The 115,343-nt window shown below is 65.4% G+C and carries 88 protein-coding genes and 1 pseudogene (2 of these 89 running past the window's edge); 37 read left to right on the top strand and 52 right to left on the bottom strand.

All coding sequences use genetic code 11. The features are described from left to right. Positions 1 to 1,404, bottom strand: partial view of a serine hydrolase gene (locus AC5LXX_RS34420; RefSeq protein WP_493413654.1) — the 5' portion only. 171 nt of this gene lie to the left of the window's left edge; the window shows 1,404 of its 1,575 coding nt (coding positions 1-1,404); its start codon is at positions 1,402 to 1,404; its stop codon lies off the left edge, out of view. A gap of 691 nt (positions 1,405 to 2,095) precedes the next feature. On the opposite strand from AC5LXX_RS34420, the pseudogene AC5LXX_RS34425 reads away from it, so the two are divergent. Then, a pseudogene (locus AC5LXX_RS34425) lies at positions 2,096 to 2,251 on the top strand (integrase core domain-containing protein); the annotation flags it as partial. 45 nt (positions 2,252 to 2,296) lie between these two features. Here the strand turns inward: AC5LXX_RS34425 and AC5LXX_RS34430 are convergent. From AC5LXX_RS34430 to AC5LXX_RS34445, 4 genes are all read right to left on the bottom strand, one after another. Beyond that, the gene (locus AC5LXX_RS34430) at positions 2,297 to 2,602 is read right to left on the bottom strand and encodes an H-NS histone family protein (protein ID WP_493413655.1); all 306 of its coding nucleotides are present in this window, start codon (positions 2,600 to 2,602) and stop codon (positions 2,297 to 2,299) included. A gap of 173 nt (positions 2,603 to 2,775) precedes the next feature. After that, positions 2,776 to 3,144, bottom strand: coding sequence for a hypothetical protein (locus AC5LXX_RS34435; RefSeq protein ID WP_493413656.1), 369 nt, complete (start codon positions 3,142 to 3,144; stop codon positions 2,776 to 2,778). 259 nt (positions 3,145 to 3,403) lie between these two features. After that, positions 3,404 to 4,081: an OmpA family protein gene (locus AC5LXX_RS34440; RefSeq protein ID WP_493413657.1), complete on the bottom strand. Its 678-nt coding sequence runs from the start codon at positions 4,079 to 4,081 to the stop codon at positions 3,404 to 3,406. Between the two features lie 119 nt (positions 4,082 to 4,200). Next, positions 4,201 to 12,717, bottom strand: a complete 8,517-nt coding sequence (locus AC5LXX_RS34445; RefSeq protein ID WP_493414338.1) for an ESPR-type extended signal peptide-containing protein — start codon at positions 12,715 to 12,717, stop codon at positions 4,201 to 4,203. Between the two features lie 792 nt (positions 12,718 to 13,509). Here AC5LXX_RS34445 and AC5LXX_RS34450 point away from each other — a divergent pair. Beyond that, on the top strand, positions 13,510 to 14,088 hold the full coding sequence (locus AC5LXX_RS34450) for a recombinase family protein (RefSeq protein ID WP_493413658.1): 579 nt from the start codon (positions 13,510 to 13,512) through the stop codon (positions 14,086 to 14,088). A gap of 14 nt (positions 14,089 to 14,102) precedes the next feature. On the opposite strand, the gene AC5LXX_RS34455 is transcribed toward AC5LXX_RS34450, so the two are convergent. The 6 genes from AC5LXX_RS34455 to AC5LXX_RS34480 form a co-directional block, all read right to left on the bottom strand. Further along, positions 14,103 to 14,672 (bottom strand): recombinase family protein, encoded by a 570-nt coding sequence (locus tag AC5LXX_RS34455; RefSeq protein ID WP_493413659.1) that lies wholly within the window; start codon positions 14,670 to 14,672, stop codon positions 14,103 to 14,105. A 57-nt stretch (positions 14,673 to 14,729) separates the two neighbouring features. Next, positions 14,730 to 16,013 carry a M24 family metallopeptidase gene (locus AC5LXX_RS34460; protein WP_493413660.1) on the bottom strand — a complete coding sequence of 428 codons (1,284 nt, stop codon included), beginning with the start codon at positions 16,011 to 16,013 and terminating at the stop codon, positions 14,730 to 14,732. A 35-nt stretch (positions 16,014 to 16,048) separates the two neighbouring features. Beyond that, the gene (locus AC5LXX_RS34465) at positions 16,049 to 17,476 is read right to left on the bottom strand and encodes an aldehyde dehydrogenase family protein (protein WP_493413661.1); all 1,428 of its coding nucleotides are present in this window, start codon (positions 17,474 to 17,476) and stop codon (positions 16,049 to 16,051) included. Between the two features lie 340 nt (positions 17,477 to 17,816). Beyond that, positions 17,817 to 19,109: an NAD(P)/FAD-dependent oxidoreductase gene (locus AC5LXX_RS34470; RefSeq protein WP_493414339.1), complete on the bottom strand. Its 1,293-nt coding sequence runs from the start codon at positions 19,107 to 19,109 to the stop codon at positions 17,817 to 17,819. Positions 19,110 to 19,176: 67 nt separating this feature from the next. Next, complete coding sequence (locus tag AC5LXX_RS34475; RefSeq protein ID WP_493413662.1) at positions 19,177 to 20,736, bottom strand: DUF3138 family protein; 1,560 nt, start codon at positions 20,734 to 20,736, stop codon at positions 19,177 to 19,179. A 242-nt stretch (positions 20,737 to 20,978) separates the two neighbouring features. Further along, positions 20,979 to 22,100 (bottom strand): polyamine ABC transporter substrate-binding protein, encoded by a 1,122-nt coding sequence (locus AC5LXX_RS34480; RefSeq protein WP_493413663.1) that lies wholly within the window; start codon positions 22,098 to 22,100, stop codon positions 20,979 to 20,981. Positions 22,101 to 22,498: 398 nt separating this feature from the next. On the opposite strand from AC5LXX_RS34480, the gene AC5LXX_RS34485 reads away from it, so the two are divergent. Further along, the gene (locus AC5LXX_RS34485; RefSeq protein ID WP_493413664.1) at positions 22,499 to 23,329 is read left to right on the top strand and encodes a helix-turn-helix transcriptional regulator; all 831 of its coding nucleotides are present in this window, start codon (positions 22,499 to 22,501) and stop codon (positions 23,327 to 23,329) included. Between the two features lie 245 nt (positions 23,330 to 23,574). On the opposite strand, the gene AC5LXX_RS34490 is transcribed toward AC5LXX_RS34485, so the two are convergent. The 3 genes from AC5LXX_RS34490 to AC5LXX_RS34500 form a co-directional block, all read right to left on the bottom strand. Next, a complete protein-coding gene (locus tag AC5LXX_RS34490) occupies positions 23,575 to 24,852 on the bottom strand; it encodes an ATP-binding protein (RefSeq protein ID WP_493413665.1) in 1,278 nt (425 codons plus the stop codon). Next, positions 24,836 to 25,585 (bottom strand): response regulator, encoded by a 750-nt coding sequence (locus AC5LXX_RS34495; RefSeq protein ID WP_493413666.1) that lies wholly within the window; start codon positions 25,583 to 25,585, stop codon positions 24,836 to 24,838. The genes AC5LXX_RS34490 and AC5LXX_RS34495 overlap by 17 nt, the downstream gene beginning before the upstream one ends. A gap of 342 nt (positions 25,586 to 25,927) precedes the next feature. Beyond that, positions 25,928 to 26,980 (bottom strand): RNA-guided endonuclease InsQ/TnpB family protein, encoded by a 1,053-nt coding sequence (locus tag AC5LXX_RS34500; RefSeq protein ID WP_493413667.1) that lies wholly within the window; start codon positions 26,978 to 26,980, stop codon positions 25,928 to 25,930. A 92-nt stretch (positions 26,981 to 27,072) separates the two neighbouring features. On the opposite strand from AC5LXX_RS34500, the gene AC5LXX_RS34505 reads away from it, so the two are divergent. Genes AC5LXX_RS34505 through AC5LXX_RS34515 form a run of 3 tightly spaced genes read left to right on the top strand, consistent with a single transcriptional unit; the run spans position 27,073 to position 32,963 of the window. Next, positions 27,073 to 28,329 (top strand): efflux RND transporter periplasmic adaptor subunit, encoded by a 1,257-nt coding sequence (locus tag AC5LXX_RS34505; RefSeq protein ID WP_493414340.1) that lies wholly within the window; start codon positions 27,073 to 27,075, stop codon positions 28,327 to 28,329. Between the two features lie 12 nt (positions 28,330 to 28,341). Continuing rightward, positions 28,342 to 31,539, top strand: coding sequence for an efflux RND transporter permease subunit (locus AC5LXX_RS34510; protein ID WP_493413668.1), 3,198 nt, complete (start codon positions 28,342 to 28,344; stop codon positions 31,537 to 31,539). Next, positions 31,536 to 32,963, top strand: a complete 1,428-nt coding sequence (locus AC5LXX_RS34515) for an efflux transporter outer membrane subunit (protein WP_493413669.1) — start codon at positions 31,536 to 31,538, stop codon at positions 32,961 to 32,963. Before AC5LXX_RS34510 ends, AC5LXX_RS34515 begins: the two co-directional genes overlap by 4 nt. 84 nt (positions 32,964 to 33,047) lie before the next feature. On the opposite strand, the gene AC5LXX_RS34520 is transcribed toward AC5LXX_RS34515, so the two are convergent. Both AC5LXX_RS34520 and AC5LXX_RS34525 read right to left on the bottom strand, forming a co-directional pair. After that, positions 33,048 to 33,533 (bottom strand): anthrone oxygenase family protein, encoded by a 486-nt coding sequence (locus AC5LXX_RS34520; RefSeq protein ID WP_493413670.1) that lies wholly within the window; start codon positions 33,531 to 33,533, stop codon positions 33,048 to 33,050. Between the two features lie 2 nt (positions 33,534 to 33,535). Further along, positions 33,536 to 34,360: a Rossmann-fold NAD(P)-binding domain-containing protein gene (locus AC5LXX_RS34525; RefSeq protein WP_493413671.1), complete on the bottom strand. Its 825-nt coding sequence runs from the start codon at positions 34,358 to 34,360 to the stop codon at positions 33,536 to 33,538. A gap of 94 nt (positions 34,361 to 34,454) precedes the next feature. Between AC5LXX_RS34525 and AC5LXX_RS34530 the strand changes: the two genes are divergently transcribed. After that, entirely contained in the window at positions 34,455 to 35,120 is a 666-nt protein-coding gene (locus tag AC5LXX_RS34530; protein ID WP_493413672.1) for a TetR/AcrR family transcriptional regulator, read from the top strand. Positions 35,121 to 35,182: 62 nt separating this feature from the next. On the opposite strand, the gene AC5LXX_RS34535 is transcribed toward AC5LXX_RS34530, so the two are convergent. The 6 genes from AC5LXX_RS34535 to AC5LXX_RS34560 all read right to left on the bottom strand — a co-directional run bounded on the left by AC5LXX_RS34535 (position 35,183) and on the right by AC5LXX_RS34560 (position 44,175). Further along, on the bottom strand, positions 35,183 to 36,037 hold the full coding sequence (locus AC5LXX_RS34535) for a 3-hydroxybutyryl-CoA dehydrogenase (protein WP_493413673.1): 855 nt from the start codon (positions 36,035 to 36,037) through the stop codon (positions 35,183 to 35,185). A gap of 38 nt (positions 36,038 to 36,075) precedes the next feature. Continuing rightward, positions 36,076 to 37,269, bottom strand: coding sequence for a beta-ketothiolase BktB (bktB, locus tag AC5LXX_RS34540; protein WP_322080772.1), 1,194 nt, complete (start codon positions 37,267 to 37,269; stop codon positions 36,076 to 36,078). 48 nt (positions 37,270 to 37,317) lie between these two features. Continuing rightward, on the bottom strand, positions 37,318 to 38,946 hold the full coding sequence (locus AC5LXX_RS34545; RefSeq protein WP_493414341.1) for an electron transfer flavoprotein-ubiquinone oxidoreductase: 1,629 nt from the start codon (positions 38,944 to 38,946) through the stop codon (positions 37,318 to 37,320). 81 nt (positions 38,947 to 39,027) lie between these two features. Further along, positions 39,028 to 40,818: an acyl-CoA dehydrogenase gene (locus tag AC5LXX_RS34550; RefSeq protein ID WP_493413674.1), complete on the bottom strand. Its 1,791-nt coding sequence runs from the start codon at positions 40,816 to 40,818 to the stop codon at positions 39,028 to 39,030. Between the two features lie 553 nt (positions 40,819 to 41,371). Beyond that, positions 41,372 to 42,541 carry an AraC family transcriptional regulator gene (locus tag AC5LXX_RS34555; RefSeq protein WP_493413675.1) on the bottom strand — a complete coding sequence of 390 codons (1,170 nt, stop codon included), beginning with the start codon at positions 42,539 to 42,541 and terminating at the stop codon, positions 41,372 to 41,374. Then, positions 42,541 to 44,175, bottom strand: coding sequence for an AMP-binding protein (locus AC5LXX_RS34560; RefSeq protein WP_493413676.1), 1,635 nt, complete (start codon positions 44,173 to 44,175; stop codon positions 42,541 to 42,543). The genes AC5LXX_RS34555 and AC5LXX_RS34560 overlap by 1 nt, the downstream gene beginning before the upstream one ends. 303 nt (positions 44,176 to 44,478) lie before the next feature. Between AC5LXX_RS34560 and AC5LXX_RS34565 the strand changes: the two genes are divergently transcribed. Both AC5LXX_RS34565 and AC5LXX_RS34570 read left to right on the top strand, forming a co-directional pair. Continuing rightward, positions 44,479 to 45,228, top strand: coding sequence for an SGNH/GDSL hydrolase family protein (locus tag AC5LXX_RS34565; protein WP_493413677.1), 750 nt, complete (start codon positions 44,479 to 44,481; stop codon positions 45,226 to 45,228). Between the two features lie 282 nt (positions 45,229 to 45,510). Beyond that, the gene (locus AC5LXX_RS34570; protein WP_493413678.1) at positions 45,511 to 46,617 is read left to right on the top strand and encodes an AraC family transcriptional regulator; all 1,107 of its coding nucleotides are present in this window, start codon (positions 45,511 to 45,513) and stop codon (positions 46,615 to 46,617) included. 31 nt (positions 46,618 to 46,648) lie between these two features. Here the strand turns inward: AC5LXX_RS34570 and AC5LXX_RS34575 are convergent, their stop codons facing one another. From AC5LXX_RS34575 to AC5LXX_RS34585, 3 genes are all read right to left on the bottom strand, one after another. Further along, positions 46,649 to 48,139, bottom strand: a complete 1,491-nt coding sequence (locus AC5LXX_RS34575; RefSeq protein WP_493413679.1) for a sensor histidine kinase — start codon at positions 48,137 to 48,139, stop codon at positions 46,649 to 46,651. Further along, on the bottom strand, positions 48,139 to 48,858 hold the full coding sequence (locus AC5LXX_RS34580) for a response regulator transcription factor (RefSeq protein ID WP_124457109.1): 720 nt from the start codon (positions 48,856 to 48,858) through the stop codon (positions 48,139 to 48,141). The genes AC5LXX_RS34575 and AC5LXX_RS34580 overlap by 1 nt, the downstream gene beginning before the upstream one ends. 385 nt (positions 48,859 to 49,243) lie before the next feature. Continuing rightward, positions 49,244 to 49,846 (bottom strand): TetR/AcrR family transcriptional regulator, encoded by a 603-nt coding sequence (locus tag AC5LXX_RS34585; protein WP_493413680.1) that lies wholly within the window; start codon positions 49,844 to 49,846, stop codon positions 49,244 to 49,246. Between the two features lie 328 nt (positions 49,847 to 50,174). On the opposite strand from AC5LXX_RS34585, the gene AC5LXX_RS34590 reads away from it, so the two are divergent. Then, on the top strand, positions 50,175 to 50,408 hold the full coding sequence (locus tag AC5LXX_RS34590; protein ID WP_493413681.1) for a hypothetical protein: 234 nt from the start codon (positions 50,175 to 50,177) through the stop codon (positions 50,406 to 50,408). A gap of 156 nt (positions 50,409 to 50,564) precedes the next feature. Here the strand turns inward: AC5LXX_RS34590 and AC5LXX_RS34595 are convergent, their stop codons facing one another. Beyond that, positions 50,565 to 51,398 (bottom strand): hypothetical protein, encoded by an 834-nt coding sequence (locus tag AC5LXX_RS34595; protein ID WP_493413682.1) that lies wholly within the window; start codon positions 51,396 to 51,398, stop codon positions 50,565 to 50,567. Positions 51,399 to 51,510: 112 nt separating this feature from the next. Further along, entirely contained in the window at positions 51,511 to 51,882 is a 372-nt protein-coding gene (locus tag AC5LXX_RS34600; RefSeq protein WP_493413683.1) for a hypothetical protein, read from the bottom strand. 337 nt (positions 51,883 to 52,219) lie between these two features. Here AC5LXX_RS34600 and AC5LXX_RS34605 point away from each other — a divergent pair, with 337 nt between their 5' ends. From AC5LXX_RS34605 to AC5LXX_RS34630, 6 genes are all read left to right on the top strand, one after another. Beyond that, positions 52,220 to 53,086, top strand: a complete 867-nt coding sequence (locus AC5LXX_RS34605) for a PASTA domain-containing protein (protein ID WP_493413684.1) — start codon at positions 52,220 to 52,222, stop codon at positions 53,084 to 53,086. 68 nt (positions 53,087 to 53,154) lie between these two features. Next, complete coding sequence (locus tag AC5LXX_RS34610; RefSeq protein WP_493413685.1) at positions 53,155 to 53,907, top strand: hypothetical protein; 753 nt, start codon at positions 53,155 to 53,157, stop codon at positions 53,905 to 53,907. Positions 53,908 to 54,080: 173 nt separating this feature from the next. Then, positions 54,081 to 55,952, top strand: a complete 1,872-nt coding sequence (locus AC5LXX_RS34615; RefSeq protein WP_493413686.1) for a hypothetical protein — start codon at positions 54,081 to 54,083, stop codon at positions 55,950 to 55,952. Positions 55,953 to 56,084: 132 nt separating this feature from the next. Next, positions 56,085 to 56,915 (top strand): lysozyme inhibitor LprI family protein, encoded by an 831-nt coding sequence (locus AC5LXX_RS34620; protein WP_493413687.1) that lies wholly within the window; start codon positions 56,085 to 56,087, stop codon positions 56,913 to 56,915. A gap of 59 nt (positions 56,916 to 56,974) precedes the next feature. Further along, positions 56,975 to 57,580 (top strand): hypothetical protein, encoded by a 606-nt coding sequence (locus AC5LXX_RS34625; protein WP_493413688.1) that lies wholly within the window; start codon positions 56,975 to 56,977, stop codon positions 57,578 to 57,580. Between the two features lie 85 nt (positions 57,581 to 57,665). Continuing rightward, positions 57,666 to 58,325 carry a hypothetical protein gene (locus AC5LXX_RS34630; RefSeq protein ID WP_493413689.1) on the top strand — a complete coding sequence of 220 codons (660 nt, stop codon included), beginning with the start codon at positions 57,666 to 57,668 and terminating at the stop codon, positions 58,323 to 58,325. 214 nt (positions 58,326 to 58,539) lie between these two features. On the opposite strand, the gene AC5LXX_RS34635 is transcribed toward AC5LXX_RS34630, so the two are convergent. Continuing rightward, complete coding sequence (locus tag AC5LXX_RS34635; protein WP_493413690.1) at positions 58,540 to 59,886, bottom strand: MFS transporter; 1,347 nt, start codon at positions 59,884 to 59,886, stop codon at positions 58,540 to 58,542. Between the two features lie 295 nt (positions 59,887 to 60,181). On the opposite strand from AC5LXX_RS34635, the gene AC5LXX_RS34640 reads away from it, so the two are divergent. The 9 genes from AC5LXX_RS34640 to dctA all read left to right on the top strand — a co-directional run bounded on the left by AC5LXX_RS34640 (position 60,182) and on the right by dctA (position 72,062). Further along, positions 60,182 to 61,219, top strand: coding sequence for a LacI family DNA-binding transcriptional regulator (locus tag AC5LXX_RS34640; protein ID WP_493413691.1), 1,038 nt, complete (start codon positions 60,182 to 60,184; stop codon positions 61,217 to 61,219). A 191-nt stretch (positions 61,220 to 61,410) separates the two neighbouring features. Further along, complete coding sequence (locus AC5LXX_RS34645; protein WP_493413692.1) at positions 61,411 to 63,192, top strand: IlvD/Edd family dehydratase; 1,782 nt, start codon at positions 61,411 to 61,413, stop codon at positions 63,190 to 63,192. 32 nt (positions 63,193 to 63,224) lie between these two features. Then, complete coding sequence (locus AC5LXX_RS34650; protein WP_493413693.1) at positions 63,225 to 64,406, top strand: fumarylacetoacetate hydrolase family protein; 1,182 nt, start codon at positions 63,225 to 63,227, stop codon at positions 64,404 to 64,406. A gap of 284 nt (positions 64,407 to 64,690) precedes the next feature. Further along, positions 64,691 to 65,632 carry a LysR family transcriptional regulator gene (locus AC5LXX_RS34655; protein ID WP_493413694.1) on the top strand — a complete coding sequence of 314 codons (942 nt, stop codon included), beginning with the start codon at positions 64,691 to 64,693 and terminating at the stop codon, positions 65,630 to 65,632. Between the two features lie 74 nt (positions 65,633 to 65,706). Further along, complete coding sequence (tcuA, locus tag AC5LXX_RS34660) at positions 65,707 to 67,113, top strand: FAD-dependent tricarballylate dehydrogenase TcuA (protein WP_493413695.1); 1,407 nt, start codon at positions 65,707 to 65,709, stop codon at positions 67,111 to 67,113. Beyond that, positions 67,100 to 68,302, top strand: a complete 1,203-nt coding sequence (gene tcuB / locus AC5LXX_RS34665; RefSeq protein ID WP_493413696.1) for a tricarballylate utilization 4Fe-4S protein TcuB — start codon at positions 67,100 to 67,102, stop codon at positions 68,300 to 68,302. The genes tcuA and tcuB overlap by 14 nt, the downstream gene beginning before the upstream one ends. Positions 68,303 to 68,368: 66 nt before the next feature. Continuing rightward, a complete protein-coding gene (locus AC5LXX_RS34670) occupies positions 68,369 to 69,685 on the top strand; it encodes an MFS transporter (protein ID WP_493413697.1) in 1,317 nt (438 codons plus the stop codon). Between the two features lie 90 nt (positions 69,686 to 69,775). Continuing rightward, complete coding sequence (locus tag AC5LXX_RS34675; protein WP_493413698.1) at positions 69,776 to 70,699, top strand: LysR family transcriptional regulator; 924 nt, start codon at positions 69,776 to 69,778, stop codon at positions 70,697 to 70,699. Between the two features lie 34 nt (positions 70,700 to 70,733). Continuing rightward, positions 70,734 to 72,062 (top strand): C4-dicarboxylate transporter DctA, encoded by a 1,329-nt coding sequence (gene dctA / locus AC5LXX_RS34680; protein ID WP_493413699.1) that lies wholly within the window; start codon positions 70,734 to 70,736, stop codon positions 72,060 to 72,062. A 25-nt stretch (positions 72,063 to 72,087) separates the two neighbouring features. On the opposite strand, the gene AC5LXX_RS34685 is transcribed toward dctA, so the two are convergent. From AC5LXX_RS34685 to AC5LXX_RS34695, 3 genes are all read right to left on the bottom strand, one after another. Continuing rightward, on the bottom strand, positions 72,088 to 72,870 hold the full coding sequence (locus AC5LXX_RS34685; RefSeq protein ID WP_493413700.1) for a substrate-binding domain-containing protein: 783 nt from the start codon (positions 72,868 to 72,870) through the stop codon (positions 72,088 to 72,090). Between the two features lie 55 nt (positions 72,871 to 72,925). After that, positions 72,926 to 74,221 (bottom strand): MFS transporter, encoded by a 1,296-nt coding sequence (locus AC5LXX_RS34690; RefSeq protein ID WP_493413701.1) that lies wholly within the window; start codon positions 74,219 to 74,221, stop codon positions 72,926 to 72,928. 380 nt (positions 74,222 to 74,601) lie between these two features. Continuing rightward, the gene (locus AC5LXX_RS34695; protein WP_493413702.1) at positions 74,602 to 76,140 is read right to left on the bottom strand and encodes a methyl-accepting chemotaxis protein; all 1,539 of its coding nucleotides are present in this window, start codon (positions 76,138 to 76,140) and stop codon (positions 74,602 to 74,604) included. A gap of 238 nt (positions 76,141 to 76,378) precedes the next feature. Between AC5LXX_RS34695 and AC5LXX_RS34700 the strand changes: the two genes are divergently transcribed. From AC5LXX_RS34700 to AC5LXX_RS34710, 3 genes are all read left to right on the top strand, one after another. Further along, positions 76,379 to 77,899 (top strand): GGDEF domain-containing protein, encoded by a 1,521-nt coding sequence (locus AC5LXX_RS34700; RefSeq protein ID WP_493413703.1) that lies wholly within the window; start codon positions 76,379 to 76,381, stop codon positions 77,897 to 77,899. 138 nt (positions 77,900 to 78,037) lie between these two features. Beyond that, positions 78,038 to 79,624: a methyl-accepting chemotaxis protein gene (locus tag AC5LXX_RS34705; protein ID WP_493413704.1), complete on the top strand. Its 1,587-nt coding sequence runs from the start codon at positions 78,038 to 78,040 to the stop codon at positions 79,622 to 79,624. Positions 79,625 to 79,812: 188 nt separating this feature from the next. Beyond that, positions 79,813 to 81,774: a phosphatase PAP2 family protein gene (locus tag AC5LXX_RS34710; protein ID WP_493413705.1), complete on the top strand. Its 1,962-nt coding sequence runs from the start codon at positions 79,813 to 79,815 to the stop codon at positions 81,772 to 81,774. Here the strand turns inward: AC5LXX_RS34710 and AC5LXX_RS34715 are convergent. The 9 genes from AC5LXX_RS34715 to AC5LXX_RS34755 all read right to left on the bottom strand — a co-directional run bounded on the left by AC5LXX_RS34715 (position 81,755) and on the right by AC5LXX_RS34755 (position 91,387). Next, positions 81,755 to 82,036, bottom strand: coding sequence for a hypothetical protein (locus tag AC5LXX_RS34715; RefSeq protein ID WP_493413706.1), 282 nt, complete (start codon positions 82,034 to 82,036; stop codon positions 81,755 to 81,757). The genes AC5LXX_RS34710 and AC5LXX_RS34715 overlap by 20 nt on opposite strands. A 67-nt stretch (positions 82,037 to 82,103) precedes the next feature. Further along, positions 82,104 to 83,627 carry a UxaA family hydrolase gene (locus AC5LXX_RS34720; RefSeq protein ID WP_493413707.1) on the bottom strand — a complete coding sequence of 508 codons (1,524 nt, stop codon included), beginning with the start codon at positions 83,625 to 83,627 and terminating at the stop codon, positions 82,104 to 82,106. Next, complete coding sequence (locus AC5LXX_RS34725) at positions 83,624 to 84,805, bottom strand: mannitol dehydrogenase family protein (protein ID WP_493413708.1); 1,182 nt, start codon at positions 84,803 to 84,805, stop codon at positions 83,624 to 83,626. The genes AC5LXX_RS34720 and AC5LXX_RS34725 overlap by 4 nt, the downstream gene beginning before the upstream one ends. Before the next feature lie 28 nt (positions 84,806 to 84,833). Next, positions 84,834 to 85,844: a zinc-binding alcohol dehydrogenase family protein gene (locus AC5LXX_RS34730; RefSeq protein ID WP_493413709.1), complete on the bottom strand. Its 1,011-nt coding sequence runs from the start codon at positions 85,842 to 85,844 to the stop codon at positions 84,834 to 84,836. Positions 85,845 to 85,866: 22 nt separating this feature from the next. After that, the gene (locus AC5LXX_RS34735) at positions 85,867 to 86,742 is read right to left on the bottom strand and encodes an amidohydrolase family protein (RefSeq protein WP_493413710.1); all 876 of its coding nucleotides are present in this window, start codon (positions 86,740 to 86,742) and stop codon (positions 85,867 to 85,869) included. Next, the gene (locus AC5LXX_RS34740; RefSeq protein ID WP_493413711.1) at positions 86,739 to 87,755 is read right to left on the bottom strand and encodes an aldo/keto reductase; all 1,017 of its coding nucleotides are present in this window, start codon (positions 87,753 to 87,755) and stop codon (positions 86,739 to 86,741) included. The genes AC5LXX_RS34735 and AC5LXX_RS34740 overlap by 4 nt, the downstream gene beginning before the upstream one ends. Before the next feature lie 73 nt (positions 87,756 to 87,828). Further along, positions 87,829 to 88,776, bottom strand: coding sequence for an ABC transporter substrate-binding protein (locus tag AC5LXX_RS34745; protein WP_493413712.1), 948 nt, complete (start codon positions 88,774 to 88,776; stop codon positions 87,829 to 87,831). Between the two features lie 42 nt (positions 88,777 to 88,818). After that, positions 88,819 to 89,850: an ABC transporter permease gene (locus AC5LXX_RS34750; RefSeq protein WP_011549867.1), complete on the bottom strand. Its 1,032-nt coding sequence runs from the start codon at positions 89,848 to 89,850 to the stop codon at positions 88,819 to 88,821. Next, positions 89,843 to 91,387: a sugar ABC transporter ATP-binding protein gene (locus AC5LXX_RS34755; RefSeq protein WP_493413713.1), complete on the bottom strand. Its 1,545-nt coding sequence runs from the start codon at positions 91,385 to 91,387 to the stop codon at positions 89,843 to 89,845. Before AC5LXX_RS34755 ends, AC5LXX_RS34750 begins: the two co-directional genes overlap by 8 nt. 233 nt (positions 91,388 to 91,620) lie before the next feature. On the opposite strand from AC5LXX_RS34755, the gene AC5LXX_RS34760 reads away from it, so the two are divergent. Next, a complete protein-coding gene (locus AC5LXX_RS34760; RefSeq protein WP_124455636.1) occupies positions 91,621 to 92,328 on the top strand; it encodes a FadR/GntR family transcriptional regulator in 708 nt (235 codons plus the stop codon). 24 nt (positions 92,329 to 92,352) lie between these two features. On the opposite strand, the gene AC5LXX_RS34765 is transcribed toward AC5LXX_RS34760, so the two are convergent. Continuing rightward, positions 92,353 to 93,705 (bottom strand): MFS transporter, encoded by a 1,353-nt coding sequence (locus AC5LXX_RS34765; RefSeq protein WP_493413714.1) that lies wholly within the window; start codon positions 93,703 to 93,705, stop codon positions 92,353 to 92,355. A gap of 142 nt (positions 93,706 to 93,847) precedes the next feature. Between AC5LXX_RS34765 and AC5LXX_RS34770 the strand changes: the two genes are divergently transcribed. Continuing rightward, positions 93,848 to 95,173 (top strand): helix-turn-helix domain-containing protein, encoded by a 1,326-nt coding sequence (locus tag AC5LXX_RS34770; RefSeq protein ID WP_493413715.1) that lies wholly within the window; start codon positions 93,848 to 93,850, stop codon positions 95,171 to 95,173. Between the two features lie 307 nt (positions 95,174 to 95,480). On the opposite strand, the gene AC5LXX_RS34775 is transcribed toward AC5LXX_RS34770, so the two are convergent. Continuing rightward, positions 95,481 to 96,533, bottom strand: a complete 1,053-nt coding sequence (locus tag AC5LXX_RS34775) for an RNA-guided endonuclease InsQ/TnpB family protein (RefSeq protein WP_493414342.1) — start codon at positions 96,531 to 96,533, stop codon at positions 95,481 to 95,483. A gap of 92 nt (positions 96,534 to 96,625) precedes the next feature. Between AC5LXX_RS34775 and AC5LXX_RS34780 the strand changes: the two genes are divergently transcribed. The 5 genes from AC5LXX_RS34780 to AC5LXX_RS34800 all read left to right on the top strand — a co-directional run bounded on the left by AC5LXX_RS34780 (position 96,626) and on the right by AC5LXX_RS34800 (position 103,254). After that, positions 96,626 to 98,065 (top strand): APC family permease, encoded by a 1,440-nt coding sequence (locus AC5LXX_RS34780; RefSeq protein ID WP_493413716.1) that lies wholly within the window; start codon positions 96,626 to 96,628, stop codon positions 98,063 to 98,065. A 261-nt stretch (positions 98,066 to 98,326) separates the two neighbouring features. Continuing rightward, the gene (locus tag AC5LXX_RS34785) at positions 98,327 to 99,772 is read left to right on the top strand and encodes an aldehyde dehydrogenase family protein (protein WP_493413717.1); all 1,446 of its coding nucleotides are present in this window, start codon (positions 98,327 to 98,329) and stop codon (positions 99,770 to 99,772) included. 62 nt (positions 99,773 to 99,834) lie between these two features. Continuing rightward, a complete protein-coding gene (locus AC5LXX_RS34790; RefSeq protein ID WP_493413718.1) occupies positions 99,835 to 101,199 on the top strand; it encodes an aspartate aminotransferase family protein in 1,365 nt (454 codons plus the stop codon). Between the two features lie 150 nt (positions 101,200 to 101,349). Then, the gene (locus AC5LXX_RS34795; RefSeq protein WP_493413719.1) at positions 101,350 to 101,913 is read left to right on the top strand and encodes a cytochrome b; all 564 of its coding nucleotides are present in this window, start codon (positions 101,350 to 101,352) and stop codon (positions 101,911 to 101,913) included. Positions 101,914 to 102,105: 192 nt separating this feature from the next. After that, positions 102,106 to 103,254, top strand: coding sequence for a porin (locus tag AC5LXX_RS34800; protein ID WP_493413720.1), 1,149 nt, complete (start codon positions 102,106 to 102,108; stop codon positions 103,252 to 103,254). Between the two features lie 62 nt (positions 103,255 to 103,316). Here the strand turns inward: AC5LXX_RS34800 and AC5LXX_RS34805 are convergent, their stop codons facing one another. After that, positions 103,317 to 104,372, bottom strand: coding sequence for a porin (locus AC5LXX_RS34805; RefSeq protein ID WP_493413721.1), 1,056 nt, complete (start codon positions 104,370 to 104,372; stop codon positions 103,317 to 103,319). 314 nt (positions 104,373 to 104,686) lie between these two features. Here AC5LXX_RS34805 and AC5LXX_RS34810 point away from each other — a divergent pair, with 314 nt between their 5' ends. Beyond that, positions 104,687 to 105,415 carry an IclR family transcriptional regulator gene (locus AC5LXX_RS34810; protein WP_493413722.1) on the top strand — a complete coding sequence of 243 codons (729 nt, stop codon included), beginning with the start codon at positions 104,687 to 104,689 and terminating at the stop codon, positions 105,413 to 105,415. 54 nt (positions 105,416 to 105,469) lie between these two features. On the opposite strand, the gene AC5LXX_RS34815 is transcribed toward AC5LXX_RS34810, so the two are convergent. From AC5LXX_RS34815 to AC5LXX_RS34855, 9 genes are all read right to left on the bottom strand, one after another. Continuing rightward, positions 105,470 to 106,927 (bottom strand): NAD-dependent succinate-semialdehyde dehydrogenase, encoded by a 1,458-nt coding sequence (locus AC5LXX_RS34815; protein WP_493413723.1) that lies wholly within the window; start codon positions 106,925 to 106,927, stop codon positions 105,470 to 105,472. A gap of 83 nt (positions 106,928 to 107,010) precedes the next feature. Continuing rightward, positions 107,011 to 107,343: an NIPSNAP family protein gene (locus tag AC5LXX_RS34820; protein ID WP_493413724.1), complete on the bottom strand. Its 333-nt coding sequence runs from the start codon at positions 107,341 to 107,343 to the stop codon at positions 107,011 to 107,013. Beyond that, entirely contained in the window at positions 107,333 to 108,964 is a 1,632-nt protein-coding gene (locus AC5LXX_RS34825) for a bifunctional 3-(3-hydroxy-phenyl)propionate/3-hydroxycinnamic acid hydroxylase (RefSeq protein WP_493413725.1), read from the bottom strand. The genes AC5LXX_RS34820 and AC5LXX_RS34825 overlap by 11 nt, the downstream gene beginning before the upstream one ends. A gap of 3 nt (positions 108,965 to 108,967) precedes the next feature. Beyond that, a complete protein-coding gene (locus AC5LXX_RS34830; RefSeq protein WP_493413726.1) occupies positions 108,968 to 109,846 on the bottom strand; it encodes an alpha/beta fold hydrolase in 879 nt (292 codons plus the stop codon). A 27-nt stretch (positions 109,847 to 109,873) separates the two neighbouring features. Beyond that, positions 109,874 to 110,479 (bottom strand): amino acid synthesis family protein, encoded by a 606-nt coding sequence (locus AC5LXX_RS34835; RefSeq protein ID WP_493413727.1) that lies wholly within the window; start codon positions 110,477 to 110,479, stop codon positions 109,874 to 109,876. Between the two features lie 48 nt (positions 110,480 to 110,527). Then, on the bottom strand, positions 110,528 to 111,043 hold the full coding sequence (locus AC5LXX_RS34840; protein ID WP_493413728.1) for a VOC family protein: 516 nt from the start codon (positions 111,041 to 111,043) through the stop codon (positions 110,528 to 110,530). 12 nt (positions 111,044 to 111,055) lie between these two features. Next, positions 111,056 to 112,093 (bottom strand): WD40/YVTN/BNR-like repeat-containing protein, encoded by a 1,038-nt coding sequence (locus AC5LXX_RS34845; protein ID WP_493413729.1) that lies wholly within the window; start codon positions 112,091 to 112,093, stop codon positions 111,056 to 111,058. Between the two features lie 15 nt (positions 112,094 to 112,108). Then, the gene (locus AC5LXX_RS34850; protein ID WP_124455653.1) at positions 112,109 to 112,921 is read right to left on the bottom strand and encodes an SDR family NAD(P)-dependent oxidoreductase; all 813 of its coding nucleotides are present in this window, start codon (positions 112,919 to 112,921) and stop codon (positions 112,109 to 112,111) included. Between the two features lie 49 nt (positions 112,922 to 112,970). Continuing rightward, on the bottom strand, positions 112,971 to 114,551 hold the full coding sequence (locus AC5LXX_RS34855) for an acetolactate synthase large subunit (RefSeq protein WP_493413730.1): 1,581 nt from the start codon (positions 114,549 to 114,551) through the stop codon (positions 112,971 to 112,973). A gap of 393 nt (positions 114,552 to 114,944) precedes the next feature. Here AC5LXX_RS34855 and AC5LXX_RS34860 point away from each other — a divergent pair, with 393 nt between their 5' ends. Further along, positions 114,945 to 115,343, top strand: partial view of a TonB-dependent siderophore receptor gene (locus tag AC5LXX_RS34860; protein WP_493413731.1) — the beginning only. Its footprint extends 1,707 nt past the window's final position; 399 of the gene's 2,106 nt are visible here — the first part of the coding sequence; it begins with the start codon at positions 114,945 to 114,947; its stop codon lies off the right edge, out of view.

Here is a 115,343-nt window from a genome sequence, read left to right on the forward strand (position 1 = left end):
GCCGACACCGATCGTCAGCACCAGCGCGTTGTCGACGACGCTCACCGTCATCGGCCCGTAGTAGTCGTTGCCGTAGGTGCCCGCATAGGCGGTCAGCGCTTGCGGCGGCGCGGGCGACACGGGCGCGGCGGCACCGGCAAGCGACCCGGTCGGCGCGGTCAGCGGGGCCGTCTGCTCCTTCGCGAAGGCCGCCCAGTCCCGGTGTTGCGCGCCGTACTGGACCAGGTCGAGGAAGGCGAAACCGATCGCCTCCGCCACGCCGACCGGCCAGGTGTTGGTCAGCACTGCAATGCCGATGTCGAGCGACGGCACGAGCACGAAGAAGGTACCAGCGCCCAGCAGGAAGCCGCCGGAGTGGCTGACCATCGGCCGCCCGCCGTCGGCGGTCGTGCCGACGTTGAAGCCGTAGCCGTAGTACGCAGCAGCGCCGTCCGCGCTCGCCGGCCGGATCATGATCTGCGGCGACAGTACGGGCGACAGCGCGGCGGCGGGGATCAGTTGCGTCGCGCCGGCGCGGCCGTCGGCCAGCACCATCGCCATCCATCGCGCGAGATCGTTGACCGACGAGCTCACGCCGCCCGCCGGCGATTGCAGGTCGGCATCGCGCGGCGCCACGACCGGCACGAACACGCCGTTGACGGGTACGTGCCCGACCGCATGATTCGCGCTCGCCTGGTAGTCCGCGTATCGCGAGCTCGTGCGCGTCATGCCGAGCGGCGCATAAACGGCCTGCTCCGACAACGTCGCCCAGTCGATGCCCGCCGCGTTCGCGACGCCGATCGCCGCGGCGGTCAAGCCGATGTTCGTATACGCATAATGGCTTCGGTAACCGACGAGCGGGATCTCGCGCAACCGGTTGAACACGGTCGTCTGGTCGAACCCGAGTTCCTCGAGCTGATCGCCGACATGCTCCGGCAGCCCCGAACGGTGCGCATACAGGTCGGCGACCGTCAGCATCTGCGTGACCGACGGGTCGGACAGCGCAAACGACGGCATCAGTTGCTGCATCCGCGTGTCCCAGCTCACGACACCCTTGCCGACCTGCGACGCCACGACCGTCGCGCCGATCGACTTCGAGACCGACGCGAGCTGAAAAATCGTATCGGCGTCGACGGGCTGGCCGGTGACCGTGCTGCACACGCCGTAGCCCTTCGCGAACAGCGCCTTCCCGCCGTGCACGATGGCCAACGCGATGCCCGGCACGCCCGAGCTGCCGAGCAGCGCGCTCACGAGCGGATCGAGCTGGGCGATAGCCGCCGCGATCCGTGCATCGGACACCGGCGCGAGCGGATCGGCCGACACCGAATCGCCGCCGCACGCCTGCAGCATGCCGAGGCCGCCGAGGCCGAGTGCCGAGCCTAATGCCGTCTTGAGGAAGCGCCTGCGATCGAGAGAGTCGGTCATGATGCAAACCCCGTGGGTTGGTGCGTGCGTGTTCTGTTTTTGATCTCCGACACGATCCGGCGCGGCCCGGCCCCGATCGCCCGGACAATATGCCTGCACTGTACGAATCCCACAAGATCCGGGTGTCGCACCGGGATCACCGGTCGACTCGCCAACCGGATCGTCACGAGCGGCCCGCTGCTGCGCGCGCGCCGCGCGCTGCTGTCTCGGCTGCCGTTCTTGCAGCTCGGCGGCGCTTCACGCATGGGGTGCGCGACGCCTTGGCTGACAAATATTGTGGAAATTCCACCAAAAGAACTAGCGTTCACTCATCATGGATCCGAATGCGAGTCCGGCGGTCTATCCGCCACGTCTTCACTCTCGCATGCGCCGCGGTTTCGGAATAGGCATAGGTCCAGATTACCGATCATGGCGCCATGATCAAAGGACCCGGCGGAAAAGGAATATCGGCCCATCCTGGATCGCGATCGTACCTTGCAGTTTTCTCAACAATGTGGCGTTCATCATTCGTGCCACGACGGCGCACCGGAACCGTTCACATTGAATTTCCTCTTTACAGCGCTGAATGACAAGGGGCTTACGTAGTCGGTGCCATCCTGCGGTCGCAGGACGTGATCCTGACGCTGTCGCGACTCGTACGCTTGCGCGCTTGTGCGGCAAGCTCCGCGACTGGTAGCTGAACCGCGAATAGTTCCGTAACTGTGCCGAGACAAAGCTGTTCATCGAATGCTGGCGGCAGTTCTACAACGAGCGCCGGCCCCACAGCGCACCTCGCTACCAACCTCCGGCCACGGTCCGTCGAGCCTGGATGGATTCCGATAACATCAACGCGAGACTCACTGCCTGACAGGTCACAACATTCCGCCGCAAGACAATCCTGCTCTCGTCATGCTCACTGGTCCGCATCGTCGCGCGGCACCCGAAACGTCTCGGGATCCTTACCGATGAGCCATCGCGGCGTTCTTCCCCTCCCCGACCACGTGACGCCCGTTTTCGGGTCCCAATACTTCGGCTTGATCCTTTTCCGCTCACGCGGTTTCGACTGCATGCCGTCGACAATAGCCCGAATGTCGACCCCGCTTTCTGAAAGCAGTGCCAACACCCGCTCGGCTATCAGCTTCGCCTCGTACTCGCGTACGGCGTCGATATCCTGCTTCAGTTTCTCGAAGTCAGCGATCAACTCGCTATACGTCTTCATAGATGAAGCTCCCACATCGTTGACCACACAACCTTCATCGTTGAATACACAACCGTCATTCCATCGCACATGTGCCGCACACCACGCAACCAACTTGATGAAGCCAGTCACGATTGCCCGTGAAGGAACGGAAGCACGTCGGCGGCCATCCTTGTCATCCGGGCCAATCCCGCTTACGACGCTTCTATCTTGCTGTCCGCCGGCATCGCATGGTGCCCGATCATCGAGCGCATGAGCACCCCATGCTTCCGTCCCAACTCCTCTGCCTTGCCGAGCAGGTTCGATGACAGACGGATCGGCGATATGTGTACTGCGTCGTCAACGCCTTTCCTGATACCCACTGAGACGGCGGAATCCGGCCCGTAAAGCCCCTCCGTCACTCCGTAGTCGTAAACCATCAGATAGACCTTGCTTTCCACCTCGTCGAATACCGCACTCAATATCGCGTTCAGTCTTTTCCGGAAAGTCGACAACACCCGATTCAATTGCTCGTCGTTTGCTATTTCTTCCAGTCCGGCAAGCAGTTCATCCCGCACATCCATATCAGAGCCCCGTTCTCACCCGGCATCGAAAAGCCCGCCCGATACCCGACGGGCGAACACGAATACGTTCGACATCCAGGTCGAACGGTCATTGTCGCGGCGACACTCGGCGCCAGCGACATGCGCGCACTCTCAACGCGTCGAATAAAAAGGCGCGACATGTCATCGCGCAAATGCACCCCGAGGACTTTCAGGTTCAAGGTACAAAACATTCAAATGCGACCAGCCTCGATCTCAAATGCATCGACTGCGTAGCCGGCTATCGAATGAGCGAAATTTCGACACGCCGATTGCTGGCGCGGCCCTCTGGCGTCGCGTTGGTCGCAGCCGGATCGACCTTGCCGCGGCCCGTGACCGACCATGAGCCGCCCCTCAATCCCTGTGCCTTCAAATAGCTCGCCACGGACTGCGCACGGCGCTGCGATAGCGCGAGGTTATAGGCGTCGCTGCCGACGGAATCCGTGTAGCCGGTGACGGCCACCTGCGAGTAGGTAATGTCTTCGCGTTCGCCAAGGAGCTTGTCAAGCGACGCACGGGCCGTCGGCGTGAGAGCAGCCTGACCAGTTGCGAACAACGTGTCGCCCGACAGTCTCAGGTGCTCGACCGGTACCGTCACCGGTGCGGGCGTTTCCGGTACAGCCGCTCGAACAACAGGTGCCGGCGCCGCGCCGCACTGGAAGACCAGCGTGGCCGGATCGGATTTGTCGCGCAGCGCGCGGGCCGAATCGACGGCGCGCACGGGCTCGTCGCCGCAGATCTTTCGGGCAGCCTTCATGCAGGTCTGCGGGCCCGACAGCAGGCCGTGGCAGTCCACCTGGAACGTGCGCACGCCGTCGCGCGGCTGCAGTTCGGAGGCGCTGAAGGTCGGGCCGGAGGCGGTCGAGCACGCGGCGAGGGCCGTTGCGGAAAGCGCGAGCGCAAGAGCGAGTTTGTTCACGGTAACGTCCTTAAAGCTTGGGTTGACCGGGCCCGCCGCAGGGTGTGCGGCGGGCCCGTCCTGCTGTCGGGGCCGCAGGCCGTCCGGCTGGCGAGCCGGGCGGCGGGCGGCGCGACGCGTTACTTCCACTGGTACAGCATGCCGGCGCCGATCACCTTCTGACCGCCGCTGAAGCCGCCGTTGATCGACGCCTTCAGGTTCTCCGTGATGCGCGCCTGCATGTTGACCGCCATCGCCTTCTGGCCGAGGAAGGTCGACGTGCCCACGCCCATCCCGAAGTTGGCGTCGCGATCGAGCTGCGGGATCGACGCCATCGCGCCGACGGCCGCGATACCCTGCTTCGCCATCTGGTCGGTCTGCTGCAGTTGCGAACCCAGCGAGTTGATCTGCGCCTGCTGGCCCGACAGTGCCGTCGACAGCGTCGTCTGCACCTGCGTCAGCTGGTTCACGTTCACCGCGTCGGTGCCTTGTGTACCCGGCGCGACATTCGTGATCTGGCGCTGCTGCTGGTCGCTGCCGACCGACACCACGTTCGAGCGACCACCGTCGTTCGAACCTGCACCGATCGCCACCGAGTTCGAGCCGGCGGTGACGGTCGGGACGTCGGTGCCCTTGCCGTTCATGTCGGCCGCGATGCCGTTGTTGTTCACCGCACGCGTCGTGTTGTTGTTGATCGTCGTCGACAGCGAGTTCAGCGTGTTGTTGATGTTGTTCACGCCGGTCGACAGCGACGCCACGTTGCTGTTCGTCGTGCTCAGGCCGGTGGACAGCGAACCGATGCCCGTCGAGGTCGACGTCGACAGCGAGTTGACGTTGCTGTTCGTCGTGCTGAGGCCCGTCGACAGCGAGTTGATCGCGGTCGAGGTCGACGTGGACAGCGATGCCACGTTGCTGTTCGTCGTGCTCAGGCCGGTCGACAGCGAGTTGATGCCGGTCGACAGCGACGCGACGTTCGACGCGGTGGACGTCGACAGCGTGTTGATCGCGTTGTTCGTCGCGTTCAGCTGGCTGCCGTTGATCGCGTCCGTGCTCGTGGCCGAGATCCGGCCCGCGGCGACGTTCGTGACCTGGCGTTCCTGGCCCGGTGCGCCGACGCTGACCACGCCGACCGGCGAGCTGCCCGCGAAGGAGTACGTGACACCGCCGATCGTGGCGCCCGAGGTGCCGACTGCCGCGGCCGTGACCGAGTTGGCGCCGAGTGCGATCGAGTTCGCGACGTTCGCTTGCGCGTTCGTGCCGAAGGCGAGCGCGTCGGCGGCCGTGGCCTTGGCGGCCGAGCCGTAGGCCTGTGCGCCGGTGGCGCTGGCCGTGGCCTGGCTGCCCAGCGCGATCGTGTTGTCCGCGGTGGCCTGGTTCGAGCTGCCGAGGGCGAGCGCGCTGGCGCCGGTTGCCGTGTTCGCGTTGCCGAGCGCCACTGCGCCGTTGCCGGTCGCCGTGTCGTTCGCGCCCATCGCCACCGCGCCGGTGCCCGTCGCGATGCTCGGGTCGCCGATCGCGACCGCGCCGTCGCCGGACGCCGTGTTGCCGGAGCCGATCGATACCGCCTTGCCGCCCGTTGCCGAGGCGTTCTGGCCGATCGCGACTGCGCCCGCCGTCTGCGCGTTCGAGCCGTCGCCGACTGCCACGCTGCTGGCGCCCGCCGCGCTGGCGTTCACGCCGGCGGCGAGGGCGTTGGTGCCGGTGGCGCCCGTGTTGTCGTAGTTGGCTTGCTGCACGCCGTTGTCGTTGACGCTGTAGTAGTGCGTCTTCGCGGCGTTGATCGCGGTCGAGGTCGAGGTCGACAGAGACGACACCGAGCTGTTCGTGCTGCTCAGGCCGGTGGACAGCGAGCCGATGCCGGTCGACGTCGAGGTCGACAGGGACAGGATCGTGCTGTTCGTGCTGCTCAGGCCGGTGGACAGCGAGCTGATGCCGGTGGAAGTCGAGGTCGACAGGGACGTGATCGAGCTGTTTGCCGAGGACAGGCCGGTCGAGGTCGAGGTCGACAGCGAGGTGATCGAGCTGTTGGCGGACGACAAGCCCGTCGACGTGGAGGTCGACAGCGACGACACCGAGCTGTTCGTGCTGCTCAGACCGGTGGACAGCGAGTTGATGCCGGTCGAGGCCGAGGTGGACAGGGACGTGATCGAGCTGTTAGCCGAGGACAGACCCGTCGACGTTGAGGTCGACAAAGACGACACCGAGCTGTTCGTGCTGCTCAGGCCGGTCGACAACGAGTTGATGCCAGTCGAAGTCGACGTGGACAGCGAGGTGATGGAGCTGTTCGCCGACGACAGGCCGGTCGAGGTCGAGGTCGAGAGCGACGTGATCGAGCTGTTGGCCGACGACAGACCCGTCGAAGTCGACGTGGACAGCGACGTGATCGAGCTGTTCGCGGATGACAAGCCGGTCGACGTGGAAGTCGACAGCGAATCGATCGAACTGTTAGCCGACGACAAGCCGGTCGAGGTCGACGTGGACAGCGACGTGATCGAGCTGTTCGCGGACGACAGACCCGTCGAAGTCGACGTGGACAGCGAGGTGATCGAGCTGTTCGCGGATGACAGGCCGGTCGAGGTCGAAGTCGACAGCGAGGTGATCGAGCTGTTAGCCGAGGACAGGCCGGTCGACGTGGAGGTCGACAGCGAGGTGATCGAGCTGTTTGCCGACGAGAGGCCCGTCGACGTCGAGGTCGAGAGCGAGGTGATCGAGCTATTCGCGGACGACAGACCCGTCGAAGTCGACGTGGACAGCGAGGTGATCGAGCTGTTTGCCGACGAGAGGCCGGTCGAGGCCGACGTGGACAGCGACGTGATGGAGCTGTTCGCGGACGACAAGCCCGTCGAGGTCGACGTGGACAGGGACGTGATGGAGCTGTTTGCCGACGACAGACCCGTCGAAGTCGAAGTCGACAGCGACGTGATGGAGCTGTTTGCCGACGACAGACCCGTCGAAGTCGACGTGGACAGCGACGTGATGGAGCTGTTTGCCGACGACAGGCCCGTCGAGGTCGACGTGGACAGCGACGTGATGGAACTGTTAGCCGACGAGAGGCCGGTCGAAGTCGAAGTCGACAGCGACGTGATCGAGCTATTGGCCGACGACAAGCCGGTCGAAGTCGACGTGGACAGGGACGTAATGGAGCTGTTCGCCGAGGAGAGGCCCGTCGACGTTGAAGTCGACAGGGAGCCGATCGAGCTGTTCGCCGACGACAGGCCCGTCGAGGTGGAGGTCGACAGCGAGGTAATCGAGCTGTTAGCCGACGACAAGCCGGTCGACGTTGAGGTCGACAACGACGTGATCGAGCTATTGGCCGACGACAGACCCGTCGAGGTCGAAGTCGACAGCGAGGTAATCGAGCTGTTAGCCGACGACAGGCCGGTCGACGTCGAGGTCGACAGCGAGGTAATCGAGCTGTTAGCCGACGACAGGCCGGTCGAGGTCGACGTCGACAGCGAGGTGATCGAGCTATTGGCCGACGACAAGCCGGTCGAAGTCGACGTGGACAGGGACGTGATCGAGCTATTCGCCGACGACAGGCCGGTCGACGTCGAAGTCGACAGCGAATCGATCGAACTGTTAGCCGACGACAAGCCGGTCGAGGTCGACGTGGACAGCGACGTGATCGAGCTGTTCGCGGACGAGAGGCCCGTCGAGGTCGAGGTCGACAGCGAGGTGATCGAGCTGTTCGCCGACGACAGGCCGGTCGACGTGGAGGTCGACAGCGAGGTGATCGAGCTGTTTGCCGACGAGAGGCCCGTCGACGTCGACGTGGACAACGACGTGATCGAGCTATTCGCCGACGACAGCCCCGTCGACGTGGAAGTCGACAGCGAGGTGACCGAGCTGGCGGTTGAACTCAATCCGGTCGAAAGCGACGTGATCGCGCTATTGGACGACGACAGTGTCGACGAAAGCGACGTCACCGCGCTATTCGTGCTCGACAGTCCGGTAGAAAGCGAGCCGATACCTGTCGATGTCGACGTCGACAGGGACTCGATACTTGAAATGGTCGTGCTTGCTACCGAATAAAGCTGACTACCGTTGATTGCATCCGTACTGGACGACGTGACTTGACCCGCCGCGACATTGGTAATCTGGCGTTCCGCGCCAGGCACGCCGACGCTCACCACGCTAGAGGGCGTCGTCCCGGCAAAATTGCCATACGTCGTCGTGCCTATCGTGGCGCCACTTGTCGGATTCGACGGCCCCGTGACCGATCCCGAACCGAGGGCAACATCGTTGGCGTTCTTGGCAATCGCATTCGCACCGAAGGCCACCGAGCCAGCTGCGCCTGCCGTCGAAGCGTTGCCCAACGCAAGCGAGCCGTCGCCGATCGCCGTATTGGCATTGCCCAGCGCCACTGCGCCGCTTCCGGTCGCCGTATTGTTTGCTCCCATCGCCACCGCGCCGGTACCCGTCGCGACGCTCGGATCGCCTATCGCCACCGCGCCATCGCCGCTCGCGGTGTTCGCGACGCCGATCGACACGGCCTTGCCACCTGTCGCCGATGCTTCCTGGCCGATCGCAACCGCCCCGTCCGACGCAGCATGCGAGCCATCCCCAACCGCGACGCTGCTCACGCCCGATGCGCTCGCATTCGTTCCAGCGGCAAGCGCGTTGACGCCCGTCGCCCCGTCATTGTTGTAATTGCCCTGCTGCGTGCCGTTGTCGTTGACGCTGTAATAGTGCGTCTTCGCGGCCTGGATCGCGGTCGAAGTCGAGGTCGACAGCGATGTCACTGAACTGTTGGTCGAGCTCAGACCGGTGGAGAGCGAACTGATGCCGGTCGACGTCGACGTGGACAACGATGTGATCGAGCTGTTTGCCGACGACAAGCCGGTCGACGTCGAAGTCGAGAGCGAGGTGATCGAGCTATTTGCCGACGACAGACCCGTCGAGGTCGAAGTCGACAACGACGTGATGGAGCTGTTTGCGGACGACAGGCCGGTCGAGGTCGAAGTCGACAACGACGTGATGGAGCTGTTGGCCGAAGACAGGCCCGTCGAAGTCGAAGTCGACAACGAGGTGATCGAGCTGTTCGCCGACGACAGACCCGTCGAGGTCGAAGTCGACAGCGACGTGATCGAGCTGTTGGCCGAAGACAGGCCAGTCGAAGTCGAAGTCGACAGCGAATCGATCGAGCTGTTCGCCGACGACAGGCCCGTCGATGTCGAAGTCGACAACGACGTGATGGAGCTGTTTGCGGACGACAGGCCGGTCGAGGTCGACGTGGACAGCGACGTGATCGAGCTATTCGCCGACGACAGGCCAGTCGAGGTCGAAGTCGACAGCGATGTGATCGAACTATTCGCCGACGACAAGCCAGTCGAGGTCGAGGTCGACAGCGACGTGATCGAGCTATTCGCTGACGACAGGCCAGTCGAGGTCGAAGTCGACAGCGAGGTGATCGAACTATTCGCCGACGACAAGCCGGTCGAGGTCGAAGTCGACAACGACGTGATCGAGCTGTTCGCCGACGACAGACCCGTCGAAGTCGAGGTCGACAACGAAGTCACCGAACTGTTGGTCGAACTCAGGCCTGTGGACAACGAGGCGATTTCACCTGTCGACGACGAAACGGTCGTCGACAGCGAATTGAGCGCCGTGTCGGTTGCATAAAGCTGCGAACCGTTGATCGCATCGGTACTGGACGCCGAGATTCGTCCGGCCGCAACATTGGTGACTTGCCGTTCAGCACCCGACGCGCCGACACTGACAACGCTCTGCGGGTTGGTTCCCGCGAACGAATAGGTCGCGCCCCCGATGACGGCGCTCGACGTCGGATTCGGTGCAGCGGTAACCGATCCGGCACCGAGCGCAACGTCTCCGGCGGATGCACCGGCTTGCGCATTCCTGCCCAGCGCAATCGCCGTGCTCTGTGACGCGGACGCCGAATTGCCCAGGGAGATCGTATCGCTCGCCGCGACGCCGTTGCCGGCCCTTCGACCGATGGCAATGTTGTTGCTGCCTGTCACGTTTTGTCCGGCCTGGAATCCCAACGCAACGTTGTTCGCGCCAACCACGGTGGTCCCGGCCGTGCTCCCAGCAGCAAAGTTGTTGTCTCCGCCGGACACATTCGAACCGCTGCTGTCGCCGATGGCGACGTTGTGATTGCTCGTTACATTGTTGCCCGCGGACGTACCCACCGCGGTGTTGTAACTGGCCGCTGCGGTCGAACTGCCCACGCTATCACCAGCACCCGCGCCGAACGCGCTGTTGTTCTGGCCATATACGTTGTTGCCCGCGTTGAAGCCGAATGCCGAATTGATCGTACCGGTCACATTCTGGCCGGCAAGCGGTCCAACCGCTGTATTACCGGAGTTACCGGCCACCCCGCCACTTCCCGCATTCTGACCCACGGCCACGCTGCCAGGCCCCACCGCTTGCGCGCCACTTCCCGCAGCCACACTGCCCGCGCCGCCGGCCGTGGCAGACTGTCCCAACGCAAGCGACGCGCCGCCACTTGCTGTAGCGCCGTAGCCTACTGCCGTGTCGCCACTTCCGGTCGCCGACGCATTGACACCGGCTGCGAGCGCGTTGATTCCGGTGGCGCCGTCGTTGTTGTAGTTGCCCTGTTGCGTGCCGTTGTCGTTGACGCTGTAGTAATGCGTCTTGGCCGCTTGGATCGCAGTCGAAGTCGACGTCGACAGCGACGTGATCGAGCTATTCGCCGATGAAAGGCCGGTCGACGTCGAAGTCGACAGCGAAGTCACCGAGCTGTTGACCGAGCTGATGCCGGTGGACAGCGAGTTGATGCCGGTCGAAGTAGACGTCGACAACGACGTAATCGAGCTATTCGCCGACGACAGACCCGTCGACGCGGAAGTCGACAGCGAAGTCACCGAGCTGTTAGCCGAACTGATACCGGTGGACAACGAGTTGATGCCCGTCGAAGTCGACGTGGACAGCGACGTGATCGAGCTATTCGCCGATGAAAGGCCCGTCGACGTCGAAGCCGACAGCGAAGTCACCGAGCTGTTGACCGAGCTGATGCCGGTGGACAGCGAGTTGATGCCGGTCGAAGTAGACGTCGACAACGACGTAATCGAGCTATTCGCCGACGACAGACCCGTCGACGCGGAAGTCGACAGCGAAGTCACCGAGCTGTTGGCCGAGCTGATGCCGGTGGACAACGAATTGATGCCGGTCGAGGTCGACGTGGACAACGACGTGATCGAGCTATTCGCCGACGACAGGCCAGTCGACGTCGAAGTCGACAGTGAGGTGACCGAGCTGTTAGCCGAACTGATGCCGGTGGACAACGAGTTGATGCCCGTCGAAGTCGACGTCGACAGCGACGAGATGCTCGACGTGGTCGTACTCGCCACGGCGTAGAGTTGGCTGCCATTGATCGCATCCGTGCTCGCCGCACCGACCAAACCCGCCGCGACGTTCTGAACCCGCCGTTCCGCGCCGGGCGACCCAACACTGACAACCCCAGCCGACGCATTGGCGCCTGCGTAGGTCCCGAAGGTCTGGCTATCGATCGTCGTGCTGCTGACCGCCCCCGTGCCGCCCGTGGCCGACGTGGCCGTCCCCGCCGTGACAGCCCCCGATCCCAGCGCAACCGATCCCGCCACATTCGCGATCGATCCCGAACCGAGCGCCTGGGCATTGGCTGCACTGGCCACCGCGGTGTCGCCGAGTGCCACGCCGCCTGCCGCGGAAGCCGTTCCGCTGTTGCCCAGCGCAACAGAGCCCTGGCCGGTTGCCGTATTCGCGTTGCCGAGCGCGACCGCGCCCTGCCCGGTTGCATTGTTGTTTGCACCGGCTGCAACCGCCCCAGTCCCGATCGCGGCATTCGGATCGCCGATCGCCACCGCGCCGTTGCCGCTGGCCGTTTGTCCGCGCCCGATCGCCACGGCGCCGCCAGCCGCCGTGGAACTATCGGCGGTCGTTCCCCCGGAACCGATGGCCACGTTCTGCCCGGTCGCCCCCGCGATCGTCCCGTCGCCTTGCGCGATGCCATAGGCGCCGCTCGCGGTAGCACCACGGCCAATAGCAATACCCGACGTCGCCGCGGCGGCCACCGATGCTTGCCCACCGATCGCGATACCGTTCGTCGCTGCCGAGACCGCTCCGGAAGTGGCGTTATCTCCAATCGCGACCGAACCCGTATTCGTCGCGGATGCGGCAGCACCGAACGCCGACGCGTAATTGCCGGAGGCCGTCGCGTTCGCGCCGTACGCCGAACTCGACGTACCCGACGCGGTCGAAAAAATGCCGACGGTCGTACCGAGGTTGCCGGCCAATCCGGCCATGCCGATCGCCACGGCCCCGTTGCCTGTCGCCGTGGTATATGAACCGAACAACGTCACCCCAGTATTCGGACCTTGATAACCTCCCCCGTTCGCGCTACATCCAATCACGTTGGAGTAAGTCCCGGACCCGTCTACCGGATTCACCTCGGCAGCAAACGATCGTCCCAGGAAAGTGCTTGCACCCGTGTTACAGGTGTTGGTGCTTGAACCGTTAGGCGGATAAGTCACCGCATTGGCCGCATTCATTCCGCCCGCCAACAGCAGACCGATTGCCAGCGCGACTACCGTTGTTGTCGCCGAGCGCCCGCCCTTGCCATGCGCCGAGTCCAGCTCCGAGGCCGCCACCCATGCACCCAGCGCCTCATTCCATATGGTCCGGTAAATACGATTCATTATATGACCCCTGGATTATTAAATATCCATGTCTCGGCTCAAGCGACGCCGACAAATTCAGACAAATAAAAATTCAATCAATAAGAAATAAATCCGACACACACGCAATCCAGCGTGCCTCTCTCACAAGAATTCACGCAGGCACGCGGACAGTGTCCATGAATGGACAAAGGCGATTTATTACGGCTCCAGAAAGCAACGCAGGAACGACGCATCGCCTTGTTTCGGAAAGATGCGAGGACCCCGAACGCAAACCAGCCGACAACCATGTCCCGCGATCGATAGCCCCCAAAATCGAGAAACGGATCACCCGCCGTTTCTCCATTCCACGAACAAGGCCAAGCCATGCGTCGATATCGCCCTTCTCACACCATGAGAGAAGTCGCACGCAACCGTCACGACGGAAAAAAACGTTCCTTTGAGTAAAGCTGTGTCTGACCGTAGGGGTATTGACTCAAGGCCTTGATGGAGAAGGGGCACAGCTGCACGCTGCTGGATGGACAAAAAGGAACCATTTTGTCCACTACAATGACGCTCCATTTGACAATTCTTTGCACAAGGCCTGCGCAAGGTTTCCGCCCCATTCAAGGCGGTTGACTTCTTCGTGACGAGCGAATCGCGGCGGTATTCGTCATGTTCGCGCGAACGTTTGTCCGCTGAAAAATTCCGCCTACCCCGCTGTCTCCGGACACTGGCACCCCGGCTTTTAGACAGCCGACTCTCCATCTTTCGCATGCGACCGCACGCTCTCGGAGGCGAGTCGCCATCCATCCATTCCGATCGGAGATCTCAATGAAAATCGGTTACGCGCGCGTATCGACGGAAGAACAAAACCTGGGCCTGCAAGAGGATGCTCTGGCGCTAGCAGGATGCCGGTTCGTCGAAACAGACAAGGGCATTTCCGGCGCGGACTTCAACCGGCCGGGTCTCGACAAGGCATTGCGACGTCTGAAGCCGGGCGATACGTTTGTCGTCTGGCGGCTCGATCGCCTCGGACGCTCGCTGCCCAAGCTGGTGGATCTCGTCACATCGCTGGAAAAACGGGGGATACGCTTCGAATCAGTTACCGAGGCCATTTCCACGGAATCGCCTGGCGGCACACTGATCTTTCACATGATGGCGGCGCTCGCTCAGTTCGAGCGTTCGCTGATCAGTGAACGGACCAAGGCGGGCATGGCCGCGGCCAAACAAAGAGGCACCATCCTCGGACGCAGGCGCGCACTGACGGCGCCACAGCGGACGCAGGCGCTCAAGCTGCTCGAAACGCACTCCACAACGGAAGTCGCGAAGCAGTTCCACGTGCATCCACGAACATTGCGTCGGCTCAAGCAGGCCGGCAGAAATGACTCACAGAACGTCGGCCGGAGGTGAATCAGCGCAAAAATTCAGGAAGCTGGTTGTTCCGTCTGCTGCGGATACAGTGCGGAGCGAAGTGTCTTGACATGCACGCCGAAATGCTTGGCGACGAATGCCTCTGGATAGGTTTTAACCAGATCCTTCGCCTCGGCAACCGCCTGCACGCTCAACGCGCGCGGTCGTCCCGGCTTGCTGCCGCGATGGCGGGCCGCTGCCATGCCGGCTTTGGTCCGTTCGCTTATAAGAGCGCGTTCGAATTCAGCCAGCGCCGCGATCATATGGAACATGAACATACCCGTCGGCGAGTCGGTGTCGATCGATTCATTCAACGAGGCGAAATGGACACCGCGGTCGCGAAGGCTGCTCATTAAAATGACGAGTTGACTCAACGAACGCCCGAGCCGATCGAGCCGCCAGACGACAAGCGTATCGCCGCGCGCAAGACTGGACAGCGCGCGATTGAGCCCCTGCCGATCCTTTCGAGTTCCGGATACGCCGTGGTCGGAGAAGATTGGATCGCACCCGACATGCTTCAGTGCCGAAAGCTGAAGATCGAGAAATTGTTCTTCTGTTGATACACGTGCATATCCGATCTTCATTACGTCCCCAGATGTACGCACTACTACTCGATGAATGGGTAGCTGGACAGGCTCGACCTACCCATGAGGATTGATCGTCGACCCGGGCTTGCCGTCGATGACCAGGAGCGTGTTGCGCACGTTGGACAGAACCTCGGCACCCTCGTCGAGGAAGACGATCGTTTCGATGAGCCCGGCGCCCCCGACGAAACTCTCGAAGTTGGTGACGAGCCCGTGCTCGACATACTTCTCATGCTCATCGAACTCGACATTCCAATTGAACTCGCCCACCCAGTCGGGGGGAAAAGCGATGCCGAGCTGATAGCCGCCGATCCAGTCGCGCAGATCCCACACGCCGAACGATTGATAGTATTTCCGCAGTTCGGCACTGATCGTCGCGAACGAGGTGCCTACCGTTGCCACGCTTATCAGAAGTTCGACCGCACCGGCGGCGATCGTACTGGCACCCTCGAGATCCTTCGACGGATCCCCCAGATAGAACTGGCGTGCGGTGTTCGCATGGTAGCGATGCTTGACGCCGCACGGGTCGACGAGGAGCGGGCCTGCGCCGATGACGCGGGTGCTGGACAGCGCATGGCAGTAGCTACGCGTGCGCGAGACGGTGTTGTGCAACCCGCTGGTTTCGCCACCCGCCTGGGCCATGGCCCACTCCAGTTCCGCCCATACCTGGATCTCGGTCATCTCCGGATGCACCTTGCACAGCAGGTGCGCGTAGCCGGCGTCCAGAATCCGCGAGGCCTCCCGAATTACCTCGATCTCGGCCGGCGACTTGATGTGCTGAAGATCGCGCAACATGACGGACACGTCCTGCACGTCGAGATCACAATTCTTCAGCATTGCCATCAAGTGCCCAGTAGTTGCCGCGTTCTGTCGAGGCGTCCACATCTCGATGCCGCACGTACCAGACATCCAGCCTTCGGCGGTAAGCGCCTTCACCACGGACCCATGCACACCGTTCAAGCTCGGGTCGGCGGTTTCCGGACATTCAGGATCGTCGAAATGCCGGATATCGGTGGCAATCGAGGTGAAGCCGAGCAGCCGCGCGTGATCGGCCGAGTCAAACACGATCATGCCGCCTTTATCCTGGTGAACGGCCGTGAAGCTGCACGGCGGCCAGGCCGTCGTCGAACCGGTGCGGTACCACCGCGCTTGATAACCGTGAAGCCAGCACTGCGACTCCGGTGACGACAGCAGCACTACGTCGACTCGCTGCCGCTCCATCGCCATGCGAAGCTTTGCCAGGCGCAACGCGTACTCGTCATCGGTGAATGCCTGCTGCCTGGGGACGGTCTCGTCCATCAGCGCCTTCAGATAGTCCCGATTCAGTTCGAATTCGCTCATCGTCGCAATCGCCTTTCCCGTTAGCGCCGGACCACTCAACAAGGCGCGCTTGTCGTGCCTTTGATCTCCAGGAACTCCTCGAGACCGAATTCGGCATACTCCCGGCCGTTTCCTGACTGTTTGTAACCGCCGAACGGCGCGGCAGGATCCCACGGCGGGTAATTGATATGCACGTTCCCGACGCGCAAACGCTTCGCTATCCGATGCGCACGCTCCAGGTTCTGCGACTGGACGTAAGCAGCCAGCCCATACGCGCTGTCATTGGCGATGGAGATGGCTTCCTCCTCGGACTCGTAACTCATGATCGAGAGAACCGGACCGAATATTTCTTCGCGCGCGATCGACATGGTGGGCAGCACATTCGAAAAGACGGTCGGCCGGACATAGAAGCCCGTTTCCAGTCCGGCGGGCCGCCCCAGTCCGCCGGCAATCAGCGTCGCGCCCTCGTCGATCCCTAGCTCGATGAACCGCTGGATGCGCTCATACTGCACGCGGCTCACCACGGGCCCGAGCTCCGAGCTCTCGGCGCCGGGATGGCCCACCAAGGTCGCTTCCGCTTCAGCCCGAGCGATATCTTCGGCGGTGCGCATGAGATCGGCGGGCACCAGCATCCGTGTCGGCGCGTTGCACGATTGCCCGCTGTTGCTGAAGCAAGCCTTGACCCCACGAGTAACCGCGTCCGTCAGGTCCACATCGGAACAGATGATGTTGGGGCTTTTGCTGCCGAGTTCCTGATGTACCCGCTTTACCGTTTCGGCTGCGGCCTTCGCCACCTCGATTCCCGCTCGGGTGGATCCCGTAAACGAAACCATGTCCACGCCTGGATGACGCGCGAGGGCGTCGCCCACGATGTGGCCATACCCGTGAACGAGGTTGAAAACGCCCGGCGGAACGCCAGCCTCGTCGAGGATCTCCGCGAACAATATCGCGCTGAACGGAGCAATCTCGCTCGGCTTGAGCACCATCGTGCATCCGGCAGCCAGAGCCGGCGCCACTTTGCACACGATCTGGTTGATCGGCCAGTTCCATGGCGTAATGAGCGCGCATACGCCGATGGGCTCGTGCGAAACCAACAACGTTCCGCGCTTTCTCTCGAACTCGAACTGCTTCAACGCTCTGATAGTCTGCTGAAGATGCGCGGTTCCGACGGCGGCCTGCATCGATCTGGAAAAGGCAATGGGCGCCCCCATCTCCCGGCTGATGATATCGGCGACCTCGTCGTATCGGGCGGTGTACACCACCAGCACGCGCTCGAGGAGCTCGACCCGTTGCTTGACGGTCCATTCCGAAAAAAAAGAGAACGCCCATCTTGCGGCAGCCACGGCGCGATCGACGTCCGCTGCCCCGCCGACCCGTAGTCGAGCGTATGGCGCTTCGGTGGAAGGGTCGACCACGTCGATCGGTTGTATGTCCGCGGGATCGAACCAGATCCCGTCGATGAAACTCTGATTGGCAATTCGCATCTTGATCTCGCTACAGTTTGCTTCCGTGGTATTCACGACGCCGCTTTGCGCGAACGTCAACGTTCCGGGGGCCGTGCTTCGGACGGACGGCGCGCGGTTTAAAACTCGGCGGCCGGCCATTCGATCGACACGAGCCGCTCGATCGATGTAAAGGCGCGCAACGCCGGATTGATTTGCTCCGCTCGCTCGAGGCACTGACGGGCGACCTCGACCGGCGAGCCAACTCATGCGCTGAAATCCGGCAAAGCTCGGGCGCGTCGGGAATGGGTGTGTGAAGCTGATTAGCCATAGATTGATCTCGATTGTCGAGGTTACGTCCTTGCATGCAGCCTGCCACGCGTCATACCAGATCCCTGATCTTTGCCCAAGTCATCCCCAACGCAAGCATCGGCGTCCGCAATAGGCGCCCGCCCGGGAAATTACGGTGGCGAATCTTGCCGAACAAATCGAACCGCTCTGCCTGCGTACCGATCGCCTCAGCGATCAGCTTGCCTACCAGGCCGGTCACGTTCAAACCATGCCCCGAAAATCCCTGCGCGAAATAGACGGTCGGTGCGATGCGGCCGAAATGCGGTGCCCGGTTCATCGTGATGTCGACCAGGCCGCCCCACGCATAGTCGACCTTGACATCCTCGAGCTGAGGAAAGGTTTTCAACATATCGCGACGCATCGCTTCCCCGAGATGAGCCGGCTCGCCCGTCGAATAGCTTACCTTCCCTCCCCAAAGCACGCGACCGTCGGGTGTCGGGCGAAAATAATCGAGTGCATAGCGGCTATCGCAGATGGCCGCCTGCGCTGGCATCAACGCAGTCGCACGTACGGGATCGAGCGGCTCAGTCGCAATCACGTACGTCCCGACCGGCATGATCTTGCGCGACAGGTCAGGGGCCAACCGGCCTAGCCAGGTATTGCCCGCCAGCACGACGAACCCGGCGCGCACCGTCCCGCCGGCCGTTTCGATCACGTGAGCACCACCTTCATCGCGTATGCGCGTGGCACACGTGTCCTCGAATATTTGCGCCCCGGCCTCGCGTGCCGCGCGCGCAAGGCCGAGCGTGTAATTGAGCGGATGCAAATGGCCGCTATGCGGATCGAACAGGCCGCCTCTATATCGTGAGGATTGCACATAGTCACGCATCAGGCCGCTCTCGATGTAGCGCAACTTGTCGTAGCCGAAGCGTCGTTTCACTTCATAGCACCACTGTCGTAGCGCGACGACGTCGCGCGGCTTGTTGGCGACATGCAAATAGCCGAAACGCAGATCGCAGTCGATTCGATGATTCGCGACGCGCTCCCTGACGATGTCGACGCCCTCTAACCCCATTGCCCAGACGCGCGCCACGTCCTCGGCGGACATATGCCTGGCGAAGGTATCCATGCCACACGCATAGCCACCGATCAACTGCCCGCCGTTGCGGCCGCTCGCGGCCCAGCCGACCTTCGATGCCTCGAGCACCGCAACGCGATATCCACGTTCCGAGAGATTCAGCGCCGTGGAAATTCCCGTCAATCCGGCGCCGATCACGCACACGTCCACCTGTAGCGTTCCGGTGAGCGGTGCATGTCGAGTCGTGTCGTTGACGGTCGCCGCGTAATACGATGCGGCATGAGACTGGTTCGAGAGCCGGAGCATAGGAATAAAGAGAGAACGACGGCGGCACATTCGATATCACCGAACAACACAACCGCGGTCTAAACAATCAGAACGTGTAGATGAACTGCGTCGCGATGATGTCGTTCGACTTGCTATACGATCCGTTGCCGTGCAGGAATACGTCCTGCGTCGCCCAGTCGTGGCGATATTCGATCTTCACGATGGTCTGTTGGGTCGGATACAACAGCAGATCCAGCGCCACGTCCTGATGCGCCGCGCCCTTGCACTCGAAGCCCAGGCCGCCGTTGGCTTTCGAGTTCGCGAGGCAACTCGCACCGATACCGAAGCCGTCGGCAGTATCCATGCCGTTCGCGTTCTGAGCGATCCCGCCACCGCCGCCGCCGTTCTTCGTATTGACGAGCAGGTCATAACGCGCGGTCACGCCGATACGGCCGAGCAGCGGCACGTTGAATTTTCGATGCCCCAGCAACGACAAGCCGTACCATTGCGCCTGGCCGCCGTTGAACGCGGCATTCTGTTGTTGCCCGTAGTCGAATTCGGCGTTGTACTGGACGTCGGCGAGCGTATAGGTCGCATCCGCTTCGGCGAAGAAATACGTACCGTAGGGGCTGGGCGCGACGCCGCCGACTCCGTACACCGGATTGCCGTTACCGTCCAAGCCGGAATACAGCGTCTGGCGACCGATATTGAACGAGCCGCCGATATCGAGCGCAGTGCCTTTCGTGTAGTCGACCCGCGCCGTGAACGTCGGCATTCTGTTGCTCGACGTAATCGCGTCGCCCAGCGCATTCGTGCCGATCTGTGTGACCGAACCGGCCGTACGGTACTGCTCGTTCGCGAGCAAGAACTTCCACGACCAGTGGCCGTCCGCGCTCAGGTAGTTAATTCCCGCGCCGATGTAACTGCCCGGATCCGAAAAGTCGTACAGCAAGTTGTGCGTCAGCGTCAGCATCTGGTTCGATTGCTGAACTTCATAGCCACCGAAGCTCGGCATCATCCCCGCGACCACGCTGGTTGTCGGTGTCACCGGCACCGTAATGAACGCCGTGTTCAGGATATTGACACCGCTGTTGCCGTGCTCGTCCATGAAAAGCCCGCCAGCGCCTCGGTTGGGCAATAGCGAGATTTCCGCAGAGGGCGCCATTGGCCCTACGCCGAAGGTCTTCTTGATATCCAGATAGGCATCGCCAAACGTACTATTGAAGTAGCTGTAGCTACGGTCGTGATTGGCGAACACGAACGATGACGTTCCTGCCGCACGATTGTAGAGATAGGACGGATCGATGTACCCGGTCACGGACAAACCCGCAATGGGTCCGGTGCTGGCGGCATCGGTCAGCGTCTCGACCTTGAGCTGCGAACTGGCGATCTGCTGCCGGATCTCGCTAACGTCGTTATTGGTCAGCTGGGCAGGCGCCTTGCCGTAGTCGGGCGAAGACGAATCGACGACAGGTGTTGGCTGCTCGGCGGCGCCTGAAGATGCACCGGACGATTTCGCCGCCAGCGCCGCCTTCATCGCATTCACCTCTTTCTTCAACTCTTTCAGTTGAGATTGAAGCGCTTCGATATCGGCGGCGTTCGAACCGGCCAATGCAATCCCCGGCATTCCGATCATCATCAGCATGCAAATTATTTTCATTTTCATGCAAATTCTCCAAACACTTCAATTTAAATTCGCTCTTTTATATTGAGCGTTTCATTTCTAAATGAAGCTCATGTCACCGCGCAGAAAATAGCAATCCACAACGCCAGTTCGAAAAAAGGCGAAAATGACAGGAAGCACTACGTTGAAAACTTAAACGAGATTCGAGGGGTCGCCGAGCTAATTCAAGCAATAAACCGATGCCGCTCTCCGCAGTGAGAACACGCGCGCATCGGCGTCCGGCATCAACGTCCGGATTTGACCTGCAGCCACAGACGATTCTCGAGACGTGCGATGTCGGAAGGCTTGGGACGCGCGAGCGACATCTTGTTCAGAATGTCTGCTGGCGGATAAACATTGGGATCGTGTGCGATCGCCGGCGTCACATATTGACCCGCAGCCTTATTTGCCGTTGGATAGAAAACTTCATTGGTAATCGCCGCGTTGACTTTCGGATCCTGAATATAGTTGATCCATTTGAGCGCGGCCTCCGGATGCGGTGCGTCTTTCGGAATGCCCATCACGTCGAACCACACGATCCCACCCTCTTTCGGGTTCGTGTATCTGATCTCGTATGAACGCTTGGTGTCCTGCGCGCGCCGCCTCGCGACACCGATATCGCCCGAGTAACCGAGTGCGACGCAAACATCATTATTGGCGAGATCGTCAATGTAACCCGACGAGCTGAATTGCGTAATGTACGGGCGAACTTTCTTCAATACCTCGTACGCCGCCTGATAGTCTCCCGGATTCTTGCTATTGGTGTCCTTCCCCATGTACTGCAGCGTCGCGGCGAATACATCGTCCGACGAATCGGGGACGGACAAGCCGCAGCGCTTGAGCTTCGCGGCATTCGCGGGATCAAAGATGAGCGCCCAGCTGTCTACCGGCGCATTCTCTCCCAGCACCTTTTTCACTGCTTGGACGTTGTACCCGATGCCGTCGGTACCCCATGCCCAAGGCACGCCGTATTGATTGCCCGGGTCCGCATCGGAAATCTTCCGCATCAAAGCGGGATCGAGATTCGCCAGGTTCGGCAATTTCGACTTGTCGAGCTTCCGATAGATGCCCGCTTCGATCTGCTTCGCCATGTAGTTCGACGTCGGCACGACGATGTCATAACCCGAGCCGCCAGCAAGCAACTTCGTCTGCAGCGTGTCGTCGCTGTCGTAATTATCGTATCTGACGTGAATGCCGGTCTGCTTTTCGAAATTCGCGATCGTGTCCTTCGCGATATAGTTCGACCAGTTGTAGACATTCAACTCGGTGTCCTCAGCATGTACCTGCGTGCCGATGAGACCCAGCAGAATGCTCGCAACCGGCGCGGACGCACGTACAAGGGTATGGTGAAAATGCCTGCCTGCCATGGTGAGTTCCTCTGCGGACGAATATGAATGACACATCGCCATGCGTCGCCGCGTGTAATTTAAATGTAATGCCCTGTATACGCCGCCCGCCATTCGCGTATCTCGTCTTTTTGGCGGGCCCGTGGAAGGCAGCACGCCCGACAGACGAGCGCATCGATACCTGTCGGGCCGTGCGAGCGTGCTTGTCGCACTTCCTCTCAATGCAGCCGGCGCCGCGCCGTGCGGCCGTTCAGTCATGCGTTGCAACCACTCTATCAAGCACCAATTGCCCGATCTGTCCTAAGTTCCCGGGACAAGCGTGTTTATCGATGAGCCATTCAATCAGAGGAATCGCAGGCTTGCTTCGGCTTATTGGCGTGATATAAGCGGAAAACCGAGTTCTCCACACGTGCATCGTCATGAGTTCCGCGCCACCCATCGTCGATATCCACCTTGGCCAGCTTTCATCCACGGCATGCGCGCTAGGTGCGATCGCCGACGCGGCAGGAACACGTCAATTTCTTCCAGTACTGTTCGAGACCATCTCGAATTTTGTCGATTGCGATTCGTTGCACTTGGATTACGTACAACCGTACTCATCGCCTCGCAACATCTGTTGGATCGGGAGCTTCGGCAAGGATCCTGACCTGATCGAACGGACCATGCAGCTTTACTATCAGAGCTATGCCCAGAACGATTCCACGTTCGATCGGATCGAGTGCGAGCGAGACGTTCAGTTGATGCAGCTATCGGACCGACAGGTCGAATCTCGCCTGCGCAGAATTTTTTACGACGTGGCCGATATTCACGATGAATGCGTGACCTACTGCCTCACCCGTGGCGTGCAATTCTCGATGTCGGTGTGCCGCGCGCGGCGCCTGCCGCCGTTTTCGCTCAAGGAACTGAGCATCCTGAAGCATCTGGCCCTGATCGTTCTACCGCTGGCGGCCATGCACGAGAGCCTCGTCGGTGCGAAGCATTCCGGCAAGGAAGGCTCGGGAACGCCCAGCGATACCATTACCCGCTGGCTGAACGAGAAATTGACGCCACGAGAAGCGCAAGTTTGTTCAGCTTTCATCCAAGGCATGACCACACAAGCTATCGCGGTATCAATGGGTGTCAAACCGTCGACTGTCGAGACATTTGCGAAGCGGGCGTTCGTCAAGCTGGAAATTGATTCGCGACGTCAGCTACTGGCACTTGCATTTAACAACGCGCTCGTTGAGCCTAGTTACTCGCATATCAATTGAATACTCATCGGCAACGTATCTCGTCGTCCTCCTCGAGGGAGGCGGCGTCTCAACCATAGGGACTGGTCCCGGCCAGTGTTATGCGACCGCTGGTGGGCCAATGAGAACGTCGACAAAGCAAGCTTGGCGGCGGCAGGATCGTTCTCGGAATACTTTCGGGCTCGTTACGTTGGCGAGCGTGGCTATGTGTGTCGTGCCGACCTTCGCGGCGTACGCAAACGGGTGATGACACCGCGTGCGGCGCTTCATTGCGCGGCATCATGCTTCGGAAACCGCATCGCTACGACAAGCCCGCCGTCGGCCGCGTTGGAGATCTGCAGCGTGCCGCCGTGATGGCGAACGAGGCGGTGAACGATGGCCAGGCCCAAGCCGCTGTGCGAGGTGCCGCCGCGAGCGGGATCGAGCCGGACAAACGGACGCAGCACGCGGTCGAGGTCAGGCTCGGACACGCCGGGCCCGTGGTCTCGCACCACGAGTTCGTAGTGCTCGCCATGCGCCCGGGTAGCGATCTCCACGGGCGGCTCGCCATAGGTCAGCGCATTTTCGACGAGGTTCGAGAGCGTGCGGTCGATATCGACCGTGGGCAGCATGAATCCGGGCCCCGCGTGAAGATCGAGCGTGACGAGCGCATCCAGGTGCGCTTCGTCGCTCGGACTCGGCGCGCCAGCGTAATCGCGACGACAATACGTGTCCACGCTGACCTGCGGCGAACCTTCGGGGATCTCGCGCGCAAAGTCGAGAAACTGCGTGATGACACGCGACATCGACTCGGTATCGCGCAAAAAACCCTCGCGATCGCCACGGTCGGTCAGCAGGTCAGCCCGCACCTGCATGCGTGTGAGCGGTGTGCGCAGGTCGTGCGCGATACTCGCCAGCATCACGGCGCGCTCCCGCTCTGCCACGGCCAGTTCGCCCGTCATGTCGTTGAAGTCGCCGATCAGCTCGCGCAATTCGCGCGGCCCGCGCTTGCGCACGATGTTCAGATGGCGACCGGTGCGATATTCGCGCGCGGCTGCGGCAAGATCGCGAATAGGGCGATTCAGTTGCCAGGCAAGCACGACGGCAACCACGATGGCGAACATCAGCGTCAACGCCAGCGCCCCGGTGAAACGGCTCAGCGGCACCTCGGCTCGCGGCAGCACGATGCCACGCGTGCTGCCCGTGCGTAGCACGCGCAGCGTGCCGTCTTCGTCCAATGCCACGTGGGTGCCCGGCGGCAGCACGTGCCGCAATTGCCGTTCGATGGGCCCGTTCGTGTCGCCGCGAAAGCGCTGCGCATCGGCGGCCGGCAATTGCTTCAGGTCCACGAACGAAACACCCAGGATGTCCGTCCCGGAACGCTCCCCGTCGCTGCCCTGCCCGCCCATGCTGGCGGCAGCCTCCACAACGCGCGAAATATGGAAGGCGGCAAGGCTCGCGCGGGTTCGCTCGATCAACAGCAGCGACGTGAGGTGAACCAGCACCAGCAAGCCCACCGTGGTGACGACGAGCCGGCCGAACATCGTATCAAGTGGATTCTTCATCGGCCGGGTTGTCGGGAATGAACATGTAGCCGATCCCGCGCACGGTTTGCAGCCGTCGGGGATTGGATGGGTCGTCCTCGATCAGGCGGCGCAGGCGCCATACCGGCACGTCGATGCCGCGCTCGGTCACTTCGGCATCCGGACCGTGGAGCAGTTCGATGAGCCGCGTCCGCGATAGCGTTTCCATAGGGTGCGAGGCCAGCACCTCGAGCAGCGCGTACTCGCCGCCAGTGAGCTTCACGGGTGCGCCTTCGCACAGCAGCGTGCGCGTCGAGAAATCCAGTTCGAAACGACCGAACCGGCAAGGTGCGCGCTTCTCCCGCACCGCCGTGGTTCGCGGTAGCCCCTGGCGGCGCAGCACTGCATGGATGCGCGCGAGCAGTTCCTGCGGCATGAACGGCTTGCCCAGATAGTCGTCCGCCCCGAGTTCGAGCCCGAGCACGCGGTCCGCGCCTTCGGCGCGCGCGGTCAGCATGATGACGGGAATCGTGTCGCCGCTCGCGCGCAGTTGCTTGAGCGCGGAAATGCCATCCACGCCCGGCATCATGAGGTCCAGCACGATGATGGCCGGCCGCTCGCGCTCCAACCGCCGCGCGAGATTCGTTGCGTCATGAAGAACCGAGAACTCGATGCCGCGCTGCTGGAAGAACTTGCGCAGCAGGTCGCGCAGTTCCGCATCGTCGTCGACGAGCAGGACTTGCGGGGCGGTGTCGGGGATGGAAGGTGGGTGCATTTCGGGTACTCAGGGCGGCGTGAGGACGGAATGATGGTAGCCCGGATGCGATCTGACTGGCTTTCGGAATATTACTGTGATTTGCGATCGCTAACGGAACCGGTACGAGGGCCGGGCCGTGAGGGTATTTCGTACGCCGAAGTCCCGATGCTCTTTTCCCTGTCCGGGCGCGTCACTGGACAGTAAGTTTCCGTAAGCACAAAAAAATGCGCCATCGGTAGCGTTACGCCTTGTCCAGCACCGGTACCGCTGAGGTACCACCGAAGCGTCCGGTGCCGTCCCGTTCTCGCATCGCGCGACATCGCGATGCCCAAACAGGTCCAAGTTGACGTCCTCCACCGCCTAAAGGCGGAGGATTCCCACACCTGGCGATGCACGTCCGCATCGGAGAATGTTCAGCGCAGCGTTGATATCACGATCATGCACGACACCACATCCACTGCAGGCCCATTCTCTTACTCGCAGTCCCGCGATACCTTTCGGCCGCGTCGTACTATCTTTCGACCCGCACGACGAACAGGACTGGGTCGAACCGCTTTCGTCGACTTCCTCGAACGTGGCTCCGTGCGCGATCGCTTTGTAACGGAGCTTGTTTCGGAAGGACGACCAGGATGCGTCGTAGACGCTCTTCGCCATCCTGGTTCTGGCGAGTTTTGCGGCCGACACGTTGCCGACCGCGATGTAATCGAACCGCCGCACCAGATCGAGCGCGAGCTTATGCTGGAAATCGGCACGCGCATTCGCGACCTTGGCGTGCAGCTTCGCGATATGCCGCCTGTGCTTTCGCGCCCGTTGCGCTTTCGCCAGCTTCTCGGCCGCACGTCGGCCGAACCGATCGTTAGGCAGCTTCTCGCCCGTCGAAAGTGTGGCGAAGTCTTTCAGGCCGAGATCGATGCCCACACCGGAACGGATCGGGCGGGCCTGCACATCGGGCATCTCGATCACGATGTTGAGAAACCAGTTGCCGCGTGCATCCTGCGCAAAGTTGGTCCCGTCCTTGATCTTGCCTTCGGGAAGCGGGCGGCTGTTGAACACGCGAAAGGTGTTCCCGGCAAATCGGAACGCGTCGCCCTCGCGCTTCAGGTCACGGCCCTTCAGCGGCACCCAGCCCAGCGATTTCCTGCCGCGAGAGCGCAGGTAGGGCCGACGGTGCTGACTGCGCGACTTCGCGTATTGCTCGCACGTCGCGTTGACCGTGCCGGAGTGAATACCGAGTTCCTTGCTGCTGCCGGTCGTCAGCACGTTCAGGTCGAATCCTGTCGGCCACTTCTTGCCCCACTTGAGCGCGTGCTTCTGCGTGTCGTTGCAGAAGTTCCAGACGTAGTTCACCGCACGGCTCTGCTTGTTAAGCAGTCCGTTGAGCGATTTCACCCGGTAGCGATAGACAAGGATCATGCAGGTGATCCTAACCCGTGGAAGAAGCTGCCTGTCAACAGCACGCCTTTCCTTCCCGCCATCAATGGCGGGGGCTCTCGGAGCAAATTCTGATGAAGACGCCAATCCTCCCGAACCACGCGCACCACCACATGACGTGCAGGCCACGCCAGCTGTGTGCCGCACTCTCGATACTTGCGATAGTCGGAACCGCCGGCTGCAACAGGCAAACAGGCGCACCGCCCGGCGGCTTCGCCGCGCAGACCGCACAGGTGGGCGTGCTCTCGCTCGCGCCGCAGCACATCGTCGAAACCACCGAACTCTCCGGCCGCCTTTCGTCGCAGAAGGTCTCCGACGTGCGACCGCAGGTGAGCGGAATCATCCTCAAGCGCCTGTTCGTGGAAGGCGGCGACGTGAAGGCGGGCCAGGTGCTCTACCAGATCGATCCGGCCACCTACCAGGCTGCCTACGACCAGGCGCGCGGCACGCTCGAAAACGCCCGCGCCACGCTGGCCTCGGCGAGGACGAAAGCGGACCGATACTCCGAACTCGTGAAGATCAACGCCGTGAGCAAGCAGGACTACGACGATGCCATCGCTGCGGTTCGCGAAGACGCCGCGAGCGTCACGGCCGACGAGGCGGCGCTCGAATCCGCGCGCGTGAACCTCGAATACACGCGCGTGCGTGCGCCCATTTCCGGACGCATCGGCGCATCGACCGTGACAGAAGGCGCGCTCGTCACCTCGAACCAAACCACCGCGCTCGCCACCATCCAGGCGTTCGACCAGATGTACCTCGACGTCACGCGCTCCAGCACGGAATGGCTGAGGCTTCGCAAGGCCTTCGCTTCCGGGCGCCTGAAGAAGACGGGCAGCGACAGCGCCGCCGTCACGCTCGTGATGGAAGACGGCACCGAATACGCCCACCCCGGCGCGCTGCAGTTCTCCGGCGTCACGGTAGACGCCACCACGGGTTCGGTCACGCTGCGCAGCACGTTCCCGAACCCCGAACGCGAATTGCTGCCGGGCATGTTCGTGCGCGCCCGCCTGGAAGAAGGCGAGAACGACAACGCGATACTCGTGCCGCAGATGGCCGTGACGCGCGCGTCGGACGGCAAGGCGAGCGTCTACGTCGTGGATGCGGCCGGCAACGCGCAGCAGGTGCAAGTAACGGCCGACAACGCATTCCGCGACCAATGGATCGTGACCTCGGGCCTGCACGCCGGCGACCGCGTGATCGTGAGCGGCCTGCAGAGCGTGCATGCGGGTGCGCCGGTCAAGGTGGCGGCCGATACGCCGCAGACGCAGGCGGACACGGCATCCGCGGCACCCGCGACAGACACGGCCTCGACCGTGTCGGCACAGCGCTAGGCGGAGAACGGCATGGCAGAGTTCTTCATCAAGAGTCCCATTCTCGCGTGGGTCATGGCCATCGTCATCATGCTGGTGGGCGCGGCGGCGGTCACGAGTCTTCCCGTCGCACAGTACCCCACCATCGCGCCGCCCTCGGTGCAGGTGACGGCCACTTACCCCGGCGCCTCCGCCGACACCGTCGCTGCAACCGTGACCCAGGTGATCGAGCAGAAACTGAGCGGCATCGACAATGTGCTGTACATGTCGTCCACGAGCAGTTCCGCCGGGCAGGCCACCATCACGCTGACGTTCAATCCCGGAACGAATCCCGACATCGCGCAGGTGCAGGTCCAGAACAAGGTGACGCAGGCCACGCCTACCCTGCCCCAAACGGTGCAGGAGCAAGGTGTGCAGGTGGCGAAGGCGTCGACGAGCTTCCTCATGATCGTCACACTCTCGTCGCCGGGCGGCACCTGGAATTCGGTGGATCTCGGCAACATCATCGCGACCCGGATCGAGGATCCGCTCGCGCAGTTGAACGGCGTGGGCGACGTGACGCTGTTCGGCGCGCAGCACGCCATGCGCATCTGGCTCAACCCGGTGAAGCTGCACAGCTTCGGACTCGTGCCCTCCGACGTGACCACGGCCATCACGAACCAGAACGTCGAGCTCTCCACCGGGCAGGTAGGCGGCTCGCCGGCAACGGATTCGCAGGCCATCAACGCGACCATCCGCTCGTCGAGTCTGCTCACCACCGCCGACCAGTTCGCCAACATCCTGCTGCGTGTGAACAGCGACGGCTCGCGCGTGCTGCTGAAGGACGTGGCGCGCGTGGAGGTGGGCGGCGACAGCTACGACACCTCGTCGCGTCTGAACGGCAAGCCGGCATCCGCGCTCGCCATCAAACTCGCCACTGGCGCCAACGCGCTGGACGCAGCCAACGCGGTGCGCGCGAAGCTCGCCGAAATCCAGCTGCAATTGCCGAAGGACGTAGCGATCAGTTACCCGTACGACACCACGCCGTTCGTTCGCATCTCGATCGAAGAGGTCGTGAAGACGCTGCTCGAAGCAGTCGTACTGGTCTTCCTCGTGATGTACCTGTTCCTGCAGAACGTGCGCGCCACGCTGATTCCCACCATCGTGGTGCCCGTTGCGCTGCTCGGCACATTCGGCGTGATGTCGATGATCGGCTTTTCGATCAACGTGCTCTCGATGTTCGCGATGGTGCTCGCCATCGGCCTGCTCGTGGACGACGCCATCGTGGTGGTGGAAAACGTCGAGCGCATCATGAGCGAGGAGAAGCTCGGCCCGAAGGAAGCCACGCACAAGGCGATGGGGCAGATTACCGGCGCCCTGGTCGGCGTGACCACGGTGCTCACCGCCGTCTTCATTCCGATGGCGTTCTTCGCGGGCTCCACGGGCGCCATCTACCGGCAGTTCTCCATCACCATCGTCTCGGCGATGCTGCTGTCGGTCATGCTCGCGCTCACGCTCACGCCGGCGCTGTGCGCCACGCTGCTCAAGCGCGCCGACGTGGAGCACCACGAAAAACGCGGCTTTTTCGGCTGGTTCAACCGGTGGTTCGCCAAGAGCAATGCGGGCTACAGTTCCACGCTCGCTCGCGTGGTCGCGCGGCCCGCGCGTTACATGCTTCTCTACGGCGCAATCGCCGGCGTCGTGGCGTTGCTCTACGTCACGTTGCCCTCCTCGTTCCTGCCTGACGAAGACCAGGGCTACTTCATCGTGTCGATCAGCGCGCCCGCGGGCACGCCGGCCTCGCGTACGCTGAAGACGGTGGAGGCCGTGGAGCAGTACGTGCTGAAAGACGAGCCTGGCGTCAAGCAGGTCATCGCCATCAACGGCTTCAGCTTCAACGGCCAGGGGCAGAACAACGCCATCGCGTTCGTGACGCTCAAGGACTGGAGCCTGCGCGGTTCGCGCGACAGCGCGCCGGCCATCATCGCGCGCGCCAACCAGCATTTCGCCGGCAATCGCGACGCGCGCATCTTCGTGCTGAATCCGCCCGCCATTCAGGAACTGGGTACGCAAAGCGGTCTCGACTTCGAGATAGAAGATCGCGGCGGCGCAGGCCACGACAAGCTGCTCGCGGTGCGCAACCAGTTTCTCGGCATGGCGTCGAAGGAACCGACACTCGCGATGGTGCGCCCGTCCGGCCTTGAAGACACGCCGCAGTTGCAGGTGGACATCGACCGCGAAAAAGCCAACGCGCTGGGGCTTTCCGTCTCCGACGTCAACGACACGCTGCAGACCGCGTTCGGTTCGTCCTACGTGAACAACTACATCGACACGGGGCGCGTGCAGAAAGTCTATGTGCAGTCGGACGCGCCGTATCGCATGATGCCTGCCGACCTTGGCGACTGGTATGTGAAGGCAAGCAGCAGTTCGTCGAGTTCGTCGTCCTTGTCGTCCTCGAGCACCACCACGAGTACGCCAGGTTACGACTCCACGATGGTGCCCTTCTCGTCGTTCGCAAAGAGCCACTGGACGTTCGGGCCGCCGCAGATCGAGCGCTACAACCGGCAGCTCGCCACAGGCATTTCGGCCGCCACGCGGCCCGGCGCGAGCACGGGCGAGGCCATGAACGCGGTCGAGCAGCTTGCACGCAAACTGCCGCCCGGCTTCGCCGTGGAATGGACAGGCCAGTCGTATCAGGAGAAGCAGGCCGGCTCGCAAGCCACGGTGCTCTATGCGATCTCGCTCGTCGTCGTGTTCCTGTGCCTTGCGGGCCTCTACGAAAGCTGGTCGATTCCGCTTGCGGTGCTGCTCGTCGTGCCGCTCGGTGTGCTGGGCGCGTTACTGGCCGCTCACGGGCGCGGACTTTCGAACGACATCTACTTCAAGGTGGGGCTGCTGGCCACCATCGGGCTGTCCACGAAGAACGCCATTTTGATCGTCGAGTTCGCGAAGGATCTGCAGGCGCAGGGACACAGCCTCGTGGACGCCGTACTCGAAGCCGCCCACATGCGGTTGCGCCCCATTCTCATGACTTCGCTCGCGTTCGTGTTCGGCGTGCTGCCGCTCGTCATCAGTACGGGTGCCGGCGCCGGCGCACGCCACGCCATCGGCACGGGCGTGACGGGCGGCATGATCGCGGCCACGGTGCTCGCCATCTTCTTCGTACCGGTCTTCTTCGTCGTGGTGCGCAGACTGTTCAAGGAACACGGTCACACCACGAACTCCGCCGACATCAACGAGGGCAACGCATGAAACGCACACTGATCGCCCTTCTTTGCGCGGGTGCGCTGGCAGGCTGCACGCTGGACCCGACATACCAAAGGCCGGCCGCTCCGGTCGACAACACCTGGTCCGCCGTGCCCGCGCAGGCGCAGCCGAAGTCCGCGCAGAGCACCGCTGCGGCCCCGCTGGGGGCCGACCTCGGCTGGCGCGACTTCTTCAAGGATCCGCGACTGCAAAAGCTGATCGAACTCGCGCTCGCGAACAACCGCGATATGCGCGTAGCCGCGCTCAACGTGGCGCAGTACGAAGCGCAGTACCGCATTGCGCGCGCCAACGCCGGACCGACCATCAACGCATCCGGCTCGGTCACGCGCGAACGCGTGGCAGGCTCCACGAGCGCATACAGCTCGAGCAGCGCGAGCGTGGGCCTCACGTCGTGGGAAATCGACTTCTTCGGCCGCCTGCGCAGCCTGAAGCGCCAGGCGCTCGAGCAGTACCTCGCCACGGACGCCGCGCGCACCAGCACGCAGATCAGCCTGATCGCGACCGTCGCCACCGACTATCTGCAACTGCTCTCCGACGAGGCTTCGTTGCAGATCGCGCAGAACACCGTGGATGCGGACCAGCACACCTACGACCTCACGGTGAACATGATGAAGATGGGCAGCGCGTCGCTGCAGGACGTGCGCCAGGCCGAGAACTCGCTGGCGAGCGCGCGGTCGAGTCTCGCCTCGTACACGCGTGCGGTCGCTCAGGACCGCAACAACATGGTGGCCGAAATCGGCGCGCCGCTGCCCGACGATTTGCCGCAGGGCGCTTCGCTGATGGAAAGCGAGAACACGTTCACTGATATCGGCGAAGGCGTGCCGTCCGATCTGCTCGCGCGCCGGCCCGACATCGTCGAAGCCGAGCACACGCTGAAGGCCGCCAACGCCAACATCGGCGCGGCGCGCGCCGCGTTCTTTCCGAAGATCGAGCTGACGGCTTCCGCGGGCACCACGAGCGGCAGCCTCTCGAACCTCTTCAAGGCGGGCACGGGCGCATGGACATTCGCGCCGTCCATCTCGGTGCCTCTCTTCGACTTCGGCTACAACCGCGCCACGCTGGACGTGGCGAAAGTCGAAAAGGACATCGACATCGCCAACTACGAAAAAGCCATCCAGACGGCGTTCAAGGAAGTGTCGAATGCGCTCGCGGGACGCACCACGTATGTCACCCAGGTGGCCGCGGACCGTGACTACGTGAACTCGGCGCAGCAGTACTACGATCTCGCGCAGGCGCGCTACCGCAGCGGCACCGACAGCTTCCTGACCCTGCTCGATGCGCAGCGGACGCTCTACACCGCGCAGCAGCAACTGGTCACGGACATGCTCGCCAAGCAGTCCAACCTCATCACGCTGTACAAGGTGCTGGGCGGCGGCTGGTGGGAGACGGGCACGGTGGCGCAGCGGTAACCTCCGTACGCCCGTGAACGACGGGTATTCACAAATCGCGGGAGTCTTGATATCGAAGAGCGGCACTTCGGCGTGGCGACGACGCTACCGTGCCGCGATCCCCGCGATGAAGCACGCGCACGCAGCCGCCGAAGAGACCGCGCGCACGTGATTCCACATCGTCCAGTCGTGCACATAGCGCGTCCACAGTGCCGCGCCTTGCACGCTCGCCGGATCGGCCGCGGCAAGCGCATCGTTGAGCGGCACGTTGACGGCCATCGTCACCGCGAACATGCCGAACACATAGAGCACGCCGCCCGCGACCGCCGCCATCGCGCCCGGCTGGTCGCGATCGAACAATGCGATCACGACGAGCGCGAGCGCCATCAGCGTCGTGCCGAGGAACAGCGGCATGAACGGCGAACGCACGATGTCGACGTTGATCGCGTTCATCGCGGCCGCGCCGGCCGGCGGCGCGAGCCGGCCGAGCGACGTCATCACGAACGTCGAGAACGCGAAGTACACGCCGGCCATCAGCCCGCAGCCGACGGCCGAACCCCACAGCAACGCGGAAGTCACGAACGCGATCATGGTCAGGCGCTCCATACGCCGGTGGCGGCCGTCGCACGCGCATAGTCGGCGAAATCGCGCGCCGGCCGCCCGAGCGTCTCTTCGATGCCCTGCGCCACCGCGCTGTTGCGCCCGTCGAGCACCACGCGGAACAGATCGTCGAGCAGTTCGACGACCGGTTCCGGCACCCCGACCTCGTGCAGCCCCGCGACGAACGCATCGTGCGAAATCTCGCGATAGGCGACCGGCCGGCCGGCGGCCCGCGCGATTTCACCGACGGTTTCGGCGAACGTCAGCGCGCGCGGGCCCGTGACTTCGATCACACGATCCGCGAACCGCACATCGGTGAGTGCGGCCACGGCCACATCGGCGATGTCGTCCGCATCGACGAACGGCTCGCGCACGGCGCCAGCAGGCAGCGCGACTTCGCCGGCCAGCACGCCGTCGAGCAGGTAGCCCTCGGAGAAGTTCTGGTTGAACCAGCTGGCGCGCACGACACCCCAGCCGACACCCGACGCCTGCAGCGCCGCTTCGGCCGCCTGTGCGCCGGGCTCGCCGCGTCCGGACAGCAGCACCACACGCTCGACGTCGCGTTCCCGCGCGAGCCGTGCAAAGGCTGCGATCGCTTCCACGGCGCCTTCGACGGACAAGTCGGGCTGGTAGGTCACGTAAGCGGCCGATACGCCGTCGAGCGCCGCGGGCCAGGTCGCGGGCGCCGTCCAGTCGAAGCGGACGGCCGACGTGCGCGACACGGGGCGCGTCGCGAGGCCGCGTGCGCGCAGCCGTGCATCGACGCGGGCACCCGTCTTGCCCGAACCGCCGACGATGAGGATGGGAAGTGCCGACATGTGCGTCTCCTTTGATCAAAATACGAGACTTTCTCGCGTTTTAAAAACACGATAGACTCTCGCATTATCAACGTCAAGTTTTTCCGGAGGCGGCATGGGCCGACAAAAATCGGGGCAGACTAACGAGCCCGAAGCGACGGCAGCGGACGCGCCGGCGCGCGCGCGGCTGGTGCCGACGCAGCAGCGCAGCCGCGAGCGGTTCGAGCGCATCCTCGCGTGCGCGTCGGAAGTGATGATCGAGAAAGGCTGCGATGCGTTCCGGATGAGCGACATCGTCGAACGCACGGGCATCTCGTTCGGTTCGCTGTACCAGTACTTTCCGGACAAGGCCGCGGTGATCGGCACGCTCGCGGAGCGCTACAACGAGGCGGGCCACGACTGCGTGCGGCGTGACCTGGCGAAGATGAAAACGCTCGACGACCTGCACGCCACGCTCGCGCGCATCACGGACAGCTACTACCGGATGTTCGTCGACGAACCGCTGATGCGCGACATCTGGCGCGCGACGCAGGCCGATCGCGCGCTGCAGGCACTGGATCGCGCAGACGGCGAATTCCTGGCCGGACTGTTCGCGGATGCATTGGCAGAAGTCGCGCCCGACACGACCCGCGCGCAGCGCAACGCATTCGCCGAGCTGATGATGATCCAGATCGCGGCGGCCGTGCGCCATGCGATCACGCTGCCGCCGAAGGCGGCGCGGCAGATTCTGGCGATGTTCAAGCGCGCGCTGCCGCGCGACCTGTCGGTACTCGACGCGTAACCGCACCGCTCAATGCACGCGGCCGCCCGAAGGCGGCCGCGCGAAGTGGCATAACGTGCCGCTTACTTGCTGTAGTCGTACACCCCGCGCCCGGTCTTGCGCCCGAGCCGCCCTGCCGTCACCATCTCGCGCAGCAGCGGGCAGGCGCGATACTTGGGATCGCCGAAGTCCTTCAGGAACACGTCCATCACCGCGAGGCACACGTCGAGGCCCACGAGGTCGGCCAGCGCGAGCGGCCCGATCGGGTGGTTCGCGCCGAGCTTCATCCCCGCATCGATCTCCTCGGCCGATGCAATGCCTTCGGCCAGCACGAAGAACGCTTCGTTGATCATCGGCACGAGAATCCGGTTCACGACGAAGCCCGGCGAATTGCGCACGCCGATCGGCGACTTGTCGAAGCGCTCGGTCAGCGCACGTATGGCCGACGCGGTCGCATCGCTCGTCTGCAGCCCGCGGATGATCTCGACGAGCGGCATCAGCGGCACCGGGTTGAAGAAGTGCATGCCGAGGAAGCGCGACGGATCGGCGAGCAGCGCCGCGAGCGCAGTGATCGAGATCGACGACGTGTTGGTCGCGATGATCGCGTCAGGACGCGCGACGGCCTCGATCTGCTTCAGGATACGGCCCTTCAGTTCGACGTTCTCGGTCGCGGCCTCGATCACGATGTCGACCGAGGCGAGCTTCGCGTAGTCGGTCGACGTCGTGATGCGCGCCAGCGCCGCGTCGCGGGTGGCCGCGTCGAGCTTGTCCTTCGACACGAGCCGCTCGAGGCTGCCCTTCAGCGTCGCGATGCCCTTGTCGAGCGCGGCGTCGCTGACGTCGATCATCACGACATTGAGTCCCGCAACGGCCGCGGTTTGCGCAATGCCGTTGCCCATGGTTCCGGCGCCCACGACGCCGACGATTTCGATGGCCATGAAATTTCCTGTGTGTTCGGGTGCTGAGCGCTCGATTATCAGATGTTCTCGAAGATCGCAGCAATCCCCTGGCCGCCGCCGATACACATCGTCACGAGCGCGTAACGCCCGCCGATGCGCTTCAGCTCGTACAGCGCCTTGACCGTGATCAGCGCGCCGGTCGCACCGATCGGGTGGCCGAGCGAGATGCCCGAGCCGTTCGGGTTGACCTTCGCGGGATCGAGGCCGAGCTCCTGCGTGACCGCGCAAGCCTGCGCGGCGAACGCCTCGTTCGCCTCGATCACGTCGAGATCGCTGATCTTCAGGCCCGCGCGTTCGAGCGCCTTCTGCGTGGCCGGCACGGGGCCGATGCCCATGTAGGCCGGATCGACACCCGCGTGCGCATAGGCGACGAGGCGCGCGAGCGGCTTCACGCCCTGCGCGCGCGCGGCGTCCGCGCTCATCATCAGCACGGCTGCCGCCGCATCGTTGATGCCCGATGCATTGCCGGCCGTCACGGTGCCGTTTTCCTTCGCGAACACCGGCTTCAGCTTCGTGAAATCGTCCGCGCTCGCGTCGTGACGCACGTGCTCGTCGGTGTCGAACGCGACCTCGCCCTTCTTCGTGCGGATCGCGATCGGCAGGATCTGGTCCTTGAAACGCCCTTCCGCGATCGCGCGCGCCGCGCGACGATGCGATTCGAGCGCGAGCGCATCCTGCGCGTCGCGCGAGATGTCGTACTTGCGTGCGACGTTCTCGGCCGTCACGCCCATGTGGATCGTCTGGAACGGGTCGTGGAGCGCGCCGAGCATCATGTCGACGAGCTTGCCGTCGCCCATGCGCTGGCCGAAACGCGCGGCCGGCACCGTGTACGGTGCGCGGCTCATGCTCTCCGAGCCGCCGCCGATCGCGACGTCGGCATCGCCGAGCATGATCGTCTGCGCGGCCGATACGATCGCCTGCAGGCCCGAGCCGCACAGGCGGTTCACGGTCAGCGCCGGCGTGTGCTGCGCGACACCGCCATTGATCGCCGCGACGCGCGCGAGATACATGTCCTTCGGTTCGGTGTTCACGACGTGGCCGAACACGACATGCCCGACCGCGTCGCCCGACACGTTTGCGCGCGACAGTACTTCGGCGACCACCTTCGCGCCGAGATCGGTCGGCGCGAAATCCTTCAGGCTGCCGCCGAAATCACCGATCGCGGTACGGACACCGCTCACCACCACGACTTCCTTCGCTGCATTGCTCATCGTCTCACTCCGGTTCGTTCGCGCCCGCGGGCGCAAGGATGCGTTGCGTTACATGTTCGGGTAATTCGGCCCGCCGCCGCCTTCGGGCGTGACCCACACGATGTTCTGCGTCGGGTCCTTGATGTCGCAGGTCTTGCAGTGCACGCAGTTCTGCGCGTTGATCACGAGGCGCTCGCCGCCGTCGTCGTTCTTCACGAACTCGTACACGGCCGCCGGGCAGAAGCGCGCCTCCGGCCCCGCGTACGTGCGCAGGTTCACGTTCACCGGCACGCTCGCGTCCTTCAGCGTCAGGTGCGCCGGCTGGTTCTCCTCGTGGTTCGTGTTCGAGATGAACACCGACGACAGCCGGTCGAACGTCAGCTTGCCGTCCGGCTTCGGATACTCGATCGGCGTGCATTGCGACGCCGGCTTCAGCATCTCGTGGTCCGCATGCTTGTGGTGCAGCGTCCACGGCACGTTGCCGCCCATCACCTTCTGCTCGAGCCCGACCATCAGCGTGCCGAGATACAGGCCCTTGGCCATCCACTGCTTGAAGTTGCGCGCGCGGTACAGCTCCGTGTACAGCCACGATTGCTTGAAGGCGTCCGGGTAGGCGTTGAGCTCGTCCGACTGACGGCCGGCCTGCACCGCGTCGAACGCGGCGTCGGCGGCCAGCATGCCGGTCTTGATCGCCGCGTGGCTGCCCTTGATCCGCGACGCGTTCAGAAAGCCCGCGTCGTCGCCGATCAGCGCGCCGCCGGGGAACACCGTCTTCGGCAGCGACAGCAGGCCGCCCGCCGTGATCGCCCGCGCGCCGTACGACACGCGCTTGCCGCCTTCGAGGAACGCGCGGATCGACGGGTGCGTCTTGTAGCGCTGGAATTCCTCGAACGGCGACAGGTACGGGTTCGTGTAGCCGAGGCCGACCACGAAGCCGACCACGACCTGGTTGTTGTCCATGTGATACAGGAACGAGCCGCCGTACGTATCGGACTTCAGCGGCCAGCCGGCCGTGTGGATCACGAGGCCCGGCTTGTGCTTCGCGGGATCGATTTCCCACAGCTCCTTGATGCCGATCCCGTACGCCTGCGGATCGGCGTTCGCGTCGAGCTTGAACTTCGAGATCAGCTGGCGGCCGAGGTGGCCGCGGCAGCCTTCGGCGAACAGCGTGTACTTCGCGTGCAGCTCCATGCCGAGCTGGAAGTTCTCGGTCGGCTCGCCGTCCTTGCCCACGCCCATGTTGCCGGTCGCGACACCCTTCACGGAACCGTCGTCGTTGTAGAGGATCTCCGCGGCCGGGAAGCCGGGGAAGATCTCGACGCCCAGCGCCTCGGCCTGCTGGCCGAGCCAGCGGGTCACGTTACCCAGCGAAATGACGTAGTTGCCGTGGTTCTGGAAGTTGGCAGGCAGCGCCCAGTTGGGCGTCGTGACGGCGCTCTTCTCGGACAGGAACAGGAAGCGGTCTTCCGTCACCTCGACGTCGAGCGGCGCGCCGCGTTCCTTCCAGTCGGGGAACAGTTCGGTGATCGCGCGCGGATCCATCACCGCGCCCGACAGGATGTGCGCGCCGATCTCGGAACCCTTCTCGAGCACGCACACGCCGATCTCGGTGCCTTTCTCGGCGGCCAGCTGCTTGAGCCGGATCGCCGCCGACAGCCCGGCGGGGCCGCCGCCGACGATCACGACGTCGTATTCCATCGATTCGCGCGGGCCGTATTGCGCGAGCAAGTCCTGTGTGGTCAAAATCCTGTCTCCTCCTGCGTTCCGACCGTCAACCGGTCAGAACTGGTCTTCCGTCAACGCGAGCACGCTCTCGTTGCCCTTCGCGCCGACGATCGACGCTTCGAGCGCACCGGCCTGCACGAGAATGTGCTCCGCATAGCATTGCGCGATCGCGATCTTCGCGTCGAAGAACGCCGGGTCGCTCGCGCGGTTCGCCTGCGCGGCCACCAGCGCGCGCGCCATCTGCCACCCGCACAGCACCACGCCCGCGAGCTTCAGGTACGGCACGCTGCCCGCGAACACCGCGTTCGGGTCCTGCTTCACGTTCGCCACCACGTAATCCACCACCGACGCCAGCGCGCGGGCGCCCTTCTCCAGCTGCGCCTTCATCGATGCGGCCGCCGCGCCGTCCAGCTTGCCCAGCGCCGCGACCGTGTCGCCGATTTCCGCGAGCAGCGCCTTCGCCACCGCGCCGCCGTCGCGCATCGTCTTGCGCCCGACCAGGTCGTTCGCCTGGATCGCCGTCGTCCCTTCGTAGATCGCCAGGATCCGTGCGTCGCGGTAGTACTGCGCCGCGCCCGTTTCCTCGATGAAGCCCATCCCGCCGTGCACCTGCACGCCCAGGCTCGCCACGTCGTTCACCATCTCCGTGCTCCAGCCCTTCACCACCGGCACCAGATATTCGTAGATTGCCTGATGACGGCTGCGCGTCGCCTCGTCCGAATGGCGGTGGGCAATGTCGCTGTGCGCCGCTGCCACGTAGGCCAGCGCCCGCGCGCCTTCGGTCAGTGCACGCATCGTGCCGAGCATGCGGCGCACGTCCGGGTGATGGATGATCGTCACCGACTGCTTGGCCGACCCGTCCACCGGGCGGCTCTGCACGCGTTCCTTCGCGAATTCAGCGGCCTTCTGGTACGCACGGTCGGCCACGCCGATCCCCTGCATCCCGACACCGAAGCGCGCCGCGTTCATCATGATGAACATGTATTCGAGGCCGCGGTTTTCTTCGCCGACCAGGTAGCCGATCGCGCCGCCGTGGTCGCCGTACTGCAACACCGCCGTCGGGCTCGCCTTGATCCCCAGCTTGTGCTCGATCGACACGCAGTGCACGTCGTTGCGCGCACCCAGCGAGCCGTCTTCGTTGACCATGAACTTCGGCACGATGAACAGCGAGATGCCCTTCACGCCTTCCGGCGCGTTCGGCGTGCGCGCCAGCACCAGGTGGACGATGTTGTCCGCCATGTCGTGCTCGCCCCACGTGATGAAGATCTTCGTGCCGAACACCTTGTAGGTGCCGTCGCCCTGCGGCTCGGCGCGCGAGCGCACCAGCGCGAGATCGGAGCCCGCCTGCGGCTCGGTCAGGTTCATCGTGCCCGTCCATTCGCCCGAGATCAGCTTCGGCACGTAGCGCTGCTTCTGCTCGTCGGTGCCGGCCGTCAGCAGCGCCTCGATCGCGCCGTCGGTGAGTAGCGGGCACAGCGCGAACGACAGGTTCGATGCGTTCAGCATCTCGATGCACGGCGTCGCGATCAGCTTCGGCAGCCCCTGGCCGTCGTATTCGGCCGGATGCTGCAGCCCCTGCCAGCCGCCTTCGACGAACTGGCGGAATGCTTCCGCGAAGCCCGGCGTCGCGGTCACGACACCGTCCTTCCAGCTGCTCGGGTTGCGGTCACCTTCGACGTTCAGCGGCGCCAGCACCTCGCCGCAGAACTTCGCGGACTCGTCGAGCACGGCCTGCGCCGTGTCGTAACCGGCATCCTCGAAACCGGGCAACTGCGCGACGGCGTCGATGTCCGCGAGTTCCTTCAGCACGAACAGCATGTCCTTGACAGGGGCGTTATAGCTCATGGTCGATGTTCCAATCAGGCGGTGAATGAGGTGCGCCAGGGGCTCGATGCGGCAAAACCGGCCAGGCCCGGGGCGACGTGATGACCCATCGTACTGCCGCGGTCACCGATTCCTATTGTCATATCCGGCCCACATGGTGACAAAATCGGCCACGGGATGGGGGCATGTTGCCGGGAGCGGCCGGCTGGACAGGGGTTTGACCGGAACACGTTTCCGGAATTCGGCAAGCAAAAGGTGTACCGCGAAATGGGGCCACTTCATGGGCTTTCCTCCGGGCGCGGGCACTTGCAGCAGCGCTGTGTACGGCACTTCTTCTGCATCCAGTCCCGCAAGCGCGTGTTTGCCTTGCCGCAAGATGTGGTGCCGCGATTCGATACCCGATTCGATTATGCGCGCAGTGCGGACAACCGCCTGACGGGCGGCGTGTTGCTGCCAGCGTGTGAAACAGCGCGTTGCTTTCGCTGGGACATACGTCAAAAGGGAGCCGACTATGGGAGCCAGCAAGGGAAGCCGGTTATGGGAACCGTCCTCGGACCGCGGCTGCCCCTGTGCATCAGACCTGCCGCCGGTAAGTCCCCGGCGTACTCCCCGTCCAGTGCCTGAACGCGCGATGGAACGCGCTCGGATCGTCGAAGCCGATATCGGCGCCGATCGCTGCGATCGTGTCGGGCGTGTCGGTCAGCCGCTGGATCGCGATGTCGCGCCGCAGCTCGTCCTTCAGCACCTGGAACGTCGTCCCTTCGGCCGCCAGGTGCCGGCTCAGCGTGCGTACCGAACAATGCAGGTGCTCGGCCGCCTGGTCGATCACGGGCAGGTCGGGCAGCGCCGCCGACAGGTACTGCCGCACGCGATGGCACACGAGCTGTTCGCTGAACGATTCGAAGATCCAGTCGCCGGGCGCGCGCGCGAGAAACTTGCGCAGGTTGCGCTTGCTCTGCCGGATCGGCGCGTCGAGGTAGTCGGCACTGAAGCGCATCAGCGTGCGCTCGCAGTCGAATTTCACGGAGCCGGTGAAGAAATACAGATGCTCGACCGCATGGCGCGGCCGCGGACACGCGAACTCGATCTGCAGCAGCGGGATCTTCTGCCCGATCAGCCAGGAACACACGCCGTGCACGAGCTTGAGCATCAGCTCCTGGCCGAGCGCGCCGATCGGGCCGATCGCGTCGTTCGGGCGCAGCAGCACCTGCGCGACGAGACCGTCGCGCTTCGATTCGACGAAGAAGTCGTCGAGCAGGATATGGAAGAATTGCCCGAAACGATGCAACGTCGTTTCGAGGTTGCGCGCATCGAGCAGGCTGAGGCACAGGTACTTCAGCGTGCCGCCGCGCAGCGGGCGCGAGAAGATGCCGGGCATCTCGTCGTCGAGGTCGATCGCGAGCGTGCGGTACAGCGTCGAGAACTGCTCTTCCGTCACGCGCGCATGCGGCTCGCCGAGCAGCTCGACCGGGATGCCGGCACCGCGCAGATAGCGTTCGACCACGTCGCGCTGCACGCCCGCGCTCGCGAGGAAGCCGTTGACGAGCGAGATCGGCACGGTCGCGCTCGGTGACGGCAGCGCCTGCCCTGCCCGGGCGGAAAGTGAGTCTGAACCGGTCATCGCGTCCCCGTCGGTCGAACCGCTCGCATTGTACTTGAGCGGCCCGCGCAGGGCTTTCGGGGCCTTCACGGTCTTCGGCACGCCGGGCCGCGCCGCGGCGGCCGCGCGGCGCGTCGTCGCCATCAGTCGGTGCGGCTCAGTTCCCGCCGCAGGATCTTGCCGACCGTCGACTTCGGCAGCCGATCGACGAAGCGGACGATCTTCGGCACCTTGTACGCCGCGAGGCTCGCGCGGCAATGCTCGACGAGTTGCGCCTCGTTCACGTCGGCATCGGCCGCGAGCACCACGAACAGCTTGACGGCCTCGCCCGTGCGCTCGTCCGGCACGCCGATGCACGCGCATTCGGCGACGCCCGGCAGCGCGGTCGCGACGGCTTCCACCTCGTTCGGGTACACGTTGAAGCCCGACACGATGATCATGTCCTTCTTGCGGTCGACGATCCGCAGGAACCCCGCCTCGTCGAACACGCCGACGTCGCCGGTGCGGAAATAGCCGTCCGCCGTGAATGCGGCCGCGTTCGCGTCCGGCTTCTGCCAGTAGCCGCCCATCACCTGCGGCCCCTTCACGCAGATCTCGCCCGCTTCGCCGATCGCCACCTCGCGATCCTGCTCATCGAGCAGCTTCACGTCGGTCGACGGCAGCGGCAGGCCCGTGGTGCCCGTGAACCTGTCGATCGACTGAGGGTTGAACGACACGACCGGCGACGTTTCCGACAGCCCGTAGCCCTCGCGGATGAAATTACCCGTCACGGCCTTCCAGCGCGACGAGATCACGTCGATCACCGCCGCGCCGCCGCCGGCCGACAGCTTCAGCCGCGACCAGTCGACCTCCTTCAGGCGCGGATGGCCGGCGAGCCCCGCGTACAGCGTGTTCACGCCGACGAAGACCGTCGGCCGCGCGGCCTTCAGCACGTCGATGAACCCGTCCATGTCGCGCGGGTTCGCGACGAGCCAGTTCTGCGCGCCGATCGCGAAATAGGACAGGAAGTTCACCGTCAGCGCGAAGATGTGATACAGCGGAATCGCCGTGACGACGACCTCCTCGCCCGGCTCGCGCGCCGCCGGCACGATCGCCGCGAACTGTCCGATGTTCGCGACGAGGTTGCGGTGCGACAGCGCCGCGCCCTTCGACAGGCCGGTCGTGCCGCCTGTGTATTGCAGCAGCAGCAGGTCCGCGCCGCTCAGCGCAACCGGCTCGCACGCAAGCGATTCGCCGGCGGCGATGGCTTGCGCGAGCGCGGTCGAACCGGGCGGCAGTGCGTCGCACGTGCCGGCCGGCGCATCGACGACGCCGAGATCGCCGCGCCCCACGCTCAGCACGGTGCGCACGCGCGTGCCGCCGACCACGTCGGCGAACGTGCCCATCGAGCCGCCGCAGACGACGGCCACCTCGACGCCCGCGTCGTTGAGCTGATGCTCGAGCTCGCGCGCGGTGTAGTGCGGGTTCACGTTGACCTGGATGGCGCCGATCTTCGTGACGGCGACGAACACGACCGGAAACGCGAGCACGTTGGGCAGCATCACGGCCACGCGATCGCCCTTGCGCACGCCGACGACCTGCTGCAGATACGCGGCCAGCGCGGTCGACAAGCGGTCGACGTCGGCATAGGTGAGCGTGCGGCCGTACGCATGGAACGCCGGACGATCGGCGAAGCGGCGCATCGCGTCGTCCAGCAGCGCGCTTACGGAAGGATGGCGATCGGCATCGATCTCGGCGGGAATCGAGCCGTACGACCCGGTCCAGTGTCTTTTCGTCATGTCTCGCTCCTAGGCTCGGGGGACGGTGCGCTCGCAGCGCACCGTTCGCACGGCGGCCTGCACGCCGGAAGGACGCGGGCCGTCGCCTGATCGGCGACTATCGCCCGCGCGACGCGCTTTGCAAATGATCCGGGCGGCCGAAAAGATGATCGAAACGGACATGCGGGTCGTTCGCGCGCTTTACCGCGCAGCGCGCAACGCTCTGCCGCGTATCGCGGCCACGCTGGCCTTTCTGAACGAAGTCGCGTAGCCTCCGTCGCGATTCTTCACTGCGAAAGCGCATCACCTCGATCTTCTTGCTCCATGTTGACGCTATATAAATACGCGCTTGGTCCGATCCTGCTGGCTCAGGCGAGCTGGTTGCGCAGAACCGCGCTGCGCCTGCCCGAGGCCAATGGTCCCCGCGAGGGCGCCGAGGGAGCGGATGACGGCTCGACGGCGCCCTTGCGCATTCTGGTGGTCGGCGATTCGTCGGCGGCGGGCGTGGGCGTGGACGAGCAGGAGCGTGCACTGGCGCAGCCGGTTGCGCGGCTCCTGGCACAAGCCACGGGCCGGCGGGTCGAATGGCGACTGATCGCGAAGTCTGGCGTCAATACGGATGAGGCGTTGAAGCTGTTGACGGCCAGCAAGATCGGGCCGGCCGATTATCTCGTCACGGCGCTCGGCACGAACGACGTCACGTCCCAGCGCAAGCCGGAGCAATTCATCCGAGACTATGCCGCGCTCGCGGATCATCTCGAACTGCACACCGGCGCCGCCGGCATCGTCGTGACAGGGTTGCCGCCGTTGCGCATCCTGCCGGCCGCACCGCATCCGCTGCGGTGGTACCTCGGCCGCTATGCCGCTCGACTCGATCGGGCCTTGCAGCGCTGGGCCGGACTCCATCCCGCGCGACGCTACGTGTCGCTCGAGTGGGCCGCGAATCCCGCCGAGATGGCAATCGATCGGTACCATCCCGGGCCGAATCAATATCGTCGATGGGCCGAACTCGTCACCGAGAAAATCCTGACGTTGCTCAGCGAGACGAACGCGCCTTTACACGCGGGAAAGTAGTCGACATCGGGCAGTACGGATCGCCGGAGGGCGATTCCGGGCGACCTGCAGGCGTCCGAAGATCGACTGCAGCGATTCGCCCGATCTGCACGGCACGAGCGCAGAAGCAGCTCATTCAGCCATGGTGCCCGATTGCGTTGCCGCCGCCAGGTGTACGGACAACTGCCGGCGGCGGCCGCACTCAGGGTGAACCCTGTGGCAACCCGGCGCATTCGGAGGCAGAATCGCGTACCCGGAACAGGTATCAAATCGGACTCAAGACTCAAGACTCAGGACCCGCTCATGCTGCGCGATGCGCTGTCGAAACCGGCGGATTCACGACGCTCCGGCGATCGGTCGCCCGACGTCGCGCTGCCCGCCATGCTGCGCGAGAAGTGCTTCTCGCCGGCCAAGCTCGCGGTCCTGCTGCAGGTCGCGTCGGACCTGGGGCTCGACACCGGCGCGGTGCTGGCGGGCACCGATCTCGATCCCGCCGCGGTCGCCGATCCGTTCACGGTGACCTCCTCGCAGCAATTCCTGACCGCCGCGGGCAACGCGATCCGCGCATACGGCAACCCGGACCTCGGCGTACGTGTCGGGCGCCTGCTGCACGCGTCGAGCTACGGGATGTACGGCTACGCGATGCTGTGCTCGGAATCGATGGGCCACGCGTTCGACTCGGCGGTCAAGTATCACCAGCTCGCGAACCGCATGCTCGAGATCCGCTGGATCGTGCAGGACGACACGGTGTCGTGGCTGTTTCCCGATCGGGAAAGCCTGCCGCTGCCCTGCCTCGACGAGCCGCTGTACCGCTTCCTGATCGACATGCAGTTCGCGCTGCACGTGACGATCATCAAGGACGTGATGGGCGCGTGGTGCGTGCCGGCGCGTGCGCAGTTCACGCAGCCGGAGCCGCCGCACGCGGCCATGCTGTCCGACGCGCTCGAATGTCCGCTCGCGTTCGGGCAGCCGGGCAACGTGCTCGGCTATCCGGCCGCGTGGCTCACGCGCGCGCCGCAGCTCGCGAACCCGATCACCGCCGCGCAGGTGTCGTCACACTGCGCGCGGCTGCTCGAGGAATTGCGCAGCCAGGCCGGCGTCACGCGGCGCGTGTACCAGGAACTCACGCGCACGCCCGGGCAGTTTCCGGACATCGACGCGATCGCGGACAGCCTGTGCATCACGTCGCGTACGTTGCGCCGCAAGCTCGAAGCCGAAGGCACGTCGTACAGCGAACTGCTGACGAGCGTGCGCAAGGCGCTCGCGATCGACTACCTCAGCACGACCACGCTCAGCACCGAGGACATCGCACTGACGCTCGGCTTCAGCGATGCGGTCGGCTTCCGCCACGCATTCAAGCGCTGGACCGGTACGACGCCGAGCGAGGTGCGGCGCAAGCGCGGCGGGTAAGCGTGGCAGATGCCGCCGCCGACGGCGACGGTCAACGTGCGTCGCCGGCCGCCGGCGACGCGACCGGCAGCGCAAACTCGAACACCGCGCCGCGCCCGGCCCGGTCGACGAGCCGGATGCCGCTGCCGTTGAGCGCGAGCATCCGGTGCACGATCAGCAGGCCGAGCCCGCCGCTCGTCACCGTGCCGCCGCTCATCGGCCGCTGCGGCCGCTGGAACAGCCCTTCGCGCCGCGCAGCCGGGATTCCTTCGCCGGTATCCGCCACGGTCACGACCACGCGGTCGCCCTGCGGCTCCAGCGCGACCTCGACCTCGCCGTGCGGCGGCGTGTGCCGCAGCGCATTGTCGAGCAGGTTGGTCAGCACGCGCTCGATCATCCCGAGATCGGCGGACACGACCGGCACGCGCGGCGGAATCCGCGCATGCAGCGCAACGCCGCGCGACTGCGCGGTCAGCTCGAACTTCTGGAACACGTCCTGTACGAGATCGACGAGCGAGAACGGCTCGCGCTCGGCCTGCACGCCACCCGATTCGAGCCGTGCGAGCTCGAACAGCGCCTGCGCGAGCCGGCCGACCTTAGCGCTCTGCGCGAGCGCGATCGACAGGTAGCGCCGCCGCTCGGGTTCGGCGAGCGTATCGGCCTTCAGCGACAATGTTTCCAGATAGCCGTGCAGCGACGTCAGCGGCGTGCGCAGGTCGTGCGAGATGTTCGTGATCAGTTCGCGCCGCTGCTGGTCCTGGTGCGTCAGCGCGCGCCACTGGTCGCCGATCCGGTCGGCCATCTGCGCGAACGCGGATTCGAGCACCACGATGTCGTCGCCACGCCGGCCCGGCGAGCGCGGCACCGGCGGCTGCGTGTCGGGCGCGCCGTTCGCGTCGAAGTCGCGCATCGCGTCCGTCAGCCGACGCAGCGGGCGCGTGATGAAGCTGAACGCGGTCAGGCCCGCGAGCAGGCCGAGCAGCGCGACAACCGCCATCGACCACAGCGTCGTGCGCAGCACGTTGCCGGCATCGACGCGCGCGGCGAGCCGGTCGTGCGCCTCGCCGAGCAGCACCACGTAGATGTAGCCCGATGGCGGCTGCCCCGTGCGCTGCAGCGGCGCGGCGCTGAACACCTTGCGCGCGTCCGGGCTGCGCGGGTCGTCGCCGAGGATCGGCAGCGGCTGGCCCGCGATGAATTGCTGCACCGGCGCGAGATCGATGCGGTCGCGCTTCACGTGGCCGGGCGGCGCATCGTCGCCCTTGATGCGCCCGGCGTTGTCGAGCAGGTACACCTCGACGCTCGGGTTCACGCCCATCAGCTGGCTGAACAGCGTGCGCACGGCGTCCGGGCGCAGCCCGTTCGCGTCCATCAGCGGCGCGCTGTTGGCGATGTTGGCGGCCAGGTCGCGCGACAACGCCTGCACGACCTCCTTTTCCCGCATGTCGTTCGCGCGGATCTGCAGCCATGCGGACGCGCCCGAACACGCGAGCAGCAGGATCGAGAACACGAGCGACAGCCGCTGGGTGAGCGTGAGCTTCATCATGCGTCCCGCTGGCCCGGCGCGGCGAGCTTGTAGCCGCGTCCCCAGACGGTGAGGATCCGTACGGGTTCGGCCGGATCGACCTCGATCTTCGCGCGCAGCCGGTTGATGTGGGTGTTGACCGTGTGCTCGTAGCCTTCGTGCTGGTAGCCCCACACCGCATTGAGCAGGTCCATCCGCGAGAACACCTTGCCCGGATGTCGCGCGAAGAAATACAGCAGGTCGAATTCGCGCGGCGTGAGGTCGATGCGCGCGCCGTCGACGCTCGCCTCGCGCGCGATCGGGTCGATCGCGAGCCCCTCGACGTCGAGCGTGCCCGCGTCGATGCGCGAATCGCGCGCAAGCGCGTCGACGCGCCGCAGCAGCGCCTTCACGCGCGCGACGAGTTCGAGCACCGAGAACGGCTTCGCCAGGTAGTCGTCGGCGCCGAGCTCGAGACCGAGGATCCGGTGCACCTCGCTCGATCGCGCGCTCGTGATGATGATCGGCGTGTAGCGCGTCATCGCGCGGGCGCGCCGGCAGATTTCGAGGCCGTCGACGCCCGGCAGCATCAGGTCGAGGATCAGCGCATCCCAGCCGCCCTGTTCGAGCAGGCGCAGCCCTTCGGCGCCGTCTGCGCTATGCACGACTTCATAGCGCTCGTCGCGCAGGTGCAGGCTCAGCACGTCGGCGATATCGGCGTCGTCCTCGACGATCAGGATGCGTTTCGGTTGGTCCATGGCGGTGGGCGGCGGCACGTCGAACTCGGGTTCGATAACGGTTGTCGGCGGGCGGTCGATGGCCCGGGTCGAGTCGCGGCGGAAAGCCGCGCTGTCGCCATTGTGCAAAATTTTGCGGCGGGAAGTGATCACATTTCGTTTAAATGTGGACCGTGCCCGCACTGTGAGCCACTGCCCGCAAGGCCTGCCGCTCCGGCCCTTCAAATTCGATGCCTCGCGCGCCGGCGCTAACACCAAATAGACACGAAAAAACCGAGGTGAGATGCTGCGCGCCGCCGATGCCCCGGCGATAGTGACATCCTTTCCTTCGTACTATCGCCAGTGTGCGCGATAGCTGTGGCCAGCGCCGAGCCAAGGGTTCGCTAAAGGGGCCGGCAACACACACTCAACCGCGACGACTACCGACTTTACGTGTGCTTACTGTCGCGACGGTCGACTCATTCAGCAACACCTCCGCCGCCTGCCACGCCCGTGCGGCAGCACGGGAATCCCCGATGGCACGCGCATCCGCCGTCGCCCCGCTCAGTAACATGACATACACGCCCGCAAGCTGACGTGCTCGGCGGCGCGGAACGATCTCGGACAGCAGCTTTTCCATGATGGCCAACAGGTCATCCCGATAGCGCACCGCCACCTCGGTCACCTTCGGGCAGGTCGAGCCAAACTCGGCCAGCGCACGCTCGAATAGACAGCCTGCGAACTCAGGGCTACGAAACCAGGTTCCGTACCAGTCGAAAATCCCCTTCAGGCGGGCAGTTGCGTCCGGCATGGGTCCGAGCTTGGCGGCGATACTCTCCATGATGAATGTATAACGCTGTTCCAGCACTTCCTTGATCAGATCGTCCTTGCCCGCGAAGTGATGGTAGAGCGTCATGCGGGCAACGTCCGCCTCGGCGATGATCCAGTCGATGCCGACCGGATGAAAGCCATGGCGGGAAAACAACTCACCGGCCTTGTCGACCACCTGCTGGCGTTTGCTCGCGCGCATTCATGCATCTCCTGACTACGGGGCGGCATCTTAGCACCGCCGCCAGCACTGCTCCTTTCAGCCTGTAGGGCAAGCGCTGCAGACTGCCGGATACGGCCTCGCTCGTTGGGGCAGTGACCACGTCCCCACCACAACTCCACCCCACTCGCATCAATGCCCAAGCAATGGCGCCGTCGTCCAGCGCCGCCGGGAACGCTGACGCCAGCCTACGCGATCTCGAGCAGGCCGGTGCCGAGCCGCGTCAATTCGTCCCGAGCCGGACGTGAAGGGTGTCGTTCATGAAGTTACTGTAGATGGTTCGGGCCACGTGCGGCGCGCGAAGACATGCATGCTGCGCCTTGCATGGGATGCGGCAAACCGGCATCTCGATTCAGCCGAGGCAGTAGAGGGCAACACTGTCGTTCGGTATGTCGAAACCGTTCACACTCAGGAGCGCCGCGACGTGATGTTGTGGACGAACCAGCAAAACATCACCGGCTACTACGAAGTCAAGGGAAGCTGGGGCTTTTGGAATGGGGGCTTCGGCAATACAGGCGCCCTGCATCGCTTCGGCATCAACTGATCGCAATACACTGCCGAGGCGAGGTTGGCGAACCTAGCCCCCAAGCCGACACATCCATCGATGTACGAATTTTGACGTAGATGATCCGTCGTCGGGACCATGTACCAGCCCGGCCAGCATCCGGTCGGACGGCAATTGCCGCTGCTCGCAGCAGTTTCAGCAAGGCACCCGGCCACCGTTCATCATGCACCATCGCTGCGTCTCTTGTTGCGGGGCTGCATACGGTAGTCCGGTCCTCGGATCGATGTGATCATACTGACCCATGGGGTGTCGAGCCCTCCACGCGGCCTGCTCGGCATACTGTTGCTCGATCGCGGCGTTCTCTCGTGCCAGATCTGCCTTCTGCGCATCGTCTATTTTTTTCGTCATGCTCACGAGTCGCGCGAACTTTGGATCGCGAACATCCTGCAGGGGCGGAAACGGTGGCGCCGGCGGCATGATGAGCACGGGGCCGGTGTATTTCGGTATCGGCAATCTGGATGGCCTGCCGAAGTTCGCCGCCATATCCATCTCCCACAAGGCAGCGCCCATTCCGATCACATGTTCGTAGTCGCGATTGACGACCGCCAGCGTGACCGGCCCCGACGGCGCCGGCAATGGCTGCAGGGAAGGTGGGAGCGTCTGTCGAGCCTCGGGATAGATGGTGCGGGCATAAGCGATTGCAGCGACGGAGTACTGCTGGAGCATCGCCTCGTAGGTTTCCAGTATCTGCGCTCGACCATAGCCGCCAGGATTCTCGAACATCGGCTTGTATGCCAACACCTTCCGGCTATACAACGCGTTCGCATTCTGCTGCTCTGCGACAAACTGCTGCTGAGGATCTTTCGGCGCAGACGCCGATAGCGGCGCACACCCCGAAACCACGCTGGCGACAAGCATTACCCCGACTGTCGCGCGAATAGCCGACGGGCATCGACGCGACATATCGGCGATCGCCTGGTCGACCAACGCGAACAAAACAGCGGTTTTCTTGATTGCTCTTGTCTGCATTGCACGGCGCCTGGAAGGCTTAATCATTTTTAGCTAGGTCCTGATCGCGACTGCGAATGCGATGCGCGTAGTAGAAAGGAATCGGCACAAAGCCATCATGGATGGCTGAACGTCAATCCCGCGTACATCGCACGAGGATGCCGCGATCGACGAACGACGCCAGCAGCCCCGAGTATGTCGGACATGCCGCGGTCGCATTGTATGCAAGCACATCGTCGATGTCGGCCCTGTCGTTGCGCACGCACTCGTACTGCCGCGCCGTGGATGGATGCAGCGATGCGAACGCGCCGCACAAATGCACGAACGCAACGACTTCCTCGAACATTTTCGTATTGATCTCGATGGAAACCATCATGTCGGAACCATATCCGCATTCCGAATCCACCTTTTCCGCATAGGCCCGCATGTCGTAGGCAGGCAACCAGGGCGGATCCAATCCGTCCAGGCTACGGGCGATTTCATTGATGCTCGCTGCAAGAGTCATACGACATTCCTGCCTTAACCGAACTCGATGTCCCGGCACCGTTTGATATCAGGTGTACCTCTTTCCGAAGCAAGAAAAACGATGCGATGAATATATACTAGTCTATCTACTTTGACTAGAATTGGGATCAATGCCCATGGAGCAGTCGGTGCAGGCACAACGGCCGCCTTGCTTTTGCTTCTCGATATATTTCCCGTTCCTGATATTTGGGAAACCGGCGCGCTTCACAAAAACGTTATCCGGCGCTCATTACACTCCCGCGATGCCAGCGACAGCCCAAATACGAAAGCGCCGTTCCCGGAAGCACGCTTCCACTGACTTCTCCGGATCTTCCGCCATGCCGCGTGCCGCTTTTGCGTCTCTCTTCGCTGCATCTGCCGCATCGAACGTCCTGTTCGGCGCCGCGCTGGCGCTTGGCCTTGCACTCACCATGCCGGTCGCGGCACAAACGAATGCATCCGCGCCACGCATGGTGTCCGAGTTGAAGGACATTCGCATGAAGCCGCTCGCGAATCTGCCCAGGGCGGGCAGCCCGGTCGATCGCGAAAGTTGCCCGCAAGCGGTCATCCAGCCGAAGTCGGCTGCGGCCAGACTGGTGGCAGCGCAAGGTTGGACCGTCATGTCGGACGTGCCGCTGGGGTCCTACCGCGCGGTCAGCTTCGCGGGCCAGATGGAGCCTGCGATCAGCGGCACCTGCAGCATCACGCAAGGCAACGTGGCCGTGTTCGAGAACGGCAAGCTGATCGCACTTGCCTACGGCAAGTCGGCGGAAGATACCGCCATTGGAAGACTGGCCCCGCTCGAAGGCGGCGGCGTGCGCGTTTGGGACGGCGACATCGCCCCCTCGCCCGCCGGCGACCTGCGCGTCGACGCCGACGGCACGCTGCGCCTGTCGAAGGTGGCCGACGAAGACTCAGTGTGCAAAGGCCGCGCCAAGGTGCCCAACGTCTACAACATGCCGATCGACAAGGCCCGCAAGGTGCTGGCTGCCAATGGATGGAACCCGGTGCGAGGCAGCGCCGGCGGCGAGCAACGGCAATCCGCCCTGATCAAGCGCGGCATTGTCGAGACCGCATCCTGCGCGGGCACCGGCCTTGGTTTTTGCAACTTCGAATACGCGGGCCTTGCCGGCAGGTTGACCTTGACAACCATCGGCGACGGCGACCTCCCATCCGTCATGGATTACGACGTCAAGTGCCGCTGATCATTCTTCGTTGGCTGCCTCGCGCTGCCCGCCACGAAACCCGGGACCGCCTCATATACCGTCTGCCCATGCGAACCCCGACCCGCATCTTGCGTGCGCTATCCGCCGGAGTCCTGCTGATCGGCCTGAACGCGTGCGAGCGCGCCACGCCGCCCGCCAGCCCGGCGGCGGCACCAGCGTCCGCGGCGTCGCTGCCCGCCCCACATGTGTCGGCAATGGCTGCGGCATCGCCACTGCAAACGCTGCTGGGTGTATTCGGAGGGGCAAGGCCGGCGACCTGGCCGGCGTTCGACAACGTGCCCGGGGTGCGCTGGGACGATGCGAAGCCGCTCGGCAATGCAGACAGCAACTCCCCCGAGACCACGCACTACCGTGGCGGCAGCATGCTGCTCAGTGGCTTCGGCGAGGTAGATGTGCCGGACGGCAAGGTCGGCGAGGAAGCTGGCGTCAAAAAAGACAACGAAGGCCACGTCGGTATCGTACTCAACGGCAATGCGACCTCGGTCCTGTCGATCGGACTGCGTAAGTTCTACCCGAGCGACGACACACAGGACATTCTGCTGCGCCAGTTCGGCAGCGATGCCGCGGTCAAGCGCATCGCGGGCAGGTGCGCGCTCGATTTCGGCACCACTGCACCAAACACGCAAAAGAATGTGTTCTACCGGGTCACCCTTGCCAACGCTGCCGTGCCGGTGTTTGCGGAAACCTACGTCGACGAAGACGGCGGCAATCAGGGGCCGGGGGCAACGAACTTCGTGTTCTACCGCACCAGACCGGACCAACGTATCACGAGCATGCAGTGCAAGGGCACCGGCACCTGAGCAGGAGACCTTCGGCATCAGGATGCTCGCATGAGCAGTGGATACCACGACCCGCTTGCCGCCGTAGAGGCAGCTGCCACCGCGCAGCGTCGGGCTCTCCACCGCCCATCGGGACTGCCGATCGACTGCGGGACATCAACTCGACACAATCACTACACGGGAGAAGCAACATCATGAGTTCCATACGCCTGCGCGCGGTCTTCATTGGGCTGATGCTGGGTCTCGGCTGGCACCACGCCGCGATGGCGGCCGGCTGCGAGACCAATTTCAAGAGTGAGGCCGACACCGGTACCGGTACACGCTTCTCGACGTTCACCACGGTGCCGGGCCTGGATGCACGCAACGCCATCGCGCAACTCAAACAGATTGCGGCAGGCGACGGCTTCATGATCGGCGGCGAAAACTACACCGGTTCGGCCGGCCAGTTGACTATCCAGCAAAAGCAAAGCGACCGCGCCCGCGGATTCGCCATTACGCTGACGGCCGATCAGGTCACGAAAACCATTTCCGTGGCGACGACGTTGCCCCCGGGCATGCAGGCAGCACCGGAAGCCATCCGGGGCGGCATGTGCAGCATGCTCGGCCGCGTCGACATGAGCCGCAACGCAGTGAGCGCCGGCGCGGCTGCTACGGCGGCCACGTCGTCCGATGACGCCTTTTCGGCAGCGCCCGCGTTTACCACCTGCACCTACAACTTCCGCCCCGCGCTGGATGGCGTCACCGGCCGCCACTACACCACCTGGTTGCCGATCAAGGCGCTCAACCCGGCCGATGCGGCCTCGCGGCTGGCACAAGCTGCCACGGCGGCGAAGATGAACGTGACGTCGAACGAACGACACGGCACGCTGACCGAAACCACGATCGTCCAGCCGCTCCCGGAACTTGGGGAGAAGCGCGCGTTCCCGATCCGCTTCATGCTGGAGGAGGCGCTGGGCGTGATTTCCGTGGTCGCACGACTCAACCCGAAGCAGGAAATGGACGACGCAACGCTGCGCAAGGAAATCTGTTCGCTCGTGGCGGCCATGGTAGCGGCACCATTGAGCGAGTCGAAAGAGCCGCCAGCGCTTCCACCTCAGCGCAAGCTGGAAAGCTGGCACACCGGCATCGACTGGCTGATCAACCGCGCCGTGGTGGCCGGCAAGTCCGTCGTGATCGTGCCCGCCATCAATCTCGACAGGAAGTACACCGGCGACGAGGCCATCAACCAAAAGAAATGGGCATTCCGTACCGATGTGACGGCCACCACCATCTGGCAAAACAAGGCCAACGCCCATGACGTGATACGCGTAGGGCCGGATGAACCCTTCAACGAAGTAGGCCTGCACGGCTATGTGTCGACCTTCGTGGCGAGCAACGCCCAGTACTTTGTCTACATCGTCAATCCGGGCACCTACACCGTGGCCGGCAACACCTACGAGACGACCTCCGAAGCAATGTCGCAGCTCGGCACCAGCCAGAAGCCCGGCAGTTCGCCGCTGGGGACGATCTCCTTGCTGCCCAAGAAGAACACCGACTTCATCGAGTCTCAGGAATGGTTCAACGCGCAGTATCGGGACCGCCAGGTCGAAGACACATACTGCTCGTCGATCTATGTCTACGGCGGCGGCTGCGCGTTCTGGGCGACGGAAAAGCGCACCGTATCGGAGATGACCGAGCCTGCGGGATGGAAGACCGTCACCCGGGAAAAGTCTGTCGACGGGTTAGCGGTCTCGACCAGGCTCAAGCGCGAATTTGCTTCGTTCAGCGTTGCGCCGGGCGAAGCCATCGTAATCGATGGCCTGTACCCGACTCCGCCGAATGCCGACTACAACAAGCAGGCCTGCGAAATCGTCGGCGGGCAGGTCCAGTGCGACCTGACGCGCTACACGCTCACGCGCATCCCGGCCGACATGGCGCGCATACAAGGGCTGGCCGCCGACCCGGGGTTCTACCCGCGCGCCACGCGCATTCTGTCCAACGCCAAGTATCGCCCACTCAAGCTCCTGGGCAAGCCGGGTGAACTCCGCTCGGTATACGGTCAGGACTATTCGCTCGGCGTGCGTTAGGCGCATCCGACGCCGCTTCCCTTCGTGACAACCGCTCGAGTATCACGGAACGGTCACAACTGCGCGGACGCGCAACGAATGAAGCGCGGCCTCCCACACGCCTTGAACAACCGAATCAGCACGGAAACCAGCATGAAGCCCACCCTCCAGCACGTCGCCTGTTTCGCCCTGCTCTTCACCGCAGTCTCTGCACATGCAATCGACTGCAAGAAAGCCGGCAACCGCGTCGAGCACACGATCTGTGCCGATGCAAAACTCAAGGCCGCCGATGCTGAGATGGGTAAAGCCTATACGTCCGTCATGCAGCAAGCGGGCAACGACAGCGAATTGCGCGCGATGCTCGTCCGCAGCCAGAAACGCTGGCTCGAGGCTCGGGACAAGAGGTTCGCCGATCCGATCGATTTTCCGGGCGCACCGAATACCAAGGCCCTGCGGGAAAACCTGCTCCAGGCGATCCGTCAGCGCACCGAGACATTTACTGAACGCGGCAAGGCCGCACCGCGCCTGCTTGAAACCGCCCTTGCGCAGCGCAAATTCCTGACGCAATTCACGGGCGGCCCGTTCGCCGGGTTCCAGACCGCATGCGACTTCCTGCCCCACGGTGGTCAACTGAGCTACGGCTGCTTCAGCGAACGCCGCTATCAGAACCAGGGCAGGGTCTGCGCCCTGCAAGACGATTGGGCGAGCGGCGGTTACTACCAGACGCGCCGAGTCGGCGACGTCGTCCAGGGCCGGCTGGAAATCGTAGCTACATGCGGCGACGGTTCCGAAGGCGGCAGTCCGTGCCCGGATGCGGATGAGTCGCGCCAGTCGACCGCCGGCTGGAATCTCCATCCAGGTCTCCCGGCCTCCGCACCAACGGCTCTGCCCAGGCTGGATGCCGACGCCGAACTTGGTACGGAAGACACGGGCTGGCTACGCGCCTGCCTGACCGACAGCCACTACCCTCGTGCAGCGCACTGAGAACCGCGCGCATCGAGCGTGTCCGTCAGCCTCGAGAAACGAAAACCATGGACGGTTCAATGCGCACGCCCACTTTCCTGCTTCAGGCCTTGCTGGCACTGAACCTCATCGCGTTTCTGTCAACCGGATGTCGTGCCGCCGCGCCGAGCGATGATGGACGGGACGTTGAGCCGCCAGCGTTGACCCGACAGGTCCCTCTCCGCTTCAAGCGCCACAACTTCAGCGCGCGCTGCTACGACACCATCGGCTGCACCGTCGTGTACAACGGCCGCTATCAGGTGCAGGACCCCGACGGCGCAATCTCACGGACGAGGCCCGCAGATGCCGACAGGGCGTGGGGATCGGCAGAACTCGGTATCCGCAATTTTCCTGGCCCTGCCCAGGTTCGCTGGAAATCGAAGGACGGCGCGGCACATGAGGCGAGCGTCGACATCGGCCGGATATTCAAGGACGAACTGATCTGGCACACCATACCGAAGGAAAAAATGGCCGACTTCTACGCCGGCCCCGTTGCCGGATCACCCGACATCCATCTCGAAGTCAACGACAGGACCATCAATGTCTACTCGGCAATGTTGATCCCCACACGGGATGAACAGATCCCCGGCAACAAGGACAGTGATTTCAGGAAGGACATATTCCTCGTCTGGAGCAGAACTTATTGAAAAGGGATTGTCGCTCCGCTCTTATCGGTTAGCGGGCATGCGAAACGCTCCCTTTTCCAACCATCACCCGCCACAAGGATCCAGCATGATGCAGATACGAAGCAGAAATCTCGGATGCGCAGCCTGGCGCACCGGCGGCAGATTCCTCACGCCGGGGATTGTCGTGGCGGCATTGAGTTTATGCATGCCGCTTGGCAGCGTGCACGGACAGCCCGCCGACTCGGCCGCGCCGCCGGACCGCGCTGGCAAATCGCTCATCGAATCTCAAGCGCCAGCAAACCTGAGCACGACGCAAGCGCTACAAGGGATGCTGGCGCTGATTCAGGCAAGCATCCAGGTAACCGACATCACTTCCGATACGGTACACCGCATCTTTGGCGTGCAGACCAAAGTGACTGGCAAGGATCAGTTCAGCTATGGTCAGCGCTTGCCGGGCAACTGGGCATTCAGTCTCCAGAGGCTGGCAATCAGCGATATCGGTACACGTGTGGATCTGATGTTTGATCCGATTCCCGGAACGCAGGCTTCTCCGTTGACGACGTGCGAGCCCGATTTTGCTCAATTCGCCGGGGCACTCGAGTCCATGGGGTTCAGTCGCCACACCCATTATGGCGAACACGGCAGATGGATCTTCGATGCTTTCGAACGTGAACGCATGTCCGTTTCGGTGTACCCCATCAGGGCATTCTCCGATAACGGCGAGCCACTTGGTCCTGCCTGCGTAAAGGCGGTACTGGTGCAATAGGGCAAACAGCCCGCTTCGCGCGGGACCCGATTCATCGAGTACACGCCGGGCCGCGCGCAGCGCTACTTCTTCAGGACTTCGTAAGTCCCCGCTTTTGGGTGGAGTTGGCACTCAACGTGACGTGTGGATTTCGCACTTGAGCCGTCGTGGAATCCCTGCTCGGATTACATCAACGACTCAAGCGCAGATATGGGACAAATGAGCCGCGACAAACCTACTGCTCGCGTCGGGTACTCAGGATGTCGCGCGGAATCGACGCGATCAGCACGCAACTGACCAGCAGGCAGGCGCCCAGCGCGTAAGTGCCGTTGTTGATGTTGCCGGTCATTTCCTTCGCGATGCCGGTGATCATCGAGCCCGTGAAGCCCGACAGGTTGCCCACTGAGTTGATCAGCGCGATGCCGGCGGCCGCGGCCGTGCCGGACAGGATCTGCCCCGGAAAGGTCCAGTAGATCGGCATCAGCGCGAGGATGCCGCACGTCGCGATGGTCAGGAACAGGATCGACAGCGCCACGTTCCGCGCACACGCCGCGCTCGCGATCAGGCAGACGCCGCCGATCAGCGCGGGAATCGCCGCGTGCAGGCGGCGCTCGCCGGTCTTGCGCGAGTGCGATGCGTTCCACACCATCGCGAAGATGGCGGTCAGGTACGGAATGGCCGTCAGCAAACCGATATGCACCGGGCTTTGCACGCCCGACGCGCGGATGATCGACGGCAGCCAGAAGGCCAGCCCGTAGAAGCCGGTATTGAACGTGAGCAGGATGAAGGTGAGCAGCCAGACGCGCGGGCTGCGCAACGCGGCGCCGATGCTGTGCGACTTGTGCGCGGCCTCGGATTCGAGGTTGCGCGACAACACCGCCTTTTCGTCGGCGGACAGCCATTTCGCCGACTGCGGGCCGTCGCCGAGGCACGCCAGCACGATGAATGCGACCACGATCGACGGCAGCCCTTCGAGCAACAGCATCCATTGCCAGCCGCTCATGCCCGACAAGCCGTGCGTCTGCTGCATCAGCCAGCCGGACACCACACTGCCCAGCGTCAGGCTCAGCGGAATCGCCACCAGGAAGCCCGACATCGCCACGCTCTGGCGGCGCGCCGGGAACCAGTAGTTCATGTACAGGATGACGCCCGGAAAAAAGCCCGCTTCGCACAGACCCAGCAGGAAGCGCAGCGTGTAGAACATGGTGGTCGTCTGCACGTGGAAGAACTGCGCGAGCGGCACGATGAACGCCATCGACGACGACACGATGCCCCACGTGATCATGATCCGCGCGATCCAGAAGCGGGCGCCGTAGCGATGCAGCAACAGGTTGCTGGGCATCTCGAACAGGAAGTAGCCCCAGAAGAAAATGCTGGCGCCGAGCGCATACACGCCGTCGCTCAGATGCAGGTCGTCTAGCATCTGCAACTTCGCGAAGCCGACGTTGACGCGGTCCAGGTAGGCCACGACGTAGCACAGCAGCAGCAATGGCAGAATGCGCCGCATGACCTTGCGATAGAGGGCGTCTTCGGACGAGTCGGCCGCGGCAGGTGCTGCCGCGGCCTGTGTAATGGATGGCATCGGTCTGTCTCCTGATTGTGTAGGTCTTCTTCGTACCGGCGAGTCCGTTGATGCATCGATGTTACCGATAACATTTCGTGGCAAAAAAAAGCCGACGAGGCGACGGGAGCGATCGGCACGCTGATACCGGTAACAAATTCGAAGGTAGCATGCAGCGACAGCCGCGTACAAGTCCCGCCCGACGAGTGGTTTCCCTAGTCCGCCGTCGGCGCGACGGGCGCGCGTTGACCGGCCTGCACGATTTGCCGCACCGGTATGATGTAGCCTTTCCAGCTTTCTCCCGATCGCCCTTCCGATGCCCAGTCCCACCGCCGTCCGGCCTGCCGGGCCGCCCCGCATGTCCGACGTAGCGCGCCTTGCCGGCGTATCGAAGATGACGGTGTCGCGCGTGCTCGCCGGCCATAGCGTGGCCGCGGAGACGCGCGCACGGGTCTGCGAGGCCATCGACCAGCTCGGCTATGTGGCCGACGCTGCCGCCGGTGCGCTGTCGTCGGGGCGGTCGGAATTCGTCGCGGTGCTGGTGCCGTCGCTGTCGAGTTCCAACTTCTCCGACACCGTGCGCGGCCTGACCGATGCGCTCGAACCGCACGGCCTCCAGCTGCTGCTCGGCGACACCGACTACGACCTGGAACGTGAAGAACGGCTGGTACGCTCGATGCTGCGGCACCAGCCGCGCTGCATCGCGCTGACGGGTGCGCAACACACCGATGCGACGCGCAAGGTGCTCGAACGCTCGGCGATTCCCGTGGTCGAGATGTGGGACCTGCCCACGCGTCCCATCGACACCGCCGTCGGCTTCTCGAACGTGCGCGCCGCCCGCGCGATGGTGCGCCACCTGGCCGAGCGCGGTTACCGGCGCATCGGCTTTCTCGTCGGCGCCAGCGAACTGGATCGCCGCGGCCTGGACCGGCTCAAGGGATACCAGGCGGAAATCAAGGCGCTGAAGCTGGGCGAACCGCGCGTCGTGCGGCTGGGCGAATCGCCGATCACGATGAGCCACGGCGGCCCTGCGATGGCTGCCCTGCTGGAAAAATGGCCGGACACCGATGCGGTGATGTGCGTGAGCGACATGTCGGCATTCGGCGCGATCATGGAATGTCACCGGCGCGGGCTCGCCGTGCCCGCCGACATGGCCGTGGCCGGTTTCGGCAACTTCGAAGTGGCGACATGCTGCCACCCGACCATCACGACCGTGTCGGTCGACGCGTACGGGATCGGGCTACGCACGGGCGAAGCGTTGCTGGCGGCGCTGCAAGCGCGTGACGGCGGCGCACCGGCCGAGTCGCACAGCATCCGGATCGACTACACGATCATCGCGCGGGAAAGCGCCTGACGGGGCGACGGCCGCGCACGTCCCCAGGCGCGACGTGTGCGGCTTCGCAGCGCCCCCACGCCCTCACCGTCGCCACGCGCGCACGAAATCCCTTCCGCAACGCAAAAATCCCGTGCTAACATCCAACCTATGTTACCGGTAACTATCCGGCACGCACAAGATCACAAAGGCCCCTTCGGAGACAGCCCGCCATGTCACAGACCCCTCGCCGTCTGCGCAGCCAGGAATGGTTCGACGACCCTGCGCACGCAGACATGACCGCGCTCTATGTCGAGCGCTTCATGAACTACGGGCTGACGCGCGAGGAACTGCAGTCGGGCCGCCCCATCATCGGTATCGCGCAAACGGGCAGCGACCTCGCGCCGTGCAATCGCCATCACATCGAGCTGGCCGAACGCACCAAGGCGGGCATTCGCGACGCGGGCGGCATTCCGATGGAGTTCCCCGTGCATCCGCTGGCCGAGCAGAGCCGCCGGCCGACGGCTGCGCTCGACCGCAACCTGGCCTATCTCGGGCTGGTGGAAGTGCTGCACGGCTTTCCGCTCGACGGTGTGGTGCTGACGACCGGCTGCGACAAGACCACGCCGGCCTGCCTGATGGCGGCCGCTACCGTCGACCTGCCCGCGATCGTGCTGTCGGGCGGGCCGATGCTCGACGGCTGGCACGAAGGCAAGCGGGTCGGCTCGGGCACGGTGATCTGGCATGCCCGCAACCTGCTCGCGGCCGGCGAGATCGACTACGAAGGCTTCATGAAGCTGACCACGGCTTCGTCTCCGTCGATCGGCCATTGCAATACGATGGGCACCGCGCTGTCGATGAACAGTCTGGCGGAAGCGCTGGGCATGTCGCTGCCGGGATGCGCAAGCATTCCCGCGGCCTATCGCGAGCGCGGCCAGATGGCTTACGCGACCGGCAAGCGCGCGGTCGAGCTCGTTCGAGAAGACCTGCGCCCGTCGAAAATCATGACGCGCGCGGCATTCGAGAATGCGATCGTCGTGGCCTCCGCGCTCGGCGCGTCGACCAACTGCCCGCCGCACCTGATCGCGATTGCGCGCCACATGGGTGTCGAACTGAGCCTGGACGACTGGCAGCGCTTCGGTGAAGCCGTGCCGCTGCTCGTCAACTGCATGCCGGCCGGCGAATACCTCGGCGAGAGCTTCCATCGCGCCGGCGGCGTGCCCGCCGTGCTGCGCCAGCTCGACGCGGCGGGACTGCTGCGGCGCGACTGCCTGACCGTATCGGGCCGCGCGATCGGCGAGATCGCCGACACAGCGCAGGACGCCGACCGCGACGTGATCCGTACGCCCGACGCGCCGCTCAAGCACGGCGCCGGCTTCGTGGTGCTGTCGGGCAACTTCTTCGACAGCGCCATCATGAAGATGTCGGTGGTGGGTGACGCCTTCCGCCGCACCTACCTGGCCGAACCGGGCGCGGAGAACACGTTCGAAGCGCGCGCGATCGTGTTCGACGGCCCCGAGGACTACCACGCCCGCATCAACGATCCCGCGCTGAACATCAACGAACGCTGCATCCTGGTGATCCGCGGCTGCGGCACGGTCGGCTATCCGGGCAGCTCGGAAGTCGTCAACATGGCGCCGCCCGCCGAGCTGGTGAAGCGCGGCGTGACGTCGCTGCCCTGCCTGGGTGACGGCCGCCAGAGCGGTACGTCGGCGAGCCCGTCGATCCTGAACGTGTCGCCTGAGGCGGCGGTCGGCGGCGGCCTGGCGCTGCTGCGCACGAACGACCGCATTCGCGTGGACCTGAATCGCCGCAGCGTCGACGTGCTCGTCGACGAAGACGAACTCGCGCGCCGCCGCGAAACGGCAAGCTTCACCGTGCCGCAGGCGCAAACGCCGTGGCAGGAGCTGTATCGCCGGTTCGTGGGGCAGTTGTCCACCGGCGGCTGCCTCGAACCGGCCACGCTGTACCTGAAGGTCATCGAGCAGCGCGGCAACCCGCGCCATTCGCACTGATCCTACCGTCCACGACTCCTGCCGAGCTGACCATGCGTACTCCTTCCGTTTCCGACTGCCTGCCGCACGACCTCGCACACGCACTGCTGATCGGCCGCGTCTGGCGGCACGATGGCGCCCACGCGGGCCCGAGCGTCGTCGCCGTGCGCGGCGGCGAAGTGTTCGACATCACGCGCACCGTGCCGACCACCGCCGACCTGTTCGACCGCCCCGATGCAGTCGCGCTCGCGCGCACCGAGCCCGGCGAATCGCTCGGCCGCATCGAGCCGTTGCTGCAGGCGTCGCTGGACGGCACACCCGGCGCCACACGCCTGCTCGCGCCGTGCGACTTGCAGGCCATCAAGGCATGCGGCGTCACGTTTGCGGTCAGCCTCATCGAGCGCGTGATCGAGGAACAGGCCGGCGGCGATCCGGCCAGGGCGATGGAGGTACGCGAGACCATCGCCGCGACCATCGGCACCGACCTGTCGAAGATCGTGCCCGGCTCGGAAGCCGCGCTGCGCCTGAAGGCGGAACTCGAGCGCCGCGGCGCGTGGTCGCAATACATGGAAGTCGGCATCGGCCCGGATGCCGAGGTGTTCTCCAAGGCGCAGCCGATGTCCGCGGTCGGCTTCGGCGCGGACGTCGGCCTGCTGCCCGTGTCGGTGTGGAACAACCCGGAACCGGAGATCGTGCTCGCGGTCGCCAGCGACGGCAGGCCGGTCGGCGCCACGCTCGGCAACGACGTGAACCTGCGCGACATCGAAGGCCGCTCGGCGCTGCTGCTCGGCAAATGCAAGGACAACAACGGCTCCTGCGCGATCGGTCCGTTCGTGCGGCTGTTCGACGACGGCTTCACGCTGGACAGCGTACGGCAGGCCAGCGTGTCGCTGCGCGTCGAAGGCGCGGACGACGGCTTCGTCCTCGACGGCATCAGCCACATGCGCGAGATCAGCCGCGACCCGGCCGACCTCGTCGCGCAGACCTGCGGCGCGCATCACCAGTATCCGGACGGCTTCATGCTGTTCCTCGGCACGATGTTCTCGCCGATCCAGGATCGCGACGCGCCCGGCGGCGGATTCACGCATCACCTCGGCGACCGCGTCACGATCTCCACACCCGCGCTCGGCGCACTCGTCAACACCGTGCGGCTGTGCACGGAGATCGCGCCGTGGACCTTCGGCGTGCGCGCGCTGTATGCGAACCTGGCCGCGCGCGGGCTGCTTGCCGAATGAAAGCGGGACACGCGGCGACATGAAGCCCTGCGCGAACGACGTCGACGGACAGTAAGCGAAGCGGTATGAAACGGCCGTTCGCGCCGGCACGCACGTAGCCGGCCTTCACTGCGCGACCTGAACACTCGCCGAGCCGAAATGGCCGCGCCGAGCGGCGCCGCCTGCTGCTCCCGCAACGCACAAAGTCGTTCCGGCGGCGCTCCACGTGGTCGGCGGACGCGATTCGCCCCACCGGCGCCTCGTCGGCTGCGACAATACGGCGGCTGAGTCAATTCGAGGTGTCGATGGAACTGAGGCAACTGCGCTATTTCGTCAGCGTCGTGGAACACGGCAGCATGGGCAAGGCCGCGCTGGAGCTGGGCGTGGTGACGTCCGCCCTGAGCCAGCAGATCAGCCGGCTCGAGAGCGAGTTGTCCACGCGCCTGCTGCAACGCACCTCCACGGGCGTCGTTCCGACGGACGCCGGTCTCGCGTTCTGGAGACAGGCGCAACTCGCGTTGCGCCACGTCGACGATGCGGCGCTTGCCGCGCGTCAGGCGCGCCTGTCGGGGCACGTCAGCGTCGGTCTTGCGCCCAGCACGACTGGCGTACTCGGACTCGCGTTCATGCAGGCGATGCGACAGCGCTATCCCGATGTCCGGCTGCGCATGGTCGAGAGCCTGTCGGGCTATCTCGGCGCGATGCTGAGTGCGCGGCAAATCGACCTCGCGATCCTGTTTCGTGAAGAACCCGCGCAGCGCTGGAGCGTGATGCCGTTGCTCGACGAGCATCTGTTCGTGATCGGCGCCCCCGGCCTGCCGGGCATGCCCGCCGGACCGCACGTCCATCTGGCGCACCTCGGCGCCGTGCCGCTGATCCTGCCGAGCGGCCCGCATGGCCTGCGCGCATTGCTGGAGGTCGCATTCGCGCGCACCGGCTTCACCCCGCACATTGCCGCCGAAGTCGACGGCCTCGCGATGTTGATGGATGCGGTGCGCGGCGGGCTCGGTGCGACCATTCAACCGGGCGCGGCGCTCGCGCGGCTGGAAAACGCCGCGCTCGCGAGCGTCCCGGTCGCGGATGCCCAGGCGACGAGGCCGAACCTGATCGCGAGCGTCTCCGACGACGAGTTGTCGCCCGCCGGGCTCGCCGCGCGGGTCGTCCTCGCCGACGTGGCGCGCGAGATCGTTGCGGCAGGCGGGTGGCCCGGCGCCACACTGCGCGAGCCGCCTCTTCACAAAAACTGAAGACGTGTTGCCGCTCCGCTGATGGCGGCATGCGAGGCCGATCCGTAGAGTGCGTCTCAAAGGAGACAACTCAGATGGTCGATGTTCTCGTAATCGGCGGCGGCAACGCGGCGCTGTGCGCCGCATTGATGGCGCGCGAAGCCGGCGCCTCGGTGCTGCTGCTCGAAGCGGCGCCGCGCGAATGGCGCGGCGGAAACTCCCAGCACACCCGCAACCTGCGCTGCATGCACGACGGCCCGCAGGACGTGCTGGTCGGCGCCTATCCGGAAGAAGAGTACTGGCAGGACCTGCTGAAGGTCACGGGCGGCATCACGAACGAGGCGCTGGCCCGGCTCGCGATTCGCGCGTCGGCGACCTGCCGCCCGTGGATGCGTGCACATGGCGTGCGGTTTCAGCCGCCGTTGTCCGGCGCACTGCACGTGGCGCGGACCAATGCATTCTTCATGGGCGGCGGCAAAGCGCTCGTGAACGCGTATTACCGCAGCGCCGAAGCGCTCGGCGTACAGATTCGCTACGACACGCCCGTCGACGCAATCGAGCTCGACGGCGAACGTTTCGTCGCCGCGCGTAGCGGGAGCCGGCGCTTCGAGGCGCGCAGCTGCGTGCTGGCGGCGGGCGGCTTCGAATCCAACCGCGAATGGCTACGTGAGGCGTGGGGACAAAACGAGCGTGGCGAGTGGCCCGCCGACAATTTCCTCATCCGCGGCACGCGGTTCAACCAGGGCGTCCTGCTCAAGGCGATGCTCGACGCCGGCGCGGATGCGATCGGCGATCCGTCGCAGTCGCATTGCGTCGCGATCGACGCACGCGCGCCGCTCTACGACGGCGGCATCTGCACGCGGATAGATTGCGTATCGCTCGGTATCGTCGTCAACCGCGATGCGCAGCGCTTCTACGACGAAGGCGAAGACTTCTGGCCGAAGCGTTACGCGATCTGGGGCCGCCTCGTCGCGCAGCAGCCGGCGCAGACCGCCTACTCGATCATCGATGCAAAGGCCGTCGGACGCTTCATGCCGCCGGTATTTCCGGGCACCCGCGCCGATTCGCTGCCGGAACTCGCGCGCCGGCTGGACCTGCCCGAACGTGCGTTCGTCGACACGCTGCGCGCGTACAACGCCGCATGCCGGGCAGGCACATTCGATCACACGGCGCTCGACGACTGCCGCACCGAAGGCATCCGTCCCGCGAAAACCCACTGGGCACGCCCGATCGATACGCCGCCCTTCTTCGGCTACGCACTGCGTCCCGGCATCACGTTTACGTATCTCGGGCTGAAGGTCAACGAACGCGCGCAGGTCCATTTCGGCGGACGGCCGAGCGGCAACCTGTTCGTTGCCGGCGAGATGATGGCCGGCAACGTGCTCGGCAAGGGCTACACGGCAGGCGTCGGGATGTCGATCGGCACCGCGTTCGGACGGATCGCGGGCACCGAGGCGGCGAAGGCCGCGCAAACGACTGGAGTTCAACGTGCACAATATTGAAGAACACCTTCGCGACGCCCAGGCGCTCGCGCCCGTCGGCCGGCCGTCGAAACGCGCGAGCGGTGCCGACGTGATTCGCATCGTGCCCGTCACCGACAACGAAGCGGAAGTCGCGCGCCAGATGCAGATCTGCAATGCATGCCGCTACTGCGAAGGATTTTGCGCGGTCTTTCCTGCGATGGCGCGCCGGCTCGATTTCGCGAAGGCGGACGTCAACTACCTGGCCAACCTGTGCCATAACTGCGGCGCGTGCTATCACGCATGCCAATATGCGCCGCCGCATGAATTCGCGGTGAACGTGCCGAAGGCGATGGCGCAGGTCCGCGTCGATACGTATGCCGAGTATGCGTGGCCCGCCGCGATGGGCAAGCTCTACAGGCGCAACGGCCTGACCGTCGCCCTCGCGCTGGCAATCGGCCTGGCGCTGTTCCTGATGCTCGGCGTCGCGATGCACGGCTCGCTGCTGAACGGCCCGTCGGGCGGCCGTTTCTATGCGGTCTTTCCGCACAACCTGCTCGCCGCGATGTTCGGCGCGGTGTTCGGCCTCGCCGTGCTGGCGCTCGGGGTCGGCGTGACGCACTTCTGGCGCGACGTGTCGTCGGGCACGGCAAGCATGCCGGCGGTTGCCGAAGCGGCGAAGCACGCGCTCGCGCTGACCTATCTCGACGGCGGCCACGGCGACGGCTGCAACGAGGCCGACGATGCATTCACGCTCGCGCGGCGCCGGTTTCACCACTTCACGTTCTACGGCTTCATGCTGTGCTTTGCCGCCACGCTCGTGGCGACCTTCTATCACTATGCGCTGGACCTGCACGCGCCGTACGCGTTCCTGAGCCTGCCCGTGCTGCTCGGCACCGCCGGCGGGATCGGTCTGCTGATCGGGCCTGCCGGCCTCTTGTGGCTCAACCTGCGGCGCGACCCCGCGCGGACCGATCCGGCACAACGCCCGATGGACCGCGGCTTCATTGCGCTGCTGATGCTCGTGAGCGCGTCGGGACTGGCGCTGCTCGCGTGGCGCGACAGCAGTGCGATGGCGATACTGCTCGCCGTTCATCTCGGCATCGTGATGGCGCTCTTCGCAACGTTGCCGTACGGAAAATTCGCGCACGGCATCTTTCGCTGCGCGGCACTGCTCAAGTCATCGATCGAAAAGCGCCAGGCCAATCGCCTGCAACTCGGCTCGGACTGAATCGGGCCACACGAAGCAGCCCGGCTTCCGGGCCGCTTCGCACAATACATCCAACGGAGACACCCCATGCATCCCTCACCGTCAACCGCGCCGGACGGCACGGCCGCAGGCACGTCGAAGCTCGGCGCGGTCCTGCGCGTGACCAGCGGCAATTTTCTCGAGCAGTTCGATTTCTTCCTGTTCGGCTTCTATGCGACCAGCATCTCCCGGGTCTTCTTTCCGGCGGCAAGCGAGTTCGCGTCGCTGTTGCTGACGTTTGCCGTCTTCGGCGCCGGTTTCCTGATGCGCCCGCTCGGCGCGATCGTGCTCGGCGCATACATCGACGAAGTGGGAAGACGCAAAGGCCTGATCGTGACGCTCTCGATCATGGCGAGCGGCACGATCCTGATCGCGTGCGTGCCGGGGTACGCGACGATCGGGCTTGCCGCCCCGGCGCTGGTGCTGCTGGGACGCCTGCTGCAAGGCTTCTCCGCGGGTGCCGAGCTGGGCGGCGTGTCGGTCTATCTCGCGGAAATGGCCACGCCCGGGCATCGCGGCTTCTATACGAGCTGGCAGTCGGCAAGCCAGCAGGTCGCGATCGTCATCGCGGCGGCCCTGGGCTATCTGCTGAACCATCTGCTGACGAGCCAGGAAATCGGTGCATGGGGCTGGCGCATCCCGTTCTTCATCGGCTGCGCGATCGTTCCGGTCATTTTCCTGCTTCGCCGGACGCTGCAGGAAACGGACGAATTCAAGGCGCGCACCCATCATCCGCGTGCACGCGAGGTATTCGCGACGATGCTGCGGAACTGGCGCACGGTGTTGGCCGGCATGCTGCTCGTCGCGATGACCACGACGACGTTCTACCTCATCACGGTCTACACGCCGACGTTCGGCAGGGCCGTCCTGAAACTGTCCACGGCGGACAGCCTGATCGTCACGCTGTGCGTGGGCGTATCGAATTTCTTCTGGCTGCCGGTCGGCGGTGCGCTGTCGGACCGCATCGGCCGCAAGCCGATTCTCGTCGCCATCGCCGTCGCGGCCATCGTGACGTCGTATCCCGCGCTCGCGTGGCTTTCATCCGCGCCCAGCTTCGGCCGCATGCTGGCCGTGCTGCTGTGGCTCTCCTTCTTCTTCGGCATGTACAACGGCGCCATGGTCGCGGCGCTGACCGAAATCATGCCCGCCAGCGTCCGCGTGGCCGGATTCTCGCTTGCATTCAGCCTCGCGACCGCGGTCTTTGGCGGCTTCACGCCCGCGGTGTCGACCTACCTGATCGAGGTGACGGGCGACAAGGCCGCGCCCGGCTACTGGCTCAGCTTCGCCGCATGCTGCGGGCTGCTTGCAACGCTGTCGCTGTATCGCAAGGGCGGAGCGGCGCGGCGTTCGGCCTCACCTGCGTAAGCCGCGCAGCACGGCCCACCTTCATCGCAGCACGGTCATGCCGGCAGAATCGTGCACAATACGCCGCATCTGACAGGCGGAGACCGGCCCGTGGCAATCAACTTCGATTTAACCGACTTGCAGGCGTTTCGCGCGGTAGTGGAAATGGGGAGTTTCCGCAAGGCCGCGGAGGCGGTCAGCCTCTCCCAGCCTGCCTTGAGTCGCCGGATCGACAAGCTCGAGGACGCGCTCGGCGTGCGCCTCTTCGAGCGCACCACACGCAGCGTCACGCTCACCACCGTCGGCCGCGTGTTCGCCCAGAGTGCCGAGCAGCTGCTCGACGATCTCGACGCAGCCCTGCTCGGCATTCGCGACGTTTCGTCGAGCCGACTGGGCCATGTGACCATCGCGTGCGTTCCGTCGGTGGCCTACTACTTTCTGCCCACCGTCATCGCGAGCTATCATCAGCGCTTTCCCCGCATCCGGGTCAAACTGCTCGACGCGAGCGCGAACGAGGTGCTGGGCGCCGTGATCAGCGGCGAGGCCGATTTCGGCGTGAGCTTCATGGGCAGCCAGGAAGCCGAGATCGAGTTCAAGGTGTTGCTGCAGGAGCGGTTCGTTGCCGCCTGCCGCCGCGACCACCCGCTCGCGCGCAAGAAGCGCGTGACCTGGAGCGAACTTTACGAGCACGACTACGTGTCGGTGGACAAGACTTCCGGTAACCGTCTGTTGCTCGACCAGGCGCTGGCCGCCGTGGCGCCGCGCGGGCCGAGCGTCTGCGAGGCGCGCCACGTCACGACGCTGCTCGGATTGATCGAGGCGGGGCTCGGCGTCGCCGCCGTGCCCTCGATGGCGATGCCCGGGCACGACCATCCGATTCTCACGAGCGTGCCGCTCGTCGAACCGGTCGTCAAACGACGCGTGGGGATCGTGAAACGACGCGGAAGGCCGCTCACGCCGGCCGCCGAAGCGTTTCACCGGATGGTCATCGACGCGAAGCGCGGCGGTATCGCAAGCGGCAGCGCACCGGTGTGACAACGACAAAGAAAATGCGAAGGAAGACGGGACAGTGAGGTTGGCCAGGCTGCTTAGATCGCTTTACGTGCAGGTCCTGCTCGCGATGATGCTCGGCGTGACCGTCGGTCACGTTTGGCCGGCGGCAGGCGCCATGCTCAAGCCCCTCAGCGATGCGTTCGTCGGGCTCGTGCGGATGACCATCGCGCCGATCGTCTTTTGCACGATCGTATCGGGCATCACGTCCCTGGCGAGCGGGCAGGCAATCGGCCGGACGATCGTCCGGGCGCTGGCGCTCTTCTATCTGCTGACCGCCGTCGCGCTCGCGATCGGACTCGTCACGGCGTTCGTGCTGCAACCCGGCGCCGGCATGCACATCGACGTGCACCATCTCGATTCGAGCGTCATCGCCCAGTATGTGAAGCATGCGCAGCCGCCTGGGCTCGTGGCCTTCGGGCTGAGCGTGATCCCCGATACGATGCTCGGCGCGTTCGAGAAAGGCGAGGTGCTGCCGGTGCTGCTGCTGTCGCTGCTGTTCGGCTTCTCGCTGAACGCACATCCGCAGGCCGGCCGGCCCGTTCTTGCGCTGATCGACGGCGTCGGCCAGATTGTCTTTCGCGTGCTCGCGATGATCATGCGGCTCGCGCCGCTCGGCGCATTCGGCGCGATGGCTTTCACGGTGGGCCGCTTCGGGATCGGCTCGGTCGGCTCGCTTGCGAAGCTGATGTTGTCCTTCTACGTGGCATGCGCGCTGTTCGTCGCGCTGGTGCTCGCACCGCTCGCGCGGCTGCACGGCTTCGCGCTGTGGCGGCTCTTGCGCTACATGCGCGAGGAGTTGCTCATCGTCCTGGCGACGTCCTCGTCGGAGCCCGTCCTGCCGCGCCTGATCGTCAAGCTGGAGGCGCTCGGTTGCGACAAGGGCGTCGTGGGGCTCGTGCTGCCGGCAGGCTACTCCTTCAATCTGGACGGTACGGCGATCTACCTGACGCTCGCGGCGCTGTTCATCGCGCAGGCGTGCGACGTGCCGCTCTCCGCGTCGCAGATCGCGGTGATGCTCGCGATCATGCTGCTCACGTCGAAGGGCGCGGCCGGCGTGTCCGGCAGCGGACTGGTTGCGCTGGTCGCCACGCTCGTCGTCATGCCCGACCTGCCCGTCGCCGGCGTGGCGCTGCTGGTCGGCATCGACCGCTTCCTGTCCGAGGCACGCGCGCTGACGAGCGTGATCAGCAATGCCTGCGCGGTGATCTTCGTTTCGTTGTGGGAAGGTGCGTGTGATCGTGCGCGTCTTGCGCAGAAGCTCGCCGCAGTCGGGCCGGTATCCGCGGACGGGGCCAATGCAGACGATTCCGCCGGCGATGCCGACGGTGACGGGAAGGCTGTCTGACGCAAGCCTTCCCGCCGATCGACGCTCAATGAGCGGAAACGGAATCCAGTCCGGTCGATTTCACGTCGGCCTGCACGTCGGGCGACGCGAGATAGTCGAGCAGCGCCTTCGCTTCCTGCGGATGCTGCGCGCCGACGGGGATGCCGGCAGCGAAGCGCGTGACCGACTGCAGCGGCTCGGGAATCTTGCCGACGAAGGTCGCCCCCTTGACGGGCAGCAGCTCGCTGACCTGCTGGAAGCCGATTTCGTAGTCGCCGTTCGCGACGACCGACGCCACCGGAATCCGCGGAATCATCTTCGCCTTCGACTTCACCTGTTCCTCGATGCCGAGCTTCTTGAACAGCTCGCGCTCGATATACACACCGCTCGCGCTATCCGAGTAAGCGATCGACTTCGCGTGCAGCAGCACCTCCTTGAGGCCTTCGGCGGTGCTGATGTCGGGCTTCGCCGCGCCGTCGCGCACGACCATGCCGATGCGCGAGTCGGCCAGCTCGACGCGCGAGCCGGGGATGACCTTGCCTTGCTTAATCAGGTCGTCCAGCGCGTAGCCGACCATGATGACGGCGTCGGCGGGCTCGCCGCGCGCGAGGCGGTTCGGAATCGCCTCGGGTGACTTGCCCATCGACGGGCCGAGCGCCGTCGCGAGCGAATTGCCCGTCGTGGACGCGAACCGCGGGCCGAGCACCTTGTAGGCGGCGGTGAAGCCGCCCGAGCTCATCACGTGCAGTTCGGCGGCCTGTACGTTGGCCGCTACCGCCGCAGTGGCGACGAGCGCGGTCGCGCAGCATTTCAGGAGCAGATTTCTCATGGTCGTGGTCATGCGGATGCGTGGGTGGGAGTGAACGTTCCGGATGGGCCTGGCATCAATGCGCCGGCGTCAGCGTCGTTGCGTGGCGACGATAGAGGGCAAACGTCGCGAGCAGCGCGCACACCGCGGCGAAACTCATCCAGTAGCCCGGTGCGGCCTTGTCGCCCGTCATGTGAATGAGCCCGGTCGAGATGGCCGGCGTGAAGCCGCCGAACACGGCCGTCGCGAGGCTGTAGGCGAGCGAGAAGCCCGCGACACGCACCTGTACCGGCATCACTTCCGTCAGCGCGACGACCATCGCACCGTTGTAGATCCCGTACATGAACGAGAGCCACAGGAGGACGATCAGCATGTTCGCGAACGACGGCGCGTGAGCGAGGAACGAGAGCGCCGGGTAGGCGGTCAGGACGGTGAGCACCGTCATGCCGACCAGCAGCGGCCGGCGGCCGATCCGGTCGGACAATGCGCCGCCGATCGGCAGCCACACGAAGTTCGACACGCCGACGCAGAGCGTCACGAGCAGGCTGTCGGCGGTGCTCAGATGCAGCACCGTCTTGCCGAAGGTCGGCGCGTAGACCGTGATCAGATAGAAGCTCGTGGTGGTCATCGCGACCAGCATCATGCCCGCGATCACGACGCCCCAGTTCTGGACCAGCGTACCGAACACTTCCTTCATGCCCGGACGATGCTTGCGCGCCTTGAACTCCTGGGTTTCCTCGAGGTTGCGACGCAGCATGAAAATGAACGGCACGATCATGCAGCCGACGAAGAACGGCACGCGCCATCCCCAGGCGGCGATCTGCGATGCGCTCAGCCACTGATTGAGCGCGAAGCCGAGGGCCGCCGCGATGACGATCGCCACCTGCTGGCTGGCCGATTGCCAGCTCGTGAAGAAGCCCTTGCGGCCGGGCGTCGCCAGCTCGGCCAGATAAACCGACACGCCGCCCAGTTCCGCGCCCGCGGAGAAGCCCTGCAGCAGCCGGCCGATCAGCACGAGCACGGGCGCGAGCAGCCCGATCGTCGCATAGCCCGGCACGAACGCGATCAGGATGGTGCCGCTCGCCATGATCGACAGCGTCACGATCAGGCCCTTGCGGCGGCCGACCTCGTCGATGTACGCGCCCAGCACGATCGCGCCCAGCGGCCGCATCAGGAAGCCGGCGCCGAACACGGCGAAGGTCATCATCAACGATGCGAACTCGCTTTGCGCGGGGAAGAAGACGTTGGCGATCTGCGTGGCGTAGAAGCCAAACAGAAAGAAGTCGAACTGCTCGAGAAAATTGCCGGCCGTGACGCGAAAGATCGCGGCGGCCTTCGAGCGTTCGGCCGGAAGGCTGGACGAGGGGTGCATCTGGGTGTCTCCTGAAAATCCTGGAATACGCGGGTGGGGCTGGTCGATTGTCGTTTTCCGGCATGTTCCCTCGATGCCGGCCAAACGATAAGTGCAATTTTTGGAAGAATTGATGTTTATTCGTTATCAATCGGCGCGCCGACGGCGCGCGGTGCCGGTTTCCGGTCCTGGCTCCTGGCTCCTGGCGGCAGAGCGCCCCCGTGCTGGGCGTGGCCGCCTGCGCGCTGTGCCGTAGTCGGGGAGGCGCCCCGTTTGTGGCGCGCCGGGTCGCCACGACACGCCTGCTTTTTCAACGTGCCCGATCGACCGCTCGAGAACGATCCGGGCCTGCGCGGCTCATCGCCCGCGCACGCCCCGATTCTTTCGTCGAAATCCGCGGATCAGGTGCCCAGCCGGAAAACCGACACCGCGGCCCTCAGCCGCGCCGCCTGTTCATCCAGCGACGAAGCGGCCGCGGCAGCCTGCTCGACGAGCGCGGCATTCTGCTGGACGACCTCGTCCATTTGCGACACGGCCTTGCTGACCTGCTCGATACCGGTGCTTTGCTCGGCGGAGGCCGCCGAGATCTTGCCCATGATCCCGGCAACCTGGTCGATCGACCGGACGATCTCCGTCATGCGCGTCCCCGCAGCCGCGACGAGCCGACTGCCGCTGCCAACCCGCTCGACCGACGCCTCGATCAGACCCTTGATATCCTTTGCCGCCGCGGCGCTGCGCTGGGCAAGCGAGCGCACTTCCGAGGCCACGACCGCGAACCCGCGCCCTTGCTCGCCGGCTCGCGCCGCTTCGACGGCCGCATTGAGCGCAAGGATGTTCGTCTGGAACGCGATGCTTTCGATCACGACGGTGATGTCGGCGATGCGCGTCGACTCGTCCGAAATCTGCCGCATCGTTTCCACGACCTCCTGCACGGCGCCGCCGCCGAGCTCGGTCGCCGCTTTGGCACGGGTCACGAGCGCATTCGCATGATGCGCATGCTCGGCATTCTGTTTGACCGTCGAAGTGATCTGTTCCATGCTGGCCGCCGTTTCCTGCAGCGACGCCGCCTGCTCCTCCGTGCGCTGCGACAGGTCCAGGTTGCCTTGCGCGATCTCCCCGGTGCCGACCGCGATCGAATGGCTCGCGGCCTGGATCTCGGCGATCGTGTCGGTCAGCCGCGACTTCATTTCGCTCAGCGCCACGAGCAAGCTTCCCGGCGCGGCCTTCGCCGCATCGAACTCGACGTCCAGCTCGCCGGCCGAGATGCGGGCCGCAATGCCCGTCGCATGGGCAGGCTCGCCGCCCAGCGTGCGCATGACGCTGCGCAGCACACCCCACGCGATCGCCCCCAGCACCACGGAGATGGCAAGCGCAATGGCACCCAGTATCAACGCGAGCCGCGTGAAAGCCGCATTGATGTCGTCGTAGAAAAAGCCCGTGCCGATCCACCAGTCCCAGTCGGGAATGGCGACCACCCCCTGGAGTTTCGGCTCCAGGTCCGCTTCGGGACTGCGCTTGATCAGTACGTCGACGAGCGCGAAATGGGCCTGTGCCATCCCCGCGCGGTATGCCTCGCTATCGGTCATGCCGAGGGTCGTGCGGTTTCCCTTGGCCCGGGTGCCGATGAACTTCGCGTTCGGATGCACCAGATTGACGCCGTCGGATGTCGTGACCCAGTAGTAGCTGCGCGTATCCGCGTTGAGCGCCGACAACGCGGCTTTCGCCTGCTGCTGGGCCTGCTCCCGGGTAAGCGCGCCGCTCGCCTGCAATGCGCGGTAGGAATTGACCAGATGTTCGGCTTTCGTCAGGAGAATGACGATCTCTTCGCGACGGCTGTCGATCAGCGCATCGCGCAACGTATGCAGCGACAGGGCGGCAAGCAACACGATGCCGGTCAGCGCGGCGGCGACGAGCATCATCAGTTTCGTGGACAATTTCATGCAGGGGACTCGCGACGTTAACCATTTGGTACAGATATCGGCCGAGACGGCCTCATCTTGAATGGCATCCCGTTGGTAATTACCCTCGATTCGGGCGCACACGTTTGCGCCCCTTCGGGCGGCGCCACACGCGTCGACCGGTTGCCACGCCGGCCTCGATTTTTGGTTAACCATGCCGTTAACTCGGATTTGACCCGCGCCGGAGCAATGTCTGCCGGCTTCCCACACGAGCGCGAGCATGGCCGCATTCACTTCGATCGAGAAAATTGCCGACTGGGCCGGACGCAACCATCTTGCCGTCGGTGCGTTGGGCACGCTGATGTCGCTCGCCGCGCTCGCAATCAGTGCGGCAACGCTGTGGGCCGCCCGGAGCGAAGTCGTCGAGCATGCGCATGAGACGTCGCGCAACGTCGCGGCCGTGCTCGCGAGCCAGATCGGGAGGACGGTCGAAACGTCGAACAACGCGCTGGTGGCGCTGGCTGCCGACCTCGGCAAGCCCGCCGTGCAGCGCATGGACGCCGGGTTGCGGCACGACCTGCTGTTCGAGCGCACCGCGGCCCAGTATCTCACCGGCATGGGCGTGACCGACGAGCGCGGCCAGTTGATCGACGGATGCTGCGGCACGACCCATCGCTGGGACTTCAGCGATCGCGACTACTTCAAGGTCCATCGCGACGCGGACAACGTCGGCCTCTACGTGTCCGGAGCGTATCGCGCACGTTCGCGCGGCGGCAAGGAATCCATCGCGCTGTCGCGCCGCATCGAGCGGCCGGATCATACGTTCAACGGGATCGCAGTCGTCGCCATCGATCTCGCCTATTTCGAGCACCTCCTGTCCCGCCTCGATGTCGGCCCGAACGGTGTCAGCGCGATTGTGCGCGCGGACGGCACGATCCTCGCGAGAAACCCGTCGTTGAACGACGGCCAGATGAACCACCTGCGTCGCTCGAAATCCTTCGAAAGGATGGTGAACAGCGAATCGGGCTTCTATCCCGCGCGCTCGAGCATCGACGGGATCCTGCGGCTGTATACATACCAGCGGATCCCGGGCACGCCGCTGATCGCCGTCGTCGCGCCGGCCGAGCACGACGTGCTGGCGGGCATTACACGCCTGTCGTGGACGGTCGGCGTATCGGCTACCGTGATCAGCACGCTGTTCTGCGCGGTGGTCTGGCTGCTTGCGTTTGCGCTGCGGGACAACCAGCGCAAGCAGACGCTGCTGATGGACCTCACCCGGACCGATCCGCTGACGGGCCTGCGCAACCGCCGCGCGCTCGATATCGCGCTGGCCGACGAATGGGAACGGCTGCAACGGGGCAGCCACGGCAGCCTGTCGATCCTGTTCATCGATGCCGACCACTTCAAGCAGTACAACGACCTGCACGGCCACGCCAAGGGCGACACGGCGCTGCGCTTTCTCGCCGAATGCATCCGCACGCACACGCGGCGGCGCGGCGACCTCGCCGCGCGCTACGGCGGCGAGGAGTTCGTCGCGGTGTTGCCCGATACGGACGAAGCCGGTGCCGCGCGGGTTGCCGAGGCGATCCGCCGCGAAGTCGAGCGCAACCGGCTCGACGGGTTTGCGGAAACCGTGCCGCCCTTCACCGTCAGCATCGGCTGCACGACCGGCCATCGTGCACGCCCCGCATCCGTGCACGCGCTGTCGCATCAGGCGGACATGGCGCTTTATCGGGCGAAGCGCGAAGGCAGAAACCGGGTGTGTTGCTCGGAACCGGAGCCGTTCGCCCGCTCGGCATGACGAACGCGGGTCGCAGCCAGATTATTTTTTGCCGGCAGGTTACTCGCAAACGATTGCCCCAGGCCGCCGCCCTAAATTGTTCATTCACCGTTCCGATAATAAGGAAAACTATTTGATACCAACGAATGGAATATCCCCATGAATGATCGACGGTTAACGGTTCGCACGAAGCTGATCATGGCTTTCGGACTTCTTACGTGCATGGTTGTGCTCGTCTCCCTCCTCGGCATCGTATCGCTCGGCAATGCGAACGCGGCATTCGAGAATTACGTCAACGGCACCAACGCCCGCGCGAACCTGGCGGACAAGATTCGCTTCGCGGTCGATCGGCGCGCGATCGCCGCCCGCAACCAGGTGCTCGCGGCCAGCCCGCGCGACGCGGACATCGAGAAGGAGGCGGCACTGCAGGCCGACCGCGAAGTCGGCGCGCTGATGGGCGAACTGACGAATGCGGTGCGCGAGGGGAGCGGCGCGTCCGACAAGTCTCGCGAACTGGTTCGGCAAATCGGGGCGGTCGAGGCGCAGTACGGCCCCGTGGCGCGCGCCATCGTCGACGCGGCGGCGAACAACCGGCGCGATCAGGCGGTCACGATGATCAACGAACAGTGTCGACCGCTGCTGGCCCAGCTCGTCGCGGCCACCGACACGTATGCAACTTACTCGCGCACGATGGCCGACCAACTGGTGAAGGAATCGAACGACCGTTATACCTCGCGACGACTGATGCTGATCGCCATCTGCATCGCCGCCGCTGCGGCAGCCGCGATCTCGGGTCTGTTCATCACCCGCGACCTGCTGCGCTCGCTGGGCGCGGAGCCTGCCGCGCTCAGCGACATCGCGCGCCGTATCGCCGCCGGCGATCTCGGCACCGAATCCACGACCGGCGCTGCGCCGGTCGGCAGCGTGCTGGCTTCCATGCGGGAAATGCAGGCCAACCTGGTCCGCCTGATCTCGGAAATGCGTACGGCATCGGGCAACGTCGCGACGGGGGCCGCCGAGATCGCGTCCGGCAACCAGGATCTGTCGTCCCGCACGGAGCAGCAGGCCGCGTCGCTGCAGGAAACGGCGTCGAGCATGGAGCAATTGACGTCCACCGTGCGCCTGAACGCCGACAACGCGCAGCAGGCGAGCGGGCTGGCCGACAACGCATCGGAGGTCGCCCAGCGCGGCAGCGCGGCGGTCGGGCTGATGGTCGACACGATGACGGACATCAGCACCAGTTCCACCAAGATCGGCGAGATCACCGCGATCATCGAAGGAATCGCATTCCAGACCAACATCCTCGCGCTCAACGCCGCCGTGGAGGCCGCCCGTGCCGGCGAGCAAGGCCGTGGCTTCGCGGTGGTGGCCAGCGAAGTCAGAAGTCTCGCGCAGCGTTCGTCGAACGCCGCGAAGGAAATTCGCGAGCTGATCTCGCAATCGGTCCGGAAAATCCAGGACGGCTCGCATATCGCGAACAACGCAGGCGATACGATGAGCCAGGTCACGCACGCGATCTCCCGCGTGACCGACATCATGGGCGAGATCGCCGCCGCGTCGAACGAGCAGAGCCGCGGCATCGAGCAGGTCAACCTGGCCATCACGCAAATGGATGAAGTCACCCAGCAGAACGCGGCGCTCGTCGAACAGGCCGCCGCCGCATCGAAATCGCTCGAAGAACAGGGAAGCCGGCTTGCCGAGGCCGTCTCGCTGTTCCGGCTCGACGCGCGCCCGGCCGGCGCGTAGCGATTCGACTCGCGGCCAGGGTTGCGCGACGGGCGCATCGAACCGGCGCCCGTCATGTTCAGTATCGGAAATTAACCAGATAGTGGGAATTTTCGCGCGCCAACGATGACGCGAAACAATTCCGTAACGGCCGCGTAACGATCGTTCACCACAATCCTCCATCTTCAACCCTCAGGATGGAGTCTTGCATGTTTGCGTCACGAAGCCGTTTCCCGCTGCACGCCGCAGCATTGTCGAGTGCGATCGTACTGGCTGCCTGCGGCGGCGGCGACGACGTCGCGTCGACCGGCACGATCGCCGCGGCCGTTCCGGCGCCGCCCGCCGACCCCGGCTTCGTCGACAGCGCGCCGATCCCGAGCGCGCCCGCGTTCGTCGACAACGTCGCGACCAACCAGCGCGGCGACGCGCGCTATGCGACGCTGTCGACCAACGCCGCGGTGCGCGTGACGAGCCGCTTCCTCGATCTCTGGCAGCCGGCAACGATGCTCGTCGACGCGGGCGTGACCGCGTCGGCCAACGGCGCGTTCCCGGCCGTCTCGCCATCGCCCTGCTCCGGACTGCCGAACAGCGGCGTTTCGTGCGGCACGATCGTGAACGACGCGGTGCTGTCGGCCAACGTGCAGTATGTGGTCAACGCGACGACCGCCCGTACGCCGCAGCAGGCCGATGCCGCGTACTACGACGACCGGCGCGGCAAGGGATACAGCGTGACCGACGGCATGGGCCCGCTCACCGCCGCCTGGCGCACCGCGGCCCAGCAGACGACCAGCATCACCAGCGTGCCCGCCGACGCCACGACCGTGCTGTACAACGACGCCGGCAACAACGTCGGCGTCGGCAGCAGCAGCGGCAACGCCAGCTTCGGGAAAGTCGTCGACCTGCTCAACGAAATGGGCAACAACGCGTCGACCGAGCCGACCAAGCGCTTCTACAAATACGCGCGCCCGTACCGCTGGAGCACGAGCGTGGTCGTCGCGCCGACGCTCGTGCCGGCCGAAAGCACGACGCCCGCGACCGACGGCGGGTTCATCAGCGGCCACACGGCCGAAGCGGTGCGCGATGCGACGACGATGGCGTGGCTCGTGCCGGAACGCTTCCAGGAAATGGTCAGCCGCGGCCTCGAGCTCGGCGAGAACCGGATCCTCGCCGGCATGCACTCGCCGCTCGACGTGATCGGCGGCCGCATGCTCGCGCTGGCCGTCAGCGCGGCGAACCTGACCGCCTACGCCGGCGACGCGCAGGCCGCCTACGCCCAGGCCCATCAGGCGCTGCAGCAACTGACGGGCACGAGCGCCACGACGTTCGCCGCATTCGCGCACACCGGCACGACGGCCACCGACCGGTTCGCCGACTATGCGACGAACAAGGCGGCGTTCCTGCGCCGCATGACGTTCGGCTTCGGCGCGATCGAATCGACCAACGCGCCGCCGGTCGTGCCGAAGGGCGCGGAAATCCTGCTGCAGACGCGCTTCCCGTACCTGAGCGCCGACCAGCGGCGCGTCGTGCTGAAGACGACCGAACTGCCGTCCGGCTATCCGGTCATGGACGACGCCGAAGGCTGGGGGCGCCTGAACCTGTTCGCGGCGGCCGACGGCTACGGCGCATTCAACGGCAACGTGATCGTGTCGATGGATGCATCGCAGGGCGGCCTGAATGCGGCCGACCTGTGGCGCAACGATGTCGCGGGCGCCGGCAAGCTGACGCTGCAGGGCACCGGCACGCTGACGTTGGCAGGCAACAACAGCTACACGGGCGGCACGCAGGTGAGCGGCGGCACGCTGGCGGCGGCATCGACGACGGCGTTCGGTACAGGCGACGTGTACGTCGGCTCGGGCGGCAGCATGCGGATCGCGGCCGGTGCGCCCGTGACGATCGCGGCCCGCTACACGCAGCTCGACAACACGACGCTCGAACTCGACATCGACGGCAACGGCGGCGGACGCCTGCGCGTGGGCGGCCCGCTCACCGTTGCGGGCGGCACGCTGCACGTGAAGTTCGTGAACGGCTACACGCCGAAAGCCGGCGACACGATCGCGCTGATCGACGGCGCGGCAGCATCGGCCAAGTTCTCGACGGTGACGGTCGACGGGTTCAAGGCCACGCCCGTCTATACCGCGACGGGCGTGTCGATCACGCTGTCGGCAGCGTAACCGGCACCGACGATCGATCCTGCAACGGCGCCCGCGGGCGAGACCGCGTACCGAAGCGCCGTTGCAGCTCGATGATCGTGGGCAGGTTGAAGTCGTGGACGTCCGGCGCGGCGCCGCCCTGCCGCCGGCTGACCTCGACGCAGAGTTCCAGCGCCCGCGCGCGCGTCTCGGCGAGCAGCCGCAGCGCCTCGCCCAGCAACCCCTTCTCCAGTTCCGACAGCGGGCCGTCGTGGCCGGTTTCGCCGATCGCCGGCTCGCTCATGCGGGTTCTCATCGCGGATTCTCCTTCGCTGTCCGATTGCGCGCGCGGCCGCACGCCGCCTTGCGCGTCACATGATCGCGCCGCGCAGCCACGGCACGAATTCGCGTTCGCCGATGCCGTTGTCCTCGCTTCGGGATTTTCGTCCGGAGGCGACGTCGAGCATCAGCCGGAACAACCGCGCGCCCGCTTCACCGACCGTGAGCGAGCCGGCGACGATCCCGCCGCTGTCGAAATCCATGTCCGATTGCATCCGCTCGAACAGGCCGCTCGTCGTCGCGATCTTGATCGTCGGCACCGGCTTCGAGCCGAACACCGAGCCGCGGCCCGTCGTGAAGCACATCAGGTTCGCGCCGCCGGCGATCTGCCCGGTGGCCGACACCGGGTCGTACCCGGGCGTATCCATGAAAACGAGCCCCGACTGCCCCACCGGCTCCGCGTAGTCGTAGACCGCGCGAAGCGTCGAGCGGCCGCCCTTCGATACCGCGCCGAGCGACTTCTCCAGAATCGTGGTGATGCCGCCGGCGATATTGCCCGGAGACGGGTTGTTGTTCATTTCGCCGCCGTTGTCGGCAACGTAGCGCTCCCACCACTGCAACCTGCCGAGCAGGCGCTCGGCCACGTCGCGCGACGCCGCCCGCGCGATCAGCAGATGCTCGGCGCCGTAGATCTCGGGGGTCTCCGACAGAATCGCCGTGCCGCCGTTGCGGACCAGCAGATCGACGGCCGCGCCGAGCGCCGGGTTCGCGGTGATGCCCGAGTAGCCGTCGGACCCGCCGCATTGCAGGCCGACCGTCAGCCGCGAGGCCGGCACGGCGCTGCGCCGCGCGCCGTCGGCCACCTCCAGCAACTCGCGCACGATCGATACCCCTCGCGCAACGGTTTCACGCACCCCGCCCTCGTCCTGGATGACCAGCGTGCGCACGGTGCCCGGCGCACACGCGTCGAGCCGCTCCGCGAGCGCCCCGACCTGATTGACCTCGCAGCCGAGGCCGACGAGCAGCACGCCGGCGAAATTCGGGTTCCGCGCATAGCCGACGAGCGTGCGCCGCAGCAGTTCGATGCCGTCGCCGGTCGCCGACATGCCGCAGCCGCTCTGATGGGTGATCGCGACGACGCCGTCGACATGACCGAACGCATCGAGCGCGCCGTGCCGGTATGCATCCGCGATGGCGTGACAGACGCTCGCCGAACAGTTGACGCTCGCGATCACGCCGATGTAGTTGCGGGTCCCCACGCGGCCGTCGGGCCGCACGAATCCGTCGAAGGAATCGCTGCGATCCGTGCGTTCGTCGCTCGCGCCGCCGGCCGGCCCGCCGTCGTGCGCGTGCCGCTCGGGCATCCCGACGTTGTGCACGTGAACGTGCTCGCCCGCGGCGATGTCGCGCAGCGCGATGCCGATCGGCTGGCCGCATTTGACGATCGCGTCGCCGCGCGCGATCGGCGCCGTGGCGATCTTGTGGCCGGCCGGCACCGCCGCCGCCAGCCGCAATGGCGCGCCGTGCACGTCGATCGGCATGTCGGGCGCCAGCGCTTCGAGTGCGACGGCGACGTTGTCGTCGCCGTGAAGAATCACGATTGCCGGTTGCGTCACGATGCACCTCTTCCTGTCGTTGCGACGACCGCCGGTTCACCGGCCGCCGGCTCATGGCGGGCGACAAGTTGCCGCAACCGCGGTTGTTCGGCCGGCAGCGCCAGCGAATCCGCGAGCGCGAGCAACGGCTCGATGCGCCGCGCGACCTTCTCGCGATGGTTGACCGCGATATCGGCGATACGATGCGCGAGAAACGGATTGAGAAAGCGTTCGCGCACGCTGTCGACGTAGCGTTCGGCCGTCTCGCGCAAGCCCAGCGCCACGAATACCGGCGCGACTTCATCGCGCCACACCGCCTCGAGACCGTCGCGCAGCCGCGCATCGTTCATTGCGTCCAGCACCGTTTCCGATGCGTCGCGCCCGGCCGCGAGCCACTGTTCCGCGAGCCAGCTGTGTCCAAGATTGAGGAAGAACAGCTTCAGGCGCTCGTGGCTGCGCAAATCGTCGGTCACGACGATCTGCGCGTGCCGGCACGGCAGCGTCATGCCGGCACGCCGTTCGACCGCCCATAGCGCGTAGGGCTCCGCGATCGCGCCGACCGGGTGAAGCGGTTCGGACACGATGCGGTCGACGAGCGAATTGACCCACACGCACCGGTTGCGCAGATAGTCGGCGAACGTGTCGGGCAGGCGCCACTGGCGCGCGAGATCCAGCACGATGTCGCGCAGCGTGTCGCCGTTGTTCGTCACCAGTTCGCACGGCAGGATGGACACGCCATCGTCGGGCCGTGCCTGCCAGCGCGCATGGAGCAGCACGAGCAGCTTCGCCGGAAAGCCGCGCGGTACCTGCCCCGGCTGGTCCGGCAGGCCCGCGGTGTCGTGCGGGTCGACGCGATAGCCTGCGTCGCCGGTGTTCGACACGATGATGCGCACCGTCTCGATCGCGGCGCGGCGTATCTCGGCCCAGTCGCGCTCGGCATCCCACGCGCGATGCACCGCGTGGCACTCGATGATTTCGTCGACGACGATGCCGCCGTCGCGCCCGCGGATCCGGACCGGATAGCGACCGGATGCGCGCAGCGCGTCGATTCGGGCGCGACTGGCCGGGTTTCCGGTCGTCTGGACGATGCCGATGCCGCCGATCGCGTGGCCTTCGTCCAGTGCCTGGGAAACGAACAGGTCGACGTGCGCCAGCAGGAAGCGGCTCGTGCCGAACTGGATGATCGGCGGCGTCGTCACGTGCGTTCCCCGTGCGGGATTCGATCGCTCAGCATTCGACGAGCGCCTTCACGACGGTCTGCCCCGCTTCCAGCAGACGCGGCAGCGCGTCCGGCACCTCCTCGAGCCGCATCCGGTGCGTGTTCAGCGCGCGGTCCGGAATGCGCCCCGCGCGCATCGCGTCGAGCACCGTCGCGAAATCCTCGGCCGTGGCATTGCGGCTCGCGAGCAGCGTGGTTTCCCGCTTGTGGAATTCAGGATCCGAAAACGCGACGTGCCCGCGCACGATCGAGATCAACGTGTACTTGCCGCCGTGCGCGACGAACTCGAAGCCGCGATTCATCGCATCGAGGTTGCCCGTCGCGTCGAACACCGCGTCGAAGTACTCGCCGTTCGTCAACGCCGCGAGACGCGCCGCGTCGTCCACGCCCACCTCCACCGTCGCATCGACCGCCAGATGCTGCCGGCAGAACGCCAGGCGATCCGCGCGCGTGTCGAGGCACGTGACGTCGGCGCCGCGCAGCTTCGCGAAGATCATCGCGGCCATGCCGATCGGCCCGGCGCCGACGACCAGCGCCCGCTGCCCGGCGCGGATGTCGGCGCGCCGCACCGCATGCGCGCCGATCGCGAGAAATTCCAGCATCGCGGCCTGGTCGAGCGAAATGCCGTCGGCCTTGTGCACGAACTGCGCGGGCACGCTGAGGTATTCGGCCAGCGCGCCGTCGCGATGCACGCCGAGCACCTTGATGTTCACGCAGCAGTTCGTGTTGCCGTGACGGCATGCGACGCAGTGTCCGCACGACAGGTACGGCATCACGTACACCGCGTCGCCGGCGCCGAGCCCCGACCCAGGTTCCGCCTCGACGACGACCGCGGAAAGCTCGTGGCCCATCACGCGCGGATATTCGAGGTACGGCTGGTTGCCGGTAAAGATGTGCAGATCGGTGCCGCAGATGCCGACGCGTTGCACGCGCAACAGCACTTCGCCGCTGCCGCGCACGGGCGGGTCGCGATGCTGCACGCGCAGCACGCCGGGAGATTCGCAAATCACGCTGAGCATGTCGGGTTCCTTTCGTTCTGGTTCATTCGCCGTGGCGTGCGGTGTCGATCCGGTAGAAGCGGCGCGCGTTGCCGCCGAAAAGGTCGGCCAGCGCCGCGGAGCCGAGCAACTGCGCGCAATCGTCCTCGCACGCGGCCAGCCATTCGCCGTAGCCGCCGCATGCCGACGCCAGCCGCAGCACCGGCCAGTCGCTGCCCCACATCAGGCGCGCCGGCCCGAACAGCTCGGCCAGCGCGTGGACATACGGCCGCGTGCGCGCTCGCACCGTATCCGGACCCGCCGACGGCCCAGCCTCCGTCCAGAGGCCGGACAGCTTGCAATGAAGGTTCGGCAGGTTCGCGAGCCGGCTCATCGACGACAGCCACGGCTGCAATTCGCCGCGCTCGATGAACGGCTTCGCACCGTGGTCGATCACGATCGGCAGATCCGGATGGCGTCGCGCGAACGCAAGCAGCGCATCGAGATGGCGCGGCATCACGAGTGCATCGAAACGCAGCCCGTGCTCGAGCATCGCAGCGACCGCGCGATCCAGCCGCGCGTCGTCGATCCACGCGTCGTCGGGCAGGTCCTGCAGCATCGGTCGCAAACCGCGCGCCTTCGGCGCGGATGCAAACGCCGCGATTCGCGCCGGCGCGTCGTCGGACTTCAGGTCGACCCAGCCGACCACGGCGCCGACTGTCGGCGTGTCGGCCGCCAGCTCGAGCAGAAAGCGCGTGTCGGCTTCGCTCGGCAGCGATTGCACGACTACGGTGGTATCGATGCGCGCGGCGTCGAGCAGCGGCGCCAGATCGGCGGGGCCGAAATCCCGGTGAATCGCGTCGAGTTCGGCCGGCGGCCAGCAGCCGGTTCGCGCGGCGATTCGCCAGTAGTGCTGATGGGCGTCGATGCGTGGCGTCATGCGCGTGCTCCCGGAACGGGCGCGTGTGCGTCGATCAGACCTCCGTCGCGCAGCGCATCCCATAGCCCGGCCGGCGCGGGACGCTCGAACCATGCGATGTTCTGCTGCAACTGGGCCACGCTGCGCGCGCCGATCACGCACGACACGACGGCCGGATGGCCGAACGGGAACTGCAGCGCAGCGGCCGGAAGCGGCACGTCGAAGCAGTTGCACAGCGCGCCGAGCCGTGCCGCCTTGTCGATCACCTCCGCGCTTGCGTCCGCATAGTTGAACTTGCCGTTGCCGGCGAGCAGGCCGGAGTTGAACACGCCGCCGATCACGACAGCGGTCCCTTCACGAGTACACGCGTCGAGCAGCGGTTCGAGCGCCGCCTGTTCGAGCAGCGTATAGCGGCCGGCCAGCAGCACCGCATCGAGCGCCGCTTCGTTCAGCGCATCGGCGGCGACCTCCCATTCGTTCACACCGAGACCGAACGCGCCGATCTCACCGCCCGCGCGCAGCGCCTCCAGCGCGCGAAACCCGCCGCCGCGGGTCAACTGCTCCCAGTAATGGGCGTGTCGATCGCCATGCGTCATCGCGCCGATGTCGTGCACGTACAGCATGTCGATCCGCGCGAGCCCGAGCCGTTGCCGGCTGTCGTCGTGCGAACGCATGATGCCGTCGTAGCTGTAGTCGTAGAACGGCCGGAACGGCAGCGGCTCGGCCCAGCCGTCATCGCCCGGACGCACGCTCGCGTCTGCGCGCATCAGCCGCCCGACCTTCGTGCTGAGCGTGAAGGCGCGGCGCTCGCGCGAGGCGAGCCCCGCCCCCACGCGGCGCTCGGACAACGTGTAGCCGTAATAGGGCGCGGTGTCGAAATAGCGCAGGCCGGCGGCCCACGCGGCGTCGACGAGCGACGCGGCATCGGCGGCCGCCATCGGGCGATACAGGCCGCCGAGCTGCGAGCAGCCGAGACCGAGCGCGGACACCGTCAGCCCGCTGCGCGGCAATGTGCGCGTATCGTTTGCGTTCATGAGTCGTGGCTGGATGCTGAAAAAAGGCACGGCCGCCGGTCGCCGCCCGCACGCGGGCGGCAGGCGCGGCCGCTCAGTACAGGACGTTCTTCGCCGCCTCCGAATCGAGGTTCTGCTTGTCGACCATCACGACGCCGGTATCGATCAGCTTCGGCGCGGGCTTGCGCTCGATGACGTCGAGCGCCGTACGTACGCCCTTGTTCCCCATCTGCCACGAACCCTGCACGGCGATCGCCTGCACGGTGCCGTCGCGCACGAAACCCTGCAGGTCCTCGTTGCCGTCGAAGCCGATCGCCACCACCTTGCCCGCCTTGCCCGACTGCTTCAGCGCACGCCCCATCCCCACCGCGGTCGGCTCGTTCGCGCCGAAGATCGCCTTCAGGTCCGGGTTCGCCGACAGCACGTCGGTCGTCTGGTTCAGCGCGGTCGCCATCTGCGATTGCGAGTAGTACGGGCCGACGACCTGCAGCTTCGAATGACTCGCGATGTACTTGCGGAACCCGCCGACGCGGCTGACCTCGGACCCCGCGCCCGGCACGTACGACATGATCGCGATCTTGCCGGACTGCCCGACGCGGTCGATCAGCGCCTTTGCGCACAATTCACCCGCCTTCTCGTTGTCGGTCGACAGGAACGACTGGTAATACGGCTTGCCGGCATCCGAGATGGCCGAGTCGATCAGCACGACGGGAATGTGCGCTTCCCACGCCTTCTTGATCGCGGGGACGAGCGCATCGGGATCGGACGGCGCGAGCACGATGCCCGCCACATGACGCGTGACCGCGTTGTCGACCATGTTGACCTGCCCGCTGATGTCCGACTCGGCCGCCGGCCCCTGGAACGTCATCGTGTAGCCCTTGGCCCCGTCGAGCGCCGCCTTCGCGCCTTTCTGCACGTTCTGCCAGTAATTCGAATTGACCGTCTTGACGATCACGGCGATCTCGCCGCCCGCCGCATACGCGCCGCTGCTGCAGGCCGCGAACAGGCACGCCGAGGCCGCCAGCAGGATGGATTTGTTCATGTCTCGCTCCGCTTCTCGTTGGTAGGGACTGCTTCGTGCCGGTCAGGGCCGGCGATTGCGCAACTGGTCGATCCAGACCGTGCCCAGGATCACGACGCCGATGATGATCTGCTGGATGAAGCTCGACACGCCGTTCATGTTCAGGCCGTTGCGCAGCACGCCGATCACGAATGCGCCGATCGCCGTGCCCGAAATCGTGCCAACGCCGCCCATCAGCGAGGTGCCGCCGATGACCGAGCTGGCGATCGCGTCGAGTTCGTACATGACGCCTTCGTTCGGCTGCCCGGTGACGAGCCGCGACATCAGCACGCAGCCGGTCACGCCCGCGAGCGCGCCGGACAGCACGTAGGTGAACAGCTTCACGCCCTGGACGTTCACGCCCGACAGCCGTGCCGCTTCCGCGTTCGACCCGACCGCGTAGATATGACGGCCGAGCGACGTTCTCGACAGCAGCACGGACACCACGACGAACAGCACGACCATGATCACGACCGGATACGGAATGCCGGGAAACGTCGTGTCGGGGAACCCGTCCGCGCCGATGCGCGAGATCCGCAGCAGCGCGCCGTTGCCGAGTGCGCCGAACGCGTCGCCGAGATCCGATACCGGCCGGGCACCCGTGATCTGGAGCGCGATGCCGCGCGCGACGAGCATCATGCCGAGCGTCGCGATGAACGGCGGGAGGCCCATCTGCGTCACGCAGATGCCGTTGACGAGCCCGCACAGCGCGCCGACCAGGATGCCGGCCGCCATCGCGGCGGGCACCGGCACGCCCGCCTTGACCAGCAGCGCGGCGCACACGCCGGCCAGCGCGAGCACCGAGCCGACCGACAGGTCGATGCCGCCCGTGATGATCACGCAGGTGGCGGCCACGCCCAGATAGGCGATCGACGTGACCTGCAGGCCGACGGTCATCAGGTTGTCGACCGAGAAGAACGCCGCGCTCGATATCGAGAACGCGAACACGAGCACGACGAGACTGCCCAGCGCCGCGAACTTCTGGATCAGGTCGCGCCGGCGCTGTCGCGCCGCCCGCTCGTCGGCCTGGCTGCGATCGGATGTCATTTCAAGCATGGGAACGCCCCGACGCGTAATGCATGATCTCCTCCTGACTGGTGTGTTGGGTGTCGAGAAATGCGGTCAAGCGACCTTCGTGAAAAACGGCGATCCGGTCGGTCATGCCGAGCAGTTCCGGCAGCTCCGAACTGATCAGCACCACGCCGACGCCGTCCGCGGCGAGCCGGTCCATCAGCCCGTAGATCGCAAATTTCGCGCCGACGTCGATGCCGCGCGTCGGCTCGTCGAAGAACAGGATCTTCGAGCCGCGGTAGAGCCATTTGCCGATGACGACCTTCTGCTGGTTGCCGCCGGACAGGTTGCGCACGCGCTGGTGCACGGACGGCGTGCGGATCGCGAGGTCCTGCACGTAGCGGCGCGCCACGTCGAGCTCGTCGTCGAAGCGCAGGAATCCGAAGCGCGACGCGATGCCGCGCACGTTCGCGAGCGTGAGGTTCGCCGCGACGGGCATCGGCAGCGCGAGCCCCTCCTTCTTGCGATCCTCCGACAGATACGCGATGCCGTGCCGGATCGCCTCGCGCGGCGAACGGATCGTCACGGGCCGGCCGTGCAGCGCGATCGTGCCGCCGTCGGGGCGATCCGCACCGAAGATCGCGCGTGCGATCTCGGTGCGTCCGGCGCCCATCAATCCAGCGAAACCGAGGATCTCGCCGCGGCGCAGCGCGAACGACACCGGCCCGAACACGCCGTCGCGGCGCAGCTCCCGCACGTCGAGCAGCACGTCGTCCGTCGGCACCGATTGGCGCGACGGGTACGCGTCGTCGAGCGTCCGCCCGACCATTCGCGCGACGATGTCGTCGATGCTCACGTCGGCGAAATCGTCCGTCGAGATATGGCGCCCGTCGCGCAGCACCGTCACGCGATCGACGATCTGCGCCATTTCGTCGAGCCGGTGCGAGATGTACAGGATCGCCACCCCGTCGGCACGCAGTTCCTCGATGATGCGAAACAGCTGCACCGTTTCGGCTTCCGTCAGCGACGACGTGGGCTCGTCCATGATCAGCACGCGCGCGTCGTGCGACAGCGCCTTCGCGATCTCGACCATCTGCTGCTGCGCGATGGACAGCACGCCGACCTTCGTCGTCGGCGCGACATTCAGGCCGATTCGCGCGATGCAGCGTGCCGCATCCGCGTTCATGCGTTTCGTATCGACGAACGGCCCGCGCCGCGGCTCGCGCGCGAGGAACAGGTTCTCCGCCACGCTCAGGTGCGGGACGAGATTGAGTTCCTGGTGAATGATCGCGATGCCCGCCGCCTGCGCTTCGGAGGCCGAACGAAACTGCACCGGCGCGCCGCGATAGTGGACGGCGCCCTCGTCGGGCAGGTACTGGCCGCTGATGATCTTCATCAGCGTGGACTTTCCCGCGCCGTTTTCGCCGCACACCGCATGCACCTCGCCGCGGCGCAGGTCGAGGCGAATCCCGTCGAGCGCGAGGACGCCCGGGAAACGCTTGCGAATCCCTTCCAGGCGCAGGATCTCCCGGTCCGCTTCGTCCTGCACGGTCTCACCAGGCAGATTGCGAGGCATTGCCATTGCGTCTCCTTTGGGGCGGATCGACCTCGGCTCGCTTGGTCAGTCCAATTTGGATGAATTACAGCAATCAAACCAATTTTGGTCAAGCCAATTTAACTATTCACATCTGATCTTACCAATAGTGAAAACCCGAACATCTGGATGAACCCGCCGCCGCAAGGGGCGATGTGATGGGCGTGATAGACTCCGCGACACGCGCTTGCGCCCAAAGCGCATTGATCCCTATCAATCGGATGAAATCGACAGAACCCAAGCGGCTTTACCAATCGGTCGCGGCCCAGATCGTCGCGTTGATTCGTCAGGGCGAATTCGCGATCGGCGAGCGCCTGCCGCCCGAGCGCGAGCTGGCGCTAACGCTCGGCGTATCGCGCCCGTCGCTGCGCGAGGCGCTGATCGCGCTCGAAATCGGCGGGCAGATCGAGATCCGGATGGGCTCCGGTGTCTATGTGCGCGACACGGCGGCCGACGATGTCGGCACGATGGTCACGCTCGGCGACAGTCCGTCGGAATTGATGCAGGCCCGCGCGGCCGTCGAAGGCAGCGTGGCCGCGCTGGCCGCCGCGCGGATGACGGCCGCGATGCTCGACCGCCTGCGCCGCACGGTGCAGCGCATGAAGCGGCTCGCGGAGGCCGGCAAGTCCCCCGTCGAAGCCGACCGGCAGTTCCACATGCTGATCGCGGAAGCCGCCGGCAATTCGGTGCTCACGCGCTTCGTCGGCGAGCTGTTCGACAGTCGCCACGATCCGATCGCGACCGCGATGCGCGGCCACGCGGAAAATCCGCAGACCTGGACCGCCGCCGTGCGCGAGCACGAGGACGTGCTCCTCGCGCTGCAGGCCGGCGACCCGATCGCGGCCCAGACGGCCATTCGCGCGCATCTTCGCGCGTCCGAAGCGCGCTGGATCGAGGGCGGGCTGAAAGCCGATCCCGATCCGGATTGACCGCGCACGGGTCCCGGTAACGCGCTATTCAGCGCCCTGCAACGCGGCCCCTTCGCCCGCCGTGCGACGCGGCGGCAGGGTGCGCGGAACCAGGCTCGTCACCAGCACCGAGCCGACCACCAGCAGCCCCGCGACCACCGCGAGCCCGGCATACGGCGCGCCGGTACGCGCGAACAGGACGCCGACCAGCCACGAACTGAACGCGCCGCCGAGCGAACCCAGCATGCTGATCACCGCGATGCCCGCCGCTGCCGCCCGGCCCGTCAGTTGGGCAGCCGGAATCGTCCAGAAGACGATCGGCACGGTGAACGCGCACAGCTGCGCGATCGCCAGCAAGGTCACGGTGATCCACACATGGCCGACCGAGAAGCGCAGGAGCAGCAGACTGCACGCGGTGACGAGCATGCAGACCACGGTATGCCACCGGCGCTCGCCGTATCGGTCGGAACTCCATGCGATCGCCACGTTGCCGATCATCGTGAATACGGAAATCAGTCCGGACAACCAACCGATTCCGGTGACGCTCGCCACCCCGGCCGATTTCAGCACCGTGGGCGACCAGAACGTCACCGTACCCATCCCGACGTAGACGCAGAAATAGATCGCCGCAAGCCCGAGCACGCGACCGTTGCGAACGATGTCGAGCACGCCCACCCGGCCATGGCCGACCACGGCCGAGGCCCGCTCCGCGTCCAGATCGCGCAAGAGCGCCTGCCGGTCCGCAGGCGACAGCCATGCCGCCTGTTCCGGCCGGTCGCTCAGCATCAGCGGCGCGACCAGCCCGAGCGCGATGGCCGGCAATCCCTCGATCAGAAACAGCCACTGCCATCCGCGTAACCCCATCGCGTCCTGCAGGTGCGCCATGATCCAGCCCGACAATGGTCCGCCGATCATCCCGGCGACGGGAACGGCGAGCAGCAGCACGCTGTTGACCCGGGCGCGCACCGTATCCGGAAACCAGTACGACAGGTACAGGATCAGGCCCGGAAAGAAGCCGGCCTCGGCGGCGCCGAGCAGAAAGCGCACCACGTACAGTGACATGCTGCCGGTCACGAACATCTGCGCCACCGTGCAAAGGCCCCACAGCACCATGATTCGCATCAGCGTGCGGCGCGCGCCGATGCGCGCCAGCACGAGATTGCTCGGCACCTCGAATGCGGCGTAACTGATGAAGAAGATGGCCGTCGCGGAGCCGAATACGGCTTCGCTCAAGCCGAGGTCCTGCAGGAACTGCAGCTTGGCGAACCCGATGTTGACGCGGTCGATGAAGTTGATGACGTAGCAGAGGAACAGAAACGGAATCACGCGCAGCGCGATCCGACGATACAACAAGGCAGGGGGTGACTCGGACATGGACCGCTCCCGGTATGTGGACATGCGTCACGAGCAAGCAAGGCGTTGCGAGACAATTATACAAATCCCGTATTTCGGGATTTATTGGTAGTTAACACGAGAGAAGCCGTCGGGCGCCGTCCAGGCCATTTCGTCGATCCAAATTCGTCAGATTTGTAAGATAATTATGGCATTGCTTGATCGCTCGGACGACTATGCCCTCATCGCAAGGTATCTCGCGACACCCTATGTATACCCCACCTCAAAAATAAATATAATCCCTTATAATGAGATTTATAAAAAACATACCGCCAACGACGGTCGTGTGTCGATATCGCCCGGCACCCCCGGATTTCTTTCGGTTCGGTTACGCACCGTCGCCTTTCGCGGCGAGCTCGCTCGACGCGCGCCAACGGGGTTTTCGAACGCGTCACCCGGTGTTTTTTTTCTGCATATGATCGTCGGCAGCACTGGCCGCGTTGCATGGCGCCTTCGGAAGCCATCCAGCGGGCAGCATGAACCGGCCTCAGCCGGCATCGAATTTGAGACGGGATGCATTCGCCACGCCATGAACCTGCGCGCTGAAACACTGTGCTTCTCGGATGTGTACCTCCACTCCCAGGCGATCGTGAACTGGTCGCAGCACTACGACCAGATCAGTCCGGGCACCGCGACGACCACGCTGCGCCAGGTCGCCGGCCAGCGTTTTCACGTGTTTCGCGAACGCATCAACCAGCGCGTGATGCAGCACGGCCTCGCGCCGCGCGACCGGCTCTGCTTCGCACTGCCGATTGCCAGTGCGGTCGCGCCCGTGGTCCAGGGGCGCACCGTCGAGCGCCCGAGCCTGCTGACCCTGCGCGGCGGCGAGGAGTTCGTCGCCCACCTGCCGTGCGACACCGAGGTGCTCGCCTTCACGATCGATCGCACGCTCACCGCCGATCGCGAACTGGACGAACTCGCGAACCTGCCCGCCCGCATCCTGAAGCAGCCGGTGCTGCCGATCTCGCCCGCCCGCTACCGCAACGCACTGGACGGCCTCGAACGCGTGCTTGGCCAGGCGCTCGACAGCGGTTCGCTCACCGCGCGCGATGCGTTCGACGAACGCGTACTCGCGCACAGTGTCGTCGGCATCCTGCTCGATCTCGTGCAGTCCGACGACCCGGATGCCGGCGCGCTGCCGTCGGCGTCGACGCAAAGCTACATCGTGCGCCGCAGCCAGGAAATCGCGCTGGAATGCGACGACGTCCCGACGGTCATCGATCTCTGTCACCACCTCCGGATCAGCCGCCGCACGCTGCAATACAGCTTCCAGAACGTGGTCGGCACCACGCCGACCGCCTACCTGCGCTCGATCCGGCTGAACGCCGTGCGCCGCTTCCTGATGACGACGCCCGACACGATGCGGATCGGCGACGCGGCAGCGCAATTCGGCTTTTGCCACTTCGGACGCTTTTCTGCGTACTACCAGCAACATTTCCACGAGTTGCCGTCGCATACGCCGCGCCTGAGCTGAGCCCCCCCCCCCGGACGCATGGCGGCGTCGCATCCGGGTAATCCCCTGCCGCCCGGTGCATACGGATTGCCGATAGCGGATAACGCGCGTGATTTCGGCACCGTAAATTTTGTCGTCGGCCTGCTCATGCGCGCTACACCGTATCGAGCGGCCGGCCAAGCGCACACCTGTGTCGCCGTCGGCCGTCGGCATCCATTGCCGGCTCGTCAGGATCGGCCGCGGCACGGGGATATCGATCAGGCATGCCGGTGTCGACTCCTGACGGACGAGCCGGCCAGCGGGACCACTCTTGACGTCCTCATCCGCCCTAAAGGCGGAGGATTCCCACACCTGGCGATGCACGTCCGCATCGGAGAATGTTCAGCGCAGCGTTGATATCACGATCATGTTCGACACCACAGTCACTGCAGGTCCACTCTCTTATTCTCAGTCCCGCGATACCTTTCGGCCGCGTCGTGCTGTCTTTCGACCCGCACGCCGAACAGGACTGGGTAGAACCGCTTTCGTCGACTTCCTCGAACGTGGCCCCGTGCGCGATCGCCTTGTAACGGAGCGTGTTTCGGAAGGACGACCAGGATGCGTCGTAGACGCTTTTCGCCATCCTGGTTCTGGCGAGTTTTGCGGCCGACACGTTGCCAACCGCGATGTAATCGAAGCGCCGCACCAGATCGAGCGCGAGCTTGTGCTGGAAATCGGCACGGGCACTCGCGACCTTGGCGTGCAACTTCGCGATATGCCGCTTGTGCTTTCGCGCCCGCTGCGCTTTCGCGAGCTTTTCCGCCGCGCGTCGGCCGAACCGATCGTTAGGCAGCTTCTCGCCGGTCGAAAGTGTGGCGAAGTCTTTCAGGCCGAGATCGATGCCGACACCGGAACGGATCGGTCGGGCCTGCACATCAGGCATCTCGATCACGATGTTGAGAAACCAGTTGCCGCGTGCATCCTGCGCAAAGTTGGTCCCGTCCTTGATCTTGCCTTCGGGAAGCGGTCGGCTGTTAAACACGCGGAAGGTGTTGCCGGCGAAACGGAACGCGTCACCCTCGCGCTTCAGGTCACGGCCCTTCAGCGGCACCCAGCCGAGCGATTTCCTGCCGCGATAGCGCAGGTAGGGGCGTCGGTGCTGACTGCGCGACTTCGCGTATTGCTCGCACGTCGCGTTGACCGTGCCGGAGTGGATGTCGAGCGCCTTGCTGCTCCCCGTCGTCAGCACGTTCAGATCGAATCCCGTCGGCCACTTCTTGTTCCACTTCAGCGCGTGCTTCTGCGTATCGTTGCAGAAGTTCCAGACGTAGTTCACCGCACGGCTCTGCTTGTTCAGCAGTCCGTTGAGCGACTTCACGCGGTAGCGGTAGACAAGAATCATGCCGGTGATCCTAACCCGTGAAAGAAGCTGCCTGTCAACAGCACGCCTTTCCTTCCCGCCATCAATGGCGGGGTCTCTCGGAGCAAATTCTGATGAACGAATCGTCACCCCGGTCCGAAGCAGGGCTCAGCAAGAACGCCGTCGGACTTTCGCACATCGTTTTCTTCGTCGTCGCCGCGGCGGCGCCGCTCACCGCGATGGTCGGCGCGACACCCGCGGCATTCTCGCTCGGCAACGGCCCCGGCGTGCCCGGCGTATTCGTGCTGGCGGGCGTCATGTACCTGATCTTCAGCATCGGCTACGCCGCGATGAGCCGGCACATCTCCAACGCGGGCGCGTTCTATGCGTACATCGCGAACGGGCTCGGACGTCCCGCCGGCGTGGGCGGTGCGTTCGTCGCGATCGTCGCGTACAACGCGGTGCAGATCGCGATCTACTGCATGTTCGGCTTCTTCCTGAACGACAGCATCCAGCGGCACTACGGCGTCGACGTGCCGTGGTGGGCGTTCGCGCTCGCGTGCGTCGTCGCGGTCCACTTCTGCGGCGCGCGGCGCATCGAGTTCAGCGGCCGGCTGCTCGGCATGCTGATGATCGGCGAAATCGCGATCGTGATGCTGCTCGATCTCGCGATCGTCGTGCACGGCGCGAGCGCCGGCGGCTTCAGCGCGAAACCGTTCAGCCCCGCGCTGGTGTTCGCGCCCGGGCTCGGCACCGCGCTCGTGTTCGTGCTCGGCTCGTACATGGGCTTCGAGGCCACGGCGATCTTCTCCGAGGAGGCGCGCGACCCGAAGCGCACGATTCCCCGCGCCACCTACCTGGCCGTGATCCTCATCATGGCGTTCTACGCGCTGTCGTCGTGGGCGATCGTCGAGGCCTGGGGCGAAGGCCAGATCGCCGCGCAGGCGGCCCACGATCCGGCCAATCTGTGGTTTGCCGTCAGCGGCCGTCTGCTCGGCGGCATCGCGACGGACGCGATGAACGTCCTGCTGGTCACCAGCCTCTTCGCGGCCATCCTGTCGTTCCACAACACGATCACGCGCTATTTCTACGCGATGGGCCGTGAACGCGTGCTGTGGCGCAAGCTCGGCCATACGTGCCCCGTGCATCGGTGCCCGGACGTCGCCGGCAAAGTGCAGACGCTGATCGCGCTCGCGGCCATCGTCGGGTCGGCCGCGTTCCGGCTCGATCCGTTCGCGGTCGTGTTCTCGTGGATGAGTGCGCTGGCCACGATCGGCATCATCGCGGTGCAGATCCTGGTGGCGACCTCGGTGATCGCGTTCTTCGCGCGCGATCATCGGGACGCCGGCCTCGTGCACCGCCTGATCGCGCCGCTCGTCAGCGTGATGGCGCTCAGTGCCTGCCTCGTGCTGGTCGTGCGCAACCTGTCTGTGCTGAGCGGATCGGATTCGACCTTCGTCGCGATGTTTCCGTATTTCCTCGTCGCTGTCGGCGCGCTCGGCATCCGCGCCGCGCTGCGCTTGAAGCGCAGCGACCCCGACCTGTATCGCGAACTCGGGCGCGCCGCCCAGTAGTCGCTGCCCGGACGGTGCCGCGCCGCACCGTCGTCTCGTTGCGCCCTCCCCGAGCATCTCCCGCTGCCGACGCGACGCGCCATGCGTCGCGCCGGCACGGGTATTCCCTATCCCGATCGCGCGGCAACGATTGCCAATAGCGGACAAGGCTCGCGTTTTCATCGACATACAGTGAATCCGACGTCGAAGCCGGGCCGCGGGCAGTTGCCATCGCCCTCACCGGTTCGGCCCGACGATTCGCCCCTGGGAAACACGGACACCATGATGAAAATTCAGAATCTGATCGACGGCAGGCATTGCGACGCAGCGGCCGGCCGCACCTTCGAAAAGCTGGCGCCGGCGACCGGTGACTACGTGGCCGCCGTGCCCGCGTCGACCGCCGAAGACGTCGATCGCGCGGTGCGTGCCGCGCACGCCGCGTTGCACGACGACGCGTGGGCCCGCGCGGGCGGCGCGGCCCGAGCCCGCTGGCTGCTTCGGCTGGCGGACCTGGTCAAGCGCAACGGCGACGCGCTGACGGAATTGCTGGCCGTCGAACAGGGACGTCCGCTGGCCGAGATGCGCATGATGGACCTCCCGATGTGCATCGACACGCTGCGCTACTTCGCCGGCTGGGCCGACAAGCTCGAAGGCCGCACGATTCCGACCGACGGCTTCATGGGCCGCCCGACGCTCAGCTACACGCGGCGTGCGCCGGTCGGCGTCGCCGGTCTGATCATTCCGTGGAACGCGCCGCTGATGATTGCCGTGTGGAAGCTCGCGCCGGCGCTGGCGGCCGGCTGCCCGGTGGTCATCAAGCCGTCGGAGGACGCGCCGCTGGCCGTCGCCCGACTCGGCGAACTCGTCTGCGAAGCCGGCCTGCCCGCCGGGGTCGTCAACATCGTCCACGGCGTGGGCGCGGAAGTCGGCGCAGCGCTGGTCGCCCACCCGCTCGTGAGCAAGATCAGCTTCACCGGCAGCACCGAAGTCGGCCGCGCGATCGCTGGCGTCGCAGCGAAGACCTTCAAGCGCGTCACGCTCGAACTCGGCGGAAAGGCCGCGCAGATCGTGTTCGCGGATGCCGATCTCGACCGTGCGATTCCTTCGCTGATGGCCGGCATGTTCGCGAACCAGGGGCAGACGTGCGCGGCCGGCTCGCGCGTGCTCGCGCACCGCTCGATCGCCCCCGCACTCGAAGAGCGGCTTGCCGACGCGGCCCGGGCGATGCGCGTCGGCCCGCCATCGGAGCCCGGCGTGCAGATGGGTGCGCTCATCAACCCGCGCCACCTCGCGCGCGTCCGCGCGCTCGTCGACGGCGCGCTCGCCGAAGGAGCGGTCCTGCTCGCCGGCGACGAGCAGGTGCCGCCGCGCGGCTGCTTCATGCGCCCGACGATTCTGGGCGGCGTCCACCCGGGCATGCGGATCGCCCGCGACGAGGTGTTCGGCCCGGTCGGCATGGTCATGCCGTTCGAGACCGAGGACGACGCCGTTCGCATCGCCAACGACACGCCGTTCGGTCTCTCCGCGTCGATCTGGACGCAGGACGTCGGCACCGCGCACCGCATCGCCGAGCGGCTCGACGTCGGCGCCGTCGCCATCAATGCATGGAGCCCGATCGACGCGCGCCTGCCGTGGGGCGGCACCAAGCAAAGCGGGATCGGGCGCGACCTGTCGAAGGCCGCGCTCGATTCGTACCTCGAGGAAAAGATCGTCACCGCAGCCCTGTGACCCTGCGGCGCACACCGCGCCGCCCCCTGTTCAAGCACTTCGCAAGAGAGACGAGAGACACCATGGACTATCAAAAGCGTCAAAAACGATTCTGGCATCCGATGAGCTCGGCGGCCGCCGGGCATACGACCCCCACCCTCATCATCGAGCGCGGCGATGGCAACTACGTATACGACGTCGAGGGCCACCGCATGCTCGACGGGGTCGGCGGCCTGTGGAACGTCAACGTCGGCCACAACCGGCCGGAAGTGAAAAGCGCGATCGCCCGCCAGATGGACAAGCTGTCCTACTACCAGACCTTCGACGGCGTCGCCCATCCGCGCGTGTACGACCTGGCCGACCGCCTGTGCGCGATGTTCGCGCAGGAAGACATGCAACGGGTGATGTTCGGCAGCGGCGGCTCCGACGCGATCGAGACCGCGCTCAAGATGGCGCGCCAGTACTGGGTCGCCGCGGGCGAGCCGTCGCGCACGAAATTCCTGTCGCTGCGCAACGGCTATCACGGCGTGCACATGGGCGGCACGTCAATCGGCGGCAACGGCGTCTACCATTACAATCACGGCCCGCTGGTGCCCGGCTGCGTGCTGCTCGACACGCCGTGGCTCTATCGCAATCCGTGGAACTGCGACGATCCGCAACAGCTCGTCGAGCACTGCATCCGGCAGCTCGAGGAAACGATCGCATACCACGGCCCGCAGACCATCGCCGCGTTCGTCGCCGAACCGGTGCAGGGCGCCGGCGGCCTGATCGTCCCGCCCGCCGATTACTGGGCCCGCGTGCGCGCCGTGTGCGACCGGAACGGCATCCTGCTGATCGCCGACGAGGTGGTCACCGGTTTCGGCCGCACCGGCAGCCTGCTCGGCAGCCGCGGATGGGGCGTCGCCGCCGACATCCTGTGCGTCGCCAAGGGCATTTCCGCCGGCTACGTGCCTCTCGGCGCGACGCTGTACAACGGGCGTATCGCCGACGCGATCGAACATGGCGCGGGCTTCTCGCACATGGTCATGCACGGCTATACGTACAGCGGGCATCCGCTCGCCTGCGCCGCGTCGCTCGCCGTGCTCGACATCGTCGAGGCCGAGGATCTGCCTGGCAATGCGGCACGGGTGGGCCAGCGCCTGCTCGAGCAATTGCTGCCGCTGAAGGCCGACTTCGAGACCGTCGGCGATGTCCGCGGCAAGGGGCTGATGCTGGCGCTCGATCTCGTGACCGACAAGGCCAGCCGCACGCCGCTCGATCCGGGCAAGGGGTTCGCGGCGCGCGTGGCGGATGCGGCGCGCAAGCGCGGCGTGCTGGTCCGGGCGATCGCCAACAAGGTCGTGATGTCACCGCCGCTCACGCTGCAGCAAAGCGAAGCCGACTTCATGGCCGTGACGCTGCGCGAAGCATTGCAGGAGTGCTGCGTGGATTCACTGGCGACCGCCTGATCGCGCGAAACAGCCCGTCGCACGGGCGTTTCGTCGAGGTCCGTGCGCATCGCCATCCGGCCTCGGTTCGACGAAGATCGGCGCGGGACGTCGAAATGGACGGTCGGCATCCCGACGGTCGCAGTATCGTTTCAAAGGAAGACAAGTCAAATGGAAAACCAGGCCATTGCATTCACGGCGGAGAAATACCCGCTCGCGCTTCGGCTGCTGCACTGGGTCAGGGCGATCCTGATCGGCGCGCAGCTCTGGACCGGATGGACGATGGTCCGGCTCGACGACAACCTGCCGGCCAAGTTCGACTGGTACTACCCGACCCACAAGGAGTTCGGCGTGCTCACGCTGCTGGTGGTCATCACGCAACTGGCGATTCGCTCGATGAAGCCGCTGCCGCCGCTGCCATCCACCCTACCGAAGCTGGACCGGAAGCTCGCCAAGATCGGGCACTACCTGTTGTACGCGCTGGCGATCATCGTGCCGCTGATGGGTTATTCGATGTCCAGCACGTATACGCAGAGCGACGGCGTGCCGTTCTTCTTTTTCCGCGTCCCCGAGCTGCTTCCGAAGAACGACCACTGGTTCGAGGCATTCCAGTGGCTACACAAGACGCTGGCCTACACGCTGCTCGCGCTCATCGTGCTGCATGTGCTTGGCGCGCTGAAGCACCGGTTCTTCGACCGCAACCCGGAAAACGACGTGCTGCGGCGGATGCTGTAACGCCGCCACGCGGAACCGCGCGCCCGGTGAGGCGCCGCATTCGGTCCGCTCGATCGCGGCGGGTCGATTTTCCTTTCAATAAATATTTCGTTTTACTAACGACAAACGGACCCGCTGCACGCGTCCGGCGCCGACGCACGCCGTCGGAAACCGTGTCGCGCCGCGTGGGCCGTCGACACCTGGAGATCGACGATGAAGAAGAAGATTGCGGCCGTATCGGCCGCCGGCGCCATGGGTTTCTGCCTGACGGCCCATGCGCAAAGCACCGTGACGCTGTACGGCCTGATCGACGAAGGCGTCAATTTCACGAGCAACGCGGGTGGCAGCAAGGCGTACCAGATGGTCAGCGGCGATACCGTCGGCAGCAACTGGGGGCTGAAAGGGACCGAGGATCTCGGCGGCGGCCTGAAAGCTCTGTTCCAGCTCGAGAACGGTTTCAACGCGAGCACTGGTGCGCTCGGTGTGACGTCCAGGATGTTCGGCCGGCAGGCGTACGTCGGGCTCGATTCGGACCGGTTCGGCACACTCACGTTCGGCCGCCAGTACGATCCCACGCTCGACATGTGGAGCACGTTCACGGCCACCGGAAACTGGCTCGGCGACTTCGGCGCGCACCCGTACGACAACGACAACGCCGACTGGGACTACCGCATCCAGAACAGCGTCAAGTATGTGTCGCCCACGGTCGCCGGCTTCAAGGGCGAAGTGCTCTACGGCCTCTCGAACCAGGCGGGCGGCTTTGCGCGGAACCGCGTGTACAGCGCCGCGGTGCAGTACCAGATGGGCGCATTCTCCGCCGCCGTCGCGTACCTGAAGGCCAACAACGGCGGCGCGACCGCGAGCGGCGCGCTGTCGAGCGACGATACGGTCTTCAGCGGCCGCTCGCAGCAGAACATCGATGCCGGCGCATCCTACAAGTTCAGCGACAAGCTGACGCTGTCCGCCGCGTATTCGCACGTCGACGTGTACAGCCCCGAATCGAATATCTACTTCGCGAACCAGCCTGCGGCGGGCTCGCAGCACGCGTGGAAATTCGACAACTTCGAGGTCAACGGCCAGTATTACTTCCGGCCCGACTTCTGGTTCGGCGCCGCCTATACGTATACGCGCGCGCATGTCGCGACGGCGGCGAGCGATGCATCGCCGAGCTGGCACCAGGTGTCGACGATGCTCGACTACGACCTCAGCAAGCGGACCTCGACCTACATCCAGGCCGCGTACCAGCATGCGGCCGGCAACACCGGCACCGCCTTCGACTACGCGCACGTGCTCGGCACCGCCGGGCAGTCGTCGGGTCGCAATCAACTGGCGTTGCGCGTCGGGATGATGCATCGCTTCTGAACCCGGCGGAAAAACACGGGCTCGCGTGCGGCATGCGCGGCAGCCCGTGTTTTCCCGCACCATCAGAACTGATGCCGCACGCCGAGCCGAACCGCGGTCTGCGTCGAGCCGGACGCCGCCCCGCCGAGGGCCGCCTCGACCTGGGCGCCGTAGGCACTGTCGTGCCCGCGTGCGAATACGGCATAAAGGCCGGTACGTTTCGACAGTGAATAGTCGGCGCTCAACGTGACCTGATTGGCCGAGCCGATATCGCCGCCGCGCTGCTGGTACTGGAACCCGCCGCCCAGTTGCAACGACGGCGTGAGCGCATAGGTCAAGCCGCCGTCGTAGGTTGTTGCCCGCAACGGTGCGGCGGCACTGATCCGCACGTCCGACACCATGCCGAAAACGCGGAACTGGCCGAAGTTGTAGCCGGCCCCGCCCGAGAAGTTGCGCAGATTGCCGCCGGACGTCACGTCGTGCTGGCCGAAATAGGCGAGCGCGGCGCTGAACGCGCCTTGCGTGTAGGACAGCATCGCGCTTTGCACGCTGCTGCGCGCGACCGTGCCGGGCACGTTGCCGAATCCCCACATGCCGCCGAACGCCACGCCGCCGAATGTCGGGCTCACGTACTTCACCGCATTGTTCACCTGGACGCCCCACACGCGGTTGTCGAGCGCACCGCCTGCCGACGCATTCGTCGGCAACCCCCACGCGAGCAGGCCGGCCGGCGTGTTCGCGCCGATCGCGAAAGCCGGCAGGAGATCGCCGACGAAATCGAACTGTCGCCCGAGCGTCACGGTCCCCCAGTCGCCGCCGAGCCCGACGTACGCTTGCGAACTGAACACGGAGCCCGGCACGGTCAGCGCGCCGTCCGAGGTCTGGAACTGGCTTTCGAGCCGGAACACCGCATAGTCGGCGCCGCCGAGATCCTCCCTGCCCGTCAAGCCCCACACGTCGTTGCGCGACACGCCGGCCTGCAACGCGAGCTGGCGCCCGCCATGCGGGGCAGACGCCACGTCGCTCGTATAGGTCACACCCGTGTCCAGCGAACCGTAGAGCGTCACGCTCGATTGCGCGAATGTCGGGGCAACGGCACCGCAGCCGCACAATGCCACCATCCGGAACCACACTTTCATCTTCTTCTCCTCATTGAAATTTCGCGGCCGATGCCCGCGTGAACCGACCGGCTCGGCAGCCACATCGATTCAATGCGATTTCATTTCGCAAAATAGGAATCCATAGCAATTGATAGAGAAACGATCCGCCTCGACGCGCCGGAACGCTTACCGCACATGCATCGATGCGGCTCCGGTTGCCGCCCGCACGACTTACGTTAGACTACGGCCTGTCGCCCGCGGCCCTCGTACTCCGTGCCGCAGTGCGGCAATCCGAAACCGCATTCGTCTTTCCCGTTCCATTGCCGCAAGCCGCCTGAATCCCGGATCACGTCATGTCGAGCCTCACCAAAATGCTGTCCATCCTCGACGTCTTCTCTTCGTCGGCGACGTCGATGACCGCCGAGGAAATCGCCGAACACATGGGCTTTTCGCGCACCACGTGCTATCGCTACGTGAAGGAACTGGCTTCCGTCGGCCTGCTCGTCGGCACCAACGGCCGCTATACGCTGGGCCCGCGCATCATCCATCTCGACTACAACATGCGGCAGTCGGACCCGACGCTCACCGCCGCGAAGCCCGTCATCCAGAAACTGGTTCAGGTCACCGGCGGCGATGCACTCGTCTCGACGCTGTTCGACGAGCAGATCATCAACGTGATGCACGAAACCGGCGCCGAGAACCTGCAGCTGGGCTTCGGCCGCGGCCGCATCATGCCGCTGTTCCAGGGCGCGTCGTCGAAAGTGATCGTGGCTGCGATGTCGCGCGCGCGGCTGAAGCGCCTGCACGAACGGCACAACGCCGAGCTGGGCGAATTCGCGGCCGACTGGACACAGTTCTGGCGCGCCTGCCAGCAGATTGTCGACGCGGGCTACTGGATCTCGCGGGGCGAGCTCGACGCCGGGTTCGTCGGCATCGCCGCACCGATTCGCACCGCCAGCAGCGGCGAGGTCAACAGCAGCCTGTCGCTGATCTTCCGCGCCGAACACTTCGCGCTGTTCGACGAACACGTACTCGGCAAGCTCCTGATCGACGCCACCGCACAGATCGGCGGCGCCACCTGAGCATTCGACCGTCGTCACGTTCAACGCCGCGCCCGACGGTCCACGTGCCCACGGTCAGTTCATCTGCGTGATGAACTTGGTGAGCAGATAGCCGTCGAACGTCTCCGTTCCGCCCTCACTGCCGAAGCCGCTGTCCTTCACGCCGCCAAACGGGATCTCCGCCGGCCCCATCCCGAAGTGATTGATGTTGACCATGCCGGCTTCGAGCGCCCGGCCGATCCGGTGTGCATTGCGCGCCGAAGCGGTGAACGCGTACGACGCGAGGCCGAACGGCAAGCGATTGGCCTCGGCCAGCGCATCATCGAGTTCTTCGAACGGCACGATCCCGACGATCGGGCCGAACGGCTCCTCGTTCATCAGGCGCGACTCGCGCGCCGGGCTCAGCACGACCGTCGGCGCGAAGTAGTGCCCCGGCCCCGCCGCCGGCACGCGCGCCCCGCCTGCGGCAATCTCGGCCCCCTTCGCCTTCGCGTCGGCGACGAACGCGCCGATCTCGGACACGCGTCGCGCGTGCGCGAGCGGCCCCATCGTGGTCCCCTCTTCCAGCCCGTAGCCGACGCGGATCTTGCCGACCGCTTCGAGATACGCGGCGACGAACCGGTCGAACACCGGGCGTTGCACGAAGAAACGCGTCGGCGATACGCACACCTGCCCGGCATTGCGAAACTTGTACGCGGCCAGCATCGTCGCCGCGCGTTCGATTTCGGCGTCCGCGCAGACCAGCACCGGCGCATGCCCGCCCAGCTCCATGGTCATGCGCTTCATATGCGACGCGGCCAGCGCGGCCAGTTGCTTGCCGACCGGCACCGAACCCGTGAACGAGATCTTGCGCACGAGCGGCGACTCGATCAGCTGCCTGGACACGTCGCCCGGTACGCCCCACACGATGTTCAGGCAGCCCGCGGGCAATCCGGCATCGTGAAAGATGCGCGCGAGCGCGACGATCGCGCTCGGCGATTCCTCGGGCCCTTTCAGCACCAGCGTGCAGCCCGACGCCAGCGCGGCCGCGATCTTGTGCATCGCCTGGCTGAACGGGAAATTCCACGGCGAGAACGCCGCGCACACGCCGATCGGTTCCCGCAGCACCGTCTGCGCAACGTCCGGGGAACGCGCTGGAATGACGCGGCCGTAGGTGCGGCGCCCCTCCTCCGCATGCCATTCGAGCTGCTCGGCGGACGACGCGACCTCGGCGATCGCCTCACGAAGCGGCTTGCCCTGGTCCATCGTGATGTGACGGCCGATGGTCTCGGCACGCTCGCGCACCAGCGCAGCCGCGCGGCGCAGGATGTCCGAACGGGCGAGCGGCGACTCGCGGCGCCACGTCGCGAACGCGCGATGCGCGGCGCGCACCGCCGCGTCGAGATCGTCCGATGTCGCATGCGGCAAGTCGCCGAGCACGTCGCCGGTTCCCGGATCGAGAACGGGCTGCGTGCGCCGGCCGTCGGCCTGCAGGAACCGGCCGTCGATATACAGGTGGAGCGACACGTAATCGCGTTGCGCATCAGACGCCATGCGGGAAGTCAGGGGCGTAAACGGGATCAAGACGGATACCTCGGTAGAAACTGCACGATGAGCCGGACAGTGCGACGGTCGCATCACGCGGCCGGTGCCGGCGCACGCAGCAGGCCGCCGATTTCCTGCCGGAGGATCTGGTTGTCCTGCCGGACGAGCAGATGCCGGACCTTGCCGCGAAACGTCCTGAACTCGGGATCGGCCATCAGCACCGCACGACGCCGGGCGCGATCGTCCAGCGATTCGAACGCCCACAGATAGACGAGCTGGTTCAGCGGCCCGATTTCCGTCGCAAAACAACCGACCATCGTGCCGAGCGCCTGCTCCTGCGCGGCGCGCCCGCATTCCGCGTACAGCCGCAGATATTCGGCGACGCCGCCCGGCACCAGCGTGTAGGTGCGTTGCTCAACAAACATGTGCTTCCTCCGGTTGTCGCGGCGCGAACGCCTGAAAGGCTGCGCTCACGCGGGCCATGCCCACGGCATCCGTCTGCGCCGCGACGTAGCGATCCGGGCGCACCACCACGAGCGGGCCGGCGTGCCGGTCGAACCAGTCCGCCAGCGCGTTGTCGACATCCTCGACGCACGTGCTGCCGTGGGTGCTGGTCACCCGCCGCGCGCGGCCGATGCCGCTGCGCGAACGACTGACCTGGACGAACGTCGCGCCCAGCGCCGCCCAGTACGCACGATCGTCGTCGCTCAGGCACGCCTGCGGATCGCATTGCCAGCCGACGATCGAGAACCACGGGCCCAGCACGTCGTCGAGCTTGCGGCGCACGCCGTCGGCCGTTTCGACGTCGGGCTGCGTGATCATCCTGCCGACTGAATCGCCCGGAGCCCCCGGCAGCACAATGCCCCGCGTATAGCTCGGCATCGGCTTGAAACGCATCTGCAGGATGTAGTCCTTCAGGCCCGGCGCATACCGCGCGAGCCCGAGGAAGCAGTCGCGCAGGAACGCGACGAGCCGGTTGGTCGGCATCAGCATCGCGCCGAACGTGTCCGCCAGGTCGATCATCGCCTTCGCATGGTCGCGCCGCTCCGATTCGTAGCTGCCGATCACGCCGGGATGCAATGTGCCGTTGACGACGCCCGCCAGTTTCCACGCGAGATTGCCCACGTCGCGCAAGCCCGCATTCAGGCCCTGGCCGACCCACGGCGGCGTCAGGTGGGCGGCATCGCCGACAAGCGCCACGCGACCGACCAGGAAACGTTCGGCGAGGCGCGAATGGTGCGTATAGGTTCGCGCGCGCACGATCTCGATGCGATCGACGTCGTCGACGTACGGCGCGATCAGCGCGCGGATCGACTCCGGTTGCGCGATCGCCTCTTCGTCCTCATGCGGGAACACGAGAAACTCCCAGCGCCGGAAATTGAACGGCAGATAGATGCAGACGTTCGGGCGGCGCGGGTCGCAGTTCAGCGCCGTGCACGGCTGGTCGAGCCCCGCGTTCTTCACGTCGACCACGACCCATTTGATCGGATGCGTCGTGCCGGCCAGCTTGACGCCCAGCAGCTCGCGCATCGGGCTGCGCCCGCCGTCGGCCGCCACCACGTAGTCGGCCTCCAGCGCATACTGCTGCCCGTCCGCGCGGCGCACCTGCAACGTGACGCGCGCGTCGTCCTGTTCCACGCCGACCACTTCCTCGCTGGTCCGCAGCGACACGTGCGGATAACGGGCCAGCCCGTCGCGCAGCGTCCGCTCGGCCAGTTGCTGCATGAAGATGTTGCGCCGCCACCAGCCGAATTCGCGTCTCGACGGGCGGATGTCGGCAAAGCATTCGCCGTTCGCCTTGAACATGCGCAGCGGCACGTTCTGGATGATGTCGCGGCTCAGTTCGTCGGCGAGGCCTGCGGTCTGAAACATCCGCAATGCTTCATCGTCGATACCGACCGCGCGCGGAAATTCGACGATCTGCGGCGCCTTCTCGACGATCACCGTCGCGACGCCATAGAGGCCCAGCAGGTTCGCCATCGCCACGCCGTTCGGGCCCGCGCCGACGATCGCGACCGAGGTCCGTTCCGGATTGTTCGCTTTCATGCGTCAGCCTCCCGTGCGCCACGCCGGATCGTCGAGACGATCGAGCCACGTGCGCAATGCGTGGTTGAACGCAGCCGGCTGATCGTCGTGCACGTAATGCGTCGCGCCGGGAATGTCGATCCGTTCGATTTCCGCATTGGCGGCCGCCATTTCGGCCGCCACGTCCGCGGACAGGAAATCCGAGTCACCGCCGCGCAACAGCAGCGTGGGCACGTGCAGGTTCAGGACCAGCGGCCACAGATGGACGAGTTGCTCCGGCGTCGCGGTCAGCCGGGCCGCCGCGATCCCTTCCGCGTCGTGCCGCCACACGATCCGTCCGTGCGCATCCTCTTTCAGCGAGTGCGCGATACGCGAATCGAGCGCGGATTCCGCGATGTTCGGCCGCTGGCGCCGCCAGAACGCACGCGCGTCGTCCCACGATGCGAATGCGTCCGGCGTGTCCTGCAGCTCGCGCTTGATGCGCTCCGAACCAGGCGAGCCGGCCGACGCACCGGGGCCCATGTCCTCGATCACGAGACCCGCGAGCCGTTCCCGCTGTGCCGCCGCGTAGACGAACGCATTGGCGCCGCCCATCGAGTGCCCGACCAGCACGAATCGTCGCAGGTCGAGCGCCTGTACCAGCGCGTCGAGATCGCGCACGTAGGCGGCCGCGTAGTAGTCCCGGCGAGGATCCCAGTCGCTCAGCCCGCGCCCGCGCTGATCGAGCGCGACGACCCGGTAGCGGTCGACCAGCATATCGGCGACGGGCGCCCAGGTCTGCGCATAACTGCGCAGGCCGTGCAGCATCACCACGGTCGGCGCATCGTCGCGCCCCCAGCTTACGAAGTGCAGCCGCAGCCCATCGTTGTCGACCCATCCATCCCTGGCGGATGCCGTGTTCATCATGTGCTCCCCGGCTGGCATGCGCACTCAGACCAGACCGTCGCGACCGACGATCTCGCTCGCCTTCAGGCCGCCGAGCCGCGCGTGCAGCCGGCCGCGCGTCGCGAATGCAAAGATCACCAGCACTTCGTCGTCGTTGGGCGCATCGGGAAACAGGCACGTCACCGTGTCGTAGTGCGAGCGCACGTAAAGCGCATCCTTGTGCGCGAGCGGCACGTCGATCACCGTATTGATCGGGCCGCGCTTGCCGCTCGACGGCACCCACGATTTCCCGCCGCCCAACGCCGCCCGGATCGGCTCCGCGAAGATCGACGTGAGGAACGCGTTGCCGTGTTCGTATTCGCCGGCCGAGCCGACCAGACAGGCCTTGCCGTAGCTCTCGATCGCGCGGCCCACGGCGAGTTCCTCGATGCGTCGTGCAAACTCCTTGCCGAGCGCGGGCGACGGGCGCACGAGATCGTCGAGGTTTTCGCTGAATCGCCCCGCATACGGGTTGTGAACGGCTGCTGCGATCACGATCTTGCGCAGCGGCTCGCCATCCGCGAGCTGGCCGGATTCGTTCGCGAGCGAGTCCTCGATCTGCGTGTACCACTTGCGGATATGAAAACCTTCGAAATTGGCGGTCTTGCTCATCAGTATTCCTTTATAAAATGTCTATGATGCGTACTGAAAGGCAGCGACTCAGTCGAACAACGGCTCGAGCTCGACAGGATCGCTCGGCGCGTTGTAGCGATGCAGCACGCGCTTGCCCTCTTCGTCGTCGGTGACGGTCTCGCAGAAGAATTCGAGCCGGTTGCCGTCGGGGTCCGTGAAATACACGCCGATCCCGACCTTGTGATCGGTGATCTTGACGATCGGCACGTGGCGGCGAATCAGCATCCCGTACAGGCGGCGCAATTCGGTCAGGCCGCCGGCGATTTCGAGGCCGTAGTGCTGCAGGCCGATCGTGCCGAGTTCGGCATCGGACGCCGCGCGAATCAGCGCGATATCGTGGTGCTTCTGGCCGAACGACATGAACACCCACTGCTCGCCGCGCGCGGTTTCCGTCATGCCGAGCACCTCGGCGTACCAGGTGCTCGAGTGAACGGGATCGCGCACGAACAGCGACAGGTGGGTGCGCTGCACGCACGGAATCGGCAGCGGCAGGCCGCTCGCGTTCGCACGTTCGGCGTATTGCTGGATATCGGACGGTGTCATCGCTCGCTCCGCTCAGTGGGTCGACTGCGCGTGGGCCACGAGCGGCGCTTCAAACGGGGTCCACGCCACGGCCGTGATCTCACTGAAATCGCGCCATTCCTTGGTCCAGTGCCGGCCGCCGTCGCGCGAACGGAACAGGTGTCCGTACTTGGTGCCCGCATAGACGAGCGCCGGCTCGGCCGCATGGACGCCGAACGCCCAGAACGTGGAGTTCGGCGGCGTGTGCAGGTCCGTCTCGCGCCACGCGTAGCCGCGATCGACCGAGCGGTAGATGCGGCTGCAGGTGCCCGGCGTGCCGTCGCCGATCGCCATCAGCAGTTCGCCGTCCGGCGTCGGCAGTTGCACGACGGTCCGTGTGTAGTACAGCCCGTCGAAGCGGTCGCGCGACTGCTTGCCGTCCCACGTCAGGCCGTCGTCCTCGCTCACGTACACCGCGTTGACCGTCAGCAGCACCGTGGTCTTCGGCTGGCCTTGCGTGGCAGGCAGCACGGCGATCGCGTGAATGTCGCTGTTGCGGATCGCGCTGCCCGGGCCGTCCACGCGCGTCCAGCTCGCACCGGCATCCCGGCTGCGCCACGCGCCGCCCTCCTCCACGCCGTACCAGACGTTGCGACCGTCTTCCGGGTCCACGCAGATCGTCAGCAGCCGCGGACGATTGACGCCCGAGCAGAACTCCGGGAACTCGGGCGCCGTTCTCGCCCAGGTCACGCCCGCGTCGCTCGACTTGTACAGCGCGGCGCGCGACGGCGCGCCGGTGCCCGCATAGAGCACCGCCGGGTTCGCCGGATCGATCGCGATGGACCAGACCGTCTGCCCGTTCAGCAGGTTCTCGGGCCGAAACCAGTGCGCGCCGCCATCCTCGCTGATGCACAACCCCGAATCGGCGCCGGCATAGACGCGCGACGGCGTCGCGGGATCCACCGCGAGCGCGCGCACGATCCCGTCGAACTCGATCGGCTCGGCGAGCCCGAGGCGATGCCAGGTCTTGCCGTCGTCGTTCGAGCGCAGGATGCCTTGCCCGGCCGTGGCGACCAGTACGGTTGCGGTCATGAAATGCTCCTTGTGTCAGAGAAAAATGCCGCGCGTGAGCCCGCCGTCGCAGCCGATCGATTCGCCGGTGATCGAGCCGGACTTCGGCGACGCGAGAAACGCGACGATCCACCCCATCTCTTCCGGCTGCAGCACGCGGCGGATCGGCGTGACCTTCACGTAGTTGGCCTCGACCTCCGCGGCCGTGAGCCCCTGCTTCTGCGCTTCCTTCTCGTAGAGCTCGTGGATGTGCGGCGTCTCGACGACGCCCGGGTGAATCGTGTTGACCGTGATGCCGAACGGGCCGAGCTGGTCGGACAGCGTCTTGGTCAGGTGCACGATCGCCACGTTGCGCATGCCGGACAGTTGCTTGCTGCCGCGGCCGGTCAGGCCGCCGATATTGACGATCCGGCCGAAGCCGTTGCGCCGCATGTAGGGCGCGGCCGCCTTCGCGCAACGCAGGTAGCCGACCACCTTGATATCGATGTCCTGCAGCAGCCCCTGCGGGTCGGCGTTTTCCAGCTCGGCCCGTACGAGCCCGCCCGGGTGCGCGGCGCCGTTCAGCAGGATGTCGAGCCGGCCGAAGCGCTCGACGCTCGCGGCCATCGCCGCTTCGACGGACGCCATGTCGGTCGTGTCCAGCGTGACGGGCAGGATTGCGCCGGCCGCGCTGCCCAGCGGCGCGAGCGCCGCGCGAATCTCGGCGGCCGCGACTTCGAGGTGTTCCATGCGTCGCGCGGCGATCGTGACGTTGACGCCTTCGCGCGCCAGTTCGAGCGCGACCGCCTTGCCGATGCCCATGCTGCCGCCGGTGATGAGCGCGGCTTTTCCGTGCAGTTGCAGATCCATGTCGATGAAAGGTGAGAGTCGGGATTGAAGAAAGGAGCGCGTTGCGCGATCAGGACAACTGCATTTCGATGAGCGTCGGCCCGTCGGTGCGCGCGAGCGCGCCTTCGAGCGCCTGCGCCAGCGCCTGCGTCGTGCTCGCGCGTTCGGCCGGCACGCCATAGCCGCGCGACAGCGCGAGCCAGTCGATCGGCGGGTCGTCGAGCAACGTCAGGCGGCTCGCGTGCGGCGTGTCGGCCGGCAGGCCGCTGCGCGCGAGCTCGGTCTGCAGGATCCCGTAGCGCCGGTTCGATGCGATCAGCATCACGATCGGCAAACGCTCGCGCGCCATCGTCCACAGCGACTGGATCGTGTACTGCGCACTGCCGTCGGACTGCAGCGCGAACACGCGGCGATCCGGGCACGCGACGGCGGCGCCGAGCGCCACCGGCAGGCCCTGGCCGATCGCGCCGCCCGTGTTCGTGAGGATGGTGTGGCGACGCGCGCGCGCCGAGGCGGTCACGAACGGATAGCCGCACGTACCGCCCTCGATCGACACGATCGCATCGGCGGGCAACGCATTCGCCAGCACGCGGCCGACGGCCTGCGGCGTGAGCGGGCCGTCCTCGATTGACCAGCACCCGACTGGCACGCCGCCGGCGTGCTCCGGCGCGCCGATGCGATCCGCCAGCGCTTCGAGCGCATCGTCGGCCGCGTCGCCCGGTGTGGCGAGCGTCACGATGTCCTCCGGCCGCGCGAGTTCGCCCGGAATGCCTTCGTAGCCGAAGTACGTGACGGGCGCGAGCGCGCCGGCCAGCACCACGCGCCGGCCGGCCAGCGCCGCGAGCGCCGGCTCGGGGAAATAAGGCAGCCGGTCGATGTCCGGCAGGCCGCCGCCGCGCTCCGCCCGCGCCGGAAAAGTTTCGCTGAAGCAGGTCGCGCCGGTCGCCGCCGCGATGCGCGCCGCCGCACGCTGCCCTCGCGCCGACAGCGCGCGGGCGCCCATCAGCAGGACGGCGCGCTGGCCACTGAGCAGCAGATCGGCCACCCGTTCGACCCGAGCGGCATCGAACGACACCGCGGCCGGGCGAACGACGGCGTGCGATGCCGCATCGCGCACCTTGACCGACTGGAGATCGACCGGCAGCACGAGCGTCGCGACGCCGCGCTGCGTGCCCATCGCAGCAGAAATCGCGTCGGCCGTATCGGTTGCAAGGTCCGTGTCACGCGCCACGCTGCGATACCACACCGACACCGGGCGGGCGAGCGATTCGATGTCGGACGTCAGCGGTGCGTCGTACTTCAGATGCTCGCGCGTGTGATCGCCGACGATGTTCAGGATCGGCGTGCGGGCGCGGCGCGCATTGTGCAGATTGGCGATGCCGTTGGCGTGGCCGGGCCCGAGGTGCAGCAGCGTCATCGCGGGCTTGCCGGCCATGCGGCCATAGCCGTCGGCGGCGCCCGTGCACACGCCCTCGAACAGCCCGAGGATCGAGCGCATGCCCGCCACGGTGTCGAGCGCACCGACGAACGGCATCTCGGTCGTGCCGGGATTGGCGAAACAGACGTCGACGCCGGCGTCTCGCGCCGTGGTGAGCACGACGCTCGCCCCGCTGCTTGCTTCGGTCACGCTGTCCAACTGTGGGATGTTCATGCGGATGCTCGACGGGTTTGGCTGAAGTGTTTTTACTATAATCCCGAATTACGGGATTTGTCAAACAACCCATTTCACTTTCGAGATCCAGGCAGGTCGACGTTTACGCTGAATTTCTCGCCACTTCATTGCTATAACGAGGCCACGGCGTCACCCAATTCCAGCCGCAACACGATTAATTTCCCACAATTCGGAATTTCAAGAAACCCACACATCGGATCGCTCGTCTCCTTGCGCCCCACCGTTTCACTTCCCGCATCAAATCTCAAAATTACGATTGCAAATGCCTCTCATTTGCATTAAATTGCCGCGCAAATGTACTGTTTGGAACACAGATGCCGGCGCCAGGCCGCCCGCCGTGCCCGAACGCGAATCACACAAAAAAGGAGGGGTATGAGCAGGAGGAACTGGGCGGCCGCACCGATGGCCATCGTCGTCGGCACAGCCGGCATGGGCGCCGCCGACGCGCAGGAAACGGCGCTGCCCACCATCGAGGTGTCCGCGCAACGCGCGACGGCGCCGTTCCGCACGCGCGAATCGACGAGCGCGACGCGCAGCGAGGCCGACGTGATGGAGATTCCGTTCGCGGTCAGCAGCGTCGATACGAAGCTGATCCAGACCGTGGCCGCGACGCGCGGCGACGATCTTTACGACTGGGTCGCGGGCGTCTCGCGCCAGAACAACTTCGGCGGGCTGTGGGACAACTACGCGGTGCGCGGCTTCGCCGGCGACGGCAACACGTCCGGCACCGACTACCTGGTCAACGGCTTTTCGTGGAACCGCGGCATGAGC

It is taken from the genome of Burkholderia torrens, assembly GCF_984668525.1.

What these genes read in the sequence shown, in the direction of transcription:
- AC5LXX_RS34620 (WP_493413687.1), top strand. Translation starts at nt 56,085, where the DNA reads ATGAAGCCCACCCTCCAGCACGTCGCCTGTTTCGCCCTGCTCTTCACC.
- AC5LXX_RS34700 (WP_493413703.1), top strand. Translation starts at nt 76,379, where the DNA reads ATGGCCGCATTCACTTCGATCGAGAAAATTGCCGACTGGGCCGGACGC.
- AC5LXX_RS34645 (WP_493413692.1), top strand. Translation starts at nt 61,411, where the DNA reads ATGTCACAGACCCCTCGCCGTCTGCGCAGCCAGGAATGGTTCGACGAC.
- AC5LXX_RS34590 (WP_493413681.1), top strand. Translation starts at nt 50,175, where the DNA reads ATGCTGCGCCTTGCATGGGATGCGGCAAACCGGCATCTCGATTCAGCC.
- AC5LXX_RS34615 (WP_493413686.1), top strand. Translation starts at nt 54,081, where the DNA reads ATGAGTTCCATACGCCTGCGCGCGGTCTTCATTGGGCTGATGCTGGGT.
- AC5LXX_RS34490 (WP_493413665.1), bottom strand. Translation starts at nt 24,852, where the DNA reads ATGAAGAATCCACTTGATACGATGTTCGGCCGGCTCGTCGTCACCACG.
- AC5LXX_RS34835 (WP_493413727.1), bottom strand. Translation starts at nt 110,479, where the DNA reads ATGAGCAAGACCGCCAATTTCGAAGGTTTTCATATCCGCAAGTGGTAC.
- AC5LXX_RS34800 (WP_493413720.1), top strand. Translation starts at nt 102,106, where the DNA reads ATGAAGAAGAAGATTGCGGCCGTATCGGCCGCCGGCGCCATGGGTTTC.
- AC5LXX_RS34515 (WP_493413669.1), top strand. Translation starts at nt 31,536, where the DNA reads ATGAAACGCACACTGATCGCCCTTCTTTGCGCGGGTGCGCTGGCAGGC.
- AC5LXX_RS34455 (WP_493413659.1), bottom strand. Translation starts at nt 14,672, where the DNA reads ATGAAGATCGGATATGCACGTGTATCAACAGAAGAACAATTTCTCGAT.
- AC5LXX_RS34505 (WP_493414340.1), top strand. Translation starts at nt 27,073, where the DNA reads ATGAAGACGCCAATCCTCCCGAACCACGCGCACCACCACATGACGTGC.
- AC5LXX_RS34765 (WP_493413714.1), bottom strand. Translation starts at nt 93,705, where the DNA reads ATGTCCACATACCGGGAGCGGTCCATGTCCGAGTCACCCCCTGCCTTG.
- AC5LXX_RS34655 (WP_493413694.1), top strand. Translation starts at nt 64,691, where the DNA reads ATGGAACTGAGGCAACTGCGCTATTTCGTCAGCGTCGTGGAACACGGC.
- AC5LXX_RS34790 (WP_493413718.1), top strand. Translation starts at nt 99,835, where the DNA reads ATGGACTATCAAAAGCGTCAAAAACGATTCTGGCATCCGATGAGCTCG.
- AC5LXX_RS34640 (WP_493413691.1), top strand. Translation starts at nt 60,182, where the DNA reads ATGCCCAGTCCCACCGCCGTCCGGCCTGCCGGGCCGCCCCGCATGTCC.
- AC5LXX_RS34710 (WP_493413705.1), top strand. Translation starts at nt 79,813, where the DNA reads ATGTTTGCGTCACGAAGCCGTTTCCCGCTGCACGCCGCAGCATTGTCG.
- AC5LXX_RS34530 (WP_493413672.1), top strand. Translation starts at nt 34,455, where the DNA reads ATGGGCCGACAAAAATCGGGGCAGACTAACGAGCCCGAAGCGACGGCA.
- AC5LXX_RS34770 (WP_493413715.1), top strand. Translation starts at nt 93,848, where the DNA reads ATGGCATTGCTTGATCGCTCGGACGACTATGCCCTCATCGCAAGGTAT.
- AC5LXX_RS34685 (WP_493413700.1), bottom strand. Translation starts at nt 72,870, where the DNA reads ATGAGAAATCTGCTCCTGAAATGCTGCGCGACCGCGCTCGTCGCCACT.
- AC5LXX_RS34810 (WP_493413722.1), top strand. Translation starts at nt 104,687, where the DNA reads ATGTCGAGCCTCACCAAAATGCTGTCCATCCTCGACGTCTTCTCTTCG.
- tcuA (WP_493413695.1), top strand. Translation starts at nt 65,707, where the DNA reads ATGGTCGATGTTCTCGTAATCGGCGGCGGCAACGCGGCGCTGTGCGCC.
- AC5LXX_RS34580 (WP_124457109.1), bottom strand. Translation starts at nt 48,858, where the DNA reads ATGGACCAACCGAAACGCATCCTGATCGTCGAGGACGACGCCGATATC.
- AC5LXX_RS34595 (WP_493413682.1), bottom strand. Translation starts at nt 51,398, where the DNA reads ATGCAGACAAGAGCAATCAAGAAAACCGCTGTTTTGTTCGCGTTGGTC.
- AC5LXX_RS34785 (WP_493413717.1), top strand. Translation starts at nt 98,327, where the DNA reads ATGATGAAAATTCAGAATCTGATCGACGGCAGGCATTGCGACGCAGCG.
- AC5LXX_RS34855 (WP_493413730.1), bottom strand. Translation starts at nt 114,551, where the DNA reads ATGAACATCCCACAGTTGGACAGCGTGACCGAAGCAAGCAGCGGGGCG.
- AC5LXX_RS34500 (WP_493413667.1), bottom strand. Translation starts at nt 26,980, where the DNA reads ATGATCCTTGTCTATCGCTACCGGGTGAAATCGCTCAACGGACTGCTT.
- AC5LXX_RS34630 (WP_493413689.1), top strand. Translation starts at nt 57,666, where the DNA reads ATGATGCAGATACGAAGCAGAAATCTCGGATGCGCAGCCTGGCGCACC.
- AC5LXX_RS34745 (WP_493413712.1), bottom strand. Translation starts at nt 88,776, where the DNA reads ATGAACAAATCCATCCTGCTGGCGGCCTCGGCGTGCCTGTTCGCGGCC.
- AC5LXX_RS34805 (WP_493413721.1), bottom strand. Translation starts at nt 104,372, where the DNA reads ATGAAAGTGTGGTTCCGGATGGTGGCATTGTGCGGCTGCGGTGCCGTT.
- AC5LXX_RS34830 (WP_493413726.1), bottom strand. Translation starts at nt 109,846, where the DNA reads ATGAACACGGCATCCGCCAGGGATGGATGGGTCGACAACGATGGGCTG.
- AC5LXX_RS34780 (WP_493413716.1), top strand. Translation starts at nt 96,626, where the DNA reads ATGAACGAATCGTCACCCCGGTCCGAAGCAGGGCTCAGCAAGAACGCC.
- AC5LXX_RS34610 (WP_493413685.1), top strand. Translation starts at nt 53,155, where the DNA reads ATGCGAACCCCGACCCGCATCTTGCGTGCGCTATCCGCCGGAGTCCTG.
- AC5LXX_RS34485 (WP_493413664.1), top strand. Translation starts at nt 22,499, where the DNA reads ATGAGTTCCGCGCCACCCATCGTCGATATCCACCTTGGCCAGCTTTCA.
- AC5LXX_RS34565 (WP_493413677.1), top strand. Translation starts at nt 44,479, where the DNA reads ATGTTGACGCTATATAAATACGCGCTTGGTCCGATCCTGCTGGCTCAG.
- AC5LXX_RS34450 (WP_493413658.1), top strand. Translation starts at nt 13,510, where the DNA reads ATGAAAATCGGTTACGCGCGCGTATCGACGGAAGAACAAAACCTGGGC.
- AC5LXX_RS34585 (WP_493413680.1), bottom strand. Translation starts at nt 49,846, where the DNA reads ATGCGCGCGAGCAAACGCCAGCAGGTGGTCGACAAGGCCGGTGAGTTG.
- AC5LXX_RS34625 (WP_493413688.1), top strand. Translation starts at nt 56,975, where the DNA reads ATGCGCACGCCCACTTTCCTGCTTCAGGCCTTGCTGGCACTGAACCTC.
- AC5LXX_RS34670 (WP_493413697.1), top strand. Translation starts at nt 68,369, where the DNA reads ATGCATCCCTCACCGTCAACCGCGCCGGACGGCACGGCCGCAGGCACG.
- AC5LXX_RS34845 (WP_493413729.1), bottom strand. Translation starts at nt 112,093, where the DNA reads ATGACCGCAACCGTACTGGTCGCCACGGCCGGGCAAGGCATCCTGCGC.
- AC5LXX_RS34600 (WP_493413683.1), bottom strand. Translation starts at nt 51,882, where the DNA reads ATGACTCTTGCAGCGAGCATCAATGAAATCGCCCGTAGCCTGGACGGA.
- AC5LXX_RS34730 (WP_493413709.1), bottom strand. Translation starts at nt 85,844, where the DNA reads ATGCTCAGCGTGATTTGCGAATCTCCCGGCGTGCTGCGCGTGCAGCAT.
- AC5LXX_RS34435 (WP_493413656.1), bottom strand. Translation starts at nt 3,144, where the DNA reads ATGGATGTGCGGGATGAACTGCTTGCCGGACTGGAAGAAATAGCAAAC.
- AC5LXX_RS34795 (WP_493413719.1), top strand. Translation starts at nt 101,350, where the DNA reads ATGGAAAACCAGGCCATTGCATTCACGGCGGAGAAATACCCGCTCGCG.
- AC5LXX_RS34715 (WP_493413706.1), bottom strand. Translation starts at nt 82,036, where the DNA reads ATGAGCGAGCCGGCGATCGGCGAAACCGGCCACGACGGCCCGCTGTCG.
- AC5LXX_RS34605 (WP_493413684.1), top strand. Translation starts at nt 52,220, where the DNA reads ATGCCGCGTGCCGCTTTTGCGTCTCTCTTCGCTGCATCTGCCGCATCG.
- AC5LXX_RS34690 (WP_493413701.1), bottom strand. Translation starts at nt 74,221, where the DNA reads ATGCACCCCTCGTCCAGCCTTCCGGCCGAACGCTCGAAGGCCGCCGCG.
- AC5LXX_RS34755 (WP_493413713.1), bottom strand. Translation starts at nt 91,387, where the DNA reads ATGGCAATGCCTCGCAATCTGCCTGGTGAGACCGTGCAGGACGAAGCG.
- AC5LXX_RS34430 (WP_493413655.1), bottom strand. Translation starts at nt 2,602, where the DNA reads ATGAAGACGTATAGCGAGTTGATCGCTGACTTCGAGAAACTGAAGCAG.
- AC5LXX_RS34535 (WP_493413673.1), bottom strand. Translation starts at nt 36,037, where the DNA reads ATGGCCATCGAAATCGTCGGCGTCGTGGGCGCCGGAACCATGGGCAAC.
- bktB (WP_322080772.1), bottom strand. Translation starts at nt 37,269, where the DNA reads ATGAGCAATGCAGCGAAGGAAGTCGTGGTGGTGAGCGGTGTCCGTACC.
- AC5LXX_RS34820 (WP_493413724.1), bottom strand. Translation starts at nt 107,343, where the DNA reads ATGTTTGTTGAGCAACGCACCTACACGCTGGTGCCGGGCGGCGTCGCC.
- AC5LXX_RS34550 (WP_493413674.1), bottom strand. Translation starts at nt 40,818, where the DNA reads ATGAGCTATAACGCCCCTGTCAAGGACATGCTGTTCGTGCTGAAGGAA.
- AC5LXX_RS34520 (WP_493413670.1), bottom strand. Translation starts at nt 33,533, where the DNA reads ATGATCGCGTTCGTGACTTCCGCGTTGCTGTGGGGTTCGGCCGTCGGC.
- AC5LXX_RS34495 (WP_493413666.1), bottom strand. Translation starts at nt 25,585, where the DNA reads ATGCACCCACCTTCCATCCCCGACACCGCCCCGCAAGTCCTGCTCGTC.
- AC5LXX_RS34480 (WP_493413663.1), bottom strand. Translation starts at nt 22,100, where the DNA reads ATGGCAGGCAGGCATTTTCACCATACCCTTGTACGTGCGTCCGCGCCG.
- AC5LXX_RS34460 (WP_493413660.1), bottom strand. Translation starts at nt 16,013, where the DNA reads ATGAGCGAATTCGAACTGAATCGGGACTATCTGAAGGCGCTGATGGAC.
- AC5LXX_RS34650 (WP_493413693.1), top strand. Translation starts at nt 63,225, where the DNA reads ATGCGTACTCCTTCCGTTTCCGACTGCCTGCCGCACGACCTCGCACAC.
- AC5LXX_RS34560 (WP_493413676.1), bottom strand. Translation starts at nt 44,175, where the DNA reads ATGACGAAAAGACACTGGACCGGGTCGTACGGCTCGATTCCCGCCGAG.
- AC5LXX_RS34695 (WP_493413702.1), bottom strand. Translation starts at nt 76,140, where the DNA reads ATGAAATTGTCCACGAAACTGATGATGCTCGTCGCCGCCGCGCTGACC.
- AC5LXX_RS34470 (WP_493414339.1), bottom strand. Translation starts at nt 19,109, where the DNA reads ATGCTCCGGCTCTCGAACCAGTCTCATGCCGCATCGTATTACGCGGCG.
- AC5LXX_RS34510 (WP_493413668.1), top strand. Translation starts at nt 28,342, where the DNA reads ATGGCAGAGTTCTTCATCAAGAGTCCCATTCTCGCGTGGGTCATGGCC.
- AC5LXX_RS34465 (WP_493413661.1), bottom strand. Translation starts at nt 17,476, where the DNA reads ATGCGAATTGCCAATCAGAGTTTCATCGACGGGATCTGGTTCGATCCC.
- AC5LXX_RS34760 (WP_124455636.1), top strand. Translation starts at nt 91,621, where the DNA reads ATGAAATCGACAGAACCCAAGCGGCTTTACCAATCGGTCGCGGCCCAG.
- AC5LXX_RS34740 (WP_493413711.1), bottom strand. Translation starts at nt 87,755, where the DNA reads ATGAACGCAAACGATACGCGCACATTGCCGCGCAGCGGGCTGACGGTG.
- AC5LXX_RS34850 (WP_124455653.1), bottom strand. Translation starts at nt 112,921, where the DNA reads ATGGATCTGCAACTGCACGGAAAAGCCGCGCTCATCACCGGCGGCAGC.
- AC5LXX_RS34735 (WP_493413710.1), bottom strand. Translation starts at nt 86,742, where the DNA reads ATGACGCCACGCATCGACGCCCATCAGCACTACTGGCGAATCGCCGCG.
- AC5LXX_RS34475 (WP_493413662.1), bottom strand. Translation starts at nt 20,736, where the DNA reads ATGAAAATGAAAATAATTTGCATGCTGATGATGATCGGAATGCCGGGG.
- AC5LXX_RS34545 (WP_493414341.1), bottom strand. Translation starts at nt 38,946, where the DNA reads ATGGAATACGACGTCGTGATCGTCGGCGGCGGCCCCGCCGGGCTGTCG.
- AC5LXX_RS34775 (WP_493414342.1), bottom strand. Translation starts at nt 96,533, where the DNA reads ATGATTCTTGTCTACCGCTACCGCGTGAAGTCGCTCAACGGACTGCTG.
- AC5LXX_RS34815 (WP_493413723.1), bottom strand. Translation starts at nt 106,927, where the DNA reads ATGGCGTCTGATGCGCAACGCGATTACGTGTCGCTCCACCTGTATATC.
- AC5LXX_RS34445 (WP_493414338.1), bottom strand. Translation starts at nt 12,717, where the DNA reads ATGAATCGTATTTACCGGACCATATGGAATGAGGCGCTGGGTGCATGG.
- AC5LXX_RS34525 (WP_493413671.1), bottom strand. Translation starts at nt 34,360, where the DNA reads ATGTCGGCACTTCCCATCCTCATCGTCGGCGGTTCGGGCAAGACGGGT.
- AC5LXX_RS34825 (WP_493413725.1), bottom strand. Translation starts at nt 108,964, where the DNA reads ATGAAAGCGAACAATCCGGAACGGACCTCGGTCGCGATCGTCGGCGCG.
- AC5LXX_RS34705 (WP_493413704.1), top strand. Translation starts at nt 78,038, where the DNA reads ATGAATGATCGACGGTTAACGGTTCGCACGAAGCTGATCATGGCTTTC.
- AC5LXX_RS34575 (WP_493413679.1), bottom strand. Translation starts at nt 48,139, where the DNA reads ATGAAGCTCACGCTCACCCAGCGGCTGTCGCTCGTGTTCTCGATCCTG.
- AC5LXX_RS34635 (WP_493413690.1), bottom strand. Translation starts at nt 59,886, where the DNA reads ATGCCATCCATTACACAGGCCGCGGCAGCACCTGCCGCGGCCGACTCG.
- AC5LXX_RS34570 (WP_493413678.1), top strand. Translation starts at nt 45,511, where the DNA reads ATGCTGCGCGATGCGCTGTCGAAACCGGCGGATTCACGACGCTCCGGC.
- AC5LXX_RS34840 (WP_493413728.1), bottom strand. Translation starts at nt 111,043, where the DNA reads ATGACACCGTCCGATATCCAGCAATACGCCGAACGTGCGAACGCGAGC.
- AC5LXX_RS34555 (WP_493413675.1), bottom strand. Translation starts at nt 42,541, where the DNA reads ATGGCGACGACGCGCCGCGCGGCCGCCGCGGCGCGGCCCGGCGTGCCG.
- AC5LXX_RS34750 (WP_011549867.1), bottom strand. Translation starts at nt 89,850, where the DNA reads ATGCTTGAAATGACATCCGATCGCAGCCAGGCCGACGAGCGGGCGGCG.